The sequence below is a fragment of the Ruegeria sp. YTSA075 genome (assembly GCF_059610245.1).
The window spans coordinates 332,991-441,467 of sequence record NZ_JBXWNG010000001.1; the positions used below are offsets into that span (position 1 = coordinate 332,991).

Annotated in this window: 117 protein-coding genes and 1 tRNA gene (2 of these 118 running past the window's edge); 64 read left to right on the forward strand and 54 right to left on the reverse strand. The window is 58.7% G+C overall.

The features are described from left to right. Window positions 1-255: the 3' end of a penicillin-binding protein 1A gene (locus tag AC2FGE_RS01715; protein WP_496817457.1), read on the forward strand. It extends 2,235 nt beyond the left edge of the window; only the last 255 of its 2,490 coding nucleotides appear in the window; its start codon lies off the left edge, out of view; it ends in the stop codon at window positions 253-255. On the opposite strand, the gene AC2FGE_RS01720 is transcribed toward AC2FGE_RS01715, so the two are convergent. Beyond that, window positions 249-1,082, reverse strand: coding sequence for an aminoglycoside phosphotransferase family protein (locus AC2FGE_RS01720; protein ID WP_496817458.1), 834 nt, complete (start codon window positions 1,080-1,082; stop codon window positions 249-251). The two genes, AC2FGE_RS01715 and AC2FGE_RS01720, sit on opposite strands and share 7 nt — an antisense overlap. A gap of 77 nt (window positions 1,083-1,159) precedes the next feature. Between AC2FGE_RS01720 and prfB the strand changes: the two genes are divergently transcribed. The 3 genes from prfB to AC2FGE_RS01735 all read left to right on the forward strand — a co-directional run bounded on the left by prfB (window position 1,160) and on the right by AC2FGE_RS01735 (window position 4,673). Continuing rightward, a complete protein-coding gene (gene prfB / locus AC2FGE_RS01725) occupies window positions 1,160-2,284 on the forward strand; it encodes a peptide chain release factor 2 (RefSeq protein ID WP_496817459.1) in 1,125 nt (374 codons plus the stop codon). A gap of 186 nt (window positions 2,285-2,470) precedes the next feature. Continuing rightward, window positions 2,471-3,871, forward strand: a complete 1,401-nt coding sequence (locus tag AC2FGE_RS01730) for an amidase (protein ID WP_496817460.1) — start codon at window positions 2,471-2,473, stop codon at window positions 3,869-3,871. A gap of 25 nt (window positions 3,872-3,896) precedes the next feature. Further along, entirely contained in the window at window positions 3,897-4,673 is a 777-nt protein-coding gene (locus AC2FGE_RS01735) for a DUF2189 domain-containing protein (protein WP_496817461.1), read from the forward strand. A 22-nt stretch (window positions 4,674-4,695) separates the two neighbouring features. Here AC2FGE_RS01735 and AC2FGE_RS01740 read toward each other — a convergent pair whose 3' ends face one another. From AC2FGE_RS01740 to AC2FGE_RS01750, 3 genes are all read right to left on the reverse strand, one after another. Further along, a complete protein-coding gene (locus AC2FGE_RS01740) occupies window positions 4,696-5,412 on the reverse strand; it encodes a helix-turn-helix domain-containing protein (RefSeq protein WP_496817462.1) in 717 nt (238 codons plus the stop codon). 317 nt (window positions 5,413-5,729) lie between these two features. Then, a complete protein-coding gene (ilvN, locus tag AC2FGE_RS01745; protein ID WP_496817463.1) occupies window positions 5,730-6,290 on the reverse strand; it encodes an acetolactate synthase small subunit in 561 nt (186 codons plus the stop codon). A gap of 67 nt (window positions 6,291-6,357) precedes the next feature. Then, window positions 6,358-8,109 (reverse strand): acetolactate synthase 3 large subunit, encoded by a 1,752-nt coding sequence (locus tag AC2FGE_RS01750; RefSeq protein ID WP_480826812.1) that lies wholly within the window; start codon window positions 8,107-8,109, stop codon window positions 6,358-6,360. Between the two features lie 420 nt (window positions 8,110-8,529). Between AC2FGE_RS01750 and AC2FGE_RS01755 the strand changes: the two genes are divergently transcribed. Together AC2FGE_RS01755 and AC2FGE_RS01760 are read left to right on the forward strand one after the other, a co-directional pair. Further along, window positions 8,530-9,375, forward strand: a complete 846-nt coding sequence (locus AC2FGE_RS01755) for a HalD/BesD family halogenase (protein ID WP_496817464.1) — start codon at window positions 8,530-8,532, stop codon at window positions 9,373-9,375. Window positions 9,376-9,421: 46 nt separating this feature from the next. Further along, complete coding sequence (locus tag AC2FGE_RS01760) at window positions 9,422-9,805, forward strand: bleomycin resistance protein (RefSeq protein WP_496817465.1); 384 nt, start codon at window positions 9,422-9,424, stop codon at window positions 9,803-9,805. An 80-nt stretch (window positions 9,806-9,885) separates the two neighbouring features. Here the strand turns inward: AC2FGE_RS01760 and AC2FGE_RS01765 are convergent, their stop codons facing one another. Further along, the gene (locus AC2FGE_RS01765; RefSeq protein ID WP_496817466.1) at window positions 9,886-10,524 is read right to left on the reverse strand and encodes a response regulator transcription factor; all 639 of its coding nucleotides are present in this window, start codon (window positions 10,522-10,524) and stop codon (window positions 9,886-9,888) included. Next, window positions 10,521-11,954: a cache domain-containing protein gene (locus AC2FGE_RS01770; RefSeq protein WP_496817467.1), complete on the reverse strand. Its 1,434-nt coding sequence runs from the start codon at window positions 11,952-11,954 to the stop codon at window positions 10,521-10,523. Before AC2FGE_RS01770 ends, AC2FGE_RS01765 begins: the two co-directional genes overlap by 4 nt. Window positions 11,955-12,203: 249 nt before the next feature. Here AC2FGE_RS01770 and AC2FGE_RS01775 point away from each other — a divergent pair, with 249 nt between their 5' ends. From AC2FGE_RS01775 to AC2FGE_RS01785, 3 genes are all read left to right on the forward strand, one after another. Then, window positions 12,204-13,286: a TRAP transporter substrate-binding protein gene (locus AC2FGE_RS01775; RefSeq protein ID WP_496817468.1), complete on the forward strand. Its 1,083-nt coding sequence runs from the start codon at window positions 12,204-12,206 to the stop codon at window positions 13,284-13,286. 120 nt (window positions 13,287-13,406) lie between these two features. Continuing rightward, window positions 13,407-14,333, forward strand: coding sequence for a TRAP transporter small permease subunit (locus tag AC2FGE_RS01780; protein ID WP_496817725.1), 927 nt, complete (start codon window positions 13,407-13,409; stop codon window positions 14,331-14,333). Window positions 14,334-14,350: 17 nt separating this feature from the next. Then, window positions 14,351-16,705, forward strand: coding sequence for a TRAP transporter large permease (locus tag AC2FGE_RS01785; protein ID WP_496817469.1), 2,355 nt, complete (start codon window positions 14,351-14,353; stop codon window positions 16,703-16,705). Window positions 16,706-16,840: 135 nt separating this feature from the next. Here the strand turns inward: AC2FGE_RS01785 and AC2FGE_RS01790 are convergent, their stop codons facing one another. From AC2FGE_RS01790 to AC2FGE_RS01810, 5 genes are all read right to left on the reverse strand, one after another. Continuing rightward, window positions 16,841-17,230 carry a VOC family protein gene (locus AC2FGE_RS01790; RefSeq protein ID WP_496817470.1) on the reverse strand — a complete coding sequence of 130 codons (390 nt, stop codon included), beginning with the start codon at window positions 17,228-17,230 and terminating at the stop codon, window positions 16,841-16,843. Window positions 17,231-17,242: 12 nt separating this feature from the next. Then, window positions 17,243-18,061 (reverse strand): arginyltransferase, encoded by an 819-nt coding sequence (locus AC2FGE_RS01795; protein ID WP_496817471.1) that lies wholly within the window; start codon window positions 18,059-18,061, stop codon window positions 17,243-17,245. Between the two features lie 75 nt (window positions 18,062-18,136). Next, window positions 18,137-18,568 carry an RDD family protein gene (locus AC2FGE_RS01800; RefSeq protein WP_496817472.1) on the reverse strand — a complete coding sequence of 144 codons (432 nt, stop codon included), beginning with the start codon at window positions 18,566-18,568 and terminating at the stop codon, window positions 18,137-18,139. Between the two features lie 65 nt (window positions 18,569-18,633). Then, window positions 18,634-19,059 carry a DUF2852 domain-containing protein gene (locus AC2FGE_RS01805; RefSeq protein ID WP_496817473.1) on the reverse strand — a complete coding sequence of 142 codons (426 nt, stop codon included), beginning with the start codon at window positions 19,057-19,059 and terminating at the stop codon, window positions 18,634-18,636. A 236-nt stretch (window positions 19,060-19,295) separates the two neighbouring features. Continuing rightward, window positions 19,296-19,973, reverse strand: a complete 678-nt coding sequence (locus AC2FGE_RS01810) for an SOS response-associated peptidase (protein WP_496817474.1) — start codon at window positions 19,971-19,973, stop codon at window positions 19,296-19,298. A 190-nt stretch (window positions 19,974-20,163) separates the two neighbouring features. Here AC2FGE_RS01810 and AC2FGE_RS01815 point away from each other — a divergent pair, with 190 nt between their 5' ends. The 5 genes from AC2FGE_RS01815 to AC2FGE_RS01835 are packed head-to-tail and all read left to right on the forward strand — an operon-like array spanning window position 20,164 to window position 25,433. Next, complete coding sequence (locus AC2FGE_RS01815; RefSeq protein ID WP_496817475.1) at window positions 20,164-20,553, forward strand: DUF4440 domain-containing protein; 390 nt, start codon at window positions 20,164-20,166, stop codon at window positions 20,551-20,553. Between the two features lie 48 nt (window positions 20,554-20,601). Next, window positions 20,602-23,397 (forward strand): bifunctional [glutamate--ammonia ligase]-adenylyl-L-tyrosine phosphorylase/[glutamate--ammonia-ligase] adenylyltransferase, encoded by a 2,796-nt coding sequence (gene glnE, locus AC2FGE_RS01820; protein WP_496817476.1) that lies wholly within the window; start codon window positions 20,602-20,604, stop codon window positions 23,395-23,397. Then, window positions 23,381-23,653: a hypothetical protein gene (locus AC2FGE_RS01825; protein ID WP_496817477.1), complete on the forward strand. Its 273-nt coding sequence runs from the start codon at window positions 23,381-23,383 to the stop codon at window positions 23,651-23,653. Before glnE ends, AC2FGE_RS01825 begins: the two co-directional genes overlap by 17 nt. Before the next feature lie 38 nt (window positions 23,654-23,691). Next, window positions 23,692-24,894 carry an RSP_2647 family RNA methyltransferase gene (locus AC2FGE_RS01830; RefSeq protein ID WP_496817478.1) on the forward strand — a complete coding sequence of 401 codons (1,203 nt, stop codon included), beginning with the start codon at window positions 23,692-23,694 and terminating at the stop codon, window positions 24,892-24,894. Then, a complete protein-coding gene (locus tag AC2FGE_RS01835; RefSeq protein WP_496817479.1) occupies window positions 24,891-25,433 on the forward strand; it encodes an RSP_2648 family PIN domain-containing protein in 543 nt (180 codons plus the stop codon). Before AC2FGE_RS01830 ends, AC2FGE_RS01835 begins: the two co-directional genes overlap by 4 nt. Window positions 25,434-25,497: 64 nt before the next feature. Here AC2FGE_RS01835 and AC2FGE_RS01840 read toward each other — a convergent pair whose 3' ends face one another. From AC2FGE_RS01840 to AC2FGE_RS01850, 3 genes are all read right to left on the reverse strand, one after another. Beyond that, the gene (locus AC2FGE_RS01840; protein ID WP_496817480.1) at window positions 25,498-26,193 is read right to left on the reverse strand and encodes a M48 family metallopeptidase; all 696 of its coding nucleotides are present in this window, start codon (window positions 26,191-26,193) and stop codon (window positions 25,498-25,500) included. Window positions 26,194-26,311: 118 nt separating this feature from the next. Next, window positions 26,312-26,815, reverse strand: coding sequence for a DOMON domain-containing protein (locus AC2FGE_RS01845; RefSeq protein WP_496817481.1), 504 nt, complete (start codon window positions 26,813-26,815; stop codon window positions 26,312-26,314). Between the two features lie 15 nt (window positions 26,816-26,830). After that, window positions 26,831-27,442: a methyltransferase domain-containing protein gene (locus AC2FGE_RS01850; RefSeq protein ID WP_496817482.1), complete on the reverse strand. Its 612-nt coding sequence runs from the start codon at window positions 27,440-27,442 to the stop codon at window positions 26,831-26,833. Between the two features lie 70 nt (window positions 27,443-27,512). Here AC2FGE_RS01850 and AC2FGE_RS01855 point away from each other — a divergent pair, with 70 nt between their 5' ends. Continuing rightward, entirely contained in the window at window positions 27,513-27,953 is a 441-nt protein-coding gene (locus AC2FGE_RS01855) for a MarR family winged helix-turn-helix transcriptional regulator (protein WP_496817483.1), read from the forward strand. Between the two features lie 269 nt (window positions 27,954-28,222). Here the strand turns inward: AC2FGE_RS01855 and AC2FGE_RS01860 are convergent, their stop codons facing one another. The 6 genes from AC2FGE_RS01860 to AC2FGE_RS01885 all read right to left on the reverse strand — a co-directional run bounded on the left by AC2FGE_RS01860 (window position 28,223) and on the right by AC2FGE_RS01885 (window position 32,957). After that, the gene (locus tag AC2FGE_RS01860) at window positions 28,223-28,678 is read right to left on the reverse strand and encodes a dihydrofolate reductase family protein (protein WP_496817484.1); all 456 of its coding nucleotides are present in this window, start codon (window positions 28,676-28,678) and stop codon (window positions 28,223-28,225) included. A 155-nt stretch (window positions 28,679-28,833) separates the two neighbouring features. After that, window positions 28,834-30,018 carry a vWA domain-containing protein gene (locus tag AC2FGE_RS01865; RefSeq protein WP_496817485.1) on the reverse strand — a complete coding sequence of 395 codons (1,185 nt, stop codon included), beginning with the start codon at window positions 30,016-30,018 and terminating at the stop codon, window positions 28,834-28,836. Window positions 30,019-30,021: 3 nt separating this feature from the next. Further along, the gene (locus AC2FGE_RS01870) at window positions 30,022-30,192 is read right to left on the reverse strand and encodes a hypothetical protein (RefSeq protein ID WP_353006691.1); all 171 of its coding nucleotides are present in this window, start codon (window positions 30,190-30,192) and stop codon (window positions 30,022-30,024) included. A gap of 7 nt (window positions 30,193-30,199) precedes the next feature. Beyond that, window positions 30,200-31,564: a DUF2927 domain-containing protein gene (locus AC2FGE_RS01875; RefSeq protein WP_496817726.1), complete on the reverse strand. Its 1,365-nt coding sequence runs from the start codon at window positions 31,562-31,564 to the stop codon at window positions 30,200-30,202. Further along, window positions 31,564-31,953, reverse strand: a complete 390-nt coding sequence (locus AC2FGE_RS01880; RefSeq protein WP_496817727.1) for a GNAT family N-acetyltransferase — start codon at window positions 31,951-31,953, stop codon at window positions 31,564-31,566. The genes AC2FGE_RS01875 and AC2FGE_RS01880 overlap by 1 nt, the downstream gene beginning before the upstream one ends. 158 nt (window positions 31,954-32,111) lie before the next feature. Further along, window positions 32,112-32,957, reverse strand: coding sequence for an AAA family ATPase (locus AC2FGE_RS01885; RefSeq protein ID WP_496817486.1), 846 nt, complete (start codon window positions 32,955-32,957; stop codon window positions 32,112-32,114). A 378-nt stretch (window positions 32,958-33,335) separates the two neighbouring features. On the opposite strand from AC2FGE_RS01885, the gene dksA reads away from it, so the two are divergent. Together dksA and AC2FGE_RS01895 are read left to right on the forward strand one after the other, a co-directional pair. Then, the gene (gene dksA / locus AC2FGE_RS01890) at window positions 33,336-33,758 is read left to right on the forward strand and encodes an RNA polymerase-binding protein DksA (RefSeq protein ID WP_170450050.1); all 423 of its coding nucleotides are present in this window, start codon (window positions 33,336-33,338) and stop codon (window positions 33,756-33,758) included. A gap of 70 nt (window positions 33,759-33,828) precedes the next feature. Further along, the gene (locus AC2FGE_RS01895; protein WP_496817487.1) at window positions 33,829-34,980 is read left to right on the forward strand and encodes an FAD-dependent monooxygenase; all 1,152 of its coding nucleotides are present in this window, start codon (window positions 33,829-33,831) and stop codon (window positions 34,978-34,980) included. 4 nt (window positions 34,981-34,984) lie between these two features. Here the strand turns inward: AC2FGE_RS01895 and xth are convergent, their stop codons facing one another. Both xth and AC2FGE_RS01905 read right to left on the reverse strand, forming a co-directional pair. Next, entirely contained in the window at window positions 34,985-35,764 is a 780-nt protein-coding gene (gene xth / locus AC2FGE_RS01900; RefSeq protein WP_496817488.1) for an exodeoxyribonuclease III, read from the reverse strand. A 200-nt stretch (window positions 35,765-35,964) separates the two neighbouring features. Then, on the reverse strand, window positions 35,965-36,288 hold the full coding sequence (locus tag AC2FGE_RS01905) for a HesB/IscA family protein (protein ID WP_496817489.1): 324 nt from the start codon (window positions 36,286-36,288) through the stop codon (window positions 35,965-35,967). Window positions 36,289-36,364: 76 nt separating this feature from the next. Here AC2FGE_RS01905 and AC2FGE_RS01910 point away from each other — a divergent pair, with 76 nt between their 5' ends. Further along, the gene (locus AC2FGE_RS01910) at window positions 36,365-37,507 is read left to right on the forward strand and encodes a deoxyguanosinetriphosphate triphosphohydrolase (protein WP_496817490.1); all 1,143 of its coding nucleotides are present in this window, start codon (window positions 36,365-36,367) and stop codon (window positions 37,505-37,507) included. On the opposite strand, the gene AC2FGE_RS01915 is transcribed toward AC2FGE_RS01910, so the two are convergent. Further along, window positions 37,508-38,059, reverse strand: coding sequence for a putative pterin-binding protein (locus tag AC2FGE_RS01915; protein WP_496817491.1), 552 nt, complete (start codon window positions 38,057-38,059; stop codon window positions 37,508-37,510). It lies immediately after the preceding gene. 133 nt (window positions 38,060-38,192) lie between these two features. Between AC2FGE_RS01915 and argS the strand changes: the two genes are divergently transcribed. The 6 genes from argS (at window position 38,193) to AC2FGE_RS01945 (ending at window position 43,785) form a co-directional block, all read left to right on the forward strand. Further along, window positions 38,193-39,938 (forward strand): arginine--tRNA ligase, encoded by a 1,746-nt coding sequence (argS, locus tag AC2FGE_RS01920; RefSeq protein ID WP_496817492.1) that lies wholly within the window; start codon window positions 38,193-38,195, stop codon window positions 39,936-39,938. Between the two features lie 86 nt (window positions 39,939-40,024). After that, a complete protein-coding gene (locus tag AC2FGE_RS01925) occupies window positions 40,025-41,056 on the forward strand; it encodes an SPOR domain-containing protein (protein WP_496817493.1) in 1,032 nt (343 codons plus the stop codon). Continuing rightward, a complete protein-coding gene (nagZ, locus tag AC2FGE_RS01930) occupies window positions 41,053-42,060 on the forward strand; it encodes a beta-N-acetylhexosaminidase (RefSeq protein WP_496817494.1) in 1,008 nt (335 codons plus the stop codon). The genes AC2FGE_RS01925 and nagZ overlap by 4 nt, the downstream gene beginning before the upstream one ends. Beyond that, on the forward strand, window positions 42,050-42,844 hold the full coding sequence (locus AC2FGE_RS01935) for a segregation and condensation protein A (RefSeq protein ID WP_496817495.1): 795 nt from the start codon (window positions 42,050-42,052) through the stop codon (window positions 42,842-42,844). The genes nagZ and AC2FGE_RS01935 overlap by 11 nt, the downstream gene beginning before the upstream one ends. After that, complete coding sequence (gene scpB, locus AC2FGE_RS01940) at window positions 42,837-43,493, forward strand: SMC-Scp complex subunit ScpB (RefSeq protein WP_496817496.1); 657 nt, start codon at window positions 42,837-42,839, stop codon at window positions 43,491-43,493. The genes AC2FGE_RS01935 and scpB overlap by 8 nt, the downstream gene beginning before the upstream one ends. A gap of 64 nt (window positions 43,494-43,557) precedes the next feature. Then, window positions 43,558-43,785: a hypothetical protein gene (locus AC2FGE_RS01945; protein ID WP_496817497.1), complete on the forward strand. Its 228-nt coding sequence runs from the start codon at window positions 43,558-43,560 to the stop codon at window positions 43,783-43,785. A 3-nt stretch (window positions 43,786-43,788) separates the two neighbouring features. Here AC2FGE_RS01945 and AC2FGE_RS01950 read toward each other — a convergent pair whose 3' ends face one another. From AC2FGE_RS01950 to AC2FGE_RS01985, 8 genes are all read right to left on the reverse strand, one after another. Next, a complete protein-coding gene (locus AC2FGE_RS01950; RefSeq protein WP_496817498.1) occupies window positions 43,789-44,868 on the reverse strand; it encodes a 2'-deoxycytidine 5'-triphosphate deaminase in 1,080 nt (359 codons plus the stop codon). Between the two features lie 61 nt (window positions 44,869-44,929). Then, a tRNA-Pro gene (locus tag AC2FGE_RS01955) sits at window positions 44,930-45,006 on the reverse strand. 60 nt (window positions 45,007-45,066) lie between these two features. Next, window positions 45,067-45,663, reverse strand: a complete 597-nt coding sequence (locus tag AC2FGE_RS01960) for a MerR family transcriptional regulator (protein WP_496817499.1) — start codon at window positions 45,661-45,663, stop codon at window positions 45,067-45,069. Between the two features lie 18 nt (window positions 45,664-45,681). Next, window positions 45,682-45,984 carry an integration host factor subunit alpha gene (gene ihfA, locus AC2FGE_RS01965; RefSeq protein ID WP_008755922.1) on the reverse strand — a complete coding sequence of 101 codons (303 nt, stop codon included), beginning with the start codon at window positions 45,982-45,984 and terminating at the stop codon, window positions 45,682-45,684. A 96-nt stretch (window positions 45,985-46,080) separates the two neighbouring features. Continuing rightward, window positions 46,081-47,052 (reverse strand): beta-ketoacyl-ACP synthase III, encoded by a 972-nt coding sequence (locus AC2FGE_RS01970; protein WP_496817500.1) that lies wholly within the window; start codon window positions 47,050-47,052, stop codon window positions 46,081-46,083. Window positions 47,053-47,072: 20 nt separating this feature from the next. Further along, on the reverse strand, window positions 47,073-48,161 hold the full coding sequence (gene plsX / locus AC2FGE_RS01975) for a phosphate acyltransferase PlsX (RefSeq protein WP_496817501.1): 1,089 nt from the start codon (window positions 48,159-48,161) through the stop codon (window positions 47,073-47,075). 24 nt (window positions 48,162-48,185) lie between these two features. Next, entirely contained in the window at window positions 48,186-48,392 is a 207-nt protein-coding gene (gene rpmF / locus AC2FGE_RS01980; RefSeq protein WP_480542586.1) for a 50S ribosomal protein L32, read from the reverse strand. 206 nt (window positions 48,393-48,598) lie between these two features. Beyond that, complete coding sequence (locus tag AC2FGE_RS01985) at window positions 48,599-49,135, reverse strand: YceD family protein (protein ID WP_496817502.1); 537 nt, start codon at window positions 49,133-49,135, stop codon at window positions 48,599-48,601. Between the two features lie 119 nt (window positions 49,136-49,254). On the opposite strand from AC2FGE_RS01985, the gene AC2FGE_RS01990 reads away from it, so the two are divergent. The 3 genes from AC2FGE_RS01990 (at window position 49,255) to AC2FGE_RS02000 (ending at window position 52,416) form a co-directional block, all read left to right on the forward strand. Beyond that, window positions 49,255-49,698: an outer membrane protein assembly factor BamE gene (locus tag AC2FGE_RS01990; protein ID WP_496817503.1), complete on the forward strand. Its 444-nt coding sequence runs from the start codon at window positions 49,255-49,257 to the stop codon at window positions 49,696-49,698. A gap of 100 nt (window positions 49,699-49,798) precedes the next feature. Beyond that, window positions 49,799-50,539, forward strand: a complete 741-nt coding sequence (locus AC2FGE_RS01995) for a GNAT family N-acetyltransferase (RefSeq protein WP_496817504.1) — start codon at window positions 49,799-49,801, stop codon at window positions 50,537-50,539. 68 nt (window positions 50,540-50,607) lie between these two features. Continuing rightward, entirely contained in the window at window positions 50,608-52,416 is a 1,809-nt protein-coding gene (locus tag AC2FGE_RS02000; protein ID WP_496817505.1) for an ABC-F family ATP-binding cassette domain-containing protein, read from the forward strand. Window positions 52,417-52,491: 75 nt separating this feature from the next. On the opposite strand, the gene AC2FGE_RS02005 is transcribed toward AC2FGE_RS02000, so the two are convergent. Further along, a complete protein-coding gene (locus tag AC2FGE_RS02005) occupies window positions 52,492-52,779 on the reverse strand; it encodes a putative quinol monooxygenase (RefSeq protein WP_496817506.1) in 288 nt (95 codons plus the stop codon). A gap of 123 nt (window positions 52,780-52,902) precedes the next feature. Between AC2FGE_RS02005 and AC2FGE_RS02010 the strand changes: the two genes are divergently transcribed. Continuing rightward, window positions 52,903-53,232, forward strand: coding sequence for a winged helix-turn-helix transcriptional regulator (locus AC2FGE_RS02010; RefSeq protein ID WP_496817507.1), 330 nt, complete (start codon window positions 52,903-52,905; stop codon window positions 53,230-53,232). Window positions 53,233-53,238: 6 nt separating this feature from the next. On the opposite strand, the gene AC2FGE_RS02015 is transcribed toward AC2FGE_RS02010, so the two are convergent. Both AC2FGE_RS02015 and AC2FGE_RS02020 read right to left on the reverse strand, forming a co-directional pair. Then, the gene (locus AC2FGE_RS02015; protein ID WP_496817508.1) at window positions 53,239-53,781 is read right to left on the reverse strand and encodes a sugar O-acetyltransferase; all 543 of its coding nucleotides are present in this window, start codon (window positions 53,779-53,781) and stop codon (window positions 53,239-53,241) included. Between the two features lie 9 nt (window positions 53,782-53,790). Beyond that, on the reverse strand, window positions 53,791-54,546 hold the full coding sequence (locus AC2FGE_RS02020; RefSeq protein ID WP_496817509.1) for an SDR family NAD(P)-dependent oxidoreductase: 756 nt from the start codon (window positions 54,544-54,546) through the stop codon (window positions 53,791-53,793). Between the two features lie 212 nt (window positions 54,547-54,758). On the opposite strand from AC2FGE_RS02020, the gene AC2FGE_RS02025 reads away from it, so the two are divergent. Continuing rightward, entirely contained in the window at window positions 54,759-55,625 is an 867-nt protein-coding gene (locus tag AC2FGE_RS02025; protein WP_496817510.1) for a hypothetical protein, read from the forward strand. Between the two features lie 84 nt (window positions 55,626-55,709). On the opposite strand, the gene tyrS is transcribed toward AC2FGE_RS02025, so the two are convergent. Both tyrS and AC2FGE_RS02035 read right to left on the reverse strand, forming a co-directional pair. Next, a complete protein-coding gene (gene tyrS / locus AC2FGE_RS02030; RefSeq protein ID WP_480546940.1) occupies window positions 55,710-56,954 on the reverse strand; it encodes a tyrosine--tRNA ligase in 1,245 nt (414 codons plus the stop codon). 87 nt (window positions 56,955-57,041) lie between these two features. Continuing rightward, entirely contained in the window at window positions 57,042-58,334 is a 1,293-nt protein-coding gene (locus tag AC2FGE_RS02035; protein ID WP_496817511.1) for an MFS transporter, read from the reverse strand. A 233-nt stretch (window positions 58,335-58,567) separates the two neighbouring features. Between AC2FGE_RS02035 and AC2FGE_RS02040 the strand changes: the two genes are divergently transcribed. From AC2FGE_RS02040 to AC2FGE_RS02050, 3 genes are all read left to right on the forward strand, one after another. After that, on the forward strand, window positions 58,568-59,659 hold the full coding sequence (locus AC2FGE_RS02040; RefSeq protein WP_496817728.1) for an anhydro-N-acetylmuramic acid kinase: 1,092 nt from the start codon (window positions 58,568-58,570) through the stop codon (window positions 59,657-59,659). 80 nt (window positions 59,660-59,739) lie between these two features. Beyond that, entirely contained in the window at window positions 59,740-60,030 is a 291-nt protein-coding gene (locus AC2FGE_RS02045) for a hypothetical protein (protein ID WP_496817512.1), read from the forward strand. Between the two features lie 9 nt (window positions 60,031-60,039). Next, window positions 60,040-60,501: a hypothetical protein gene (locus AC2FGE_RS02050; protein ID WP_496817513.1), complete on the forward strand. Its 462-nt coding sequence runs from the start codon at window positions 60,040-60,042 to the stop codon at window positions 60,499-60,501. Between the two features lie 65 nt (window positions 60,502-60,566). On the opposite strand, the gene AC2FGE_RS02055 is transcribed toward AC2FGE_RS02050, so the two are convergent. Then, entirely contained in the window at window positions 60,567-61,457 is an 891-nt protein-coding gene (locus AC2FGE_RS02055) for a fatty acid desaturase (RefSeq protein WP_496817514.1), read from the reverse strand. A 4-nt stretch (window positions 61,458-61,461) separates the two neighbouring features. Then, the gene (locus AC2FGE_RS02060; protein ID WP_496817729.1) at window positions 61,462-61,881 is read right to left on the reverse strand and encodes a cupin domain-containing protein; all 420 of its coding nucleotides are present in this window, start codon (window positions 61,879-61,881) and stop codon (window positions 61,462-61,464) included. 86 nt (window positions 61,882-61,967) lie between these two features. On the opposite strand from AC2FGE_RS02060, the gene AC2FGE_RS02065 reads away from it, so the two are divergent. From AC2FGE_RS02065 to AC2FGE_RS02090, 6 genes are all read left to right on the forward strand, one after another. Next, a complete protein-coding gene (locus AC2FGE_RS02065; protein ID WP_496817515.1) occupies window positions 61,968-63,386 on the forward strand; it encodes a protein adenylyltransferase SelO in 1,419 nt (472 codons plus the stop codon). Window positions 63,387-63,462: 76 nt separating this feature from the next. After that, the gene (locus AC2FGE_RS02070; protein WP_496817516.1) at window positions 63,463-64,167 is read left to right on the forward strand and encodes an endonuclease/exonuclease/phosphatase family protein; all 705 of its coding nucleotides are present in this window, start codon (window positions 63,463-63,465) and stop codon (window positions 64,165-64,167) included. 84 nt (window positions 64,168-64,251) lie between these two features. Continuing rightward, complete coding sequence (locus AC2FGE_RS02075) at window positions 64,252-64,665, forward strand: Fur family transcriptional regulator (RefSeq protein ID WP_496817517.1); 414 nt, start codon at window positions 64,252-64,254, stop codon at window positions 64,663-64,665. Window positions 64,666-64,802: 137 nt separating this feature from the next. Beyond that, window positions 64,803-65,681 (forward strand): DMT family transporter, encoded by an 879-nt coding sequence (locus AC2FGE_RS02080; RefSeq protein WP_496817518.1) that lies wholly within the window; start codon window positions 64,803-64,805, stop codon window positions 65,679-65,681. A 137-nt stretch (window positions 65,682-65,818) separates the two neighbouring features. Further along, entirely contained in the window at window positions 65,819-67,096 is a 1,278-nt protein-coding gene (eno, locus tag AC2FGE_RS02085) for a phosphopyruvate hydratase (RefSeq protein WP_496817519.1), read from the forward strand. A 72-nt stretch (window positions 67,097-67,168) separates the two neighbouring features. Then, a complete protein-coding gene (locus AC2FGE_RS02090) occupies window positions 67,169-67,495 on the forward strand; it encodes a hypothetical protein (protein ID WP_496817520.1) in 327 nt (108 codons plus the stop codon). 12 nt (window positions 67,496-67,507) lie between these two features. Here AC2FGE_RS02090 and AC2FGE_RS02095 read toward each other — a convergent pair whose 3' ends face one another. The 3 genes from AC2FGE_RS02095 to mazG all read right to left on the reverse strand — a co-directional run bounded on the left by AC2FGE_RS02095 (window position 67,508) and on the right by mazG (window position 69,823). Then, complete coding sequence (locus AC2FGE_RS02095; RefSeq protein WP_496817521.1) at window positions 67,508-67,957, reverse strand: GNAT family N-acetyltransferase; 450 nt, start codon at window positions 67,955-67,957, stop codon at window positions 67,508-67,510. Continuing rightward, complete coding sequence (locus AC2FGE_RS02100) at window positions 67,954-68,892, reverse strand: nucleoside hydrolase (protein WP_496817522.1); 939 nt, start codon at window positions 68,890-68,892, stop codon at window positions 67,954-67,956. The genes AC2FGE_RS02095 and AC2FGE_RS02100 overlap by 4 nt, the downstream gene beginning before the upstream one ends. 64 nt (window positions 68,893-68,956) lie before the next feature. After that, window positions 68,957-69,823, reverse strand: a complete 867-nt coding sequence (mazG, locus tag AC2FGE_RS02105) for a nucleoside triphosphate pyrophosphohydrolase (RefSeq protein ID WP_496817730.1) — start codon at window positions 69,821-69,823, stop codon at window positions 68,957-68,959. Window positions 69,824-69,889: 66 nt separating this feature from the next. Between mazG and AC2FGE_RS02110 the strand changes: the two genes are divergently transcribed. The 4 genes from AC2FGE_RS02110 (at window position 69,890) to AC2FGE_RS02125 (ending at window position 73,577) form a co-directional block, all read left to right on the forward strand. Then, entirely contained in the window at window positions 69,890-71,053 is a 1,164-nt protein-coding gene (locus AC2FGE_RS02110) for a M20 aminoacylase family protein (RefSeq protein WP_496817523.1), read from the forward strand. A 37-nt stretch (window positions 71,054-71,090) separates the two neighbouring features. Continuing rightward, window positions 71,091-72,065 carry an agmatinase gene (speB, locus tag AC2FGE_RS02115; RefSeq protein WP_496817524.1) on the forward strand — a complete coding sequence of 325 codons (975 nt, stop codon included), beginning with the start codon at window positions 71,091-71,093 and terminating at the stop codon, window positions 72,063-72,065. Window positions 72,066-72,154: 89 nt separating this feature from the next. Beyond that, window positions 72,155-73,102, forward strand: a complete 948-nt coding sequence (gene speB, locus AC2FGE_RS02120) for an agmatinase (RefSeq protein WP_496817525.1) — start codon at window positions 72,155-72,157, stop codon at window positions 73,100-73,102. Window positions 73,103-73,172: 70 nt separating this feature from the next. After that, on the forward strand, window positions 73,173-73,577 hold the full coding sequence (locus tag AC2FGE_RS02125) for a DUF1499 domain-containing protein (protein WP_496817526.1): 405 nt from the start codon (window positions 73,173-73,175) through the stop codon (window positions 73,575-73,577). On the opposite strand, the gene AC2FGE_RS02130 is transcribed toward AC2FGE_RS02125, so the two are convergent. Continuing rightward, window positions 73,503-73,805: a hypothetical protein gene (locus tag AC2FGE_RS02130; RefSeq protein WP_496817527.1), complete on the reverse strand. Its 303-nt coding sequence runs from the start codon at window positions 73,803-73,805 to the stop codon at window positions 73,503-73,505. The two genes, AC2FGE_RS02125 and AC2FGE_RS02130, sit on opposite strands and share 75 nt — an antisense overlap. Before the next feature lie 63 nt (window positions 73,806-73,868). Here AC2FGE_RS02130 and prfA point away from each other — a divergent pair, with 63 nt between their 5' ends. The 4 genes from prfA to AC2FGE_RS02150 all read left to right on the forward strand — a co-directional run bounded on the left by prfA (window position 73,869) and on the right by AC2FGE_RS02150 (window position 77,448). After that, window positions 73,869-74,924, forward strand: coding sequence for a peptide chain release factor 1 (gene prfA, locus AC2FGE_RS02135; RefSeq protein WP_496817731.1), 1,056 nt, complete (start codon window positions 73,869-73,871; stop codon window positions 74,922-74,924). Further along, window positions 74,921-75,766, forward strand: a complete 846-nt coding sequence (prmC, locus tag AC2FGE_RS02140) for a peptide chain release factor N(5)-glutamine methyltransferase (RefSeq protein WP_496817528.1) — start codon at window positions 74,921-74,923, stop codon at window positions 75,764-75,766. Before prfA ends, prmC begins: the two co-directional genes overlap by 4 nt. Before the next feature lie 241 nt (window positions 75,767-76,007). Further along, window positions 76,008-76,598, forward strand: a complete 591-nt coding sequence (locus AC2FGE_RS02145) for a DUF4167 domain-containing protein (protein ID WP_496817529.1) — start codon at window positions 76,008-76,010, stop codon at window positions 76,596-76,598. Window positions 76,599-76,797: 199 nt separating this feature from the next. After that, window positions 76,798-77,448: a hypothetical protein gene (locus AC2FGE_RS02150; RefSeq protein ID WP_496817530.1), complete on the forward strand. Its 651-nt coding sequence runs from the start codon at window positions 76,798-76,800 to the stop codon at window positions 77,446-77,448. 141 nt (window positions 77,449-77,589) lie between these two features. Here AC2FGE_RS02150 and rsmA read toward each other — a convergent pair whose 3' ends face one another. The 5 genes from rsmA to lptG form a co-directional block, all read right to left on the reverse strand. Continuing rightward, a complete protein-coding gene (gene rsmA / locus AC2FGE_RS02155; RefSeq protein WP_496817531.1) occupies window positions 77,590-78,432 on the reverse strand; it encodes a 16S rRNA (adenine(1518)-N(6)/adenine(1519)-N(6))-dimethyltransferase RsmA in 843 nt (280 codons plus the stop codon). 84 nt (window positions 78,433-78,516) lie between these two features. Beyond that, a complete protein-coding gene (gene pdxA / locus AC2FGE_RS02160) occupies window positions 78,517-79,482 on the reverse strand; it encodes a 4-hydroxythreonine-4-phosphate dehydrogenase PdxA (protein WP_496817532.1) in 966 nt (321 codons plus the stop codon). Further along, a complete protein-coding gene (locus tag AC2FGE_RS02165) occupies window positions 79,479-80,732 on the reverse strand; it encodes a peptidylprolyl isomerase (RefSeq protein ID WP_496817533.1) in 1,254 nt (417 codons plus the stop codon). The genes pdxA and AC2FGE_RS02165 overlap by 4 nt, the downstream gene beginning before the upstream one ends. Continuing rightward, window positions 80,723-82,882: an LPS-assembly protein LptD gene (locus AC2FGE_RS02170; RefSeq protein ID WP_496817534.1), complete on the reverse strand. Its 2,160-nt coding sequence runs from the start codon at window positions 82,880-82,882 to the stop codon at window positions 80,723-80,725. Before AC2FGE_RS02170 ends, AC2FGE_RS02165 begins: the two co-directional genes overlap by 10 nt. Then, entirely contained in the window at window positions 82,882-83,982 is a 1,101-nt protein-coding gene (gene lptG / locus AC2FGE_RS02175) for an LPS export ABC transporter permease LptG (protein ID WP_496817732.1), read from the reverse strand. The genes AC2FGE_RS02170 and lptG overlap by 1 nt, the downstream gene beginning before the upstream one ends. Window positions 83,983-84,211: 229 nt before the next feature. On the opposite strand from lptG, the gene AC2FGE_RS02180 reads away from it, so the two are divergent. Genes AC2FGE_RS02180 through AC2FGE_RS02190 form a run of 3 tightly spaced genes read left to right on the forward strand, consistent with a single transcriptional unit; the run spans window position 84,212 to window position 87,221 of the window. Further along, entirely contained in the window at window positions 84,212-85,678 is a 1,467-nt protein-coding gene (locus AC2FGE_RS02180; RefSeq protein WP_496817535.1) for a leucyl aminopeptidase, read from the forward strand. A gap of 3 nt (window positions 85,679-85,681) precedes the next feature. Further along, window positions 85,682-86,140, forward strand: coding sequence for a DNA polymerase III subunit chi (locus tag AC2FGE_RS02185; RefSeq protein ID WP_496817536.1), 459 nt, complete (start codon window positions 85,682-85,684; stop codon window positions 86,138-86,140). A gap of 34 nt (window positions 86,141-86,174) precedes the next feature. Next, window positions 86,175-87,221, forward strand: a complete 1,047-nt coding sequence (locus tag AC2FGE_RS02190) for an aldo/keto reductase (protein WP_496817537.1) — start codon at window positions 86,175-86,177, stop codon at window positions 87,219-87,221. 72 nt (window positions 87,222-87,293) lie between these two features. Here the strand turns inward: AC2FGE_RS02190 and AC2FGE_RS02195 are convergent, their stop codons facing one another. Then, window positions 87,294-88,280 carry a GlxA family transcriptional regulator gene (locus tag AC2FGE_RS02195; protein WP_496817538.1) on the reverse strand — a complete coding sequence of 329 codons (987 nt, stop codon included), beginning with the start codon at window positions 88,278-88,280 and terminating at the stop codon, window positions 87,294-87,296. Between the two features lie 131 nt (window positions 88,281-88,411). Here AC2FGE_RS02195 and bcoG point away from each other — a divergent pair, with 131 nt between their 5' ends. From bcoG to AC2FGE_RS02210, 3 genes are read left to right on the forward strand one after another with little or no spacing between them, the layout of a single operon-like run. Next, a complete protein-coding gene (bcoG, locus tag AC2FGE_RS02200; protein WP_496817539.1) occupies window positions 88,412-89,335 on the forward strand; it encodes a 3-dehydrocarnitine:acetyl-CoA trimethylamine transferase BcoG in 924 nt (307 codons plus the stop codon). 28 nt (window positions 89,336-89,363) lie between these two features. Next, window positions 89,364-90,830, forward strand: coding sequence for a carnitine 3-dehydrogenase (locus AC2FGE_RS02205; protein WP_496817540.1), 1,467 nt, complete (start codon window positions 89,364-89,366; stop codon window positions 90,828-90,830). After that, window positions 90,827-91,588, forward strand: coding sequence for an SDR family oxidoreductase (locus AC2FGE_RS02210; protein ID WP_496817541.1), 762 nt, complete (start codon window positions 90,827-90,829; stop codon window positions 91,586-91,588). Before AC2FGE_RS02205 ends, AC2FGE_RS02210 begins: the two co-directional genes overlap by 4 nt. A 274-nt stretch (window positions 91,589-91,862) precedes the next feature. On the opposite strand, the gene AC2FGE_RS02215 is transcribed toward AC2FGE_RS02210, so the two are convergent. Beyond that, window positions 91,863-92,735 carry a helix-turn-helix domain-containing protein gene (locus AC2FGE_RS02215; RefSeq protein WP_496817542.1) on the reverse strand — a complete coding sequence of 291 codons (873 nt, stop codon included), beginning with the start codon at window positions 92,733-92,735 and terminating at the stop codon, window positions 91,863-91,865. Between the two features lie 108 nt (window positions 92,736-92,843). On the opposite strand from AC2FGE_RS02215, the gene AC2FGE_RS02220 reads away from it, so the two are divergent. The 3 genes from AC2FGE_RS02220 to AC2FGE_RS02230 are packed head-to-tail and all read left to right on the forward strand — an operon-like array spanning window position 92,844 to window position 94,866. Continuing rightward, window positions 92,844-93,047, forward strand: coding sequence for a DUF2061 domain-containing protein (locus AC2FGE_RS02220; protein ID WP_496817543.1), 204 nt, complete (start codon window positions 92,844-92,846; stop codon window positions 93,045-93,047). Then, window positions 93,040-93,942 (forward strand): fatty acid desaturase, encoded by a 903-nt coding sequence (locus tag AC2FGE_RS02225; protein WP_496817544.1) that lies wholly within the window; start codon window positions 93,040-93,042, stop codon window positions 93,940-93,942. Before AC2FGE_RS02220 ends, AC2FGE_RS02225 begins: the two co-directional genes overlap by 8 nt. Before the next feature lie 21 nt (window positions 93,943-93,963). After that, window positions 93,964-94,866 (forward strand): EamA family transporter, encoded by a 903-nt coding sequence (locus tag AC2FGE_RS02230; protein ID WP_496817545.1) that lies wholly within the window; start codon window positions 93,964-93,966, stop codon window positions 94,864-94,866. Here the strand turns inward: AC2FGE_RS02230 and AC2FGE_RS02235 are convergent. The 4 genes from AC2FGE_RS02235 to AC2FGE_RS02250 form a co-directional block, all read right to left on the reverse strand. Continuing rightward, a complete protein-coding gene (locus AC2FGE_RS02235; RefSeq protein WP_496817546.1) occupies window positions 94,863-96,221 on the reverse strand; it encodes a DEAD/DEAH box helicase in 1,359 nt (452 codons plus the stop codon). The genes AC2FGE_RS02230 and AC2FGE_RS02235 overlap by 4 nt on opposite strands. Before the next feature lie 184 nt (window positions 96,222-96,405). Further along, window positions 96,406-97,335, reverse strand: a complete 930-nt coding sequence (locus AC2FGE_RS02240) for a glycosyltransferase family 2 protein (RefSeq protein WP_496817547.1) — start codon at window positions 97,333-97,335, stop codon at window positions 96,406-96,408. Further along, complete coding sequence (locus AC2FGE_RS02245; RefSeq protein WP_496817548.1) at window positions 97,332-98,087, reverse strand: hypothetical protein; 756 nt, start codon at window positions 98,085-98,087, stop codon at window positions 97,332-97,334. Before AC2FGE_RS02245 ends, AC2FGE_RS02240 begins: the two co-directional genes overlap by 4 nt. 49 nt (window positions 98,088-98,136) lie before the next feature. Then, entirely contained in the window at window positions 98,137-99,744 is a 1,608-nt protein-coding gene (locus AC2FGE_RS02250) for a peptide chain release factor 3 (protein ID WP_496817549.1), read from the reverse strand. 109 nt (window positions 99,745-99,853) lie between these two features. Here AC2FGE_RS02250 and AC2FGE_RS02255 point away from each other — a divergent pair, with 109 nt between their 5' ends. From AC2FGE_RS02255 to AC2FGE_RS02295, 9 genes are all read left to right on the forward strand, one after another. After that, window positions 99,854-100,216 (forward strand): SnoaL-like domain-containing protein, encoded by a 363-nt coding sequence (locus AC2FGE_RS02255; protein ID WP_496817550.1) that lies wholly within the window; start codon window positions 99,854-99,856, stop codon window positions 100,214-100,216. 71 nt (window positions 100,217-100,287) lie between these two features. After that, window positions 100,288-101,127, forward strand: coding sequence for a hypothetical protein (locus AC2FGE_RS02260; RefSeq protein ID WP_496817551.1), 840 nt, complete (start codon window positions 100,288-100,290; stop codon window positions 101,125-101,127). 44 nt (window positions 101,128-101,171) lie between these two features. Next, entirely contained in the window at window positions 101,172-101,951 is a 780-nt protein-coding gene (locus tag AC2FGE_RS02265) for an SDR family oxidoreductase (protein ID WP_496817552.1), read from the forward strand. A gap of 2 nt (window positions 101,952-101,953) precedes the next feature. After that, complete coding sequence (locus AC2FGE_RS02270; protein WP_496817553.1) at window positions 101,954-103,066, forward strand: YhaZ family DNA alkylation repair protein; 1,113 nt, start codon at window positions 101,954-101,956, stop codon at window positions 103,064-103,066. A gap of 96 nt (window positions 103,067-103,162) precedes the next feature. Continuing rightward, complete coding sequence (locus AC2FGE_RS02275) at window positions 103,163-104,212, forward strand: methyltransferase domain-containing protein (protein WP_496817554.1); 1,050 nt, start codon at window positions 103,163-103,165, stop codon at window positions 104,210-104,212. Between the two features lie 121 nt (window positions 104,213-104,333). Continuing rightward, complete coding sequence (locus AC2FGE_RS02280; protein ID WP_496817733.1) at window positions 104,334-105,377, forward strand: ABC transporter ATP-binding protein; 1,044 nt, start codon at window positions 104,334-104,336, stop codon at window positions 105,375-105,377. A 112-nt stretch (window positions 105,378-105,489) separates the two neighbouring features. Next, window positions 105,490-106,272 carry a 5'/3'-nucleotidase SurE gene (gene surE / locus AC2FGE_RS02285; RefSeq protein ID WP_496817555.1) on the forward strand — a complete coding sequence of 261 codons (783 nt, stop codon included), beginning with the start codon at window positions 105,490-105,492 and terminating at the stop codon, window positions 106,270-106,272. Beyond that, on the forward strand, window positions 106,269-106,919 hold the full coding sequence (locus tag AC2FGE_RS02290; RefSeq protein WP_496817556.1) for a protein-L-isoaspartate(D-aspartate) O-methyltransferase: 651 nt from the start codon (window positions 106,269-106,271) through the stop codon (window positions 106,917-106,919). Before surE ends, AC2FGE_RS02290 begins: the two co-directional genes overlap by 4 nt. A gap of 64 nt (window positions 106,920-106,983) precedes the next feature. Then, a complete protein-coding gene (locus AC2FGE_RS02295) occupies window positions 106,984-108,156 on the forward strand; it encodes a peptidoglycan DD-metalloendopeptidase family protein (RefSeq protein WP_496817734.1) in 1,173 nt (390 codons plus the stop codon). Between the two features lie 63 nt (window positions 108,157-108,219). Here the strand turns inward: AC2FGE_RS02295 and AC2FGE_RS02300 are convergent, their stop codons facing one another. Next, window positions 108,220-108,477, reverse strand: the end of a protein-coding gene (locus AC2FGE_RS02300) for a helix-turn-helix transcriptional regulator (protein ID WP_496817557.1). It continues 414 nt past the right edge of the window; the window shows 258 of its 672 coding nt (coding positions 415-672); its start codon lies off the right edge, out of view — the gene reads right to left on this strand; the stop codon is at window positions 108,220-108,222.

The following is a 108,477-nucleotide window of genomic DNA, read 5'->3' on the forward strand; positions in this document are numbered from 1 at the left end:
AAGATTGATCGGTTCAGCGGCGCGCGTCTGCCTGCAGATGCCACGGGCGACTATGTTGTGGCTGAGTATTTCCGCGATGGCGTCGATGGCTTTATCGACCGGATTTATGATGGTGGCTTTGCTATCGGATCAGACTTGCCACTGTTCGAAGAGGTTCAGCGCGCTGGCGTTCAGGTTCAAACTTCAACCGGCGAAACGGTCACCGTGGGTCCCAAAGCCTCGCAAGGCGATGTGAGCACGGGCGGCCTCTATTGATCCGCAGCCGATAGCAACAGGCGCAACAGATCGGCTTCCTTGTCTTTCGCGAGGGGGCCGTTTGACCTCCAGTAGATCGACAACGCGCATTTGGCGGCGGCCCATTGGGCCAGACGTTGTCGTTTAACGCCAAGGGTATCTGCATAGAGCGTCAGGCATTTATGCATGTGATCCGGTCGTCGCACGAGCTGCGGCATGCCTTTGGGATGCCGGATCGCATTGGCCAGTTCAAAAGCCGGATCACCCAGATAACCTTTGGCATCGATCACGCGCGGGCCCGCGCTGGTGAGAATGATATTGTCCGGGTGTAGATCACCATGCAGCGGAGCAACCGCCGTCTGACTGTTCAGCAGGCTTTGCGCCAATTGGGTGGCCTGTTGCATATCCTGCACCAGATCGACGGGGCAGGAGGGGGCGAAATGGCATTCGAACAGGGGGCGGATCACCTGGGTCAGCGGGCGCAACTCCGCAATCTGCGGGGTGGGCTTGGCGTGCAGGCGCCTGGCCGTTTCTGCCAAAGTGATCAGGGCCTGATCATACTCTCCCCGCCGCGCGATATCTCCGAGCGTGGGGCCTTCGAGCCATTCCATCAGGATGGCTGTTTCGGTTTCTTTCAGAATCCTGACGGTACCCCGGTCTTGCCAGGCACTCAGGATTTGGGTTCCCGGTGTTTCGTTGCCGCGGTCCGGGCGGTGATAGAGCTTCAGCGCAGCTGCTGTACCATCGGTATCCAGAACCTTCCAAACACGGGCTGCGCCGGTTTCGGCAACCGGCTCGATCAAGGTCAGCTGCCAATCATCCAGAATCTCTTGCGGTGGGCCTTGCATTCACATCTCGCCTGTCTTGTGGTGGCCGTCACCTCTTGCTATCACGCAGGCCTGATTGAGCAAGTTGGGACAAGACCATGCGCGCCGAAACCCAGAATATCGTGGCGGAGATCGAAAAGTCGCTGGAGCTGCTGGCGCAGCGCATGGACTATGAAACCGCACCGCATCGGCTTGAGGAATACAACGCGCGTGTCGAGGACCCCAACCTGTGGGACAGCCCTGAAAACGCGCAGAAACTGATGCGCGAGCGGCAGATGCTGGTCGATGCCATCGAGACATACGAGTCCATCAAGACTGACCTTAGCGACAATCTCGAGCTGATCGAATTGGGTGAGATGGAAGAGGACGAAGAGGTTGTCACCGATGCCGAGGACGCCATCAAAAAGCTGGGGGCGAAAGCCGCCAAGAAAGAGCTTGAGGCGCTGTTGGATGGTGAGGCTGACAGCAATGACACATTCCTTGAGATCAACTCGGGCGCCGGTGGCACGGAAAGCTGCGATTGGGCCTCGATGCTGGCGCGGATGTATGTGCGCTGGGCCGAGAAGAAAGGTTATACCGTCGAGCTGCAATCCGAGACAGCGGGCGAAGAGGCTGGGATCAAGTCGGCGGCCTACAAGATTTCCGGGCACAACGCCTATGGCTGGTTGAAATCCGAAAGCGGCGTGCATCGTCTGGTGCGGATTTCGCCTTATGACTCGGCGGCCAAGCGGCATACCTCGTTCAGTTCGGTCTGGGTGTATCCAGTGGTGGACGACAATATCGAGATCGAGGTAAACCCGTCGGATATTCGCATCGACACTTACCGGTCGTCGGGTGCGGGTGGTCAGCACGTGAACACCACGGACTCGGCAGTGCGGATCACCCACATCCCGACCGGGATTGTTGTGACCTCGTCCGAGAAATCCCAGCACCAGAACCGCGACATCGCCATGAAGGCGCTGAAATCGCGGCTCTATCAGCAAGAGCTGGACCGCCGGAACGCCGACATCAACGCCGCGCATGAGGCGAAAGGTGATGCGGGCTGGGGCAACCAGATCCGGTCTTATGTTTTGCAGCCCTATCAGATGGTGAAAGACCTGAGGACAAACCATGAGACCTCGGACACCAAGGGGGTGTTGGACGGCGATCTGGATGGGTTCATGGCGGCGACGCTGGCGTTGAATGTGGCGGGCAAGAGCCGGTCCGAGGCGCAGGGCGAGTAAGTCGGCAGGGGGCTCTGCCCCCGCCGCGGCAGGCCGCGACTCCCCCGGGATATTTTTGGCCAGATGAAGCGGATCCGGTGTGCGTGTCCGCGGGCCGAAAAGATGTATTGAAACAGTGGGTTTTAATGGTCTGGTGGGGCGGCTAGGCTGGCTGTGACATTCACGACCCCTGCCGCTGGAGCCCAAATGGACATCACGGAATATTCTGCGCGGATGCTGATCGCGGACTTGTCAGAGCGGCGGGTGTCTGCGGAAGGCGTGATGCGCGCGACGCTGGAGCGGATCGGGCAGGTCAACGGCGCTGTGAACGCCATCGTGGCGTTACGGGATGAAGAGGCGTTGTTGGCGGAGGCCCGTGCGATGGATGCAGGGCCGATACGCGGGCCGCTGCATGGCGTGCCTGTGGCGGTGAAGGATCTGGTGAATGTGGCGGGTGTTGTCTCATCACAAGGGTCGCCGCTGTTTGACGGGTTCGTGCCCCAGACAGATGATCTGATTGCGGCGCGCATGCGGGCGGCGGGGGCGATCCTGATTGGCAAGACCAACACGCCCGAGTTTGGGCTTGGGTCGCATACCTTCAACCCGGTTTATGGGGCGACGCGCAATCCCTACGACGATGCGCGGACCTGTGGCGGGTCTTCGGGCGGTGCGGCGGTGGCCCTGGCGACCGGGATGGTAACGCTGGCCGATGGGTCGGACATGATGGGCAGCTTGCGCAACCCGGCCGCCTGGAACAACGTCTACGGGTTTCGGCCCAGTTGGGGCCTGGTGCCGTCGGACTCGGTTGGGGACAGCTTTCTGCACCAACTGTCAACCCTTGGTCCAATGGCGCGCAGCCCCGAGGATATTGGCCTGTTGCTGGATGTGATCGCCGGGTCTGATCCGCGATTGCCCTTGAACGCGCCCCAAAGGTCTGTATCGCCGGTTGAGCCATTGGATCTGACGGGGATGCGCATTGGTTGGCTGGCGGATTGGGGGGGTGCCTTCCCGATGGAACAGGGGATATTAGACCTCTGCGAAACGGCGTTGGGTGTGTTCGGGCAGTTGGGGGCCCATATCGAGCGTATACCGCCGCCTTTTGATGCGGAGCGTTTGTGGGACAGTTGGATCACGTTGCGATCTTGGTCTGTTGCTTCGGGTCTGGAGCCGTTGTCCCGGAACCGCGATGCCCTAAAAGACAGCGCGCAGTGGGAGCTGGATCGGGGTCTGGCGTTGTCGGCGATGCAAGTGCATCAGGCGAGCGTGGTACGGTCCGATTGGTTCCGAAAGGCAGTCGAGGTTTTTGACCACTACGATGCCCTGATTCTGCCGGCGGCGCAGGTCTGGCCCTTTGATGTCAACCTGCCGTATCCGACCGAAATCTCTGGGCGAGCCATGGATACGTATCACCGCTGGATGCATGTGACCCTGCCCGTCAGCCTGATCGGTCTGCCCTGCCTGGCGGTTCCCGCTGGTTTTGGGGCGCAAGGATTGCCGATGGGGTTGCAACTGTTCGGGCCGCGTGGGTCGGATGCTCGCCTGTTGTCCATTGGCGCGGCCTATCATGCGGCAACAGAGTGGCCCCAAAGGCGGCCCGCCTTGCAGTAACGCCTCACGGCGAGGAGGAGTTGAGATGGATAGACCCTTTGGCGTACCGAGTCTGCGCCCGGTGAACCGCGCGATGATACGGCAGGCACTGCATCAGGCCTGGGCTGATCTGCGCCGCGCGCCGGTCTTTGGTCTGATCTTCGCGGGGGTTTATGTTCTGGCCGGGTGGGCGATGGCCTGGATCACCGTGCAAACCGGCACTAGTTTCTGGCTGGTTCTGGCCGCGATCGGCTTTCCGCTGATCGGGCCGTTTGCGGCTGTCGGCCTCTATGAGGTCTCTCGTCGGCTAGAACAGGGGGAACCCCTTGATATACCTGCCGTGTTTGGCGTTGTGCTGCAGCAAAGCCGCCGCCAATTGCCCTCGATCTGCGCCATCATCGTTGTGATGTTTTTGTTCTGGTTCTTCTTGGGTCACATGATCTTTGCCCTGTTCATGGGGCTGTCGACGATGACGAACATATCCAGTTCTTTGGAGGTGTTTCTGACCCCCAACGGGGTGATGATGTTGGCTGTCGGCACGGCTGTTGGTGCGGTTTTTGCAACGCTGCTTTATATGATTTCGGTTTTGTCGATCCCGATGCTGCTGGATCGGGAACTGGATTTTGTCACCGCCATGATCGCCAGCTTTACCTATGTCTCACAAAATAAAATCGTGATGCTGGCCTGGGGGCTGTTTATCGCGGTTTTGACCTTTGTGGCGATGCTTCCCTGGTTTTTAGGTCTGTTGATTGTGCTGCCGCTATTGGGCCATGCAAGCTGGCATTTGTACCGGGGAATTTGCTGCGAGATCACGGCAGATTGATCGAATTGGCCGCCGCCCTGTCTTACGGCATCTGGACCGATTGCTCACCGGCGTTTGCAGTGTGCCGCGCAGCTTGAAAAACCGCTTCGGCATTTTGCTTGAGATGGTGCAGGACAACAGGCTGCGCCTGTTGCGGTTCAGAAGGTTTGATAACCGTACCGCGCCAAATCTCGGCATCCTGCGTCAGCACATATATCTTGCTGTTCTGGCCTCCGCGTTGCGATGTCAGGATATAGACGTGATCGCCTGCGGTGGCGGCAATCCCCTGAATTTCACGCGATTGCGGTGATGCGCCAGGCATATGGCCACGCGGGGTATAGCCTCGTATCAGGGTGCATTGGGGCCTGCGCGTGGCGTAGAGCAGGGTCAGACGCGGCGCAGTGGGTTGGTTTTCGGCGACGGTGTAGAAACCGGATGCAAAGGTCCTTTTGCTGCCCGCTTCGGAACCGGATCCCAGAAACTGGGTCAGGATTGAACTGGCGGGATGGTCTTCGTTCACCGGGATTTCGGCCAACGGGCTTAGGACAATCCGTGCATCGACATCAAAGAACCTGCATATCCGGTCCAATACGTCGGGGCGGGGGAAGCTTTCACCGGCAAGATAGCGATTAAACTGTGTACGGTTGATGCCAAGACTGCGACACAGGGCCGAGACCGAGGGGTAGTCGCGCGCAAGTTGCCTGAGATTCGACCCGAACATGGCCCGAAGCTCTGCTGGGCTGCGAATGTCGTCGATCATGTTCATCCCCGGCGCTTCTACTTCTTTGCATCATCAATGCTGAGGCTTACGGATGACCGTAGACATTCAGAAATTGCAAAGATGTCCACAAACAAGGCGGCCTCTCCCCAGGTCGCATTGCGGGGCCGAGGCTAACGCTCCGTAAGCCAAAGGCAATAGGCTTTATTCTATTTTGTTTGAGGTTTTTGCGGGAAGAATGAGCGTTATGGTAAAAATAACGCACATAATGCCACCTGAATGCCCAAATCTTTGGGCGAGTCGGGGCTGGCAAACCAACCCCGCCCCGGATTTGGGACGGGGTCAGGGGGTCTGTTTGATCAATCGCCGCGCAACAGGGCGGCAACGCCGGTGCGGGCGATTTCGATCAGCCCCAGCGGGCGCATCAGATCGGCAAAGGCGTCGATTTTGTCAGGCGCGCCAGTGATTTCAAAGATGAAAGAATTCAGCGTGCTGTCGACCACATTGGCGCGGAAAATATCGGCCAGCCGCAGCGCCTCGACCCGTTTGTCGCCTTCGCCCACTACCTTGATGATGGCCAGTTCTCGCTCGACCGAGGGGCCTTCGACCGTTAGGTCATGTACGTCATGAACCGGCACGATGCGGCCGAGCTGTGCCTTGATCTGCTCGATCACCTGCGGTGTGCCGGTGGTCACGATGGTGATGCGGCTGAGGTGGCCGGTATGGTCCACCTCGGCCACGGTCAGGCTTTCGATGTTGTACCCGCGGCCCGAGAACAGGCCGATCACACGAGCCAGAACACCGGGTTCGTTCTCGACCAGAACAGCGATCGTGTGCCGTTCCTGTACGTCCGAGAAGGTAGGCCGTAGGTTATAGGCCGAATGGCGGGTGGAGCCTTTTTTGATATGTAGGGCAGACATTTATGTCCCTTTCATCATCCATTTTAGGCCGGACGCGCGTGGCGTCCGACTGAAATCTTCGAATGCGTCAGACCAGAACCGAACCTTTGCTATCGATCACGCCTTGCGTTTCGGCCTCGCCCAGCAGCATCTCGTTGTGGGCTTTGCCCGACGGGATCATGGGGAAGCAGTTCTCGTGCTTTTCAACAAGGCAGTCAAAGATCACTGGACCGTCATAGTTGATCATCTCCATGATCGCGTCGTCCAGATCGGCGGGGTCGGAGCACAGGATGCCCTTGGCCCCGAAGGCCTCGGCGAGTTTGACGAAATCGGGCAGGGCCTCAGACCAGGAATGCGAATACCGCTCACCGTGCAGCAGCTCCTGCCACTGGCGCACCATGCCCAGACGTTCGTTGTTCAGGATGAACTGCTTCACCGGCAGCCGGTACTGAACGGCGGTGCCCATTTCCTGCATGTTCATCAGCCAAGATGCCTCACCCGCAACATTGATCACCAGCGCATCCGGGTGCGCCATCTGCACGCCGATCGAGGCCGGGAAGCCGTAGCCCATCGTGCCCAGACCGCCCGAGGTCATCCAGCGGTTGGGGTCTTCAAACCCAAGGTACTGTGCCGCCCACATCTGGTGCTGGCCCACTTCGGTTGTGATGTAGCGATCATGCTTCTTAGTCAGTTCCTCAAGCCGTTGCAGCGCATGCTGCGGCTTGATGGTCTTTTCGCTGGCGGTAAAAGCGAGGCAATTCACCTTACGCCAATCCGCAATCTGCGCCTGCCATTGTTTGACATTCGCCGCATCCGTCTTGCGGCCCCGCGCTTTCCAGATCTTCAGGATATCTTCAAGCACATGGGCGACATCGCCCACAATCGGGATATCCACGCGGATGACCTTGTTGATCGAGGATGGATCGATATCGATATGCGCTTTCTTCGAATTGGGCGAGAACGCATCGATCCGGCCTGTGATCCGGTCGTCGAACCGCGCGCCGATATTGATCATCAGATCACAATCATGCATCGCCATATTGGCCTCATAGAGGCCGTGCATCCCCAGCATACCCAACCAGTTTTTTCCCGAAGCCGGATAAGCGCCAAGACCCATCAAGGTCGAGGTGATCGGAAATCCGGTGGCATCGACCAACTCGCGCAGCAGCTGGCTGGCTGCAGGACCCGAGTTGATGACGCCGCCGCCCGTATAAAACACCGGTTTTTTCGCGGTTTCTATCGCGGCAACCAGCTCGGTGATCTCTTCCAGATCACCTTTCAGCACAGGCTGGTAGTGTGAGTTTGATGGCTTGGGCGGGGTGTATTCCCCCGATGCAAACTGCACGTCCTTGGGAATGTCGACCAGTACCGGGCCGGGGCGGCCCGAAGTGGCAACATGGAAGGCCTCGTGCATGGTTGCGGCCAGCGCATCAGTGTCCTTCACCAGCCAGTTATGCTTGGTGCAGGGGCGGGTGATGCCAACCGTGTCGGCCTCCTGAAAAGCGTCCGAGCCGATCATGAAAGTCGGAACCTGGCCGGTCAGAACAACAATAGGGATCGAGTCCAACAGCGCGTCGGTCAGGCCGGTCACCGCATTGGTGGCGCCGGGGCCAGAGGTTACAAGCGCAACGCCGGGCTTGCCGGTCGACCGCGCATAACCTTCGGCGGCGTGCACTGCTCCCTGTTCATGGCGCACCAGAATGTGGCGAATGTCGTTTTGCAGAAAAATCTCATCATAGATCGGTAGCACGGCGCCGCCGGGGTATCCGAATACCGTGTCCACGCCCTGATCCTTCAGGGCCTGAACTACCATCTTTGCGCCGGTCATCTCACGTGTCATCTGCTTTGCTCCGTTCGCGACATGTGTCTTGCGTTTGACAAAAAAAAGCCCCCGATGTTTTCGGAGGCGCATGGGTTCGATTATGGTTTACCGTTACCGGCCCATGCGCTTGGTTCCCACGATTACGACTAGCGTTCTCATCGCCAGAGGCTCCTTTTTGCGTGCAGGGACATTATGAGCGGCACGCAAGGGCGTCAACAGGCAATTGCACCAATTTTCTATCTTCAAGGTGTTATTTTGCGACATTTTATTGCGCAGATTGCCGCAGGTTGGGAATTTTAGCAAAAAATGATGTCTTGGACGCCGGATAGGATGGATATTCGCCGGTCTGAATGCGTCAAGCAAATGTCCAAAATGGGCATGATTGGGCGGTTTAACTGAGTCACGCTGACAGAGACGGGACTACGAGGGAGGTACGTCATGTTGCATGATCTGGTGGATTTGGGCCGCTATCCCATCGACCGGCCAGGTTCACAGGCTTATGACCGGATGATCGATGATGTTCAGCGCGAACTGAGCGAAGATGGGTGCGCGGTGTTGCCGGGCTTTGTGCATCCCGACGGGCTCGAATTATTGGTGAATGAGGCCGACGCGGTGTCGCCGCAGGCACATCGCTCATTCAACCGAACGAACGCCTATTTCACCAAAGATGACCCGCGGTTCGGGATCGGCCATCCCATCCGCCGCTTCTATGAACGATCCAATGCTTTTGTCCCGGCGGACAATTTCCCGAAATCCGGACCCCTGCGAAGGATATATGAGTTTGACGGGTTCATGCCCTTCATCCGGACCGCGCTGGAGGAGCCTGCAGACAGATTCTTTCGCTATGATGACCCGCTGGCGGATGTGATCATCAATGTCGTGCAAGAGGGGCAGGGCTTTCCGTGGCATTTCGACACCAACAATTTCACCGTGACCTTGGCCATTCAAAACGCTGAAGACGGGGGCGCGTTCGAATATGCGCCGAACCTGCGGACTTCGGAGAATGAGAATTTCGGTGCAGTCGCCGCCGTGCTGGATGGCGACATGTCGCGCGTGCGCAGGTTGGAACTGCAGCCGGGCGATCTGCAAATCTTCAAGGGGCGGTATTCCCTGCACCGGGTCGCGCCGGTTTTTGGCACCCGCCAAAGATATGTCGGCATCTTTTCCTTCGTGGAAACCGAAGGCATGTGCGGCGGGGTCGAGCGGACCCGGCAGCTATACGGTCGCGTCCTGCCGCATCATTATGAGCGTGAAGGCACACGGCAGGATCAATTGCTGGATTGAGCCAGCAGAATATGTAGCATGATCCTGATGCAGGCCGGAGGTTCCAATGCCCGAAGTGCTACAGATTACGCCGTTTGTTCTTTGCGCGTCACTGGAGGCGCAGATTGATTTCTATTGCCGACGTTTGGGGTTTGAATGCGGATTTAAACAGGACAACTATGCCTTTCTGTCGCGGGGGCCAGTTGCTGTCCGGCTGCTGGAATGCCCGCCACGCACCGATGGCAAACCTTTGGGTGATAACCAGTCCTATTACATCGATGTGAAAGGTATTGATGCGCTCTATGACAGTTTGAAAGTTGGTTTGAGCGACCTGCCCGAGGGACGGGTGCGGCCACCTTTTGATCAGCCCTATCTGCAGCGCGAGTTTCACGTTCTGGATGAGGACGGGACTTTGATCTTTTTCGGGGAAGATATTCGCCCTCGGAACTAAAGCTTCCCGCCCATCGGCAAAGCGCCTGTGGCGCGTCTTCTCTGGTTGGGCCGGGCGGCGCGTGCCGCGCCGCGGTCGGATTAGAATCCAACGCCGGTTCCCTGCAAGACTCCATGTTCCAGCGCATAGCGGGTGAGCCCAGCGGTGGAGGAAATACCCAGTTTGCGTTTGATGTTCTTGCGGTGGGTTTCGACCGTGCGAACCGAGATATCCAAGGCCAGGGCGACTTCTTTGTTGGATTTGCCCTGCGCCAGTTCCAGAAGGATCGTCTGTTCCCGGCCGGTCAGGGCCTCTCGGGTATTGTCGCCCTTGGGGTTCAAAGATCCACTGGCGCCGGTGCACAGGTATCGCTGCCCTGCCATCACCGCATCGATGGCCTGTTTGATCTCATCTGTTGGCACATCCTTGAGCAGATAGCCTTTGGCCCCGTGGCTAAGCGCGGTAGAGATGTATTCGGGGCTGTCATGCATCGACAAGATCAGGATGCGCGTCTGCGGCAAACGTTCAAGGATCATCTCGGTCGCGCTCAGGCCGCCCAGGCCCGGCATGTTCAGATCCATCAGGATCACGTCGGGGGATAGGCTTTCGGCCTGATCCACAGCGGACTGACCGCTGCTGAGCGTGCCGACCACCTCGATCTCATCATAGCTTTCTAGGATCGACTGTATGCCCTCGGCCACCATCGGGTGGTCGTCGACAATGAGGACTCGGATGGTCATGTGCCGGCCTTTCGTTTGGGCGTTGCGTCTTCCTGCGGTGGGAGCAGGTGGCTCAACGGCAGACTGGCCTCAATCACCGTCCCGCCGCGCGGGCCGCGTGATGACAGAATGCGCAGGGATCCGTCAAGCTGTTCGATCCGTTCCTGCATATTGCGTAACCCGATCCCGGTGGCCACGCGGCCCGGTTCGCTTCGCAACCCGCGCCCATTATCGGTAATCCGCATCGTCGCACCTTTCTTATGACCACGCAGATCGATGGTAACATGTGACGCATCCGCATGGCGTTCGATATTGGTCAGCGCTTCTTGTGCAATGCGATAGAGCGCGATCTTGCTGTCCTGATCCAGCCGGTTGCGGAATACAACGGTCGAGAACTCGGTCTCGATACCTGTGCGATCCCGGAAATCATCCGTCAGCGATTTAAGGGCAGGGCCCAAACCCAGATCATCCAGCACACCAGGGCGAAGGTCGCGGCTGATGCGGCGCACTTCGGTGATGGCGGTGCCCAGATGTTCGATGCCTTTGTCCAGCGGGTCTTCTGCGTTCGATATATCCCCGCGAGATACCCTCCGTCGGGCGGTATCCAGCGCATAGCGGACGCCGACCAATATCTGGCTTATCCCATCATGCAATTCTCGCGCAACCCGTCCACGTTCTTCTTCCTGTGCATCAAATACACGCTGTGTCAGCTCTTTCAGCTTTGCGTCTGCCAGCCGTCTTTCGCGGATGTTCAGCAACATGCCCGAGGCAAACACGATCAAGACAGCTGCCACAACAATTGCGCCGATATATATAAAGGTGCGCCGCACGCGGGCTTCGACCTCGGCGCGCGCATTGGCAACAGCGGCAACGATGTCATCGATGAAGACGCCCGTGCCGACCACCCAGCGCCAATCTTGCAGCCCGACCACATAGGCGATCATCTGGGCCTCTTCCCCGGTCGAGGGCTTTTGCCACATGAAGCTGTGCCACCCTGCGCCCTGACGGGCGAGGCGGATAAACTCATTCACAACGGGTGTGCCATCGCTATCGGTCAGGCCTTCCCAGTTGCGGTTGATGAATTGAGTTTGCCTTGGGCTGACAAGATTATTGCCGTCATAGTCGTAGACAAAAAAGAACCCGTCCTGTCCGTAGATCATGGCCGACAGAATCTGGGATACGAGATTCTTGGCCACCTCGTCATCAGGTGTCGCCCGGCCATAGATATAAGCAAATCCGTTGCGGGCTTGCGTGACATAATTGCGCAGCTCTTCTTTCTTGGCTTCGATCAGGCTGCGCTCTAACGCTTCGATTTCGCGTTCGGCTGTTGCACGCGCTTCGTAGGCAACCAGCACGGCAATCGCTGCCACGGCCACAACCAAGGGGATCGCGGCCACAAGGGATAGCTTTTGAGCATAGGTCAGCGAAACCAGATTTCTTAATCTCTGCATTGTCGAATCGATACGCAACAGGCGGGAGAAATGCAAAAAGAATGGACATCTTAAGGACCAGAACGACCGAAAATCCGGGTTCGAGCCGTTTTTGCTGGATATTTTCTTGTACAAACCCATCAGAAACCCGCGTTTCTACGCAGTACTAGGTATTCCTTTTCACAGCTTCGCCATTAGGCTGCGGCCTACTGAATGTGACAGGCCCGGAGTGTTTCCGGGTTACGACTATGTAAGGGGAGGAACACTCATATGGATCGTCGTTCATTTCTAAAGAAATCTGCTCTGGGCGGCTCGGCTGCTGCGGCAACCGCGCTGGCAGCACCAGCCTATGCGCAGGGTCAGCGGACACTGACTATGGTGACCTCGTGGGGTCGTGGTCTGGCCGGCGTGTTCGACGCGGCGCAACGGTCTGCCGACAGCATCAACGCGATGTCCGATGGCAGCCTGAACGTAGAAATCAAGGCAGCGGGTGAGCTGGTTGGCGCGTTCGAAGTGTTTGACGCGGTATCCTCGGGTCAGGCCGACATGTACCACGCGGCGGACTATTACTTTGTAGGTCAGCACCCGGGCTATGCCTTCTTCACGGCTGTTCCGTTTGGTATGACCGCGCAAGAACTGGTGAACTGGTACTACCATGACGGCGGCATGGAGCTGCATGACGAGCTGGGCTCGATCTTTGGTCTGAAGTCCTTCCTGGCCGGTAACACCGGTGCTCAGGCGGGTGGCTGGTACTCGAAAGAGATCAATGGCCCCGAGGATTTCCAGGGACTGAAGTTCCGTATGCCGGGCCTTGGTGGTCAGGCGTTGGGTAAACTGGGCGCATCTGTTCAGAACATTCCGGGCTCGGAAGTGTATCAGGCGCTGTCATCGGGCGCGATTGACGGAACCGAGTGGATCGGTCCGTGGGCTGACGAAAAAGCCGGTTTCCAGGAAATCACCAAGACCTACTATACCGCAGGCTTCCACGAGCCGGGCGCAGGTCTGTCGCTCGCCACCAACCGCGACGTCTTTGACAGCCTGACACCGGCGCAGCAGAAGATCATCGAGATCGCAGCCGCCGAAGCGCACCAGTGGAACCTGGCGCAGTTCCTGGCCAATAACGGTGCAGCCCTGCAGCGTTTGCAGTCGGGTGGCGTGAAGGTCATGGAGTTCCCGGACAGTGTTTGGGATGCTTTCGGTCAGGCCAGCCAAGAGGTTCTGGACGAAAACATGGGTGACGAGCTGTTCAAGAAGATCCACGACAGCGCCATGACGTCGATGGCGGCATCGTCGGGCTGGAACAATTTGTCGTCGGGTGTCTACACCGCGCAGCGCGACCGCGTACGCGGCTAAGCTTTAATCACCAGACCAAACGGTTTCTCCGCATTGGCGGGGAAACCTTTCTTGTTGCACATGCGCGGACCCATCATGCCGCACGAACAGCCAGTGCAACTGACGCGACCTGGGGACAACATGCAGGACGAAAACGGTATCTCGTTCTTCGGCGCCCTGTGGAATGGACTGATCTGGTTCATTCAGAACATTGCCGAAGCCTTCTATAATTTCGGATATGCGATCACGCATCCGCAGCTGTGGCTGAACTGGTCGGACAAAGAGGCGATCATGCGCTTTGTCTATTATGGCGGCTCGGTCGAGTTCTTCTTTGTGATCTTTGCCCTGTTTCTGGTGCTGACAGCCATAGGCCTCTACTACCGGAATTTCATGTGGGGCATGGTTCGCGGGCTGGAAGGGTTCGCAAACATCACCGGTCGATTCTTTGCCTGGGCCGGTTTGTTGATGGTGCTTCAACAGATCATCATCGTTTTCATGCAGCGTGTCTTTACGCGCGCGGATATGGCGTTTGGGTTTGGCATTCCTTTTCAAAAAGATATCAGCTGGTTCGCCGAAGAACTTAAACTGTATAACGCCATGGTGGTCTGCCTGTGCTGTACCTACACATTTGTTCAGGGCGGACATGTGCGAGTTGACCTGATCTACGCGGGCATCAGTCACCGCGCCAAGCGTGTGGTCGACATGTGCGGTGCGCTCCTGTTCATGATGCCGATGGCGGTGCTGACTTGGATGTACGGCTGGTACTTCATGTGGCGGCACCTGATCGTGCCGAAACCATCGGCCAGTGACACGCTGGATCGGCTGGTCGCCAAATCACGCGCGTTGCGGTGGAACGTGGAAACCATTGGCTTCAGCCCAAACGGCTTTAACGCCTATTTCCTGTTCAAAATCCTGCTCGTTCTGTTTGCAGGCATGGTGTTCCTGCATGCGATTGCGTTCCTCTACCGATCCTATCTGGAATATGTGGAAGGGCCCGAGAGCGCCGGAAAATACCTCGACAAGGACAGCCTTGGCGCAGGTGAAGAAGCCTATGAAGGCGCACATTAGGGACGGAGACCCAGACAATGCTATTCGGACTTGATGGCGTCGAGATAGGCCTCATTATCGTATTCTTCTGCCTTTTCGGAGGCATCCTGTCTGGTTTCCCGGTGGCCTTTGCCATCGGTGGGGCCGGGGTCATATCCTTCGGGATCATTGCCGCGCTGGACAGTGCCGGGCTGTTGATCCATCAGGCAATCGATACCAGCTCACAAATGTATCGGGATCTGGTTGCAACAGGGGTGAAACCTGATGCGGTTTCGGTGTTCCGATACCCGGATTTGCCAAGGATCGGCGAGCCGGTCTTCCCCGCGGGTTGGGAAACCGCCCTGGACCGCAATGTTTCGTTCATCGTAAACCGTATGAACGAGCGTGTACTGGCGGGCCAATCGATCGAGACCCTGCTGGCTGTGTTGATGTTTGTTCTGATGGGCATCACGCTGGAACGCTCGAAGATTGCCAATGATCTGCTGACCACAATGGCGCGTGTCTTTGGCCCGTTGCCGGGTGGTCTGGCCGTCTCGATTGTGGTTGTGGGCGCGTTTCTGGCAGCCTCCACCGGCATCGTGGGTGCAACTGTGGTGACGATGGGCCTGCTGGCCCTGCCGACGATGTTGCGGAACAACTACTCGCCTGAGCTTGCGACGGGTGTGATTGCGGCTTCGGGGACTTTGGGGCAGATCATTCCGCCGTCGATTGTGATTGTTTTGCTCGGGACGTTGGCCGGGGATCTTTATTCAACTGCGCAGGAAACCCGCGCGGTTGAGGCCGGATGTACCGATGCGCTGACCTATCTGGGTGAGCCTGCTGTCGTCTCGGTTGGAACGCTGTTTCAGGCTGCCCTTTTGCCGGGAATCATGCTGGCCTTGCTCTATGCGCTTTACGCCTTTGGCTACGCGTTGCTGAACCCTGACAAAGCCCCAGCCGTTGAACTGGCTGGCGGGTCGGGCGAGACGATCACCCGGTCCGAGGGCCTGACCTGGTTGCTGGGTGCACCGGCGGCCATCATCGTCGGCGCGATACTGTTGGGCAGTGCCGGGGTTATCGGCAGTCAGAACATCTCGGTCTCGGCTTTCTCGGATGTGGGGCAGGGCGCATCGCTGCGTACCAATGTGTCGGAAGAGTGTAAGGCATCGATGATCGACTTGCATGGTCAGAGCGCCTGGGATCAGGCGGTGGCCGAGCAGGAAGAGATTGATGCCGCCGGTGGCATCGCCAATGCCGAGCGCCTGAGTGAAGAAGAACTGGCGGCCGCAAGCGAAGCAAAGATCGCCAATGCTGCGCCCATTGGGAATGGTGTTGCGGTTTTCGTGGTACTGCTGGCCCTGACGCTGGTTCTGGGCCGCGGTATCGCACCGTCGCGTCCCCCTCAGCCTTTGATCGTTGGGGCGATTGGTCTGGTGCTGATGTTGCTGATAGATATCCTGCTGATCTCGCCCACCACCTCATCCGGCGGCACTTTCCTGTTGCTGGCCATTCCGTTCGCCATCGCGATCTATGGCTGTAAAGAAGCGGCTGCGCGTTGCGCGACCAATGATCTGATCCGCGTGGTCTTTCCGCCGCTGGTTCTGATCATCGCGGTTCTGGGGTCGATCCTTGGTGGGATCACCAACCCAACCCCGGCTGCGGCGCTGGGCGCTGGTGGTGCGATCATGCTGGCGGCTTATCGTAAACTGCGCGAGCGGGGTCAGTCGGGTGGCGTGATCATCTGGTCGACCTTTGCGGTGATTATCTGCCTGTTGCTGGGCGTGAACTTCGATCTGCGGGTTAGCCAGAGCGGAGCATCCGCCGAAACCTGGATCGCCTTTGGTCTGGCTTATTCGGCTTATCTCTATGCGCTGTTTGGTCTGCTTTATGGCTGCTGGGTGCTGTTTTCGAGCGGCGTTCTGACCCCGGTGGTGCGCGAGACGGCCAAGGTGACCTCGATGGTGTTTACCATCCTGATCGGATCGCAGTTGCTGAACCTGGTGGTGATTTCGTTCGGGGGGGAGCACTATATCCAGCAGTTCCTGAAAAGCTTTGACAACGAGTTCACGGTCTTCCTGATCGTGATGTTGGTGCTGTTCATTCTGGGTTTTGTGCTGGATTTTCTTGAGATCATCTACATCGTGATCCCGATTGTGGGCCCGGTGATCTATGGTGGGTCGTTTGATCCGAAATGGGTGACGATCATGGTGGCGGTGAACCTGCAGACCTCGTTCCTGACGCCGCCCTTCGGGTTTGCGCTGTTCTATCTGCGCGGCGTTGCGCCAAAAGAGGTGACGACGGGCCATATCTACCGAGGGGTTGCACCTTTTGTGATCATTCAGGTGGTTGGGATCGCAATCCTGTGGTTCTTCCCTGCGATTGTGACCATCGTTCCGGACCTGATCCCGAATTGATCTGATCGGACAATCAAAGTGAAAAAGGGGGCCTGATGGCCCCCTTTTGCTTTTTGGTTTGGGGCAAGGGGCCAGCCCCTTCTTGGCCTGCGGCCAATTCATCCCCGGGATATTTTTAGCCAGATGAAGAGTGGATCAGGTGAACTGGATCAGGTCCCAACGGTTACCGAATGGATCGCGCCAGACGGCGACAATGCCATAGGGTTCGGTGCGGGGGTCTTCTTCGAAATCTACGCCGTTTGCGCACATCGCCGTGTGGTCGCGGTGGAAGTCATTGGTTTGCAGGAAGAACCCGACGCGGCCTCCGGTCTGGTTGCCGATGGCGGCGCTTTGGTCGGGGCTTACGGCTTTGGCCAGCAGAAGTGAAGCGCCGTTGGTGCCGGGTGGTGACACCCGCACCCAGCGTTTGCCGCTGCCCAAATCAATATCCTGTTCCAGGGTGAAGTTGAGCGTTTCGGTGTAAAAGGCAATCGCAGTTTCATAATCCGGCACCACAAGAGTGACGGCATGCAGGCTTTGTTTCATATCGGATCAGCCCTAGGTGGGGTGGCGGTCGGGCAATTGGATATTGGCGACCTGTTCCGCGATAGGGGCCGCAGAGAGCGGATGATGCGACTTATCGGAGAAGGTTGCGGGGTCCTGAACCTTTTGCCATTGCCCTTGAACATAGGCTTCGAGACCTGAGAATTTGGCCTTGTATCCCATCTTTGGGCTGCCGGGCACCCAGTAGCCCAGGTAGATATAGGGCAGGCCTGCCTCGCGCGCGATGTCGATATGATCGAGGATCATATAGGTGCCCAAAGAGTTCTGTGGCTGTTGCGGGTCGTAGAAGGAATAGACCATGCTGAGCCCGTCATCGAGCACATCGGTCAGGCTGACGGCGATCAGGTCACCGGTTTCGGGGTCCAGATATTCGACCACGCGGCTGCGGATTGGGGTCTCCTCGATCATCGCGGCAAATTCGAACACGTCCATATCGGCCATGCCTCCATCGGCGTGGCGGGTGTCGAGGTAGCGGCGGAACAACTCGTACTGTTCGTCCGTGGCCCAGGGCGATGTGGCGCGCCGTTGCAGGTAGGCGTTGCGCTTTACTGCGCGTTTCTGGCTTTTGGTTGGGCGGAAGGCGGCGACATCGATCCGGGCGGACAGACAGGCAGCGCAATCAGTGCAGGATGGACGGTAGAGCACATTCTGGGACCGGCGAAACCCTTGTTGCGACAGGGAATTGTTCAGCTGGTCTGCACCTTCGCCTTGCAGGGCGGTGAACAGCTTACGCTCCAGCCTGCCCTCAAGGTAAGGGCAGGGCTGGGGGGCCGTCACATAAAACTGTGGCGCAATTGGCAGCGTATGTCGCATGAAGGTCCCATGTAGCCTCGGACCTGATGATAACAACGGTTTTTGGCGCCGCCAAGTGATTCACGCGATGGGTGGTCAGGCCCGTTGATTGATCATGACGGTGCCAAGGAAGGCGTCTGTCAGACCCTGACAGCGCGCGCTGGTTAGCATCATTATGATCGAGATGATCTGGACTACGAAAAACGCCATACTGATAAAATATCCGGCGGTATGCGCAAGGGCTTTGCCCATATCCATACGTTCGCCAAACGCATCGCGCAGTTCGATCCCCATGAAGCGCATGCCCAGCGTGGCAGAGCCGTTCGAGATGGTGAGCACCCGATAGACAAAGCTGATGACCGCATAGATCAGGGGCAAGAAAAACAGCCCTGCGCCAAAGGTTAAAAAGACGGGAATAATACACAGCAGCGAGATCAGCGCGATATCGAACAGCCAGGCGACAAAGCGTTTGGATGTGACGGACTGATAAAACTCGGGTTGTGTGTCAGGGTTGGGCAGGTGGGTCATAGACAGATTTCCGAAAATGAATGTCGCGTTACCCTGTCCCGAAGGCCGGGACAGGGTAAGGGGGATCAGGCAGGTTCGCCTTTACCGTCGTCCTCTTCGTGGTTGTCGCGGGCGCGTTCATCCATGAACTGGTCGAACTCGGCCTTGTCCTTGGCTTCGCGCAGGCGGTGCAGGAAGGCTTCGAACTCTTGTTGTTCGCGTTCCAACCGAGCCAGCGTGTCGGATTTGTAGGCGTCAAACGCGCTGTTGCCCGACGGCTTCATTGCGCTCATGTGGCTGTTCCAGGATTTGCGACGGCTGCAGGATTTGCTGAACATGCGTTTGCTCCAGATCATATAGGCCAGAAGGGCCAGGCCCACGGGCCAGAAGAAGATGAAACCAAGGACCATGGCGGCGATCCAGGCACCTTTGCCTTTATCGTCCATCCAGGCCTCGGTGCGGTGCAGCCATCCCGGGTTTGCAGGGACGGTAGGTTCGGACAATGCGGTCATTTGGTCTCTCCAGGGGTTGATGTAAATTCCTTTCACATTGTCTAGATGGGAGGTGCTTGCGGGGTTGCAAGGGGGTGATGTGAAAAAGATTTACATTTTTTCGAGTCAGATGATCGAAAACTTGTGCCTTCTCGCAGAGCAGCTATTGTAGCGCGCCACTGTTTCGTTCAATTTATCGAATGGATGTCTGCAGCATCAACAGAGCACGACTGAACAGCGCGCGCATTCTATCGTGTTCAGAAATCGAACTTGCTCTGGATCGGGGGCGTGTAGGGTTCGATTAGGTCTTCGCCGTCGGATGCGCGTTTGATCGGCTTCACAGTATGATATTCAAATCGCCCCTCATATCCCGTGCCAAGCGTCTCTTGCGCCTCTTGCGGTGTTGTGACGCCGTTTAACCAAGTCTCGATCTCTGAGGGGGTCAGAATGACTGGCATGCGATTATGGATGTGCGCTATCTGGGGGCTTGGTTTACGTGTCATGATGGTGCAGCTGTGCCGCCCATCTCGCGTTCGATAGAACCCGGCAAAGAACATAAGCGGTTCATTACGTTTGACCGTTATATAGGTCGGAAAGCTATGCCCCTGATCTTTTCGCCATTCATAGTATCCAAGCGCCGGGATAAGGCACCGCCCGTTGTTCCAATAGTCCTGCCAGAACGCGACATTCTCGATCTTGGAATTGATCATGGGCTTCTGACTGCGTGGGTCCTTTAGCTGCCAGCGGGCGGACGTGAGTTCGGCAGTGTCGCCATCCCAGCGGATCATATTGACCTGATCGGTCGGCGAGACGTTGTAGCCCCCAGAGGGCAGCGGCTTGGGTAGATCGGGAGAGACCTTTCCATAAAGAAAGTACTCCAGAGTCGCGAGCATCTGTTTTTGCGTCAGGTGACCGGCTGCAAACTTACCACACATGGAATGAGCCTATTTTGGTTTAAAAACCGAGGCAAGGTTGAGCGTATACCGCATCGTGCTTTGTCGCCCTTTCTTCAAGCTTGTGACCTTGGGCAAGTCGATTGAATTAACCACAGATACCTTCGATCGCTGGTTGTAGCTGCGCATCCGCCTTCTTTCGTGCAATCACAAAACAGGGTAACAAACGACTATGACTTTGGACGACAAAAACACCGCCCCTTCGACTACCGAAATACTGGATCTGGAAAAGCAGGTTTGGACTGCGCTGGTTGTCGGGGATGCCAGCGCGGATCGCGCGCTGCTGAGCGCCGACTTTCTGGGTGTCTACCCGTCAGGCTTTGCCAATCGGGACGATCACGTTGGGCAATTTGCCGATGCGCCGACGATGGCTGAATTTAGGCTGAGCGAGGAAAAGCTACGGGTTCTGACAGCGGATTTCGTCTTGCTGTCCTATCGCGCCGACTACGTGCGGCCTGGCGCAACCGAGTGGGAGGCGATGCTGATTTCCTCGCTGTGGGAGCGTCGGCATGACACGTGGGTCAACAGTTTCAGTCAGGACACGCCGGTTCAGAACGCGTGATGCGTTTGACTCATTGACCTTGGGGGAGGCAATGCGCAGGGTCGCGATATGAGTGACAGTCTGGCCATCACCCGTTTGCCGCGCGCGTTCGATCCGTCTTTGGGCGAAGAAACGCGTGATTTGCTGGCGGATTTGACCCCTGAACAAGGGGAGTTGATTGCCGGAACCGCCGGATCAAGCACCTATCTGAAAGGGTTGATTGAGCGCGAGAGAGATTGGCTGCCACAAGCACTGTCGCGGCCCGATCAGGCCATGATCGAACTTATGGCTGTGGTGCGGGCTTTGGCTCCGGATCAGCTGAAGCCGGGGCTGAGGGTCGCCAAGCGCCGAATGGCGTTGCTGACTGCGCTGGCCGATATCTCGGGCGCGTGGTCTTTGGAAAAAGTGACCGCTGCGCTGACTGATTTCGGAGCGTTGGCGGCGGATGTCGCAGCGAAGGCTGAGATCGCCGCCTTGATTCGACGTAAAAAGCTGCCCGGAATGAGCGAAGATGATGTCGAAACGGCCGCCGGGATGGTCATTTTGGCCATGGGCAAGATGGGCGCGCATGAGCTGAACTACAGTTCGGATATCGACCTAATCGTTCTGTTTGACGAAACGCGATACGACCCGGATGATTTCTATGACGCGCGGCATGGGATGGTCCGCGCCACGCGCAACTTTTGCGCCACGCTCAGCGACAAAACCGCTGACGGATATGTCTTTCGCACCGATCTGCGCCTGCGCCCCGATCCTGCGGTCACGCCGGTCTGTATGGCGATGGAGGCGGCCGAGCGCTACTATGAAAGCCTTGGTCGAACTTGGGAACGCGCCGCCTATATCAAGGCGCGCGCCTGTGCGGGCGATATCGCTGCAGGTCGGCGGTTTCTGGAAGCGTTGCGTCCCTTTGTCTGGCGCCGCCATCTGGATTTCGCCGCCATTCAGGACGCCCATGACATGCGTCTTCGTATTCGTGAGAACAAGGGGACGGGTGGCAGCCTCTCAATCCCCGGACATGATATGAAACTGGGGCAGGGCGGCATTCGGGAGATTGAGTTTTTCACCCAGACCCGCCAGTTGATCGCCGGTGGGCGTGATCCGGATCTCCGCGTGCGCGGAACGGTTCCCGGTCTGGCTGCCTTGGCGGAAAAAGGCTGGGTGCCCGAAGAGGTTGCACAAAAGCTAACCGATCACTACCGCGCGCATCGCGAGGTCGAACACCGCATCCAGATGATCCACGATGCTCAGACCCACAAAGTGCCGCAATCCGAGGACGGTATCGAACGCGTGGCCTGCCTGATGGGGATCAGCGGGGCTGATCTGACCGCTGACCTGACCCGCCGATTGACCGAGGTGCATGAGCTGACCGAGGGGTTCTTTGCCCCTGGCCCCGGTGCAACCCCGACGCCGGATCAAGAGGTCACGTTCGACAAAAGCATCTTGGCCCGTTGGGCCTCTTATCCGGCGCTGCGATCGCAACGGGGTAGGCGCATCTTTGACCGGCTCAAACCAGAACTCCTGTCGCGCCTCGCCAAGACATCTCAACCCGAAGAGGCGCTGGTAGCTTTGGATGGGTTTCTGGCCGGGCTGCCTGCCGGGGTGCAGCTGTTTTCGCTGTTCGAGGCCAATCCGCAATTGATCGATCTGTTGATCGATATCGTGGGTACGTCTCACGCGCTGGCCTCGCATCTTTCCCGCAATGCCTCGGTTTTTGATGCGGTCATCGGTGGCAGTTTCTTCGCCGACTGGCCCGGACAGCAAGAACTACAAGCCGAGTTGGAACAGGCTTTGGCGGCCGAGACGGACTACGAAACCCAGCTTGATCTGGCGCGGCGCTGGTGCAAGGAATGGCATTTCCGCGTGGGGGTGCACCATCTGCGAGGTTTGATCGACGGCGCGCAAGCTGGCCGTCAATACGCAGAACTGTCGCAGGCTGTTATCGCTTCGATCCTTCCACACGTGGCCGAGAATTTCGCCCGCAAACATGGTCCCGCTCCGGGCCGTGGTGCAGCCATTCTGGGTATGGGGTCGCTTGGGGCGGGGCGGATCAATTCGCAATCCGATTTGGATATGATCGTGATCTACGACCCTCTGGATCAGGAGATGTCCGAAGGTCCGCGCCCACTGGCCACCCGCACCTATTATGCGCGGTTTACGCAAGCGCTGATCACGGCGCTTTCGGCCCCGATGTCTCAGGGGCGGCTCTATGAGGTCGATATGCGCTTGCGCCCGTCGGGCAATCAGGGGCCGGTGGCGACCAGTTGGGCCAGCTTCACCAATTATCAGCAGAACGAAGCGTGGGTTTGGGAGCACCTTGCCCTGACACGCGCGCATGTGGTGGCAGGTGGCGTGGGGCTGGCCACAGATATCGAAGCCTTCCGGGCCGATTTCCTGTCGCGTCCGCGCGATATGAAGAAGGTTTTGCACGAAGTCGCCGAAATGCGCTCGCGGCTTGCCGCCGCAAAAGCCCCTGCCGGAGTTTGGGATGCCAAAAATGGCCCTGGCCGCATGATGGATATCGAATTGATGGCGCAAACCGGCGCACTAGTGGCAGGTATCGCGGATCGCGATGTGCCCTCCGGCCTTGATGGCGCCGTCGCAGCCGGGTTGCTGGATGTCGCGCGGGCACAAACACTGAAAGACAGCTACGATCTATGTTGGTCTGTGCAATGCGCGGCACGGCTGCTCTCGGGCAGGGTGATCGAGGCTGACAAGATTGGCGAGGGTGGTGCGGCTTTCCTGTGTCGGGCCACCGGGTTCGAACAGGTTGATCCGTTGCAGACCGCGTTGCAAGACAGTTATGCAATCGCTGCCGAGATCATTGGCAACGTGATAAAAGAGGGCGAAGATGGCGCGCAGCACTGATCCCAATGACCCCAAAGGCCTGATCCGCGAGGCCTATAACATTGAGGGCATCGCCCTGCCGGAATGCCGCAGCATCTTCCTTGATTGGGCGCTCAGCCTGCCGGACGGGCAGGATCAGAAACAGGCGCTGACCACCCTGCACGCCGCTTATGCCGCGCGGGATGCCGACCACCCGATGACACAGGTCATGGCTGAAGGTCTGCAAGCTGCACAGGCGCCAAAACGACGTGGCGGTTGGCGTTCGCGCCCGCGTTAGGGCTTTTCCCCCGGCGCATGCATGACTAAGAGGGGGCCATGACCCAAACCACTGATCGCCCTCGTATCCGTCTGAAACCCAAAGCCAATGCGCGCGGCCTGCGCCACGGGTTTCCCTGGGTCTATGCCAATGACATTGTCACCGACCGCCGCACCCGCAAAATCCCGGCCGGGGCGTTGGCCGTGCTTGAAGACGACAAACGCGCGCCGATTGCGCTGGTGGCCGTCAATCCTGACTCCAAGATCATGTGCCGGGTTCTGGACCGCGACCTTGACGCGGAGCTGAACGCCGGCTGGTTCGAAACCCGCCTGCGTCGCGCCCTTGAAATGCGTGAACGTCTGTTCGACGCGCCATATTATCGCCTGATCCACGCCGAGGCCGACGGCTTTCCCGGAGTGATCATCGATCGTTTCGGCGATGCCTGCGTCATCCAGCCCAACGCCGCCTGGGCCGAAGCGCATCTGGAAACGCTCACCGATGCGTTGGTCAAAGTTACCGGAGTAACAACTGTCCTGAAAAATGCCTCAGGCCGGACCCGCGGGCCGGAAGGGCTGGACGACGTGAACCAAACGCTGCGCGGTTCAACGCCCGACGCACCGCTGCCAGTGCCCATGAACGGTGCAACCTATATGGCCGACCTGACCGGCGGCCAGAAAACCGGTCTGTTCTACGACCAGCGCCCAAACCATGCCTTCGCAGCCCGTTTGGTTCACCCAGAAGCAACCGTGCTGGATGTGTTTAGCCACGTAGGCGGCTTTGGCCTTGCCATGCTGGCCGGAGGGGCGGCGCATGCGACATGCGTCGATGGCTCTGCCGCCGCTTTGGAATTGGCAAGCAAAGGGGCCGAAGCCACGGGCTGTGCGGATCGCTTCCAGACCCAACAGGGCGACGCGTTCGACGTGCTGACCCAACTGGGCGAAGGGGGTGGGCAATTCGATGTCGTGATCTGCGACCCGCCTGCCTTTGCGCCTTCGAAACAGGCGTTGGATGCGGGCCTGCGCGCCTATGAACGTATCGCCCGGCTGGCGGCCCCTCTGGTTAAACCGGGCGGCTATCTTGGCCTGTGTTCCTGCTCCCACGCTGCTGATCTGGGCCGGTTTCGTGATGCGTCCTCGCGCGGGATCGGGCGCGCCGGTCGACAGGCACAGCTGATCCACACCGGTTTCGCAGGCCCCGATCACCCGCAACTGCCGCAACTGGCAGAAAGCGGTTATCTCAAAGCCGTGTTCTACCGTCTGTGAGGGCGGTCCTGGATACCTGCGTCATCTACCCCACAGTGATGCGAGAGATGCTGCTGGGCGCAGCCAGCCTGGGCCATTTCACCCCGATCTGGTCCGCGCGTATTCTGGAAGAATGGGCTCGCGCCGCCCGCAAGCTGGGCCCCGAGGGCGAGGCCCAGGCCCGCGCAGAAATCGCCCTGACACAGGCGCACTGGCCGCAATCCGAACGCGCACCCGCACAAGGGCTTGAAAACCGCCTTTGGTTGCCCGACGCAGCGGATATCCACGTGCTGGCAACCGCGATCGACACGTCAGCTGATACCATCGTGACCGTTAACGCGAAGGACTTCCCGAAAAATATCCTGGCGGAAGAGGGGCTTGATCGCCGCGACCCCGATGGCTTGCTGCACGGTTTCTGGCTCTCGGACCCCGACGGTATGGCCACCATCGCCAACCGCGTTCTTGATGAAGCCAACCGCCTTTCGGGCGACCAATGGACTCTGCGTGCGTTGATGAAAAAGGCGCGCCTTCCACGATTGGGCAAAGCCCTCTCTCAATAGGCGCGATCCCCCTTCATCTGGCTATAAATATCCCGGGGAGCGCGAGGGGCTGGCCCCTCGCTGCCTAAACCTTGCCTCCTGCACCCCAACGCCGCTCAAGAGCCTCCAGCGCCGCAATCCGCTCACCCGTCTTCGGATGGCTCATCAACCATGCGGGGACCATCCCAGCCCTCTGCTGGGTCAGATCTTCCAGCTTGTGAAACAAGGATTTCTGCGGTCCGATCCCAATCCCGGCCTTGGTCAGCAGTGCGGCGGCGTATTCATCCGCTTCATATTCATCCTGGCGTGACAGGCGCGAGGCCAGCAACGAGGTCAGCGCATTGGCAATCATCGCGCCAATAAACGGAATGAACCGGTTCAACACCATGATCAGCGCCGTCCGCATCGCGTTCTGACCGGAAAAATCTATCATCCGCCGCTTTGCATGCCCCAATGCCACATGCCCTAACTCATGCGCGATCACACTGGCCATTTCCTCGGCTGAAACCTCTCCGTTGCGAAACTTGCGATAGAATCCGCGGGTGATGAAAATGCGCCCATCGGGCGCGGCCAAACCATTCACCGGATCGATCTCATAGATGTAAACCGGAACCCGCACGATATCCAAGGCTGCGGCCAGCCGGTCGGTCATGCGCTTCAACGCCGGATCGGCCAGCTCTGTCGACTTCTGATCCAACTCACGATGAGTGCGCCAGATGGAAATCCGGTACATCACAAGACCATAGGCTATGGCCAGCAGGATCGGGGCTAAGCGAAGCATGTGTTAGATATGGGAGCACTTGATTTCGAGGGCAAACAAAAAAATAGAAAGTTTGTTTTGCGGAACAAAGCGGGCTTTCGCCCCAGCGCTCGAATGATTGCTTGTCCGCGTTGATCGATCAAAGCTCAATCAAGAAATGGCGACGCCACGCTGAATGATGTTCGAAATCTATATGATGTGACCATGCAAACATTGCGTAGGATCGTGTGCCCGATGAGAGCGTGGGATTATCGCTGTCAGCTAACAAATGTGGTAAGGAAAACTGTATCGTGGTCATATTTTCAGTGGCGTACCCGCTGACATCTTGGACTGCTGGTGAAAGCCCTAAGTCTTGAACTTTCGGATGGTTTGGCACTACGGCGATGTGCTCTTCCGCATAAAGTGAACTCCCTCTCAGTGCACCAATGACAAAGCGTGTTCCGTTGAGACGTTCTTCGTTATTAAATCCTACGGCCACCCAACCGGTTGTTGGTGCGCTGAAGGTCGAGAATAGCCGCCCGCTTTCATGCCAGTATTGGAATGTTGTACCATCAACGCTTATCGTTTCTCGCCGAGGGGAAGCGGATGCACCGATTGCCCAAGATGCCAAGCCTGTGCCGATCACAAATTTTCTTCGGTTCATGAGGGACCTCTTCAGTTAAACGTGCAGAATCATTGCAGCTGCCGACCCGGAGCAATGAAGAGACTGAATACGATGTGCACCTGCGGCCTTTGCCAGATCGCGCACGTGGTTATGGACCAAGAAAGAACCCCGGCCTGAATGGATAATCCGATTTCTTAGAACCCGATCGGCGATTGATCGAGGCGGGCGATCTGCGCAGAAGACAAGACAAATATGACCACCAGATCGCGTGACCCGTACAAACTCTGACAACGCCGGATAAGGATCGTCCAGCGTTTCGATACCCCATGCGCATGAAAGTAAATCGAAGCTGGTATCGGGAAATGGCATGTCCTTCATGCAACCGGTCACGCTCTGTGCAGGAATATCGGCGCAAAAGCTGAGCATTTTTCGAGATGAGTCTAACAGCACCAGATCAAAATTGCCGTCCAAGCTTTTGAGCAGACGGCGAGCTACCGTACCTGTGCCGCATGCGGCATCCAACATCCGGATGCCTGGGCGCAAAAGTGCCGTGACCGCCCCTTCAAAGGCACATTGGGCTTCGCCTCCGGCGAAGCGAAGCCAAAGCGCATGGGCCTTCCCATAGGAGTCTGCTACATCATCATAGATGTTGGCTGATCTCATCATATCTCGTCCGTTTGCTGGGCGTGTCTGAAAACAGTATCGTCAAGTAGATTGACTACTATGGAGTGGATATATGGTCAAGAAGATTGACGACTTTCGAATTGATCATGTGGGCTGGCGTCTTTGGGATGCTGCTGCGACGTGGAAGGAAAAGTTTGCGGCGGAGATGGTCGCGATGGGTCATGACTGGTATGCCGAGGCCCGCTCCAGCGTCGTGCCATATGTCGGGCTCAAGGGAACAAGACAATCAGACATTGTCGCGAGAATGGGCCTCACCAAGCAAGCTGTTCAGCAACTCATTCTGGATTTGGAAGCGTCCGGGATATTGCGGCGAGAGCCTGATCCTTATGATGGTCGCGGCAAAGTGGTTCATTTTACTGAAAAAGGGTTGTCCGCTCAGCGAGATAGTCAAAAGGCCAAAAAAAAGGTGGAGGCCGAGATCAGGGCACGGCTTGGAGATGAAGAGTTCGAACGTCTGGTGGAAACCCTCAAGAAGATCGGTTCGGAAGCCTGAGTTCGCCGTCCAGTCCACGAAGCCACCGACGGCGGTCGTTGAGGCGGATTGCGGCATCGGAGGCGATGGTTCACATGTTGAATCCGCCGCTCAACATCGGAATACCTGCTTCCCGACAACGAAGGGCATGCCATCATTCTGAAAACTCGAAATACGCCAGCGTTCGCACACGTTTTGGCGAAAAATGAAGGCGCCTGACGGATGAGGGATCTCAGCGTGGGAAGCGTCGCGGATCGCTACCTCAGCATTGGCCAGATTAGAGCCCAGCGTTACAGTTTCTGCGCAAGGTTTGAACGGCTGTTGTCAGGACGATAGAACTGCATCGATACGCCATTCCCGCTCGGTTCAAACGAGGTGAGTTCCAATTTCATTGAAGTGCTGCCTTGCCCAAATAGCCGTTTTCCGCCACCGATAACCACTGGGAAAACCCAAAGGCGGAACTCATCAATCAATCGGTGCGCCAGCAACTCCTGTATCAATTGATGGCTCCCATGCACCTGCAACAGTGGTGCCTTCTCTTCCTTCAGGCGGCGGATTTCGGAGGCAATATCACCAGAAACCGGGTGCGAGTTCTCCCAGCTCAGAGTTGTCCGGCCAGATGTGACGACGTATTTGCGCGCCGGATTGATCCGGTCAGAAAGCGCGGATTTGGGTGCGTTCGGCCAGTGTCCTGCGAAAATGTCATAGGTCTTGCGACCGAACAGCATGTCATATGGTTCAGACATGGCATGACGTTCAACCTGACCCATCACACCCTGCCAGTAAGGAGCAGCCCAACCGCCTTGCTCGAACCCGCCGCCTGATCTAAAAAGAAAGCAACAGCAGACGTTGGGACATTTTGCTGAACTCGGCACTATGAGCTCAGAGCCGACATGCGGGTTTAACGCGTGAGTTCTCGCATGCCCTGTTCCAGCCCGGCCAGGGTCATGGGTACCATCCGGTCCTCGAAAATCTCGCGGATCATGCCGATGGAATGGGTGTATTCCCAGTATTTCTCGGGCACCGGGTTGATCCACAGGTTTGACGCCCATTGATCGCGTGCGCGTTGTAACCAGACTTGACCGGCCTCTTGGTTCCAATGCTCGTTGGCACCGCCGGGATAGGCGATCTCGTAAGGGCTCATCGAAGCGTCGCCGACGAAGATGCATTTGTAGTCGGGGCCGTAGGTCCGCAGTACCTCATGCGTGGGGGTCTGCTGATCCCAGCGTCGGCGATTGTCGCGCCAGACGCCTTCATAGAGGCAATTGTGAAAGTAGTAGTATTCCAGATGTTTGAACTCGGTCCGCGCGGCAGAAAACAGTTCCTCCACCACCTTGATATGCGGGTCCATTGAGCCGCCGACGTCCAGAAACAGCAGCACCTTGACCGCGTTGTGACGTTCGGGCCGGGTCTTGACGTCCAGATAGCCATGTTCCGCCGTGGCGCGGATCGTGCCGTCCAGATCCAGCTCTTCGGCAGCGCCCTCGCGCGCCCAGCGGCGCAGGCGTTTCAGGGCGACCTTGATGTTGCGCGTTCCCAGTTCAACAGTATCGTCCAAGTTCTTGAATTCGCGCTTGTCCCAGACCTTGACCGCACGCCGATGGCGACTTTCCTTCTGGCCGATCCGCACGCCTTCGGGATTGTAGCCATAAGCCCCGAAAGGAGAGGTTCCGGCGGTGCCGATCCACTTATTGCCCCCCTGATGGCGGCCCTGCTGTTCCTTCAGACGCTCGCGCAGCGTCTCCATCAGCTTGTCAAACCCGCCAAGTGCTTCGATTTCGGCTTTCTCTTCAGCCGACAGGTGCTTTTCGGCCATTTTCTCAAGCCAGTCGGCGGGAATGTCGACCGCCTCCAGAATCTGATCAAAGCTGATCTCACCCAGCCCTTCGAAACTGGCGGCAAAGGCGCGGTCGAACTTGTCGATATTGCGCTCATCCTTCACCATTGACACTCGGGCGAGGTAGTAGAACGCCTCGACATCATAGGTGGCCAGACCCTTTTTCATCCCTTCCAGAAAGGTCAGATACTCCCGCAGAGAAACGGGAATGCCAGCTTTACGGAGGTTCTCAAAAAAGGGCAGGAACATTGGTCAAATTACCAGTCGGACCAGGATCAGCGACATCACAAGTCCCAGCAAGGCAAAGGCAATGCCATAAACAGCTGCGTACTGAGCTATGTCGGCGCCGTTCCCATTGCGTTTGCGCGCATTCCAAGCGCCAAGTATCGCACCCAAAACAGCCATTCCCAGGACTACCAGCATGTATTTGTCATCCGCCTATGTTGTTACCGGCTGATCTGGTCGCACGGCTTTCCGCCAGGGATTTCACCACCACATCTGCGCCAAACCCGTATCGCGCCCACCCCAGACTGTCCAGCCTGACGGCACGTGCCTGTTGTACCTGCCCAGCCTGCATGAGCGCCTCGGATTTCAACAAGAGGAGAGTTGCCAGAAGCGAAGCGTTTTCAGCCCGCGTCATCACATCTATAGCCTTGTCCAGATCAGGCAACACGTTGAGGCCTTGATCCTGAGCCAGCGCGAAAGAGGCGGTTTGTGCCGTGACATGGGCGCGATGTACCTCGGTTCCTGGTGTGGCATTCAGGAAGTGCAGGGCGATCTGATATTGTTGCAGTGCTGTAGCAGGGTCGCGGAACTGGATCATGCGACCCATCAGATAATGCGGATAGGCGCGGCGATGGTCGGTCCAGCCCTGTTGCTGCCCGATCTCTGCGGCCTTCTGGGCAAAGCGGAACTGTCGGGGTGATCCGGGGCCGGGGCCCAACGTTTTATTGATGGCGTCGATCCATGCGCGCGGAGTTTTAGTGAAGGGCTGAACTGGTAACCGGTCTCCACGCGGGTTCAGGCGGCTCAGCACAGCGGGAAGGGCGGCCTCAACCTGTTCGCGCGTCATGCCTGTTTTCAACTCGGGCGCATAGGCAGCCCGCAGGATCAGCATATCAAAACCAGTCAGGACGGTATGGATATTGTCGTCGTTGAACACGGAATCGGGTAGGTGATACAGGTCGTTCAGCGGCCCCAACGCCTGTGCCAACTCCTCGTGCAGGCAATCGCGCATTTCCTGCGGGCTCACATCATAGGGGATGAAGATGCCCAGGCGTTCCCGTTGACGCAGTTCGGTCCAGCTGCTTTTGGCCTTGCGACGATCCCGGCGGTATTCTTCCAGGCTGGAGGAATTGGGCACCACAAAGCACGCAGCATTCGGCAGGATACGATGAATGTCGCGCTGGCTGACGGCCTCAATGGTGATATTGGCCTGACCTTCAGAAATCTGCCGGATATTGATCCGGGCCTCTCTCTGCAGTCGGGTCAGCAATCGGGCGAGATCGCTTTGCATGCTGGGGGTGGGCTTACCGGTCAGCCGCACCGTGACCGGGGTTTCAAACCGGGTGAACACGGGCAGCTGTGTGCCACTTTCCAAGGCAAAATGCAGATCGAGGAAATCAGCCGCTATGTTTGTGTTGGACCTGGCCGGAGGGGTGGGCCGAGACGCCGTAAAACTGTTGGCCGGGGGCAGGGCCTGTTCAATGGTTGTCACATTGCCCGGCAATTCAATCCGCTCGACCGATGCGCAGGCCGAAAGCAGACATACCGCAGCAAGGGAGCCCCATCGCATCATGAGCGGTTGTACTTGATAAAGGGCGTCAGCGTGCCGATTCGGTCATAAAGCTGGCGTGCCGTCTTGTTATGATCCTGTGTCAGCCAATAGACCGTTGGCGCGCCCTGGCGATCGGCCTCGTCATACACCGCCTGGATCAAAGCACGCCCTACACCGGTCCCGCGCGCCTCGGGGCGGGCATACAGGTCTTGCAGGTAACAGACCCTTTCAACTTTCCATGCGTGGCGGTGAAACAGGTAGTGTGTCAGCCCAACCAACGCGCCGTTCTGTTCGGCAACGAAGCAGGAAAAATCCTGCGGATCGTCCCCAAGCAACCGTGCAAACGTTGATTCATAAATCTCATCGGGTAGGGTGGTTTCATAGAAGGCCAGATAGGCCCGCCACATCTCGGCCCATTGATCCCTGTCCGCGGCCCGCAAGGGGCGAATTTCTGGTACGTTGGCCAAGCGATACGTCCCTGTTGATAAACTGCGCCCCGATTGCCCGATGCTGACATCCGGCCCGCCCCAAGGCAAGCCGCGTTCACGACCTATTCAACGGCAGGCTAACCTTTGCTGCGCGCCATAAAGGCCAGCCGTTCGAACAGATGGACGTCCTGCTCGTTCTTTAGCAACGCCCCATGAAGCTTGGGCAGCGCATTTGCCCCGTCGCGCTTCAGATCCTCTGGTGTCAGATCCTCTGCCAATAGCAATTTCAGCCAATCCAACACCTCAGAGGTTGAAGGTTTCTTTTTTAAGCCTTGAGTCTCACGGATTTCGTAGAATTGGGTCAGGGCGGTGGTCAGCAAGGCATCCTTGATCCCGGGATGGTGAACCTCGACAATCCGACGCATCGTCGCCTCATCCGGGAAGCGGATATAGTGAAAGAAGCATCGGCGCAGGAAGGCGTCGGGCAATTCTTTTTCGTTGTTCGAGGTGATGATGACGATCGGGCGCTGCTTTGCCCGGACCGTTTCACCGGTTTCGTAGACGTGGAACTCCATTTTATCGAGCTCTTGCAGCAGGTCGTTGGGAAACTCGATATCGGCCTTGTCAATCTCATCGATCAGCAGCACGACTTTTTCGTCGGCGTCAAAGGCCTGCCACAGCTTACCTTTGCGGATGTAGTTTGACACATCATGTACCCGTACATCGCCCAATTGGCTGTCCCGCAGTCGGCTGACGGCGTCATATTCGTACAGACCCTGCTGCGCGCGGGTGGTGGATTTCACATTCCACTCGATCATGGTCAGGCCCAAAGCACCTGCCACCTGTTTGGCCAGCTCGGTTTTGCCTGTGCCTGGCTCGCCTTTGACCAGCAAGGGGCGCTCCAGTGTCACTGCCGCGTTTACGGCGATGGTCAGGTCGTCAGTGGCGACATATTCGGCTGTGCCTTGGAAACGTGCAGTCATGGGCCCCTCATGCTCTTGCGCGCGCCTGCGCGTGGTGCGATCCGGGTTACAGAGGGTCAGAGATTTTGACAACCCGGGTCGCTGCGTCGACACAGCCGAAATCTGCCGTGCCAACACCGTCATCTACTGCGATTCGCGGTGTTTCCTGCGAACCGTTGATTGCAACCTGCCACAAAATCACCCGCAGAATTTCACCGAAAAACTCGGTTTTTATGTTCTAAGTCTCATATTTAGACCAGTCAGCCAGAGGGCAGCCTGATCCTAAGTTTGTGTAGTGACAATCTCGTGCCTGTCGGATAAACGCTGCGCAGAAGGGGGTGCCAAATGTCAGGTGATACAACCGCAACCGACGTTTCTGGCCATACCGAGGGAGCAGATATGAAGCAGGAAGTTTTTCTGCCGGATGATTACCGCCCGGCCGAAGATGAGCCTTTCATGAATGATCGCCAGCTTGAGTATTTTCGACGCAAGCTGCTGGATTGGAAGACAGAGTTACTTGCAGGCAGCCGCGACACGATCGAAGGGCTGCAGGACAATACCAGAAACATTCCCGATGTCGCTGATCGCGCAAGCGAAGAGACCGACCGCGCGCTGGAACTGCGCACGCGGGATCGTCAGCGCAAGCTGGTTGCCAAGATCGACTCGGCCCTGCGCCGCATCGACGAAGGTGAGTATGGGTATTGCGAAAAGACCGGTGATCCGATCTCGTTGAAACGTCTGGACGCGCGACCTATCGCAACCATGACGTTGGAAGCGCAAGAGCGGCACGAGCGCCGTGAAAAAGTTCACCGCGACGATTGATCGCTGAAATTCGCAAAAAATCAGTACGCCGGGGCCTGTCGCCTCGGCGTTTTTGCGTTAAGCCCAAGGGATGAAACTCGGCGGGCTGAAATTCTGTGTTGTGGGCGGTGGCATAGGTGGTCTGGCCGCCGCGCTTGCCTTGCAGCAGCGCGGGGCGCTAGTGACCGTATTCGAGCAGGCAGCCGCCCTGACCGAGGTAGGCGCGGGTTTGCAGATCAGCCCAAACGGGATGTGCGTTCTGCGTGCATTGGGCGTCGTATCTGATGTTCCGGCTTTGGGGCAGAGGTCATTCGGAACCGTGTTGCGAGACTATCGCAACGGTCGCGTCATCAGTCGCTTGCCGGGCCCCAAGGCCGGGCCCACCTACTACTACCACCGTGCCGACCTTTTGGATTTGTTACATGAGGCGGCCAAAACCGCGGGGGTAGATATCCGTTTAGGAGCGCGCGTTGCCGGGCTGCGTGGCCATCCGACCGAGGTCGAACTTGTATGTGAAAGCGGCGCGCATCTGCGCGCTGATTGCGTCATCTCCTCCGATGGCGGACGCAGTACCCTCCGGCCCAGCTTGAACGGGTTCGAGACACCCGAATTCACCCACCAGATCGCCTGGCGGGCGACGATCCCATGGCAGCGGGCTGAGGCCGAGCCGCGCGCCATGCTCACCATGGGGTCAGGCCGCCATGTGGTGAGCTATCCGCTGCGTGACCAAAGCCTGATGAATATAGTGGCCATCGAGGAACGGTCGGATTGGCAAGAAGAAGGTTGGCGCAGGCAAGGTGACCCGGATGACCTGCGCGCCCGCTTTGCGGATTTCGGAGGCCCGGTGCGCGACATATTGGCCGAAGTGAAACAGGCACATCTTTGGGCGCTTTTCCTGCGACCCGTTGCGCGCACATGGCAAGATGGTCGCATGGCTCTGTTAGGTGATGCCGCGCATCCAACACTGCCCTTTATGGCTCAAGGGGCCTGCCTGGCGCTTGAAGACGCATGGGTTCTGGCCCGGTGTTTTGACGATCATTCGGATATGAGCAGCGCCTTGGCTGCTTACGAGGCAGCGCGTCTTCCGCGCACAGAGCGCGTTGTTGCCGCCGCTGCCGCAAATGCCCGCAATTTTCACCTGCAAGGCCCCAAAAGGCTCGCGACACAGCTTGCGCTTTCGGTGATCGGCCCGCATCTGTCACGTCGATATGAATGGATCTACAGTCACGACGTGACGGCCTAGCCTATCAGATATCCAAGTCTACCCAGACTGGAACATGATCTGATGGTTTTTCCTGCCCGCGCACATCGGCATCGATCTGGCAATCCCGCATCAGATCAGCGGCTTGCGGGGTCAGCAGGAAATGATCAATCCGGATGCCGTCATTTCGGTTCCAAGCACCGGCCTGGTAGTCCCAAAACGAATAATGTCCGGGGCCTTGCGTGCGGGCGCGAAAGGCTTCTGTAAACCCGAGGTTCAGGATTTTGCGAAACGCCGCGCGGCTTTCGGGGCGGAACAGCGCATCCTCGCGCCAAACTTCGGGGCGTTTGGCATCCTCGTCTTGCGGGATGATATTGTAGTCGCCCGCCATCAATGCGGGTTCCTCGCATGCCATAAGCTCTTTGGCTCGCGCATAGAGACGTTCCATCCAGGCCAACTTATAGTCGTATTTCGGCCCAGGCGCCGGATTGCCATTCGGCAGGTAGAGCCCACAAATCCTGATCGCCTGCTTGCCGACAACGGTGGCCTCGATCCAGCGCGCCTGTTCGTCCTCGTCATCGCCGGGCAAGCCGCGCGAGACATCCTCCAAGGGCAGCTTCGACAGGATTGCAACGCCGTTAAAGCTCTTCTGACCATGGGTTTCGACGTTGTAGCCGCGTTCTTCAAACATTTCGCGCGGGAAGTTTTCGTCGATCGATTTGATTTCCTGTAGCAAGACCACATCGGGTTGCGCATCGTCCAGCCAGCGGGGCAGGGCCTCGGCGCGCGCTTTGATGCCATTGATGTTGAAAGTGGCGATTTTCATGCGCGATCCTCCAGAACTCATGGCAACCTATCGCGCAGAACAGCCCCAACGGCAAGACGTATGGCGGGCTTGCGAGGCTCTGCCTCGCGCTCCGGGATATTTAGAGCCAGATGAATGAAGGATCCTTTGCTTCATCTGGCCACAAATATCCCGGGGGAGTCGCGGCTTGCCGCGGCGGGGGCAGAGCCCCAACTGCTACACTACATTGAAAATGACGTGCCACACCCGCAGGAAGACGTGGCGTTTGGATTTTCGATCACAAACCGCGCGCCAATCAGTTCCTGAGTAAAATCAATGACGGCGTTTTCCAGAAACGGCAGCGAGATCAAATCCACGATCACTTTTTGCCCTTTGCCTTCCAGCACCAGATCATCCTCTTTCGGCTGGTCCAGCGCGATTTCGTATTGAAAACCGGAACATCCGCCGCCTTCCACTGCGACGCGCAAAGCCTGCCCTTGATCTGCCGCGCCGATTTCGGCGAGACGTTCAAAGGCGCGTTCAGTCACTGTTGGGGGCAGATTCATGCCAGACTCCAAAGGTTTATTTCCTTCTCGTGCTGCAATATATGCAACCAAAGGACAGGCGACAAGGACAAGACCTTTGGACAGAGCGGGTTTTGCCTCGGATCCAGGCCGCGCCAGGGGGCGGCTTGTGCCAGAGGAAGAAAGCAGTTTTCGATCATGCTTTCAGCGGGATCGGGACAGGATTATTCATGCCAGCGCCTTTCGGCGGCTGAAACACAAGACACAGGTCTTTGTTGAACACGAAGGCGATAGCTATCGCACCCGGTTGACGCATTCCATCGAAGTCGCCCAGGTGGCGCGTACGATTGCCGGTGCGCTTGGCCTCAACCCGGAGCTGACCGAAGCGGTGGCGCTGGCCCATGACCTGGGCCATACACCGTTTGGGCATACCGGCGAAGACGCTTTGCATGCGTTGATGCAGCCTTATGGCGGTTTTGACCACAACGCGCAGGCCATTCGGATCGTCACACGGCTGGAGCGACACTATGCTGAATTTGATGGCTGTAATCTGACTTGGGAATGTCTGGAAGGCATTGCCAAACATAACGGGCCGGTTGTTGGACAGCTGCCCTGGGCCTTGGCAGAATGCAATGCCGGTTTCGATCTGGAACTGCACACTCATGCCAGTGCCGAAGCACAGGTCGCCGCGTTGTCAGACGACATCGCCTATAACAATCATGATCTTCTGGATGGCTTGCGCGCTGATCTGTTCACGGATGAGGACATTCAGCAACTGCCCATCGTGGGGGATTGCTATGCTGAGGTGGATCGCAAATATCCGGGTCTGGACCCGTATCGCCGCAGGCACGAGGCATTGCGGCGGGTATTTGGGGTGATGGTCTCGGATGTGATCGACACCTCGCGGGACCTGATCGCCAAGTCCGGGGCACAAATGGTTGAAGATATCCGCCATCTCGGCCATCCGGTTGTCCAGTTCTCGACTGCGCTCTGGGCGCAACTGAAAGAGATCCGCGCCTTTCTGTTTGCGCGCATGTACCGCGCCCCCAGCGTGATGCAGGTTCGGGCCGAGGTTAGCGCGGTCGTGGAGGATCTGTTCCCCATTTATCTCAACGATCCCAAGCAGATGCCTTTGCGCTGGCACGGGGATATCGAGGCCGCGCCGGATGAAACGGCTCTGGCCCGGATCGTTTCAGATTACATCGCCGGGATGACGGATCGGTTCGCGCTGCAAGATCACGCCCGGCTGACCGGGCGTTGATTATTCAACTTCGATGTAAGCCAGCGCCCAGACCTGTTGCCCGGCTTGTTCTTGCGCGAGATCTTCATCATCTGTCGGAGGGAACACGATCATTGTCGGGCCATAGCCGCCGATCCCCATTGGGGACCCGTCAGCATGAGTGGCCAAGATGGGTTGATGTGTGGTGATGCTGTCCCACGGAATCTCTGCCTGATAGCCGTCCATAGCCATGGGTTTTGCGGTCTTGCCGACGGCGCCTGCTAATGTCATGACATCCGCCAAAAGAGGTCCGGAAAAAGCGATCTCTCTCTGATTGCCTTCGGGGCCATAGGGGATAGTGATCTCGACCTGCTTCATGCTGTCCAGTGTCACTGCGTCGAACCCGGCAGCGCCGTCGTGCTGAACATCGAGAAAGCCGAGTAGACCGCCTTCATTCTCGCCACGAGGTGGCAGATTGGTTTCGGTCACCGCGCCACCAAGCGTCAGCAATACGTGACCTGTGGGGGCGGGCATCTCAGCCAGTGCGGGCAGCGAGGTTGTCAGCAGCAGGGCAAGGGGCAGGGCAAGGCGCATAAGGTAGTCTCCGGTTGGACTGGCCCTGCCGAGATTAGCGGGCTCTGGTTCGAAGCCAAGCGCAAACTTGAGCGGTCCATTGACCTTCACGCCTTGCGTGGTAAACCGCCGGGCAAGCAAAAGGACATCCGAAATGAACCTGTTTTCCGAGATCCGCGGCCTGGTACTGGACGCGCTGGCGCAGATGCAGTCCGAAGGCGCGCTGCCCGAGGGGCTGAGCTTTGACAACGTGGCGGTCGAACCTCCGCGCGATGCAGCGCACGGGGACATGGCCACCAATGCGGCGATGGTGTTGGCGAAACCGGCGAAGATGAAGCCACGCGATATCGCGGATGTGCTGGCCGGGAAGCTGGCGGCGGATGCGCGGATCACCAGTGCCGAAGTGGCTGGTCCTGGCTTCTTGAACCTCCGGCTGGCACCGACCGTGTGGCAGGGCGTTCTGGCGAACGTGTTGGAGCAGGGCCCTGATTATGGCCGTTCGAACATGGGGCAGGGGCAGAAGGTCAACGTGGAATATGTCTCGGCCAACCCAACTGGTCCACTGCATGTGGGTCATACGCGGGGCGCGGTGTTCGGGGATGCCTTGGCGAGCTTGCTGGCCTATTCCGGCCATGATGTGACGCGCGAATACTACATCAACGATGGTGGCGCGCAGGTAGATGTGCTGGCCCGTTCTGCCTATGAACGCTACCGCGAAGCCAATGGTATGAGCCCCGAGATTGCCGAAGGTCTCTATCCCGGCGACTACCTGATCCCGATCGGTGAGGCGCTGAAAGAGAAATACGGCGACAGCCTGATCGACAAGCCGGAAAGCGAGTGGCTGGAACAGCTGCGTGAATTCTCGACCGACGCGATGATGGACCTGATCCGCGCCGATCTGAAGGCGCTGGGCGTTGAGATGGATGTGTTCTTCTCGGAAAAATCGCTCTATGGCACGGGCCGGATCGAGGCTGCGCTGCAGTCGCTGACCGACAAAGGCCTGATCTATGAGGGCGTGTTGGAGCCACCCAAAGGCAAGAAGCCCGAGGATTGGGAACCGCGTGAGCAGACCCTATTCAAATCGACCGAGCATGGTGATGATGTCGACCGCCCGGTTAAAAAATCGGACGGTGCCTGGACCTATTTCGCCCCGGATATCGCTTATCACTATGACAAGGTCAGCCGTGGCTTTGACGCGCTGATCGACGTGTTTGGCGCGGATCATGGTGGCTATGTCAAACGGATGAAGGCAGCTGTTTCGGCGCTGTCCGACGGCAAGGTGCCGCTGGATATCAAGCTGACCCAGCTGGTGAAGCTGTGGAAAAATGGCGAGCCGTTCAAGATGTCCAAGCGGGCCGGGAACTTCGTCACTTTGCGCGATGTGGTCGATCAGGTTGGCCCGGATGTGACCCGTTTCGTGATGCTGACACGTAAGAACGACGCGCCCTTGGATTTCGATTTCGACAAGGTGCTGGAACAGAGCCGTGAGAACCCGGTGTTCTACGTGCAATACGCCCATGCCCGCGTCATGAGCGTGCTGCGCCGCGCCGCCGAGGCTGAGATTGCCGCCGATGACGCAACCCTTGTCGGCGCCGATCTGGGCAAGATCGATCATACCTCAGAGCTGGCTGTGGCCAAGAAACTGGCCGAATGGCCACGCTTGGTTGAGATCGCGGCCCGCACCAACGAACCGCACCGGGTTGCCTTCTATCTATATGAATTGGCCGGGGATTTTCACGCTCTGTGGAACAAGGGCAACGAAGAAACCCAACTGCGGTTCATCCAGGATGGCGATGTTGCCACAAGCCAGTCGAAAATCGCATTGGCCCGTGCCGTTTCGGTTGTGATTTCAGCAGGCTTGGGTATTCTTGGCGTTACTCCGGCGCAGGAGATGCGGTAACCAATACCGCCCGAACCGCCGGTCTGAGGCAGACAAGAAATGACCCGCGCGCTTTGATTTCAGGCGCAATCGGGCGGTGAGGCAACATGGCGAGTTACGATTACTCGGGGCATCACGACCCCGAGCATATGCATTACCCGAATCAATCACAGGCTCAGGATATGTATCCCGAGGATGAACCGCGTGGTGCGTTTGGGCTGGTGCGGATGGTGAATGTGCTGGGGGCGGTGGCCTCATTAGCCCTGGTCGCCGGTGTTGGTGTCTGGAGCTATAAGCTGGTGATGCGTGATGTCAGCGGCGTGCCGGTCGTGCGTGCCGCCGAAGGTCCGATGCGCATCCAACCTGAAAATCCCGGCGGTCAACCTGCAGATCATCAAGGGCTTGCAGTGAACGCCGTGGCTGCCGAAGGCACTGCTGCGGCCCCTGCGGATCGTCTGATCCTTGCGCCGCGTCCGGTCTCGTTGACTGACGAAGACCTGCCGGCAGGCGAATTGAAGCCCACTCCGGCATTGCATGTGGTGGAAGAACCGATCTCGAACCAAGAGGCTGCGGCGCTGCGGCAAAACGCGGTTGATGCTTTGGTGGCCGAACTGGCGGGCGAGGCGGCCCGTACCGATCAAGAGGCCGCGCCAGGTGTGCAGCTTGCATCCCTTGCCGCGCCTGAGGAAGAACCCGCCATCGACCCGGCTGATCTGGCAGCCGCACTGCCGGACCCGGCGATTGCGGAACTGCCCGGCGTGCGCCGGTCACTGCGTCCGCATACGCGCCCGGCGCGTCGTGCGCCTGCTGTCGATACCTCCGAGGCGTCGATCAATGCGGCAGTGAAGGCGGCTGTTGGATTGGATATCGACCCCGATACACTCAGCAAAGGAACCCGGTTGGCCCAGCTGGGCGCGTTTGAAAGCCCGGATGTGGCAAAGGCCGAATGGGTGCGCCTGAGCGGCCAATTCGGTGAGTATATGGATGGAAAACAGCGTGTTATCCAGAAAACTTCAAGCGGAGGACGCACCTTCTATCGGCTGCGCGTGCTGGGGTTCGAGGATCTGAGCGACTCTCGTCAGTTCTGTGCCGCGCTCGTTGCTCAAGGTGCTGACTGTATCCCGGTCGCCGTCCGGTGACATTTGGCGCTGCGATCACCGATGCTGAGGGGCTGCGGCTAACCGACGATGAACGGGCCATGTTCCGTGAGATGAACCCGTTTGGGTTCATCCTGTTCGCTCGTAATGTTGACAGCGCCGATCAGGTCCGGGCCCTATGCGACGATTTCCGCGAGGCGGTTGGGCGCAATTGTCCGATCACCATCGATCAGGAAGGCGGGCGTGTGCAGCGCCTGCGCACACCTCTGGCGCGGGAATGGATGCCGCCGCTGGATCATGCCGAGCGGGCCGGAGAACAGGCCGAACGGGCCATGTATTTGCGCTATCGCCTGATTGCGCATGAGTTGTTCGAGCTCGGGATCGATAGCAACTGCGCACCCACTTTGGACTTGGCGCGGGCTGAGACCCATGCGTTTCTGCGCAACCGGTGTTACGGTGACGACGCGGGCACCATCGCCAAGATCGGGCGTGCCGTGGCGCAGGCCCATCTGGATGGCGGTGTTCTGCCTGTGGTCAAACATATGCCAGGTCACGGACGGGCGACGCTGGACACTCATTTTGAATTGCCTCTGGTCGATCTGCCTTTGGAGGCGTTACAGGATACTGATTTCGCACCATTTCGCGCGTTGAACGATCTGCCGATGGGCATGACGGCGCATCTGGTGTTTGGGCAGATTGACTCGCTCCCGGCGACCATCTCGACCGAAATGATGACGGTGATCCGAGACGTCATTGGTTTTGACGGTCTGATCATGACCGATGATATCTCGATGAAGGCGCTGAGCGGTTCGGCGGCCGAGCTTTCGCGTCGGGCGATCGAGGCCGGGTGCGACGTGGTTCTGCACTGCAATGCCAGCTTGGCCGAACGCGCCGAGGTGCTTAAGGCCGCCGGTCGGATGACCGATGCTGCTCAGGCCCGCGCCGAACGGGCATTGGCGATGCGCAACCCCCCGCAGGAACTTGACATCGAGGCCACCGAAGCGGAACTATCTGCCCTAATGGGCGGGCAGGTATATGAACGATAACCTTTTCAGCGAAGACCCGGTCTCGGTCGCCGATCGACTGGCCGCCGAGGCATTGATCGTTGATGTTGACGGGTTCGAAGGCCCGTTGGATGTGCTGCTGACCCTGTCGCGCACCCAAAAGGTGGATCTGCGGAAGATCTCGGTTCTGGCACTGGCGCAGCAATATTTGGCCTTTGTTGAAAAGGCCCGCGCGCTTCGGATCGAACTGGCGGCGGATTATCTGGTCATGGCCGCATGGCTGGCCTTCCTGAAATCCCGCCTGTTGCTGCCGCCAGACCCGGACGACGAAGGTCCGTCGGGCGAAGAACTGGCCGCGCATCTGGCGTTTCAGTTGGAACGCTTGCAGGCCATGCGAGATGCCGCCGCGCGTCTGATGGCGCGCGATCAGTTGGGGCGCGATTTCTTCAGGCGCGGGCAGGGCGAGGATGTCACCCGCATCCGCACGGTGACCTATTCCGCCACGCTGCTGGACCTGATGCAAGGCTATGCCCGTATCCGTACACGGGATGAGTTCCGGCCCTTTGTGATGGACCGCGATGCGGTGTTTACCATGGAGCAGGCGCTGGAGCGTATGCGCCCGCTGATAGGGTTTGCAGGGGCCTGGACCGATATGGAGACCTACCTGCCGGACGGGTGGGAGGCTGATCCAGTTCGCAGACGCTCGGCCACGGCGGCAACCTTTGCGGCCTCGCTGGAACTGGTGAAAGAAGGACATATGGAGATCAAGCAAAGCGAGACCTTTGCTCCGATCCAATTGCGCAAGAGGACCGAAACACGTGACTGACGCCCCCGAAGATGACGGCACCGGCACTCTGTTCGAGGCCCCTCCGCTGGCCGAACAGGAACGCATGGTCGAAGCGGTTTTGTTCGCCAGTGCCGAGCCGGTGACGATTGCCGATCTTGAGGCCCGGATGCCCCATGGCAGTTCGGCAGCGCAAGCGGTCGAACTGCTTCAGAAACGCTATGAAGGGCGCGGCGTGCGCGTGGTCAAGGTGGGTGAGGCCTGGGCGATCCGTACGGCCCCCGACCTTGGGTTTCTGATGCAGAAAGAGACAGTTGAGACCCGCAAGCTGAGCCGCGCAGCGATCGAGACGTTGGCCATCGTGGCCTATCACCAGCCCTGCACCCGGGCCGAGATCGAGGAAATCCGGGGGGTTTCCGTGTCGCGCGGGACGATTGACCAGCTGCTGGAAATGGAGTGGATTCGACTGGGCCGTCGCCGTATGACACCAGGTCGTCCGGTGACCTTTGTGGTGACGCCAGAGTTTCTGGATCATTTCGGTCTCGAAAACGCCCGTGATCTGCCGGGGCTCAAGGAATTGCGCGCTGCCGGGCTGCTTGAAAACCGCCCACCGCCGGGTGCCATGCCGCTGGGCGAGGGGCAGGACGAGGCAGAGGACGAGGATCAGACCGAGCTGTTCGAGGAAGAGTGATCAGGCGGCCCTTTTGTTGCCGCAGATGAACGCTATCTTGAGGCAGAAGAAACGGAGTTGAGCAATGAACGCCAATCGGATCATCGACATGATCGTGCGACAGGTCATGCGCCGCCTAGTGAACAAAGGGATCGACAAGGGCATTGACTTGGCAAGTCGTCGTGGCGGGAATTCGGATCAGGCGCCCACGAATACAGGTGCGCCAAAGAGTGCCAGTACGCCGCGTCACGCGAAGAACCTAAGGCAGGCGCATCGGGTAACGCGCCAGATGCGGCGGTTCATGAAATTCTGAAGCTTAATCTATAGCCTTGAAATGCTTGGACAGTTTCAGACCCTGTCCCTGATAATTCGATGCGATGCCAGCGCCGTATAGCTGGGTGGGCATCTCGGCCATTTTCTCATAAACCAATCGCCCGACGACCTGTCCGTGCTCCAGCACAAAGGGTGCCTCGTGGCAGCGCACTTCCAACACGCCGCGCGATCCGGCACCGCCAGCCTCGGCATGGCCAAAACCGGGATCGAAGAACCCTGCATAGTGCACACGGAACTCACCAACCATGGCCAGATAGGGCGCCATTTCGGCGGCATACATCGGCGGGATATGCACCGCCTCGCGGCTGACCAGAATGTAGAAGGCGCCGGGGTCCAGAATGATGCACCCATCCTTGGTACGCACCTCTTCCCAATATTCCTGCGGGTCGTATTCACCGATGCGGTCTAGGTCGATCACACCGGTATGGGGCTTGGCACGATAGCCGACCAGATCGGTATCAGGCAGTTGCAGATCGACAGAAAAGCCCAACCCGTCCTGAATGACAGCGGGCCCATCGACCAGAGGTGAGGCGGCATGCAAATCAGTCAGTTCCGCGTCGGTCAGAACCGCCTGACCCTGGCGGAACCGGATCTGGTTCAGACGCATGCCTGGGCGGACCAGAACCGAGAAGGAGCGCGGGCAAATCTCGGCATAAAGAGGCCCTGTATAACCCGCTGGAATCCGGTCAAACTCGGTCCCACCATCGGTGATGGTACGGGTCAGCAGGTCCAGCCGCCCGGTTGAGCTTTTGGCGTTGGCCACGGCGCTGGTGTGGCCGGGCAGGGCCAGCGATTCCATCAGCGGTACGAGGTAGACGCAGCCTTTTTCCAGAACGGCCCCGTCGGTGATGTCGATGCGGTGCATCTCAAACTCGGCCAAGCGGTCGGCGACGGACCGGGTTTCGCCTGCCAGAAAGGATGCGCGGACCCGGTAAGCTACTGTTCCCAAACGTAGATCAAGGCTGGCAGGTTGCACCTGAGCAGGGATGACATCGGGGGTAGCACTGATCTCACCGCGTGCGATCATCGCTTCAATCTGCTGGTTTGGGCATACACCTGTCATTCCGATCCCCCCTGATGCCAGAGCGGGATCTGGCCAATGTGCCACAAACGTCGGTGTGATATGGTCGGGCTAGCAGGACTCGAACCTGCGACCTTCCGTCCCCCAGACGGACGCGCTACCAGGCTGCGCCATAGCCCGACGTTGGAGTGTTCATAAAGAAATTCCCGGCAGGGGCAAGAGGAAAACACTGCCTTTTTCCTATCCCGCCATCTTGGCTTCGATCCGGTCCAGCCAGCTGCGCAAATCCCGCGCGATCGGGGCGATTTTGTTCAGAAGATCGGGGTCGAACTCTGCGCGATTCCAGACCAAAGACGCCAGACCGCCTGTCAGCGGCGCCGTGTCGAGCACCGGGTCTTGCGTCTTGGGTTCGGCGGCCACCGGTTCGGTTTGAGCCTCTGCCTGAGGGGCCGCGACAGGCGTGCCGAGGTCCATATCAATCTGTTCAGAGGTGGGCGCAGGCGCGGGCGAGAAGGGGACAACCGTCTCTTCCGCAGCCTGTGGCATGGCCGCGGAGGCCTCGTCCAGCCCATGGGACAATCCAATGACATGGGCAACGCCGCGTTCGCGTAAAATCCGCTGAACACCTTTGATCGTCACCCCATCTTCATGCAGCAGTTTCTTGATGCCGCCCAGCAGCAGCATGTCGTTCGGGCGGTAATATCGCCGCCCTCCGGCGCGTTTAACGGGTTTGACCTGAGTGAACCGGCTTTCCCAGAATCGCAGAACATGGGCCTGAACTCCGAGCCAATCCGCAACTTCAGAGATCGTGCGAAATGCGTCGGGGGATTTGCTCATGTCCGCAGAGCTCCGGCGTTACTTGCGATTCCCGGCAGCGACGCGATCTTTCATCAGATGCGACGGGCGGAAGGTCAGAACGCGGCGGGGTTGAATCGGAACCTCTTCGCCGGTTTTGGGGTTACGGCCGATACGGGCGGTTTTGTCCCGAACGCTGAAGGTGCCAAAAGACGAAATCTTGACCTGTTCGCCACGCACAAGCGCGTCGGACATGTGGTTCAGCACGCTTTCGACCAGCTGTGCGCTTTCATTGCGTGACAGGCCAACCTCACGAAAGACGGCCTCGCTCAGATCCATTCGGGTCAGTGTTTTGTCGCCCATGTTTTTTCCCCTGTTGCTACCAAACCATAGGGTCAGGGCAAATTCACTGTCAATATCAATGAATTGCGCGCGGCTGTGTAAGCTGGAATGCGCTTGTTACCAGCGCAAAAGAACCGATCCCCAGGCCAAACCGCCACCAATTGCCTCGGTCACTAGCAGATCGCCCGGTTTGAACTGCCCGCGCTGCTTGGCCACGGACATGGCTAAGGGAATCGAGGCCGCCGATGTGTTGCCGTGATCCTGTAGGGTGACAACAACGTGATCCATTGGCACGCCCAGTTTCTTGGCAGTGCCCTGAATGATGCGGATATTGGCCTGATGCGGGACGATCCAGTCCACATCTTCGTGTTTCAGCCCAACTTTTTTCAGGCAGGTTTCGGCGGTGGAGGTTAAACGCTCGACCGCCTGCCGGAACAATTGGTTGCCCTTCATCCGCAGATAACCGGTGGTCTGGGTCGACACCCCGCCATCTACATAGAGCAGATCCTTGTAACGCCCGTCCGAATTCAGATCGGTGGCCAGAATCCCGCGATCGTCGGAGGTACCATCGCCCTCCTGCCGCTCCAGTATCAGCGCGCCTGCGCCATCGCCGAACAGCACGCAGGTCGACCGGTCTGACCAGTCCATGATTCGAGAGAAGGTTTCGGCTCCGATCACCAGAACGCGTTCGGCCTGGTCTGACAGGATCAGAGCGTTCGCGTTTGTCATCGCGTAGACGAAACCGGCGCAGACGGCCTGCACGTCAAAGGCAAATCCCTTGGTCATACCAAGGCGCGACTGCACCATCGTTGCAGCAGACGGAAAGGTCAGATCAGCGGTTGAGGTTGCAAGCACGATGGCATCGATATCATCTACTGTCAGCCCCGCGTCGGCCAGCGCGGCCTCGGCGGCTTTGGTGGCCATATCCGAGGTCGTTTCGTCTTCGGCTGCAAAGTGGCGGCGTTCGATACCGGAGCGCGTTCGGATCCATTCGTCCGATGTATCCAGAGTTCGTTCGAACTCGGAATTCGGGACGATACGTTCGGGCAAATAATGCCCTACACCTACAACGACTGAACGGCCTGCCATGCTTGGGTACTGCCTTTTTGTTATTTTTCCGCCTGCGGCGCGGTGTGCGCGGCATCTTGTGCAAGCTGGGCTGTTGATGCAACCCGTGCTGCCAATTTTTCGGCAAATCCGGATTCGGCCAGCGTGAAGGCCAGTTTGATGGCCGCAGAAACACCGGTTGCGTCCGCACCGCCATGCGATTTCACGACGGTGCCATTGAGGCCCAGGAACACCCCGCCGTTGACGCGGCGCGGATCGATGCGTTTTTTCAGACGCTGCAGCGAGGTTATGGCCAGGATTGATGCCAGCCGTGAGAGCGGCGAGTATTTGAATGCCTGACGCAACAGATCGCCAATCAGGCTCGCGGTGCCTTCGCCGGTTTTGATGGCGACATTGCCGGTAAACCCGTCTGTCACAATCACATCTGCCTTGTCACCGGGAATATCGCTGCCTTCGACAAACCCTACGAATTCAAAACTCGCCTGTTCGGCAAAACCATCGATCAGAGCATGAGCTTCTTTCAGCTCGGCCCGGCCTTTATGTTCCTCGGTGCCCACGTTCAGCAGGCCGATCCGGGGACGGTTCAGCGCCATCCCGTTGCGGGCGTAAGAGGCCCCCATCAGCGCGTATTGCAGCAGGTCCTTGGCCTCGGCCCGGACATCGGCGCCCACATCCAGCATCACGTTGAAGCCCTGAGGATTGCGTGAAGGCCAAAGAATCGCAATCGCCGGGCGGTTCACGCCCGGTAATTTGCGCAGGCGCATCATCGACAGTGCCATCAATGCGCCGGTATTGCCGCAGGACACCGCCCCATGCGCCTCGCCTTGACGCACGGCTTCCAGCGTCGACCACATCGAAGTTTGCTTGCCATTGCGGACAACCTGGCTGGGCTTGTCCTCCATCGTGACCACATCCGGGCAATCACGAAAATCGACGCGCCCATCCAGGACGCGCCGTTTCGCTACGAGCTTGCGCAGCGTGTCTTTGGGACCATGCAGCAGAAACCCGATATTGGGGTTTTTCTTTGCCGATCGCGCAAGGCCTGCAACAACAACTGCGGGACCCGCGTCCCCACCCATAGCGTCAACCGAGATGGTGATCCGTTCGGCGTGCGTGGGCTGTTCAGTCATTCCTGGGCCAGCGTTCAATCAGGCTTAGGCCGCGTCTTCGTCCAGGTCGATTTCGTCGGCCTGTGCGATCACCTCACGGTCATCATAGTGGCCACATGCGCCACAGACGTGGTGCGGGCGGCGTAGTTCACCGCAGTTCGGGCATTCGTTCGGGTTCGCAGCAACCAGAGCGTCGTGTGCGCGGCGGTTGTTGCGACGCGACTTGGAAACTTTGTTCTGTTGGACGGCCATGGTCTCAACCTTTGTCTGACTGTGGGCCAGCAGATTCGCTGCCGACCGGGTTTCATATTTCGTTTTATCGTGGTTTGACGCGCATTTAGGGAACCAGCCCGGCAATGTCCAACCCAAAATCCGTTGAGCGCGCGAAAATACTGCGATTCTCGTCATGATCAAGCGATTTTTCTGACCGCCTGCTATGACAGGAAATCAAGGCTCTGTCACTCGTCTTTTTTCAGCGCATCCCGCAATCCGGCCAACCCCGCAAAGGGTTTGGCATCTTCATCGGTCATCGCCTGTTTACCTGGCTCAGTGTAGTCGGCCTGATCCAGTTCAGCTCCGTCCTTGCGGGGATACTGGGGCAGGGACAGCGACAGCGCCTCGATCATCACGATCTCGGGGTCGATCTCGGCCCCAAGCGGCTCGGTTTCGTCGCCTTCCGGGATTTCGAATTCCGGTTCATCCGGATCGGACCAGTCGGCCACATACAGGCGTGAGACGGGCACATCGATCCGGGTTGTGACCGGTTCCAGCGTCACGACGCAGGGCTGAATCACCGTTGCACCCAATGTGCCGGTCAGGTTCCAGTCGCGCTTGCCATCGGCGCGCACTTGCCCCGCAAAGCTAAGTTTGCGCAGACCAAGCAGGCCCAGATCCTGTTTGATGGCCTCCAGCGCGTCCTTTTCCGGGCGTAGCTCAAACGCGGTTGCGGCGTTCTGTGGCAGGTCGGCCACCCGCAGGGATGTAACGTTGCTCATGTCCTGAGCCTTTCTATGTGTTGAACCGTGGCTGCGGTTTCTGTAATCGGATAGAAGCCGCAAGAGGCCAAGGCAAGAGGGTGAGCAAGTTGATGGTTGGAAACAGGTCGAAATCGGCAATGCGAACAGTTGCGTTCCTTGCCTGCCTCAGTGCGATTACCGCCTGTACGCCGATCTTCAGGAATCACGGCTATGTGCCGCCTGCGGACGAACTGGCCGAGATCAAGGTCGGCACCGACACACGCGACAGCGTGACAGAGACCATCGGCGCCCCCGGCATTTCCGGTGTCGTGAATGATTCTGGCTTTTACTATGTGCGTTCACGCGTGCGCCACTACGGCCCCAAACGGCCCGAGGTCGTCTCACGCGAGTTGGTGGCGATCAGCTTTGATCAGCGCGGGGTGGTTCGGAATATCGAAAGATTCGGGCTTGAAGACGGGCTTGTGATTCCGCTGGAACGCCGTGTGACCGAATCCAGCGTCAGCAACACGGGCTTCCTGCGTCAGTTGCTGGGCAATATCGGCAACTTCAACCCGGCGAACATTCCGGGTGCATCCGAATAATATAGCTGACCGTCTTGTCTGCTTCACATGACGGTCACATCTTCTGTGGTAACGGGAGCCTAGTAGAGAAATCCGGTCCGCAAGCGCGGAGGAAGCGACCATGACCAAGGCCGTCTTGTTAAGCAAGGGACGCTATCAGGCGCGATTGGCGCAAAGTGCCGACGATCTGAAGGCGGCGCAGCGCCTGAGGACCCAGGCCTTTGGAACGGATCAGATCGACACGGACGCGTTTGATGCCGCCTGCGCTCATGTTCTGGTCGAAGATTTGCAGGCCGATGGGCAGCTGGTTTGCTGTTTTCGGATGCTGACCATGGCAAATGGTGCAGATATCGGGCGCAGCTATTCTGCCCAGTTCTATGATCTCTCCAGCCTCGAAGATTTCGATGGCCGAATGGTCGAGATGGGGCGATTCTGTATCCATCCGGACTGGACCGATCCTGACATTCTGCGCATTGCGTGGGGGGCCATGACCGCCTTTGTCGATCAGAACCGGATCGAGATGCTGTTTGGCTGTTCCTCATTCGCTGGAACCGAAACCGAACACTATCTGGATGCGTTTGCGATGCTGAAACATCGCCATCTGGCCCCGAAACGCTGGTTGCCGCGGGTCAAGGCTCCGGATGTCTTCCGCTTTGCAGCCCGTCTGCGGCGTAGGCCCGATGCAAAAAAGGCGATGCTGCGGATGCCGCCCTTGTTGCGCACCTACCTGATGATGGGGGGCTGGGTCAGTGATCATGCGGTGGTCGACCGGCATATGAATACGTTGCATGTGTTCACGGGGCTGGAAATCGGGTCGATTCCTCCGGCGCGGAAACGTCTGTTGCGGGCGGTGGCCGGGTAGGTCGCGTATTTACGAAAAGGTGCAGCCCGGGCGTTGACGCCTTGTGCCTGCCGGTTTAGCTGGCGGGCATGGCGAGAATTCCTTTGTTGCAGATGTCCGACATTTCCCTGACCTTCGGGGGCGATCCGGTGTTTTCCGGGCTTGATCTGGTGGTTCAGCCCGGCGACCGCGTGGCGCTTGTGGGGCGAAACGGGTCGGGCAAATCCACACTCATGAAAGTGATGGCCGGTCTGGTCGAGGCGGATCAGGGTGAGATCATCGTGCCCCCCGGCAAATCTGTCGGATATATGGAACAGGACCCTGGGATGGAGGGGTTCGCCACGCTGGGCGATTATGCCTGTAGCGGGTTGGAACCCGGCGAGCTGTACAAGGTGGAACGCGCGGGCGAAGGGCTGAAATTCGATCCCGACCGCGCCGTCGATACCGCCTCGGGCGGAGAACGGCGGCGGGCAGCCTTGGCCAAGCTGATGGCCGAGGCACCGGATTTGATGCTGCTGGACGAGCCGACAAACCATTTGGACATCGAGGCCATTGCTTGGCTGGAACGCGAATTGGGATCGACCCGCGCGGCTTTTGTGCTGATCTCGCATGACCGCGCGTTTTTACGCGCGTTGACGCGGGCGACATTGTGGATTGATCGCGGCCCCGTTCGGCGGCAGGAACAGGGGTTTGAAGCGTTTGAAGCCTGGCGCGACAAGATTTGGGAAGAAGAGGATCAGCAGCGCCACAAGCTGAACCGTTTGATCAAGTCCGAGGCTAAATGGGCCGTCGAAGGCATCAGTGCCCGGCGCAAGCGCAATCAGGGAAGGGTGCGGGCGTTGCAGGCCTTGCGGGCCGAAAAGGCAGCGCAGATCAAACGTCAGGGCTCTGCCGCAATGGCGCTTGAGGCTGGGCCAAAGTCCGGCCGAAAGGTGATTGAGGCCAAGGGGTTGGCCAAATCCTTTGGAACGCAGCAGATTGTACGAAACTTTGATCTGCTGGTGCAACGCGGCGATCGCGTGGCGTTTGTGGGCCCCAACGGTGTGGGCAAGACCACCCTGCTGAAAATGCTATTGGGTCAGGAAGCACCGGATGAGGGTTCTGTCGCTTTGGGTACCAATCTTGAGGTGGCCGTATTCGATCAGACCCGCGCGCAGCTGGACCCGGAGATGACCCTGTGGGACAGTCTGACCGGAGATCCTGAGATGCGGGTCTCAGGCAAAGCCGATCAGGTGATGGTCGGTGGGCAGCCCAAACATGTGGTGGGTTACCTCAAAGAATTCCTGTTCGACGAACCGCAGGCCCGCGCCGCCGTTAAATCTCTGTCCGGGGGCGAGAAGGCCCGGTTGCTGCTGGCCAAACTGATGGCCAAGTCCTCGAACCTATTGGTGTTGGACGAACCAACCAACGATCTGGACGTTGAGACGCTGGATTTGTTGCAGGAACTGCTGGACGAATATAACGGCACCGTTTTGCTGGTCAGCCACGACCGGGATTTTCTGGACCGTATCGCGACCACAACCATTGCGATGGAAGGCTACGGGCGGGCGACGGTCTATGCCGGGGGATGGTCGGACTACATTGCGCAGCGTGGCGATGTATCTGAGAAAAAGAGCGAAAAAGCAAAAGCTTCTAAGCCGAAGATAAAGCAAGAGGCAAAGCCGAAATCAGGCCTGTCATTCTCGGAAAAACACCGGCTTGAGAAACTGCCAGCCGAGATTGCACGGCTTGAGGCCGAGATTGCCAAGCTGGAAGAATTGATGGCCGATCCCGAACTATTCACCCGCGAGCCGGTCAAGTTTCAGAAAGCAACCGACGCTCTGGTCGAACGGCAGGATAAGCTGGCCGCGGCCGAGGAAGAGTGGCTGACGCTGGAAGAGAAAGCCGAGGCGGGTTAGTCGCTCAACGAACGCATTTACCCTGTTCGCACGCAGCCCGAGGCTCTGTGCCCTCGGGCTTTCTCTGGTGTCTGTTTAACCAATCCGCGTCATCTCGTTCAGGACGAAATCAGCAACACTGCCTTCAGTCGCCTCCATATAGGCGGCGAGGTGCGGAGCGTTCATGTGGGTCTGCCATAGCTCGTGGGATTCCCAGTTTTCGTAAAAGACAAAGAAGCCAGGATTGGTTGTGTCGATATGCAGGTCGTATTGAATGCAACCCTCTTCATCGCGCGTGATCGGGATCAGCTTTTCCAACTCGGCGCGCACAAGGTCTTCTTTGCCGGGATGGGCGGTGATCTGGGCGAGAATAGTCAAGGCCATGATGTATCCTATGGGTGATTTTTGCGATGACCTGGGATATGTGACATACACGTCAACTGCGCAAGAACGCACAATATATGCAGGTAGGCACTATTTGTATACTGTAAGAACAAGAGGCCAAATATGGATCGGTTCGAACGATATGATTGCAGCGGTGGTTGCCCGGTTGAGGCGGGGCTGGAACAAATATCGGGCAAATGGAAGGGCTTGGTGATCTACCATCTGCTGGGGGGAACCATGCGATTTAGTGCGTTGTCACGCGCTTTGGGAACGGTGACCCAGCGCAGCCTGACCAAACAACTGCGCGAGTTGGAAGCTGACGGAATCGTGCATCGTGAGGTCTACCCGGAGGTGCCGCCCAAGGTTGAATACAGCCTTACACCCAAGGGGCAAGCGCTGCGCCCTGTGATTGAGGCACTAGCCGATTGGGGACAAAACCGCGTCTTGATTTGAGCCCCGTCAGAGAGGCCGGGCAGGGTTGCCAACAACCGTTTCACCGGGCGCCACATCCTTTGTGACCACGGCACCCGCACCGACGATAGCATTGTTGCCGATTGTCACTCCGGGCAAGATAAGGGCGCTGCCGCCGACCCAGACGTTCTTGCCGATTGTCACCGGCAGTGCGATTTCCAGCCCGCGCGCGCGTTCTGCCGGGGCTTTGGCATGCTGCGCGCAATAGATTTGCGCCTGAGGCCCGAACATCGTGTCATCGCCGATCTGAACCCGTGCTGTATCCAGAACCACGCAGCCTGCATTGAAATAGACCCGTTTGCCCAGGTGAATATTGAGGCCATAGGCGCAGTGAAACGGTGCCTCGACATAGCAATCGGAACCCGGATCACCCAGCAGTGCATGCAGCGCCGGGTCCATGTTGCCGCGCGTATCGGGATAGCACGAGTTATGCGCGTGAACCGCGCGCCGCGCCGTGGCGCGCAGGGCGTCGAGTTCGGGATCGAGGCAGCAATACCACGCACCAGCCTGCATTTTTTCGCGTTCGGTCATGGCTCAGATTTACCGCATCCGCAGCGCACCGTCGATGCGAATGACCTCTCCGTTCAGATACCCCATCTCGACGATGAAACCGGCCAGTCGGGCGTATTCCTTTGGATCGCCCAGACGGGCCGGGTTGGGGACGTCAGCAGCCAGTTGTTGCTGCACATCTTCGGGCAGGCCCGCCAGCATCGGTGTCATGAAAATACCCGGCGCGATGGCCATGACCCGGATACCGGATGAGGCCAGATCGCGCGCCATCGGTAGGGTCATCCCGACCACTCCGCCTTTGGACGCGGCATAGGCCGCCTGGCCCTTCTGCCCGTCAAAGGCCGCAATTGACGCCGTGTTGATGATCACGCCGCGTGCGCCATCCGGTTCGGGCTCATTTCTTGCCATCTCAGCAGCCGCAAGGCGCGAGACGTTGAAGGTGCCAACCAGATTGATGTCGATGGTACGCTGGAAAGCGTCCAGTGGGTGCGGACCGTCCCGGCCCACGGTTTTGATGCCATAGGCGATGCCCGCGCAATTCACCGCAGCATTTATCCGACCCATATTCTCCATTGCGGCGGCAATGGCTGCCGAGACAGAGCTTTCGTCGGTCACATCGGTATGTGCAAAGTGCCCCCCGATCTCGCGTGCGACCTGTGCGCCGCGATCCTGATCACGGTCCAGAATAGTGACCTGTGCGCCTTGATCTGCAAAATGGCGGGCGGTCGCTTCGCCAAGGCCCGAGGCGCCCCCGGTGACGATGGCAGCGGTATTTGACAGGTTCATGGCAGCCCTCCAATATTTCTGAACATACGTTCAATAACGGGATGAGGCCGGATCTGTCCAGAAAATTGACGCTGCCTCTCTGAGCTATGGTGTCAGCTGACCCTACGTTAACAAATCTTCAGTTTTCGCTCATCCGGCATTTACGGACCGCCACCATCTGCTGATCGAATAACCTGACATGTTCGGGTGTTTCTAGGTCAGGAGGATCAGTAATGTTAACGAGTACCAAAGTTAAACTGGGCGCATTTGCAGTTATGCCATTTGTTGGAATTCTGATGGCAGGCAGCACGGCTGCCGCAACAGAAGTCTGTAACTGGAAAACCGCCCGCACGGCTGCCAATAACGGAGATTACGCCGCACTCTGCGCCTGTTCACAGGTAACGCCGAGTTTTCTGAAGCAACTGCAAAGGCGCGCGGATTTTGAGACGACCTTGCAGAATACCGGCGCCATGTGCCCGGGTCTTGCAGCCTTGTTGACGGATTTGCCAACGGCGTCGATCTCTGACCCGACCAGCAATCGCGGAGAAGACCGCAGTTCGGATCGTCCATCACAAGGCGCACCGGGTGCGGGTGAAAACGGTGATGGTGGCAATGCCGGTGGTGGCGGCCAGGGACCGGGCAACGGCGGTGGTAATGATCCCGGCAATGGCGGTGGAGATGGCCCCGGCGATCCCGGAAACGGTGGCGGAGACGGCCCCGGTGATGGCGGTGGCGATCCCGGTAACGGCAGCGGTGACGGTCCTGGTAACGGCAGCGGTGACGGTCCTGGTAACGGCGGCGGTGACGGTCCTGGCGATGGTGGTGGCGATAACCCCGGTAACGGTGGCGGAAACGGTCCCGGCAAAGGTGGCGATGGCCCTGGCAAGGGCGGTGGCAAAGGTGGCGGCAAAGGCGGCGATGGTCCCGGCAATGGCAACGGGAATGCCGGAAACCCCGGTAACGGCGGTGGAAACAACAATGGCTCTGGACCGGGCTCTGGCAACAACGGCAATAACAACGGTCAGGGCAATGGTTCCGGAAACGGAAAAGGCGGTGACGGTAAAGGTGGTGGCAAGGGCGGCGGTAAAGGAAAACGCTAAACTACTTGGCTTTATAATGACACAAGAACAAAAAACGGCCACCAGATGGTGGCCGTTTGTCTTCATGTTCTCGCCGGTGTCAGTTCATCCCAGCTGCACCAGCGCGTGCCGTTTCTTGCCCGCGCTGAGTTTGATGGGCGAGGACAGGGTAACCGCATCGATCATCAAACCGGCATCTGTCAGCGGCGCATCGTCCAATTTGGCACCGCTTTCGGCGATCAGGCGTTTGGCCTCCTTACCGGATTTGGCGAGGCCGGATTTGACGATCAGTTGCACAATCGAAACGGGCAGATCATCGCCCGACAGGGTCAGGGTCGGCAGATCATCACCTATTCCGCCTTTTTCGAACACTTCGCGGGCGGTGGCCTCGGCCGTTGCGGCGGCCTCAGACCCGTGCAGGAGGGTTGTGACCTCGTTGGCGAGGCGGATTTTGGCCTCGTTGATCTCGGACCCTTCCAGTGCGGCTAGACGGTCGCATTCGTCCACAGGCAATTCGGTGAAGATTTTCAGGAACCGGCCCACATCTGCGTCGGTCGTGTTGCGCCAGAATTGCCAGAACTCATACGCCGACAGCATATCGCCGTTCAGCCAGACGGCACCGCCCTGCGATTTTCCCATCTTGCGCCCGTCGCTTGTGGTCAGCAGGGGGGTGGTCAAACCATAAATCTCATGATCCAGCACCCGGCGGGTCAGGTCGATACCGTTGACGATATTGCCCCATTGATCCGAGCCACCCATCTGCAGAACACAGCCGTAGCGGCGGTTCAGTTCGAGGAAGTCATAGGCCTGCAGGATCATGTAGTTGAATTCGAGGAATGACAGCGATTGCTCACGGTCCAGCCGGGATTTCACCGATTCAAAGCTCAGCATCCGGTTGACCGAAAAATGCCGCCCGATATCGCGCAGGAAATCGAGGTAGTTCAGGCTGTCCAGCCATTCCGCATTGTTCAGCATCAGCGCGCCCGTTTCGCTGTCATCATAGGACAGGTATTTCGAGAAGACCTGTTTCATGCCCGCGATATTGGCGTCGATCTGCTCGGGGCCCAGGAGGGGGCGCTCATCCGAGCGGAACGAGGGGTCACCCACTTTGGTGGTGCCGCCACCCATCAGGGTGATCGGCTTGTGGCCGGTCTTTTGCAGCCAGCGCAGCACCATGATGTTCATCAGGTGACCCACATGCAGCGACTGCGCGGTGGCGTCATAGCCGATATAAGCCGTCTGCACCCCAGAGATCAGCGCGTCGTCAAGGCCCTGATAATCGGTGCAGTCAGCCAGAAAGCCGCGCTCGATCATCGTGGCGATGAAATCCGATTTGGGGTGGTAGGTCATAGTTTGCCCTCGGGGTTTATGTTGCGGGGCACTGTATAGGCGGCAGATGGGGTAAGGGAAAGGCACCAATTCGCAAGAAATGATGGTCTAATGCACAGGCCCTTCGCCTTTGGCCGGGGTAAGGGGCAACTTGAACGCGTAGAGCATTGCGCAGACGTTCAAAATGGCCAATGCGATGATAGGCGTTACCGGGTCGTGCAGGTGTGCCACTGCTCCGAGACCTGCGGCAAAGGCAATCCCGAACAGGCCCGCCGTCACATCGCCCAACGCGACCAGATAGGGGCGCTCTTTCTCTCCGGTCATTTCGATCAGATACAGGTAGCGGCCATAGATCACGCCGTTGCCACCCAATGATAAAAGCAGAATGACAAAGGCGTAGATCCAGACATTGGACGCATAGCCCATCATCGTGAGCCCAAGCGCTGCGATCGCCGAGAGTGTCGATGTCAGGCAGCCCAGCCACATCACATGTTTGACTGAAACGCGACCACTCAGCCAACCCCAGAGCAGCGAGCCGATGACCACACCAGCGCTGGCGCCGATTACGAAATAGCTGAGCGAGTGTTTGGTGCCGATATGATAGGTCGCGGCGTGGATCGTGTAGAATGGCATGGCCAGTTCGACCGAGACGAACAGCAGCCGCGCAATCAGGAATTTGCGATACCACGGCATGGCCATTCCGGTTTCAAAACCAGCTGCCAGTTCTTTCAGCGGCTTTGGCTTTTTCACCGGTTTTGGCGGAGGTTTGATTTCATCCTCAAACAGCTGCACACCGGCAAAGCTGATTCCGGCTGCAAACATCGCGATCACGCCGCACCACATGACCACGATATGCCGTTGCATCGGCTGGTCCGAGGCCAACAGGTCTTTGGTCGCCCACACCACGATGATCGCAAGCACACCTGATATTGTCGCCTGTGCAAACACCATTCGGTTGCGTTTCGCCTCGGGGACCGAGGTGCCATAAATCTGGCTCGTCCCAAGGCTGGTGATGCCTTGACACAGGCCCATGATGATCGCCGTCAGCAGGAACAATAAAATGACCATGGTTTGCGGCAGGTTGGTCGCAAACAGCGCAACGAGGGCCAGGATCGCTCCGGTCAGCAGGTTCGGGATATAGACGGCAACCTTTGCACGGGTAATGCGGTTGATCAGCGGCGAAACAAAGATTTCAGCGATCAACCGTGCGCCGGTGACGAACGGCAACAGCAGCCCCGCAACAAAGGTGGGCGCCCCCAAAGCCAGGTATAGGAAGGGCAGAACAAGGCGCGGGTTCACCAACTGACCGCCAATCGTGGACAAAGACCCGGACCAGAAAATCAGTTGATAGTTGCGGCTTTCAACCGCGTGTACGTCCTTTGGTGCCTGTTTTTGCGCCATGTTTGTTTGCAAAGCCGGTGTCGTGCGAAGACATAATGCTGGCATGAGAATGAAATTTGCTCAACCTCCGCGCCAGTTCAGGGTGTTGAACTCAGGTCGCGCAGGGCGAAAAACGCTGTCAGCACGGGTATTCACCTTGCCTTGGGTTTCGAAAAGCGGGCAGTGTCGCTGCAGCATCTAACCCTTGGGCAGGAGAGCAGCAGGTGCGCCGAACCATAAGAACAAACGAACCGATCCGCGCGCTGGGTGCGATGTCGGGCACCTCGCTGGATGGGGTGGATACGGCGGTTGTCGAAACGGATGGGCACAGGATCTTTGGGTTCGGTGAAAGCGGCTATCGCGCCTATTCCGAGGCGGAGCGCGCGGTGTTGCGGGCCGCGCTGGGCAAGTGGCATGGCACCGAGGTCGATGCAGCGGCTGAACTGGTGACAGTGGCCCATGCCGAGGCGCTGGCTGAGTTCGATGAGATTGATCTGATCGGTGTGCACGGCCAGACCCTAGCGCATGAACCGCGCGGACGTGGTACGCTTCAGGTGGGCGATGGGCTTGGGTTGGCACAGGCGCTGGGCGTTCCGGTGGTCTGGGATTTCCGCAGTGATGATGTGTCGATGGGGGGGGAGGGTGCGCCACTTGCCCCATTCTATCACTTTGCCTGTGCCAAATGGATCGGTGCGAATGCGCCCCTGTGTTTCCTCAACCTCGGGGGCGTGGGTAATTTGACCTACGTGGACCCCAGTTTTGACGGTCCCGAGATGCCGGGCGCATTGCTGGCCTTTGATACCGGGCCTGCCAATGCGCCCGTCGATGATCTGATGCAGGCGCGACTGGGCCTGCCGATGGATCGGGACGGGGCGCTGGCACGAGAGGGTATTGTTGAAAATGGCGCACTGGAATTGTTTCTGGATGAGCCGTTCTTTAGCAAAATGCCGCCGAAATCGCTGGATCGGAATGACTTTGCCGAGATGATCGGACTGGTTCAGGAGCTCAGCGACGCTGACGCAGTGGCGACTTTGACTGGTATGTGTGCTGCTGGGGTGGTTCAGGGGATGGATCATTGCCCCAAACCTCCGACACTGCTGCTGGTTACCGGCGGTGGACGGCACAATCCGGTTTTGATGGAGATGCTGCGGGTTGCGCTCGATTGCCCGGTCGAACCGGTCGAAGCAGTGGGCCTGGATGGCGATATGTTAGAAGCGCAGGCCTTCGCCTATCTTGCGGTACGGGTCGCGCGCGGTTTGCCGACCTCATGCCCGGGAACAACGGGGGTTCCAGCTTTGGTGGGTGGTGGCGTTGTCAGCACGGTCTCGGTCCGAAGCGCCGGTTGAGACATGATCGGAAAACAGTTCAAAAAAACAACTCATTGTGCGACGGTTGGGTGGGACCCATGCAATGAAGGTAAGCTAGAATGGCCACAAAAGCCGAGCTTGAAGCCGAACTGGATACGCTGCGAAAACGCAATATTGAGTTGGAGGCAAAGACCGGATCAGCCCCGGAACCCGAAGATCAGAGCGAACCGGTCAAAACATCGGATGAAATCCGCACATTGCTGGCCGATCACGGGATTGATCTGAGTAAGGCGCAATCGCTGGGCGAGGATGTGGTCGAGGAGTTCGGGCGCCTGCAGAAAGACTATCCGCTCACGGCTCTGTTGATTGCCTTTTCGCTGGGCTATGTGGTCGGACGGGCACAGGGTTAGGAGGGCGCGATGAGCAGATTGAGCAGAAATCTGGTGACGATCTACCGAATCGAACATCTGATCGCGCGTCGCCGTCTGGCTGTTATGCGTCAACAGACTATTTTGATGGTTCTGGCGGGAATATCTGCCTTATCTGCCCTTGTTTTGTTGGATTTTGCTCTGTTTCTGGCCTTGAAAGATGTGATGTCGCCTGCAGCCGCAGCCGCGGTGCTGTCGTTGGGCAATCTTGCACTGGCTGGCTTGCTTGTCCTGATCGCGCGGCGGTCGAATGTCGAAGACGAGGTCGCGCCTGCGGTAGAAGTTCGGGATATGGCGATAGCGGATATCGAGGATGAGTTAGAGGAACTGGCGACCGAGGCGCGTGACGTCGTGCGTGCGGTGAAGGGCATCGGGGCTAATCCTCTCGGGTCGCTCACTGCGGTGCTGGTGCCTCTGATCAGCTTGTTGGTGAAAGCTCGGAACAAGGATTAGGGGGCTCTGCCCCCGGTCGCTGCGCGCCTCCCCCGGGATATTTGTGGCCAGATGAAGATTGGATCCTAGGCGTTGAGGTTGCGGACGTAGTCCTTGGTGAATTCGGTATAGCCGTTTGACGTGGATTTCAGATGGGTTTGGGTCCAGTCGTGGAACGCGGGAAGCTGGTGGAAGGGCACATTTGGAAAGGCGTGATGTTCCGCGTGATAGGGCATGTTCCAGGCCAGAAACCGGATGATCCGGTTGGTGAATGTGGTGCGCGAGTTTTCAAGCATGTTGGCCACGGGCGGGCAGAGGCCGTGTTCGGCCAGCAGATAGAGGCGCAGCGCAGGCTGGCAGATCAGCACCGGTAAAACCCAGAGCCAGAACAGGATTGGCGTGAAGAACAGGCTGAGTATTGCCAGCGCATAGAGTCCCAGCAGAGTGCGGGCCTCGGTGCGGATCGCGCCATGTTGGCGTGCCGGCAGATAGGGGGCGTCGATCATCCCCAATGCATTGCGCAGCAGTGTTTTGATCATCCCGGACCAATAGGGCCAGCCGCTGAGGTAGAGCAGCAGGCTGGTCCAATCTTCGGGGCGGGGTTGGCCTGCCAATTCGGGGTCATTTTCGGGGTGATTGGTCCATTTATGATGCGCCAGATGAAAATATCGAAACCATGTGAAGGGCAGAATGATCGGCAGCGAGACCAGATGCCCAACGGCTTCATTAATCCAGCCGGATTTGAACGGAGTTTTGTGGGTGCATTCGTGGCTGAGCGTGAAGAGGAACACCAGCAGCAGCCCCTGAGGGATCAACAGGAGCGGCCAGAGTGGGACCTGCGCTGCGATGCCGACAGAGCTTGCCCCTAGCAAGGCGACAAAAAGTGCCAGGTGCCGCAGCCCGGCGCGGTCAGACCTTTGTTGCAGTTGCTCTTTGGTCTGGGTCGGGATCGCTGCGATCAGGGCGCGGTGGTCCATCAGTTCACGCCTTTGGAATGTCGAACCCGGGTGCGGCCAGTTCGAAGCCTTCAAACTGGAACCCCGGGGAAACGGTACAGCTGACCAATGTGTAATCGCCCGTGCTGCGGGCGGCTTGCCAATGGTCTTTGGGCACGATCAATTGCGGCGCACCCGCGTTCAGGTCAGGGGTCAGCAGGTGATCGGTGGCCGGGCCCTGATCTGTTGCGCTGAGCGACAGGATCAGCGGGGAACCAGAGTGATAAAGCCAGATTTCGGTTGCGTCGACGCGGTGCCAATGGCTGCTCTCACCCGCTTGCAGCAGGAAATAAATGCAGGTGCCTGTGGCGCGGCCGGGATTATCGGCGCGCCATGTTTCCCTGAACCAGCCCCCTTCGGGATGGCGTTGCAGCTTCAGGTGGGTGATGATCTTGTCGGCGGTCATGATATCCTCGGCGTTGCTGCGGAGATTATGCACGGGCGAGTGCGATCTGCTATGGCAATTGTCGGCGCAGCTCATATGTTTGCGACATGACCCTGACGATCCCGTTTGACAACAGCTACGCCCGTTTGCCCGATACGTTCTTTGCCCGGCAAGCGCCTGTACCCGTGCAGGCACCAAAGTTGATTGTGTTCAACGAAGATCTGGCGCGGCTGCTGCAAATTTCGCCCGGCGAAGCACAGGAGATGGCCGAAGCCTTTGCCGGGAACACGCTGCCAGAAGGGGCGGAGCCGCTGGCGCAGCTCTACTCAGGGCATCAATTTGGCACCTATAACCCGCAATTGGGCGATGGGCGCGCCGTGTTGCTGGGTGAGACCATCGGGGCCGATAGCGTGCGACGGGATATCCAACTCAAGGGCTCGGGGCCCACTCCGTTTTCGCGACGGGGGGACGGGCGCGCCTGGCTGGGGCCGGTTCTGCGTGAATATGTGGTGTCCGAGGCGATGCATGCGTTGGGCGTGCCAACCACCCGGGCACTGGCGGCCGTGGAAACAGGAGAGCCTGTTTATCGCGAAGCGGCAATGCCGGGTGCGGTGTTGACCCGCGTGGCGCGCAGCCATCTGCGGGTGGGCACGTTTCAGGTGTTTGCGGCGCGCGGGCAGTTCGACAATCTGCGGCGACTGACCGACTACGCCATCGAACGCCACTACCCACAGGCGGACGGGCCAATGGGCCTGCTGCGCGGGGTGCGCGATGCGCAGGCGCGGCTGATTGCGCAGTGGATGAGCGTTGGGTTCATTCACGGGGTGATGAATACCGACAACTCCTCGATTGCGGGTGAGACCATCGATTATGGCCCCTGCGCATTTATGGACAGCTATCACCCGAATACCGTCTACAGTTCGATCGACCGCATGGGACGCTATGCCTATTCCAACCAACCCGATATTGCCGTGTGGAACTTGGCGCAGTTGGCGACCGCTCTGATCCAGCAGATGGAGGACAAAGAGGCCGCCGTGGAAGAGGCGACCGAGATTGTGCATGCGATGCCCGATCTGTTGCAGGAGCAATGGTTGATGCGGTTCCGCGCAAAGATCGGTCTGGCGCGCGCGGAAGAGGGGGATCAGGACCTGATCTCAGACCTGTTGAAACGTATGGCTGAAAACCAGGCGGATTTCACCAATACGTTCCGTACTTTGACGGGCAATGCTGCACGGGACCAGTTCACCGATCCGAGCGCCTTTGACAGCTGGGCTGAAGCGTGGACCGCGCGCCTAGCTAGGGAAGACGACCCACAGGCGGTTATGACCGCCGCGAACCCCGCCTTCATCCCGCGTAATCACCGCGTCGAGCAGATGATCGAGGCCGCTGTACAGGGCGATTACGCCCTGTTCCATCGACTGAACACAGTTCTGGCGCAACCCTATGAGGATCAGCCCGAGGCGGCAGACCTGACGTGGCCCCCAACGTCCAATGAGGTTGTGCAGGCGACGTTTTGTGGGACATGAACGGCGCGGGCTTGTCTCACGCCAGACTATTCCGGTACATAAAATGACCGTTGGCTCAACAGTTTAGACTGCGATCATGACTTCAGCCCAGACCCTGCGTCTTGCCAGTTACAATATCCAGAAATGCGTCGGGCTGGATTTCCGGCGTCAGCCGCAACGGATCATGCAGGTCTTGGACGGGATGCAGGCGGATATCGTTGTGCTGCAGGAGGCCGACAAGCGCCTGCCACCGCGTCCGGCCGCGTTGCCGCATTTCATGCTGGATGAGGCGGGTTGGCAGATCGTTGACCTGGGCGGGGCGGGCAGCCTGGGTTGGCATGGCAACGCAGTGATCTGGCGGGGCGATCAGATTTCGGTTCGCACAACGGGTCATCATGAATTGCCGGGGTTCGAACCGCGCGGTGCTGTTCGGGTCGAGTTCGACACGCAGATCGGGCCGCTACGGGTGATGGGCGTGCATTTGGGGTTGCTGCCAGCGTCCCGGCGTCAGCAGATTACGCATATCCGACGGTGTGATGACGGGCTGGATCAAATGCCTACCGTCTGGGCCGGGGATTTCAACGAATGGTCGCGCCAACCCGTGTTGGACAATCTGGTACCCGAGATGCGGTTTTTACCGCCGGTCGCAAGCTTCCCAGCGGCACAACCGCTGGGCGCGCTGGATCGGATCGCCTTGGGGCAGGGGATCACGGCACTGGATCACGGGGCTCATCAGGACCGTCCAGCCCATATCGCCTCGGATCATTTGCCTATCTGGGCAGATTTGCAGCGCGCGGGATGATCTCGGCCTAAGGCGTCGAATCCCTGTAGCGCCGGGCGTTCAGACCGGTTATGACAGCAACCCAAGAAGCGGCTGAGGGGCATCATGTCGGATACGATTATCTCGCGTTGCGAGGCCAAGGGCCTGCGCATGACGGGCCAGCGACGCATCATCGCGCAGGTGCTGGAACAAAGCGCCGATCATCCTGATGTGGAAGAGTTGTATGCCCGTGCCTCGGCACTGGATTCCGGTATTTCGATCGCCACGGTATACCGCACCGTCAAGCTGTTTGAAGAAGCGGGGATTCTCGAACGGCTTGAGTTCGGTGACGGGCGCGCCCGCTATGAAGATGCCGAGCGTGATCACCATGATCATCTGATCGACATGCAATCGGGCGAGGTGATTGAATTTGTCGATCCCGAGATCGAGATACTGCAGGAAAAAATCGCTGCCAAGCTGGGTTACAAGCTGAAAGGCCATCGGCTTGAGCTGTACGGTGTGCCGTTGAACAAAGACTGACATATCACGAAACGCGATTGGTCGGCGCACGGGAATTCATTGAACATTGCCGCAATTGTTGTTGCGACGTTGCGGGCGTTTGGGTTTTGGTGACCAATGGGCCAGCAAGGTAGTGGTCCGTTCCAGTGGAAACGCGCATGAACAACATAAACGGCATCTTGCTGCTTGTCGGTTCGATGGCAGCTTTTGCGATCGAAGACATGTTTATCAAACACCTGTCAGCCACCGTGCCGACGGGGCAGATTCTGGTTGCGCTGGGCGTTGTCTGTGGTTTTAGCTTTGCCATTTTGTCGGTCGTAACGCGCAAGCGGATCTTTGACCCGGCGGCGTGGACGCTATTGCCGCTGGCGCGGGCCGCATGTGAAGGGCTGGGCGCGGTGTTGTTCGTGACGGCGCTGTCCCTGATCGATCTGTCCACTGTTGCAGCGGTGTTTCAGGCGCTGCCCCTGGCGGTGACGATGGGGGCTGCGCTGTTTCTGGGCGAACAGGTGGGTTGGCGGCGCTGGAGCGCCATTGGCGTCGGTTTTGTCGGCGTTCTAATGATCATCCGCCCGGGGCTGGAGGGGTTCCAGCCCGAAACCCTGCTGGTTGTTGCAACTGTCTTTCTGATTGCCGCGCGTGATCTGATCACCCGCAGGCTGGACGTTCGTGTCGCCTCGACCGTGGTTGCGATGCAGGCCTATTTCGCTGCCATCATTGCCGGTGCCGTGTTGATGCTGACCACAGGGCAAACCTATGCTCCGGTGCAATCGGCTCAGGTTTTGCCGTACGTGGCCGCCTTTGTGTTCAGCATGTCGGGGTATTACGGCATCGTGGCAGCGATGCGTGTGGGTGAGGCGTCGGCCATGATGCCTTTCCGCTATACCCGTCTTGTGTTCTCGATGATCGCAGGCAGTTTGATGTTCAGCGAGCGCCCGGATGCACTGACACTGGCAGGGGCTACGTTGATCATCGGCTCGGGCCTTTACACCTTTGTCCGCGAACGCAGATTGGCGCGCCAGATGGTTCCGGCCTGATTGCTGTTGGCGCAAACAGTGAATTGTTAGCCCTAAAGGCCAGAAAATATGAGTGTTAGCGGTAACGTGCCCGGTTTACTTTTTGCTGGTTGCTGCTATGAGGCGTGCAACTGATTTCAGCCACAGGGACGGGCCTCATGAGCACCATCATCGACATCCATGCACGTGAAATTCTGGACAGCCGGGGTAACCCGACGGTCGAAGTGGACGTGATTCTGGAAGACGGCACCATGGGCCGTGCGGCAGTCCCTTCGGGCGCATCGACTGGAGCTTATGAGGCGGTCGAAAAGCGTGACGGCGACAAGGCGCGCTACATGGGCAAGGGTGTGCTGGAAGCCGTCGCTGCGGTGAACGGTGAAATCGCAGAAGAACTGGTTGGGTTTGACGCGACCGAACAGGTGGCCATCGACCAGGCGATGATCGAGTTGGACGGGACGGAAAACAAAGGCCGTCTGGGCGCAAACGCGATACTGGGTGTCTCGCTGGCGACCGCGAAGGCCGCAGCGGATTTCACCACACAGCCCCTGTACCGCTATGTCGGCGGCACCTCGGCGCGCGTGCTGCCGGTGCCGATGATGAACATCATCAATGGCGGCGAACATGCCGATAACCCAATCGATATTCAGGAATTCATGATCATGCCGACCTCGGCCACGAATATCCGCGAGGCGGTGCGCATGGGCTCCGAGGTGTTCCACACACTGAAGAAAGAGCTGTCGTCGGCGGGTCTGGCCACGGGTGTGGGTGATGAGGGCGGTTTTGCCCCAAACATCGCATCCACCCGCGAAGCCTTGGATTTCATCCTGAAATCCATTGAAAAGGCGGGGTATAAGCCGGGTGAGGAAATCCATCTGGCACTGGATTGCGCGGCAACTGAATACTTCAAAGACGGCAAATATGTTCTGGCGGGCGAGGGCACGACCCTGACATCCGAGGAAAACGCGGCCTATCTGGCGGCGCTGGTCGATGACTATCCGATCATTTCAATCGAAGACGGCATGTCCGAGGATGACTGGGACGGCTGGAAGGCGCTGACCGATGCCATCGGTGACAAGGTGCAATTGGTGGGTGACGACCTGTTCGTGACCAACCCGGCTCGTCTGGCCGAAGGGATCGAGCGCGGCTGTGCGAACTCGATGCTGGTCAAGGTGAACCAGATCGGGTCGCTGACCGAAACGCTGCGCGCCGTCGATATGGCCCACCGCGCGCGGTTCACCAACGTGATGTCGCACCGCTCGGGCGAAACCGAGGACGCCACGATTGCCGATCTGGCAGTTGCAACGAATTGCGGTCAGATCAAAACCGGCTCGTTGGCGCGGTCTGACCGGTTGGCGAAGTATAACCAACTAATCCGCATCGAGGAATCGCTGGGCGAGGTCGCGGAATACGCGGGTGCATCGATCATGAAACGGTAACCGAATTCGAGTTGCAAACAGTTAGGCCCGGTTGTCTTATGATGACCGGGCTTTTCTTTTTCAGAGGTTTAAATGAGCATTCTTATCCGGACCGCATGCGCTTGCGCACTTATTTGGTCGCCCCTGACTTTGGCCGCGCAACCGACGGCTCAGTCCGTCTGCCAAAAGATGCAAGACGAAGGGCGAAATGGGCCATTTTCGCTGGAGGATTGCAAATGCACCTATCACGTGGCCGATACAGTTCTGGATGATGACATCAAGGCGCTGGTGATCGAAGCCTGGGATACCGGAAACGGCACCTGGGACAGGATTGAACAATTGCCGAACCCGCGGCGGGTCGAACGGCAATTGCTCAAGATGGAGCGGTCGATGAAAAAGACCTGCGGCTTGTTGCGATAGGGGTTTTGCCCGTTACATCACCTTGCTCATCAGCATGTAGCGTTCTCGCGCTTTGAAACCGGTGCGCAGATACAGTTTTTGCGCAGCCTCATTCGTGCGGTCGACTTCAAGATGCAGCGCGGTCAGGCCGGCCTCGGCCAGGGCTTTGGGCAGTTCCAGCAGAACTTCGGTTGCGATGCCCCGGCCACGAACGGCAGGGCGGATATAGATCTCATCGACAAACGCATCCATGCCGCCAAATTCGACCGACCAACCGAAGGTGAGGATGACATAGCCCAATGGCGCGCGGCCCGGGCCGATCAGATACACGCATCCATGTGGAATGCCCTCAAGCAACGGGGTTAGCGCAGTGCGACGTTTTTGGTCGTCCTGTTCAATACCCTCTTCGCTATGGAAGGCCGAAACCAGAGACATCAGGCGATCCAGATCCTCGGGGCGGGCCAGGCGGAGAGCGGCGGTCATAAGCGGGCCAGCCTTTCGGTCAGAAGGGTGAAAAAGCCATGCGCATCCACGTCGCCCATGAACATGGCGTTTGGTGCGCGGTCGGTTACGCCCCACCAGTCCGCAACAGTCATGCCCAAAGTCAGTTCTGATTGGGTTTCGATCTCAACATTGATGTGACGGCCCGAGAACAGTTCGGGGCGGATAAGGTAGGCAGTCACGCAGGGGTCGTGCAGCGGCGCACCTTCTGACCCGTATTTTTCCTTGTCGAACCGTTCGAAGAAATCGGTCATTTCGGCAACCGCATGGCCAACCTGGCTGCCGAGCGCGCGGAACGCATCGTTGCGATGGGGTGTGACCAGTGCATCATGGGTGACATCCAGCGGCATCACAACAATATGAACGCCAGATTTAAACACGATATCAGCGGCTTCTGGATCGACATAAATGTTAAATTCGGCAGCTGGTGTTATGTTCCCAACTTCAAAATACGCGCCGCCCATCAGGACGATCTCTTGCACCCGGTCAGTGATATCGGGTGCTTTCTGGAACGCTGTGGCGATATTGGTCAGTGGCCCCAACGGGCAGAGCGTTACCGTGCCCGGTTCTTGCGTGCGTAGAGTGTCGATGATGAAATCCACCCCGTGGCCCTGGGTCAGAGGCATCTGCGGGTCAGGTAAAACAGGGCCGTCCAGCCCGGTTTTGCCGTGGACATGTTCTGCTGTGACCAGCGGGCGTTTCAGTGGGCGCTCACACCCGGCATAAACCGGAATATCCGTGCGCCCCACCAGCTCACACACGATGCGGGCGTTCTTGGCGGTCAGTTCTAGCGGGACGTTTCCGGCAACGGCGGTGATGCCCAGAACCTCGATCTCCTCCGGGCTGGCCAGTGCCAGCAGGATGGCGACGGCGTCGTCCTGTCCGGGGTCCGTGTCGATGATGATCTTGCGGGGCATAGGTGTCTCCGGGGGCCGTGAAAGGTTGGACAGTGTCAAGTGTCGGGGCGCTTGTCCAGATGAATTAGGTTCTGCCACGGGCGGTGCTGGGGACCTCTGGCAGAACTTTGCCGTTGGCGCGATGCTCTTCGGTTTTCACCTCATCCCAAAGGGCGTCCATCTCGGCCAGATCGCTTTGCGCGGGGGTTTTGCCACGGGTCGCCAACCGTTCTTCGACCTGACCGAAACGTCGGGTGAATTTGGCATTGGTGCGACGCAGGGCAGTTTCAGCCTCAATGCCCAGATGGCGGCCCAGATTCACCATGACGAACAGCAAATCGCCAAACTCATCCTCAAGCGCGTCCGCATCCATGCTGTCGCGCGCCTCTTCCAGTTCGGCGGCCTCTTCGGTGATCTTGGCCAGCACATGGCTGGCATCGGGCCAGTCGAAACCCACGCGGGCGGCGCGCTTTTGCAGTTTCTGGGCACGCAGAAGGGCGGGCAGGTTGGCGGCGACACCGTCCAGCGCGCCTTTCTGTTCCTTGCCTGCGCGCTCTGCGGCTTTGATCGTCTCCCAATCCCTGGTCTGCTGGTCTGCGGACTTGTCGCGCGATTCGTCGCCAAACACATGCGGATGACGGGCGACCATCTTGTCGGACATGGTGCGAACCACGTCCTGAAAGCTAAAATGCCCAGCCTCTTCAGCCATTTGCGCGTGAAAGACAGATTGGAACAGCAGGTCGCCCAGCTCACCCTTCAGCTCATCATAGGCTTTGCGTTCGATGGCGTCGGCGACCTCATATGCCTCTTCGATCGTGTAGGGGGCGATGGTCGAAAAATCCTGTTCGATGTCCCAGGGGCAGCCGGTTTGCGGATCGCGCAGGCGGCGCATGATTTCCAGCAGACGCTCGATCCCCGCATCGCTGTTATGGATCAGAGGATTTTCAGCCATTGCGAACCCTTTCGTTCCGGTGTCAGATGCATCCATCCCGCAGTCCCGATCAGGAGTCCACCCCAGATGCCCGTCGTCAACCGCATTGCCGATTTCGCCGCCGATATGGCCACGTGGCGCCAGCATTTGCACACGATCCCTGAACTGGAGTTTGAATGCTATGAGACAGCCGCTTTTGTGGCCGAGCGTCTGCGCGAGTTCGGCGTCGATGAGTTGCATGAAGGGATCGCCAAGACCGGCATGGTGGCGATCATCAACGGGCAGGGGGACGGGCCAACCATCGGCTTGCGCGCGGATATGGACGCTCTGCCAATCCCCGAGGAAACGGGGGTTGAATACGCCTCGAAAAACCCCGGAAAGATGCATGCCTGCGGCCATGACGGGCACACGACAATGCTACTGGGGGCCGCGCGCTATCTGGCCGAAACACGGAATTTCGCAGGCCGTGTAGCGCTGATCTTTCAACCGGCCGAGGAAGAGGGCGGCGGCGCCGATGTGATGGTGCAGGAGGGCATCATGGATCGGTTCGATATTTCTCAGGTCTACGGCATCCACAACGATCCGGGAAACCCAGAAGGCGCATTTTACACCACGGCCGGGCCAATCATGGCCGCGGTCGATACGTTTGAGATTCATGTACAGGGCGTTGGTGGCCACGGGGCCTTGCCGCATCAGACCAAGGACCCGGTGATGGCGGCCTGTGGGATCGCACAGGCGATCCAGACCATCGTCAGCCGAAACCACTACGCGGTCGAGGATCTGGTGGTCTCGGTCACACAGATCCATGCCGGAACCGTAAACAACGTAATCCCGGATACCGCCTATCTGAATGGCACGGTCCGCACCTTTGACGCGTCGGTGCAGAAGATGGTGATGGAGCGAATGGAGCAGATCGTGGCGGGGCAGGCGGCCTCTTACGGGGTTGAGGCGACGCTCGACTATCAGATTGGCTATCCGGCAACGATCAACGACGCCAAAAAGGTCGCTTTCGCTGCGGATGTCGCGCGCGAAGTGTCGGGTGATGACCGGGTTGTGGACACGATGGGCCGCGACATGGGGGCCGAGGATTTCTCGTACATGTTACAGGCCCGTCCCGGGGCCTATCTGTTTTTAGGGCAGGGTGAGGGTGCCGGGCTGCATCATCCGAAATACAACTTCAACGACGATATCGCGCCGGTTGGGGCCTCGTTCTTTGCTCGGATCGTGGAAAGGGCGCAGCCGCTCAGTTGAACAGGCTGGGTTAGGGAAATGGTAGGTGGGTACTGAAATGGCACTGGAAGATTCAAAAAACTATGTGGATGAGGCGTTTACGAACCCTGAGCTGAAAGGGGTTTCGCACGAGAATACGTTCGGGGGTGCAACCTCATTTCTGCGCCGTCTCTACAGCAAGGACCTGAGCGGTGTGGACATTGCCGTGACCGGTGTGCCGTTTGATCAGGCGGTGACGAACCGTCCGGGAACCCGTCTGGGCCCGCGCGCGATCCGCGAGGCCAGCACGCTGCAATCGCCGGATGAGCCATATGGGTGGCCCTTTAGCCCGCTTAGCGAGCTTGCGATTGTCGACTATGGCGACATGGCATTTGATTATGCCAATATCCCGGCCTTTCCCGATACTCTGACGGATCATATCCGCACCATTCTTGTGGCTGATGTGGCTTCGGTCGCGCTAGGCGGGGACCACTATATCAGCTTTCCGATCCTGAAAGCCTATGCCGAGAAGTATGGGCCGATGTCGCTGCTTCAATTCGATGCGCATACGGATACCTGGCCCGATGACAACATGGATCGCGTGGATCATGGCACGATGTTCTACAAGGCGGTGAAATCCGGGATTGTAGACCCTAAGCGCTCGGTCCAGGTGGGAATTCGCACCACGAATGAAGATACGCTGGGCGTTAACATCATCGACGCGCGCGAGGTCTATGAATCCGGTCCTGCCGCCGTGGCACAAAAAATCAAGGGTATCCTTGGCAACAGCCCGGTGTATCTGAGCTTTGATATCGATGGTCTGGACCCGGCTTTTGCCCCCGGCACCGGGACACCGGTCTGGGGCGGGCTGAGCTCGATCCAGGCGCAGATTATCCTGCGTGATATCGCGGGGATCAACATCAAGGGCGGGGATGTGGTCGAGGTCTCTCCACCCTATGACACATCCGGCGCCACAGCGATCGCTGGGGCCCATGTAGCGACGCAGATCATTTGTCTGCTGGGCTGGAACAGGTTGATGGCTGAGAAAAAGTAAACGGGCATCGGCGCGCGTTAACTGATGATTAGCCATGCTTCCTGTATGTGCTGAATCAAGTACAAAATTGGGATGGGAACCAAAAACGCATGACGGAATTCAATCAACCCATTAGCGGCAACGATCTGGCGCGGTTCTCGGGGCCGAACACGTTCATGCGGCTGCCTCAGGCATCCACGCTGGCGGGGCTGGATGTGGCGCTGCTTGGCATTCCGATGGATATTGGAACCTCGTGGCGGTCGGGCACGCGGTTCGGGCCCAAGCAAATCCGCAGCGAAAGCGCAATGATCCGGCCCTATAACATGGCCACATCGGCAGCCCCGTTTGATGCGTTGCAGATAGCGGATATCGGGGATCTGGCGATCAACACCTTTTCGCTGTCTGAAAGCCTGAAGATCATCAAGGACAGCTATGACGGCATACTCTCACAAGGCGTGATCCCTGTGGCCATGGGCGGCGATCATTCAATCACCCTGCCGATCCTGCGCGCGATTGCAGCCAAACACGGGCCGGTGGCGCTGGTCCACGTGGACGCCCATGCGGATGTAAATGATGAGATGTTTGGCGAGCGCGAGACCCACGGCACCGTCTTCCGCCGCGCCTACGAAGAGGGGCTGATCGTCGCCGACAAGACCTTTCAGATCGGAATTCGCGGATCAGGCTACGCGGCCACCGATTTCACCGAAGCCAAGGGCTGGGGGTTCCGGCAGTTCCCGGCATGGGAGCTGTGGCAACAGAACCTGACCCAGATCGGATCGCAAATCCGCAAAACGGTCGAGGATCATCCGGTCTATATCACCTATGATATCGACAGCCTGGACCCGGCCTATGCGCCTGGAACAGGCACGCCCGAGATCGGGGGGCTGACCACACCACAGGCGCTACAGCTGATTCATGCGTTGCAGGGCATTAATGTGGTGGGATGTGATCTGGTCGAGGTTTCGCCCCCCTATGATCCATCGGGCAATACGGCGCTGACAGCGGCAAATCTGTTGTTTGAGTTACTCTGCATTCTGCCGGGCGTGACGTCACGGTAGAGCGGCCCGGAACGCCTTGTTCCGCAGCGTGATCAAGCTAGGCTGAAGTAAAGACGTTTCAGGAAACATCATGAAAATTGCCTTGGGTCTAATCCTAGTTCTGATCGTAGCTTTGGCCGTCTATATCCGACTGGCCCCGTCAGACCCGGCGCGCTGGCATGTGCCGCCGCGCGCCGATGTGGATCGGGACCTCAAAGGAGGCGTTCTACGTGTCGTCGACACCGGCCCGGACGGCTTGGCACGTCTGGACACGATCATTCGCACTACGCCACGCACCCGGGTTCTGGCCGGATCGGTTGATGAGGGGATGATCACCTATGTTACACGCACCAAAGTGTTCGGCTTTCCTGACTACACGACGGTGCAGCAGGACGGGGATACGCTGTGTATCTATGCGCGGTTAAGATTTGGCCGGAGGGATTTCGGCGTCAATCGTGACCGGGTCGAGGGGTGGCTGGCTTTGCTGCAGTCCTGACGACAAACACCCTTCCTGGACTTCGCGCCACATGGGGACGTTTAGCGACATCTGGCATTGGGCCATGAACATGCGGCCATCGACCTGTAGGCAAATCATTTCGCCCAGTTCCACGCGTGAACCCGCTTTGTCGGTGCAGTAGCAATCCCTCACCTTGCCATCAGGTCCGACATAATCGGCCATTGCGGGCGCAGCGAGCAGCGCTAAAACGAAAACCAACCCCTTCATGCAGGGTAGCTTAGCACACGGCAGGCCCTTGACCAAAGCCCCCGGATGATAGACACCGCCCGGATGATCCCCGAAGAACGCCTTGAGCAGATAACCCAGCGATTCCAATACCTCGAAGCGGCCATGGCCGATGGTGCCTCGGGCGGGGATATTGCAGCCTTGGCGAAGGAGTATTCTGACCTCAAGCCGGTGGTCGATCAGATCATGGGATGGCGACAGCTGGTGGCGGATTTGGCCGAGGCCGAGGTGATGCTGGCCGACCCGGATATGAAAGAGCTGGCCGAAGAAGAAATTCCCGAGCTGAAGGCACGCATCCCCGAGGCTGAACATGCGCTGCAACTGGCCTTGTTGCCCAAGGACGCGGCAGATGCGCGCCCTGCGATGCTGGAAATCCGCCCGGGTACGGGCGGGGATGAGGCCGCGCTGTTCGCCGGAGACCTTCTGCGGATGTACCAACGCTATGCCGAGGCACGGGGGTGGCGGTTTGAGATCATCGAGGAACAGGCCTCGGACCTTGGCGGGATCAAAGAGGTGGTGGCCCATATCAAGGGCGACAACGTCTTTGCGCGGATGAAATACGAATCCGGCGTGCACCGCGTTCAGCGCGTGCCCGAAACCGAAAGTGGCGGGCGTATCCATACCTCGGCCGCCACGGTTGCTGTTTTGCCCGAGGCTGAGGATGTGGACATCCAGATCGACGCCAATGATATCCGCATCGACACGATGCGATCTTCGGGCGCAGGCGGGCAGCACGTCAACACGACCGACTCGGCGGTGCGGATCACCCACTTGCCGACAGGTTTGGTTGTGACCAGCTCAGAGAAATCCCAGCACCGTAACCGAGAAATCGCGATGCAGGTGCTGAAGACACGCCTGTACGATCTGGAACGCCAGCGCATCGACAGCGAACGCTCGGCTGATCGGGCCAGTCAGGTGGGGTCGGGGGACAGGTCTGAGCGTATCAGAACCTATAACTTCCCACAGGGGCGCATGACCGACCACCGCATCAATCTGACGCTTTATAAGCTGGATCAGGTGATGCAGGGTGATCTGGATGAAGTGATCGACGCGCTGACCGCTGATGACCAGGCCCGGCTGCTGGCCGAGATGGCGCAATGACCGGCGCGCAAACGGCAGCGCAGGCCATGGTGGCCGCAACGGCGCGTCTGCGCGCGGCGGGTGTGGACGATCCGGCCCGCGATGCCCGTGTTTTGCTGGCGCACGCCGCCCGAATCGAAGCCAGCCGCGTGACGCTGATTGCGCCCGAAGAGTTAGCGCCCGATATCGCCGAGCGCTATGATCAGTTGATCTCACTCCGCGCGATCCGTGTGCCGGTTTCCCATCTGCTGGGCGAACGTGAATTCTATGGTCGTCGGTTCCGTGTCAGCCGCGATGTGCTGGACCCGCGCCCTGAGACCGAAGCGCTGATCGAAGCCGCGCTGAGCGAGCCTTTTGATCATGTTCTGGATCTTGGAGTTGGTTCTGGTTGCATTCTGATCACGCTATTGGCCGAACGCGCCAGCGCCTCGGGCGTTGGGGTCGATCTAAGTGAGTCCGCCTGCCTGCAAACCAGCGCCAACGCCGTACAGCACAAGGTGCAGGATCGGGTGGACGTGCTCCGGTCCAACTGGTTTTCAGCCATTGAGGGTAAGTTTGATCTGATCGTGTCCAACCCCCCCTATATCTCGCTCTCCGAAATGACCTGGCTTTCGCCCGAAGTGCGCGAACATGAACCCCGGATGGCGCTGACCGATGAAGGTGACGGGCTGAACGCCTATCGCCATATCGCAGCGGATGCGCCCGACTTTCTGCTGCCCGGCGGGCGCATTCTGGTTGAGATTGGTCCGACACAGGCCCAACAGGTTTCAGCGTTGTTTGATGCGTCTGGCCTGTCTGACATCCGCATTATCCCCGATCTGGACGGTCGCGACCGCGTGGTTGGGGCCCGTTTGCCTGGGTGAGAATCAGAAACTGAGGCCAAAAAACGCCGGTTTATGTAAAAAACCTGCGAAATTTCTGAGAATCCTCTTGTCTGCCGGTGCTGGACATGCTTACTCAGGATTAGTCGGCGAGGTTGACGCTGTTGCAGCGCACCCCTGACGCCAAGCCCAAAAAGTCGAGATCCCGTCGCGGCAAACGCCTAAGAGCAGTGCAAAAACGGGGTTGATCGACAGCGTATTTATAAGGCTGACGAAAAGTAAGATGAGATCTTCCAAATCCCGTTCGCGGGCCAAGAATAACCGAAATCGTCCTTCCGGCGGTAACGTCGTTAACCGTGTTTTTGACAGCTCGGGCCCCGAAGGCAAAGTGCGCGGCACCCCGCAGCAGATCATTGACAAATACAACCAGTTGGCGCGCGATGCGCAGCTGTCCAACGACCGGGTTGCCGCCGAGAACTTTCAGCAGCACGCAGAGCACTATCTGCGCATGTTGAGCGAGGCGCAGCGCGAAATTGAGGCCCGCCGCGAAGAGCAGGACCGCCAAAACCGCGAACGTCAGGCCGAGCGTGATCGTGAACGCGCCGAACGTCAGGAACGCGAAGCCGCCCGTCAGGCTGACCCGGCAGAGACCCCTCAGCCCGATGTCATGGGGTTTGACGCCCCCGCGGCGACCCCAGAATCGGGTCTGGTAGAAACGCCCGAGAATCAAGGCAGCGAGGCCGAAGCCCCTGAGCCGAAAGAGCGCAAGGAAAAAGCCCCGCGTCGCCCGCGCCAACGCAAGCCAAAGCCCGCCGCTGAAACCAATGATGAGCCCGCCGCAAATGGCGGCGACACGCCCGAAGCGGCGGAGTGAGAGAGCGACAAAATCCGAAAAAGCCCTGCCGCTAAACGCAGGGCTTTTTTATACTAGCTCGCGTGGGCCAACTGTTGGCTACGCTTGCTGATGTCGCGGCGAAATGTCAGCTCCGAGCCCAAACCAGACTTGATTGCCGTGATCCAAAAGTTGATCTATTCGAAGTCAAACTAGTCAATTGGCGAAATTGGTTTGCGACATGAGAACGGCTATATCGAAATTCATAATTGTGTTTTGTGCGTTCTACACCCCGCTTGTCGGCTACGCAGGCGAGACAAGCCGCGTCGAGGAAATCTTGCACCGGAAGTCGTTTATCCCGAACAGTCAAGTCCTGCTGTCAGAGGTTCACGCAAGTATCCTAGGCTGCACCATTCGATTGCACCTAAAAAAATCGAAGGCTTGCATCGGAGATGAAGGCTTCACTTCCCAAACCGATTACATCGACCTTCGGGCTCTCATAACAAACAAAGACACAGTCGAGTTTAAGGATTTTTTCGGTACGCGACTTGAAGCAATGAAAGGTTCTGCGAAGTACCAGTATCGGTCACTCTATAATCGGTTCTTACGGTTGGCCAACAAGCAAAAATCGCAAATATTCCATGACCAAGACGATGATCTGGCAACACGTGCTGAAGCTGATCTAATTCTGAGCGAACGTTACCGCGATGAGATAGACCCTCAATTTTACTCAAGGTCATTTGAGACCATACTGTTTTGTTCCGGCGTCGAAATCAAACAACCTTTGAGAAGCGACTTTTACACCTTCTACTTAGCGCCTTCTGAAATGGACGAGTTTGCGACGTTAATCGAACGGCTATCGCAAACCTGCGACATTGACTTAAACGGTTAAATTGTATCTACGCTACTGACGGGAACGGCAGCAAAGTCCGCATGGCAGGAATCTGCACTTTCTTCCGGCAAGGCTGAACCCTGCACGATTGAAATATCGTTTTCCAAACTCACGTGGCATTCCAAAACAGGTCGCGGATTTTCAGCCTTTTCGGATTTCTCTGGCCAGCGCACAGAACGCTTCTAACGGTACCTGCTCTGCGCGTTCTGTGGGTTTGATCCCGGCGGCGATCAGGCGGTCTTCGATATCCGGGGCCACACCTTTCAGCGAAGCGCGCAGCATTTTGCGGCGTTGGTTGAACGCGGCTGCGACCACGCGGGACAGGGTTGCTGCATCTGCAGGATAGCGCGGTTCAGGCAGAGCGGTCAGGTGGACCACGGCGCTGGAAACCTTGGGTGGGGGCGTGAATGCGCCGGGGGGCAAGGACATGGCGATGCGTGCCTCGGCCCGCCATTGGGCCAGGATGGCCAGGCGGCCATAGGCCTTGCTGCCGGGTTGGGCGACGATGCGATCGGCCACCTCGCGCTGAAACATCAGGGTCAGGCTTTGCCAGAAGGGTGGCCATTTAGGCGGGGTCAGCCAGCGCACCAGCAGTTCGGTACCGACGTTATAGGGCAGGTTGGCGGCGATGCGGATCGGTGGCGTCAGGTGTTCGAGCGGGTCGATTTCCAGCGCGTCGCCGTTGATCACCTCAAGCTGGCCGGGATAGGCGGCGGCGATGTCGTTCAGGGCGGCAATGCAGCGGGTGTCTTTTTCCACCGCGACCACCTTGCGCGCCCCCTCGGAGAGCAATCCCCGCGTCAGGCCGCCGGGGCCTGGGCCGATTTCCAGCACATCGCATTGGGTCAGATCCCCGGCCTGGCGTGCGATCTTGGCGGTCAGGTTGAGGTCGAGCAAGAAGTTTTGGCCCAGTGATTTTCGGGCTGAAAGCTGATGGCTGGCGATGACTTCGCGCAACGGGGGAAGGGTGTCGATAGCGCTCATGATCCGGTTACCGTGGCGCGGATTGATGGGAAAGCACCAGAGGTTTTTTGCCTCCGGCGGGGATATTTTCAGCCAGGTGAAGGATCAAGACGTTTGCGCCATCTGTTGGGCGAGTTTCAGGGCCTCGATCAGGCTGGTGGGATTGGCGATGCCTTGCCCGGCGATATCCAGCGCGGTGCCGTGATCGGGTGAAGTGCGGATGAAGGGCAAGCCCAGCGTGACATTCACCCCCCGGTCGAAATCCAGCGTTTTGATCGGGATCAGTGCCTGATCGTGATACATGGCGATGGCGGCGTCATAACGGGCGCGGGCGGCGGCGTGGAACAGCGTATCCGCCGGGTGCGGGCCGGTGACGGTGTAGTCTGGGCTGTCAAATCCGTCCAGCAGCGGGGCGATCCAGTCCAGTTCTTCTGTGCCCATTTTGCCGCCTTCACCCGCATGCGGATTCAGCCCCGCGACGGCGATCCGGGGATGTGCGATACCGAATTGCTGCTGCAAGCCTTGCGCCGTCAGCGCGATGGTTTGGGTCAGCAGGTCTGGTGTCAGTTCCTGTGGTACGCGCGAGAGTGGGATGTGGATCGTGGCGGGCACGACGCGCAGCTGCGCGCTGGCCAGCATCATCACCACATGTTGGCGACCGGCCAGAGCGGCGAGGAACTCGGTATGGCCGGGATAGGCGAAATCCGCCCCGTCGATGAGCGCTTTCTTGTGAATGGGTGCGGTGCAAAGCGCCGAGGCTGCGCCAGACTGAACCAGCGCGACACCGCGTTCGATAGCGTCGATAACTGAGGGTGCATTGGTCGGTTCCGGCTGGCCCGGAATGTTGGGAGCCGGAAAATCCAGGTGGAGAACGGGCAGGGATTGGGCACTTGCTGCCTGCGCCTGGGTCGGGTCAGTGATGCGGGTGATCGGAGTGCCCTTGGGCAGGTGGGTGGCATCGCCAATCAGGAAGAACGGGCAATCATCGCGTAGCTCTGCCCAGGCTTTGGCGGCGATTTCCGGGCCTATGCCTGACGGGTCGCCGCAGCTGAGCGCGATGGGTGCCATCATTGCTCAACGATGGTGGCTTCGGCGCGCAGCTGTTCCAGAAGGCTTTCTGAGAAGGCTTGCAGGCGCTGCTGTGTCAGGGCGTTGGCCACATCGGCGCGTGAGGTATCTTCGCCGAGATTGCGCGTGCGGTTGCATAGCATCAGAAACACCAGTGTTTGCCCATTGTTGCGGGTCAGCGTGGTTGACACTTCGTTCCGATCCAGCTTGGCCAGCTCTACCGCGATATCGCGAGGGATCTCGGAGGGGACGGCTTCGATTCGTTCCAGCACATCAGCGGGTTGCCCCTTGGCGGTGCCATACAGATCATCGCAGGTGTCAATCTCTTCGCTCAGGCGGGCCGCCCGCGCGAGCGTGTCTGCGCTGCGGCCGCCGGGCAGATAGTAGATTGCATAGTCGATCTTGGAATAGCTCGGCGCGCCAGCTGCCACTTCGCGCACTCCGCGCATCTGGAACAGCGCAATGGCGTTGGGCAAGGTCAGCGGGTCTGTGATCTCACCGTTTTTGAGACCCAGAAGGACGGGTTGCAATGCGGGCGGTAGGTTGCTGATGTTCAGCCATTCCAGACGACCGCCATCGTTGCGGGTTGCCGCGGCGGAGTATTGCGTGGCTGCAGATGAGAAGGCGTCATACCCTTCGAGGCGCGAGATTTCTTCTGCCAGCCGTTCCGCCTGTGCCACGGTTTGCTGGTTCACCGGAATAATGATCTCGGACAGTAGAACCTGTAGCCCGCCGCCGCCAGATTGACCCAACGCCCGGTTGATCTCGTCCTCGCTGGGGCGGGCCTGCGACAGGAAACGGGCACTGATATAGTCGCGCCACGACAATTGATCCGCAACAAAATCCCGAACGGTTTCGGGCTCGATACCAGCCTCGCCAAGCAGTTGCAGGAACTGTTCGGTACTGAACTGGCCCCGGGCGGCGAGTTGATCAATGCCAACCTGAACATCTTCGGGCGCGGCCCTTACCCCGGCCTCGCGCATGGCCTGTTGGCGCAGGCGATCATCGATCAGGGCTTGACGGACTTCTGCCTCGGTTCCACCCGGCACGCCAAGAGCGTTCAGGAACTCCAGCCGTTGTTCAAGCTCGAACCAGGTGATGATATCCTGATTGACACGGATTGCGGGGGAAAACAGGCTTTGCGCACTGGCCTGCGGGGCCGAGACCGCCAGAACAGCGGCAGCCAACGCCGATGAGATCGAACGGGCGCATCCGCCCCGGAGAAACCTGAAGAAACCTGAAATCAACTGCATTTTCTCTTGTACGTCTTTCCGCCGCCTTCAACGGCATATCCTGTCAGCGTAACGGTAAACCCGAATTCGGTCGAAGGCTCAATAGTCGTTGTTGAGGTAAAGCGCCTGTTTACGGACATGTTAAACTGAACGCATTCGTTCTGATAAGTCACACCCAGCCCCAGGCGGATGGGTTCGGAATTGGCAAGATCGTAGCGGGCCGACGCACGCGTCAGCCAGTTCTGATCGATTTGGTGCCGCCCGCGCAACCAGATCTCGGACACTTCTTCATCCGGATTTTCAGCCGGATCAGGCTCTTGCCAGACATAGCTGCCGGAGATTGCGCTGTTCTCGCCTGTCCAGGCGCCGCGAAGCTCGGCGCGGGTAAAGCTGAAATCGCTTTCGATCAAGCCGCGTCCCGCCAGCGACCAGCCATTGGCAGTTTTGATCTGGCCGGCCACCAACAGATCGGATGTGGTGCCTTGCAGGCCCGAGGTCAGGTTGAAATTCGGATCGGCATCGGCGCGGAAGACCTGACCGATTGTGGCCAAGGCTTGCCAGCCGTTCGATTTGTAGCGCGCCCAGTTGACGCCAACCACCGCTGTTGCCCCGTCTTCGCGCTGATCTTCGGCAGGAAAGCGCGACAAGGACAACAGATTGCCCTGATCGAATTCCTGAAAGGTGCTTTCATCGTTCGGAACATCTGTGTCCGAGACATCGGTCCAGCCGAATTGCACGATCGGCTCCAGAAACTGGGTCGCACCGGTTTGTTCGCGCCGTGTCATGGGATAGCGCAGCGTCAGTGCCGCGCGGGGTGTAGTGCGGGTGACATTGCTGGGAAATGCGTCGTCATTGCGGATGTTAAACGTATCAATTGCAGCGCCGATCCGGGCATCCGCGCGCAGCCCCGACGCAAAGGTCCAGCTGCGCAGCCATTCCGCATCAAACGTGGCGCGTGCGATATCGCGCCCGACAACATCTTCGTCACTGGTGCGTTCATGGGCATGGGCCACAAAGCCAAGCCGCATTTCGCCCCCAACCGCGTTTGGGAAGAGCCGTTTCTCGTAGTTCAGGTCAAACACACGCGAGGGGATTTCATCCTGATTTTCACTGTCGCGCAGTGTTTTGTAGTGGATCAGGCTGGTCTTGAAGGCGGTATCGCGCTTGATCCGGGTCAGGGCGATCTCACTGCGCAACCGGTCGAAATCGGGCAGGCCGTAATCTGCCAGATAGGCATCGTCTGACGTGGTCTTGAGGTCGAAAGTCAGTCGGAAGTCATTCCTCAGATTGAAGAAGCCGTTGGCAAACAGATAGCCACGATCCTGATCGCGCTGCACGTCATCGCGGGTATAGGCACCTTCGAACTGGATGCGCCCGTTCACGAAGGCTTGCCGATAGCGATAGCCCAGCGTTCGGGTGCTGGCCGAGACAAAGGGTGTCAGCGTCAGGTCCTTATGGTCGCCCAGCTTGATGAAATAGGGCACTTGCAGACCCAGACCTAGCTGCGAGGTTCTGCGGAAGGACGGTGCCAGAAACCCGGTCGCGCGTTCGAGCGTCGGGTCAGGCAGGCGCAGATAGGGAAAGTAGAAGACCGGATAGTCCAGCACGCGCAGTTGCGCGCCTTCAAAGTAAAGCTGCCGCTCCAGCTGATCATGGGTCACTTTGCGCGCCCTGATTTGCCAAAGCGGAGGTTTGCCATTTGCACAAACATGGCAGGAGGTGGCCGCGACCTTGCTGAACTGCGTGTAGCGGCCAGAGGCGCGCCGCGCCTGAACCGAGGCGACCTGAACCTGCTGATCGAAAACCATGCGCGCACCGATCAGCAACCCGTTTTGCAGGCCATCATCCAGCTCGGCTGAGTCTGCCAGCAAGGTTGTCCGCCCGCCCTGATCGATCCGGATGGGGCCCTCAAGTGACAGTTTTCCGGTTTCGCGGTCAAAGGTGATACGCTGCGCGCTGACCTTGGCATCGCCCTGAAACGCCTCGACATTGCCTTCGGCGACCAGCACGCGTTCGGGCGTGATGAATATCTTATCCGCCACCAGCAGGGCGGGCTCATCCTGTTGTGTGACCTCATTGGTCGCGGGTGCTGGTGCCGTTTGAGCCAGCAGCGCTGCAGGAGCCGTGACAGCCAGAGCGCTTGCCATCAGCGCAGACAGAATGCGCGGCATCAGCCGTCCTCCGCGTGTAGTAACAGGCCGAGCGATAGGAAGATGGCAGCAACGGGCGGTGCCCAGGCGGCGACGTAGATGGGCAATTGTCCGTTTTCCCCAAGTATTTGCGCAAAATTGCGCACGAAATAGATGGCAAAGCCCAGCAATACCGCGGTCAGGACTGCAATGCCGGTGCCGCCGAACCGCACATGGCGCATGGTAAAGGCCGCGCCGATCAGAACCATGGAAACCAGAAAGAATGGCCGCGCCAGTTGGACTTGTAACCAGACTTCATACTGTTTGGTTGCAAAGCCCGCCTCGCGCAGATCCGTGATCAGTTGCGGCAGGTCATAGACCGACACAGAATCCTGTTGTCCCAGCGTATCCAGAATACGCTGGCGGGTCAGAGTGGTGGGAAGATCGAGCTGGGTATGCTCAATCGATTGTGTCTCCGGGTTTTGGCCGTCTTCAAGGTTCCAGACTTTGGCGTCGCTCAGCACCCAGCTGCCATCGATCAACCGGGCCTGTTCGGCAACAATCTGTTGCGTTGGCTTTCCGTTGGGGTCGAATGAGACGATGGTCACATCACGCAGCTTCAACTCATCGCCGTTTGCGGTGCCGCGTGCATGAATAACCGCCTGACCCGTCTGGGTGCTTTGGCGCAGCCACAAACCCTCACCGCTGATCGACAGGGCCGAGCTTCCATTATTGCGATAGGAATCTGACAGGCGCTTGTATTCTTCAGATGTAGCCGCCGCGATCGGGTTCAAAAGCGCGACAGCCAGAGCCCCGATCACCAGCGCCAGCAAGACCGGCGCCACCAATGCGCGAATGCCGGATCGGCCGATCGCACGCGTAACCACCAGTTCCGAGGTGCGTGCCAGCCCGACAAACAGGGCGATGGTCGCCAGAATCACCAGCAGGGGCAGCATTTCGCTGATCGCCGCAGGTGTGTTCAGCAAGGTCAGCTGCAACAGGCGGCCAAAGGACAGATCGACCTCATTGAACCGGCGTACTTGTTCGATCAGGTCGATCAGAATCATCAGGGTCAGAAAGATGCCGCCGATAACCAGGAAGCTTTGCATAAAACGGCGGGCAAAATAGCGGTCCAAAATCACAAGCATGACCCCGCTGGGCTTGCAGCGTTGGCGTTCAGGCCGATATCGCCCTCGCATAGTCCCATGCGCGACGGCGTATGCCTGCCGTGTCGTGCCACTGTCGTCTCCCCCGAGCCTGCCGGATATTTTTTCAGGACCATAATGCAAATGGTGGTCAGGGAAAACTGCTATCTGGTCAAGCCGGGCGGCGCGGGCTAGGTCTTGGGGAACACAGTTTCAGGAGCGCGCAATGAGCAGTCTAGTCCCAATCCGTTTTCAAGCCTTCGACGTGGAAGCCATGGCGCAGGCCGAAGGGCGCGTTGCCATTGTGGTTCCAGCAGATCGCAAGATGAGCCCGGCAGCCAGGCGCGCCAATCGCCTGACCAAGGGGGCTGTTGCCCGGTTGGTCGAAAGCGATGCATTTGGCAAGGCAAAAACCGGCGATGTCATCTCGCTGGCCTGGCCAGCTGGTATGGCGGCTGAGGCGCTCGACGTGCTGGTCCTATCCCGTCGCCCCGAGGCGGATGAGGCCCGCAAGGCCGGTGCCGCATTGGCCAAACTGGCCGGTGGGCGCGACATGCTGGTGATGGCGGGCAATCAGGCACGGGCCGAGGATCTGGCGATGGGGATCGCCCTGCGCAGCTATGATTTTGATGCGCATAAAACAAAGGATAGCGACGCCGCGGGCTCTGTCACGATCTCTTGCAACAAGCCCGAAGAGGCCGAGGCCCAGTTTGCACCGATGTATGCGGTTGCAGATGGGGTGCGGATGACCCGTGATTTGACCAATGAGCCTGCGAATGTTCTGACCACCAGCGAATTCGCCGCCCGTCTGGACGAGATGAAGTCGCTGGGTCTTGAAGTCGAAGTGCTGGACGAAGACAAGCTGGCGGAGCTGGGCATGCGCACATTGCTTTGCGTGGGGCAGGGTTCGGACAGCCCGTCCAAAGTGGTGGTGATGCAGTGGAACGGGGGCGACAAGGACGATGCGCCTCTGGCTCTGGTCGGAAAGGGTGTTGTGTTCGATACCGGGGGGATCTCGCTTAAGCCGGCGGGTGGCATGGAAGACATGACCATGGATATGGGCGGCGCGGGCGTCGTTGCGGGCACAATGCGGGCGCTGGCCAAACGCAAGGCCAAGGCCAATGTTGTGGGGCTTGTTGGTTTGGTCGAGAACATGCCGTCGGGCAATGCCACGCGGCCGGGGGATGTAGTCAAATCGATGAAGGGCGACACGGTCGAGATTATCAATACCGATGCTGAGGGGCGTTTGGTCTTGTGTGATGTCATGTGGTACGCGCAGGAACGGTTCGCGCCTGTTGGCATGATCGATTTGGCCACACTAACCGGCGCGATCATCATCGGGCTGGGGCATGAGAACGCAGGTGTCTTTTCGAACAACGATACGTTCTGTGACGCCTTCCTGAAATCTGCCAAAGCCGAGGATGAAGGGGCCTGGCGGATGCCGTTGGGCGACGCCTACGACAAACTGCTGAAATCGCGCATTGCGGACATGAAGAATGTGGGCGGGAGGCCTGCGGGTTCGATCACGGCGGCGCAGTTCCTGCAGCGATTTGTCAAAGAGGAGACGCCGTGGATTCACCTGGATATCGCCGGGGTGGCTTCGGTCGCGTCCGAGACATCCTATGCACCGAAAGGGGCCACCGGCTGGGGTGTCCGCGCGCTCAGCCGCTTTGTGCAGGATAATTTTGAGTAGACCATGGGCGCCGTCTATTTCTACCACCTGACCCAAAGGCCGCTTGAGCACACCTTGCCGGTGTTGCTGGACAAGGCGCGGCAGGCCGGGTGGCGGATTGCCGTGCGGGGCACCGATCCCGCCCGGCTGGACTGGCTGGACGAAAAGCTATGGCTGGGTCCGGAAGAGGGGTTTCTGCCCCATGGTCGCGCAGGAGGGCCGCATGATGCGATGCAGCCAATCCTGCTGACCTCGGACATGCAGGCGGGCAATGAGGCCACCTGCGTGATGTCGGTGGACGGTGCCGAGGTGGCCCCGGGTGAGGTCACTGCACTGGAGCGGGTCTGCATCCTGTTTGACGGCAATGACGATCAGGCCGTGCAACATGCGCGTGATCAGTGGAAGACGCTGACGCAGGCGGGGTGTTCAGCGCAATATTGGTCCGAGGAGTCGGGCCGTTGGGAAAAGAAAGCCGAGGCCTAGTGCGCGGCTGTTGCAGAACTCAGGAGAGTGACGGATGGAAATGAAGCCTTTGGGCCGAACTGGTATCATGGTGTCTGACCTGTGTCTGGGAACGATGACTTTTGGGACCCAGACTTCAGAACCCGAAGCGCATGCACAGATGGATCTGGCGCTGGGCGCGGGGATCAATTTTGTGGATGCGGCCGAGATGTACCCGGTCAACCCGATCTCTAAGGAAACGGTGGGCCGAACCGAAGAGATTTTGGGAAACTGGAATGCCGCGAACGCATCGCGACGCGGTGACTATGTGTTGGCCACCAAACATTCTGGGGCAGGGTTTGCCCATGCCCGCGATGGCGCGCCGATTTCGGCTCAGACCATTCCAGAAGCGATCGAGGGATCGCTGCGGCGGTTGCAGACCGAATATATCGACCTCTACCAGTTTCACTGGCCCAATCGGGGCAGCTATATGTTCCGCCAGAACTGGAACTACGCGCCCTCGGGCCATAACACCAAAGAGGTGTTGGAGAACATGCAGGGTTGTCTTGAAGCGCTGCAGGAGCAGGTCGAGAAGGGCAATATCCGGGCCTTTGGTCTGTCGAACGAAAGCGCTTGGGGCACCGCGCAATGGCTGCGGTTGTCCGAGCAGATGGGCGCGCCGCGTGTGGCGTCGGTGCAGAATGAATACTCGCTGCTGTGCCGCCACTTCGATACGGATATGGCTGAGCTCAGCATGCACGAAGATGTGGGCCTGATGGCGTTTTCGCCGCTGGCCACCGGGTTGTTGACTGGAAAATATCAGAATGGTGCAGTACCCGCAGGATCGCGCAAGTCGATCTCGCCCGAACTGGGCGGGCGTGACTCGGACCGAGTTTATGACGCTGTGGCGGCCTATCTTGAGATAGCGTCGGGCTATGGATTGGACCCGACCCATATGGCACTGGCCTGGTGCCGGACCCGGCCTTTTATGATGTCGTCAATCTTTGGTGCGACGACGGTGGCACAGTTGGAGCATATTTTGGCCGGTGACAACTTGGTGCTGTCGTCAGAAGTTCTGAACGCTATTGGTCAGGCGCACCGCGCGCATCCCATGCCGTTCTAGGGGGCTCTGCCCCCGCCGCGCGTTCGCGCGCCTCCCCCGGGATATTTTTTGGCCAGATGAAGGGGGATCCGGTCAGTGATGGGTGTGGGGCGCACGCTCGTGCCTGAGGTCGCGGGCCGACAGGCCGTGGGCTGTGCGGAAGGCGCGAGCAAAGCTGGATTGTGAAGCGAAGCCGGTAGCCAGTGCCACATCCATCAGCGGCATATCGGTGTCGATGACCAGACGGCGCGCCTCGGCCAGTCTGAGTTGTAGGTAGTGGTCCTGTGGCGTGGTGTTCAGACGCAGGCGGAATTGCTGTTGCAATGTGCGTGGGCTGGTGCCCAACTGATCTGCGATTGAGGCAAGCGGTAGCGGATCGTCGAGCGAAGCTTGCATCAAGTTGTTTGCTTTTGAAGTCAGTGAGGTATGGCGGTGCGGGGCGCCGGTGCGGCTTTGCGGTTTGGTTGGTTCGGGTGCGCCGTCATAGAGGAACAGGCCCGAAACGCGCGCGGCGAAACCTGCGCCATGGCGGGCGGCGATGATATGCAACATCATTTCTACTGCCGGGATGGCGCCGCCGGATGTCAGGCGATTGCCGGACACGGTGAAGCGGTCCGGGCGGACGTCGATGTCAGGGAAGCGGGTGGCAAAATTGTCCAGATCCTCCCAATGGGTTGTGGCGGCGTGGCCGTTCAGAAGGCCGGCCTCGGCCAGCAGCCACGGCCCGCCATCAATCCCGGCCATTGTCGCGCCGGTGCCTGCGATGCGCCGCAGCCCGGCCAGCAGGCTGGGGGTGGCGTGGCGGGCCAGCTGAAACCCGGCAACAACTATCATCAGGTCACAGCTTTGCAGCCGGGCCAGCGGGATTCCCGGGACCGTCAAGGCGCTGGTCAGTATTGCAGGGTCCGATGTTGCGGTCACATAGTCCCAGTCAAAGGCCGGGCGGTCGGCCAGCCGGTTGGCCGCGCGCATCGGATCGACGGCTGAGGCAAAGCTGAGCGTGTTGCATTCGTCCAGCACCAGCACGGCCGTTTTCAGGGCGCGATGTTCTGGTTCCAGGATGTTTTTTGCGGATTTCATCAAGTTCGATTCGCATTCTGGCAAGTGTTTTTCCAAAGCTGCGTCAGACTTGCGCGCAACGCAAATCGATAACCGGGGAGAAGTCTGGGGAAAACCCGACGGGAACCTGGGTATAATCTGGGGAAAACGCCATGCCTTTGGAAATGAACCGCGACGTCTTTATCACCTGCGCCGTGACCGGCTCGGGCGGAACGCAGGATCGCAGCCCGCATGTACCGCGCTCGCCCAAGCAGATTGCCGACAGTGCGATTGCGGCGGCCAAGGCAGGGGCCGCAGTGGTGCACTGCCATGTGCGTGATCCTGAGACTGGAGCGCCCTCGCGCGATTTGGAGCTGTATCGCGAGGTGACCGACCGGATCCGGGATGCCGAGGTCGATGCTGTGCTGAACCTGACCGCGGGGATGGGTGGGGACATGGTGTTTGGGGGAATCGAAAACCCGCTGCCCTTGGCCGATGCTGGAACCGATCTGGTGGGTGCGACCGAACGGGTGGCACATGTGGCCGAGTGTCTGCCCGAGATCTGCACCTTGGATTGTGGCACGATGAATTTTGCCGAAGCGGACTACGTCATGACCAACACGCCCGGTGCATTGCGGGCGATGGGGCAGATGATGACGGATTTGGGCGTGAAGCCCGAGATCGAAGCCTTTGACACCGGCCATTTGTGGTTTGCCAAGCAGTTGGTGAAAGAGGGCGTTCTAGCGCCGAATGCGCTGGTTCAGCTGTGCATGGGTGTGCCTTGGGGCGCGCCGGATGATCTGAACACCTTCATGGCGATGGTGAACAACGTTCCTGATGACTGGACGTTCAGCGCGTTTTCCCTGGGTCGGAATGAGATGGCCTATGTGGCGGCATCGGTTCTGGCGGGTGGCAATGTGCGGGTCGGGTTGGAGGACAATCTGTGGCTCGAGAAGGGTGTGTTGGCCGAGAACTGGCAGTTGGTTGAACGCGCAGGCACTATTATCGAAAACATGGGCGCGCGGGTGATCGGGCCCGAAGAGGTGCGCGAGAAGCTGGGGCTGGTAAAGCGGGCACCCGCAGGAGCGGCGGGCTGAAGCCTGCCCTACGAATAGGTCAAACGATATGAAGAAGATATCAGCAATCATTGGCGGCGGAGTGATCGGCGGCGGCTGGGCCGCGCGATTCCTGCTGAATGGCTGGGACGTGCGGGTGTTTGACCCGGACCCCGAGGCCGAGCGTAAAATCGGTGAGGTTCTGGACAATGCGCGACGTTCGCTGCCGGGGCTGAGCGATGTGCCTCTGCCGTCCGAAGGCGCGCTGACCTTCCATGAGGACATCGCGGAAGCTGTTCGGGGCGCGGCTTGGATTCAGGAAAGCGTTCCAGAGCGGTTGGACCTGAAGCTGAAGGTTTACAAAAGCCTGCAAGGGGCCTGTGATGCGGATGCAATCATCGGCTCCTCGACCAGCGGGTTTAAACCTTCAGAATTGCAGGAGGGTGCGATGCGGCCCGAGCAGATCGTGGTGACGCATCCGTTCAACCCAGTCTATCTGCTGCCATTGATCGAACTGGTGCCCACCGATAAGAACCCGCCAGAGTTGGTCGCTAAGGCGAAGGACATTCTGACATCGGTCGGGTTCTTCCCGCTCCACGTCAAGAAAGAGATCGACGCGCATATTGCGGACCGCTTCCTTGAGGCGGTCTGGCGCGAGGCGCTGTGGCTGGTCAAGGACGGCATCGCCACGACGGAAGAGATCGACGAAGCAATCCGCATGGGTTTTGGCATCCGCTGGGCGCAGATGGGGCTGTTCGAGACCTATCGTGTTGCAGGGGGAGAGGCCGGCATGCGGCATTTCATGGCGCAGTTCGGACCCGCGCTGAAATGGCCCTGGACCAAGCTGATGGATGTGCCTGAGTTCACCGACGAGCTGGTTGATATGATCGCCGATCAGTCGGAAGCGCAGTCAGGCATGCATTCGATCCGTGAACTCGAGCGCATCCGTGACAACAACCTTGTCGGCATGATGCGCGCGCTCAAAGCGCAGAATTACGGCGCAGGGGCCGTGTTGAACCAGCATGACGCGGCGCTGAAACCCGGTGCACTGCCATCACTGGATCAGGCGGATCTAAGCCAACCCATACTGACCCTCGCGCGCGCGGTTCCTTTGGATTGGACCGACTATAACGGCCATATGAATGAGGCGAAGTATCTGGAGGCTTTCGCGGCCGCAACGGACCGTTTCATGGAAATCATCGGGTGCGACGCGGATTACATCACCTCGGGTGGAAGCTACTTCACCGCCGAAAACCACATTCGTTATCTGGATGAAACCCATGCCGGAGCCCGGATCGAGATACGAACTCAGATGCTGTTGGGCCAAGGTAAGAAACTGCACGTGTTTCACAGCATGTATGAGGGCGACAAGCTTTTGGCGACGGGCGAGAGTTTCCTGCTGCATGTCGACCTTGAAACGCGACGCCCCTCGGCGCCCTCGGACCAGATCGAGGGTGCCATGGCACGGATTACCCAGGCGCAAGCCGATCTGCCTTATCCCGAGGGGGCAGGTGCCGCGATCCGGAGACCCGTATGACGCAGCGGGTTCTGATCACGGCGGGTGCCTCGGGCGTAGGGCGCGCGATGGCGGAGGCGTTCGACACATCCGGTGCGCGGGTCTGGATTGTTGATGTCGACGGTGAAGCGCTGCAAAACTGCCCAGACAGCTGGCAAAAAAGTAAAACCGATGTCTCGGATGAGTCGCAGGTGGCCGACCTGTTCGACCAGATCGCCAAGGCCTGGGGCGGGCTGGACGTGCTTTGCGCAAATGCGGGCGTCGCTGGGCCGACTGCTCCGGTTGAGGATGTATCTCTAAATGATTGGAAAAATTGCCTTTCAGTCAATCTCGAAGGGGCGTTTCTGTGTTCGAAATACGCGACTCCCATGCTCAAGAAACAGGCGCATGGGGCCATTTTGATCACGTCTTCCACCGCGGGACAATACGGCTATCCGAACCGTTCGCCCTATGCCGCTGCGAAATGGGCGATGGTTGGATTGGGCAAGACGCTGGCGATGGAGCTTGGTCCACATGGCATACGCTGCAATGTGATCTGTCCCGGCTCTGTCGAAGGCCCACGCATGGAAGGGGTCTTGCAGCGCGAGGCCGCCGCTAAGGGCATGACACGCGATCAGGTCTATGACGGCTATGCCTCTGGCACCTCAATGGGGCGCTTTGTCGAAGCGCGGGATATTGCTGATATGGCAGTGTTCCTGGCCTCGGATGCGGCACGGCTGGTTTCGGGTCAGGTCATCGCTGTGGACGGACATACGGTCAATCCCGACCCGAAACTCTGATTTAGATCAGCCTTGATTCGGGCCTCTGATCTGGCGGATTGTGCTGCGGACGGCTTGCCAGTCTTTGGCTTGCTGCGTGTGTCCGGCCGCTTCAGATTCGCGCATCTTTCGAGCGGCTTCTGCCTCGGCCCGGTCTCCATGAACTGAATAGAGAGCTCTTGCATATTGGGCTGTTTGTACTGCGTCCATTTCGGTCATCCTCCGTGGAATGTCTGAGGGTTCGCGCAGTCACTATACTACACGCCCGGACAGATCGCACGATTGGGGAATTCCCTTAAGCAGTTGTCTGTTCAGCCTCGGCCCGCAATTCGCGTAGATGTTCGGGGAAGTAACGGGCGGTCATATCGGCCTCGCGGATCAAAGTATCAAAGTGGCGGGTAAACACCTCGATCCGGTCCCGGTCGCGGAACGCCATGTAATGGCTGCCGGCATAGAAGACGCACAACAGCGGGCCAAAGATGGTTACCGGCGCGGAATAAAGGCGCTTAGCATCAAACAGATAGATCCGCAGACGCGGGTAGAGCTGTTCGCACAAGGCCAGAAGGTGGTCTATCTGCTCCTGCCGAATCTCCAGCGGGAGTCCTTCATAATAGCCTTCGCCAAGCGCGAAGCTGCGCATTTCGAACAACGGCATCGCGATCTCATAGTCCGATTGTGCACTGCGCATCCAGGTTAACCGGTCCTCGGAGGCCCCGATAGCCTGATCCGCCGTGCGGCCCAGATGCGGGGCGTATTCCCATTCCAACACGGCTCGGGTTTTGAGCATGTCGGGCAGGGTGGCCGGGACATAGCGGATCTTGTAGCCCGCAGCCTCTTGATGCCATTGGAAAATCCGCTCATCCACCAATGCACGTGGGGCCGCCGCCATGCTGAGGGAGCTGGCCAGAATTTCCGCGGCGCTTTCGGGCCGGTCTGATAGGCTGAGCAGCCAATCGGCCGAAACCCCCAGCGCCGCTGCGCAACCCCCAATGACATGAGCATTGGGCAGGCGCGCCCCATCATCCGCCAGCAGTTGCGAAACGGTAGACCGGTCCACGCCAATGCTGCGGGCAAGGGCGCTCTGGCTGGTTTGGCGGTCTTCCATCGCACGGGCCAGACGAAGGCGAAACTGCGCAGCACGCACGCGTTTGTCGAGTTTTTCATCCATATGTTTGAAAATATCACATTTGATGAATTTTGTTAATCATATTCAGAATACCCAACAGAGTGCCCCGTAGGTAACACTTTTGTGAGAACAATAAAAACGGGGTCCGGAATGGAAACGCGGCAAAGGTCGGTCGTGAAGGCACTGATTTGGAATGCGTTGGGGTTGGCGGTCATGACTTTGGTTGGTCTGATTGCCACGGGATCAGCGGCGGTTGGCGGTGCGTTGGCGCTGATCAATACGGCCATCGGTTTGACGCTGTATGTTGCCTATGAACGGGTCTGGGCTGGAATCGCGTGGGGCCGCAATGGCTGAACCAACACGGCCCCAATCGCCCGAATGGGGGACATTCGCCCTGATCTTAGCCTGTTACGCCGCGTGGCTGGCCGGTCTGTTCTGGCTTGCGGCCTGGTCCCTATGGCTCGCCATCCCGGCCTTGGGTCTGGTTGCTGCCTTGCATTCCTCGCTGACGCATGAGGCGTTGCACGGGCACCCATTCCGCGCCAGATGGCTGAACGAGGCGCTGATGGCCGTGCCGCTGACTTTGTTCATCCCGTTCAACCGCTTCCGCGATCTGCATCTGGCGCATCATCAGGATGCCAACTTGACCGATCCCTATGACGACCCCGAAACGAACTATCTGGATCCGAAAGTTTGGGCGCGACTGTCGTGGTGGCAAAAGCGGCTGTTTGTGGCCAACAACACGCTTCTGGGCCGGATCGTGCTGGGCCCCGCAATCGGACAAGTGATGTTTCTACGTGATGAATGGCATGGGATGATCCGAGGGGATCGCGCCATTCTTCTGGCTTGGGCACTGCATATTCCCGGCGTAGCGGTTGTTTTGTGGGTGGTCGCGCAATCGGCGATGCCGACCTGGGCCTTTGTTCTATCAGCCTATATAGGGCTGGGTCTGGTCAAAATCCGGACCTTCCTGGAACACCGCGCGCATGAGAAATCCCGCGCTCGGACGGTGATTGTCGAGGACCGCGGGCTGTTGGCCTTTTTGTTTCTGAACAACAACCTGCACGTCGTTCATCACATGAACCCTTCGGCCCCATGGTACCGTCTGCCTGCGCTCTATCAGGCAGGGAAAGACCGCTATCAGGCCTGCAACGAAGCCTATGTCTATCGCTCATACGCGCAGATTTTCAAAGAATATTTCTGGCGGGCAAAAGATCCGGTGGCCCATCCGCTCTGGCCAAAGCCCTGATTCCACGACAGAAGGGGAGCCATGAGTTTATGGATTCCCGTCACCATCGCCGCCGCCTCATTCCAGACGGTGCGGTTCATGCTTCAAAAGTCGCTCAGCAGCGTGAAACTATCCGCCGCTGGTGCAACCTTTGCGCGGTTTGCCTATTCGATGCCGCTGGCGGTTCTGGGGCTGGTCGTAGCGCTGTGGGTGACGCAGGCTGCGATACCATCTCTGACGGCACAGTTCTGGCTATTCGTAGCCATTGGCGGGACGGCGCAGATTTTGGCGACCATCTGCGTGGTTGCCCTTTTCAAACAGCGCAATTTCGCGGTCGGGATCACCTTTAAGAAAACCGAAGTGATCCAAACAGCGATTGTCGGGTTTTTGGTGCTTGGGGATGAAGTCTCAGCCGGGGCGCTTGGCGCAATCCTGTTGGGATTGCTGGCGGTTCTTTTGCTGTCCAAAACACCGGGCGGAGGCGGTACGTGGTGGCACCATCTGACCAACCGTGCCTCGCAGCTTGGGCTTGGGTCCGGTGTGTTGTTTGCGTTCTCAGCCGTCAGCTATCGCGGCGCATCGCTGGAGCTTGGCGACATTGACGCATGGTTCCGTGCCCTGATCACTCTGGCAGCCGTGGTCACCTTCCAGTTTCTCAGCATGGGGCTGTGGCTGCTGTGGCGCGACCGGGCCGAATTGCTGGCAGTCTGGCAAACCCGATCCACGGGTGTCTTCGTCGGGCTGACCAGCCTTGGCGGGTCGTTCTGCTGGTTTCTGGCCTTCACCTTGCAGAATGCGGCTTATGTCAAAGCACTCGGGCAGGTGGAGCTGATCCTCAGCCTTTTGGCCTCAATCCTGTTCTTCCGCGAGACCATCACCCGGCGCGAAATCGCCGGGATGGGATTGTTGGGCGCCTCAATACTGGCGCTGGTGCTGGCGATCTAGCTGGCGCGGCGTTCGTCGAAACTGAGCGCGATGAAGCTGGGCAGGTGGTCGCCCATGCCGACAATCTTGGGGCCATTGTCGTCCCGGCGACCACGACCCTTGGCGGGCTTGTCCTGTTTGCGCTCGTCCTTGCTGCGGTCGTATTTTCTATCGTCCGTGGGCTTGGCCTTTTTCTCAGGCTTGGCGGCCTCCGGCTTGGGATCTTCCTTAATCGGATTGTCGAGCCGGGGAATTTCCTTCTGGATCAACTCTTCAATCGCATCCAGAGCCTTTTCGTCCCGGCCTGAGCAGATCGTGATTGCCTTGCCTTCGCGCCCGGCGCGACCAGTGCGGCCGATCCGGTGCACGTAATCCTCGGGATGGCCGGGGACGTCGAAATTGAACACATGGCTGACGGCCGGAACGTCGAGGCCGCGTGCAGCGACGTCCGAGGCAACCAGCAGACGCAATGATCCGTCGCGAAACCCGTCCAGTGTTTTCATCCGCTGCGACTGATCCAGATCGCCATGGATAGCGGCGGCATCATAGCCGTATTTCTTCAGCGATTTCGCGCAGATATCGACATCTGTCTTCCGATTGCAGAATATGATCGCGTTGGTGCACTTTTCACCCTCGGCGTCGATCAGTGCGCGCAATAAGTTGCGTTTTTGGCTTGCTTCACGATCCCGGCGGCCACCTTTGAACATGACAACGCCCTGTTCGATCGTTTCGGATGCGGTCGCTTGGCGAGCAACCTCGACCCGGGCGGGGGCCGATAGGAACGTGTCGGTGATGCGTTCAATCTCGGAGGCCATGGTGGCCGAAAAGAACAACGTCTGGCGGGTGAACGGCGTGAGCGAGAAGATGCGTTCGATATCGGGGATGAACCCCATATCCAGCATCCGGTCGGCCTCATCCACGACCATGATCTGAACGCCGGTCAACAGCAGTTTGCCGCGTTCGAAATGGTCCAGTAGACGGCCCGGCGTCGCGATCAGAACGTCTACGCCGCGATCAATAAGCGCCTCTTGCTCTTTGAAGCTGACACCACCGATCAACAGCGCTTTGGTCAGCTTCAGATGCTTGGTGTAAGTGTCGAAATTCTCGGCCACCTGCGCAGCCAATTCGCGGGTCGGACACAGCACTAGTGACCGTGGCATCCGCGCACGGGCGCGACCACGGGCCAGCAATGTGATCATAGGCAGCGTGAAGCTGGCGGTTTTACCCGTGCCGGTTTGCGCGATCCCCAGAACGTCGCGTCCTTCGAGCGCAGGTGGAATCGCGCCCTCTTGGATCGGGGTGGGGGTTTCATATCCAGCTTCCTCAATGGCTTTGAGGACCTTGGGGTTCAGGTTCAGTTCGTTAAACTTTGTCATGTATGTCCGGTTCATGCGGACACTAGACCTGGCCCGCGCGTCTGAAAAGTGCCGGGCCCGGATGGCCATGCGTGTTTTGCGCATTTCGGCTTGAGCGCGGACATAACAAAAAGGCGGGTCAGCGTCAAACAGTGACCAGCTTGACGCGCACGCACGGCATCAACGCGGGATTCTGTGCAACAATTCAGCCGCTTCCGGCGAAGTGTTGCGCGATTTTTTGGCTCAGGTTCAGCGGCCTGTGCCGGATCAGCCCGTAACGTTTCAACCGCGCACGCACGTCAGGGTCCTGGCCGCTGATCTCCGCATAGAAGGCGCGCAGGCCGTCTATGCCTTGTTCGTCCTTGATCCAGCTGAACAGCTCGTTCTTGTTCAGGCCGCCTTCTTCACGTGGCACGTTAGGCGACATACCGGGCTGGTATGACCCTCTGGTCATCCGAAAATCATAATGCGCGATCCAGTGATCCCAATCCGGTGCGTGACGGTGGCAGAGTTCAAACTGAGGCTGTTCGTGCTTGCAGGGCAGTAGTTTCTTGTTCTGGAACAGGTTGTGTATCCGAAAGCTGAGGTTTTCCAGCCCTGTGCGCACGATTAGCTTCCCTTGCACATGGCTCAGGAATCCGCCCAGCATAAAGGCGCCATAGGTTGGGTAAATCTCCCGCACCAGTGCCTCGCGCGTGGGGCTTTTGGGGAGATGCGCCTTATACAGATCATCGCCACCTGACATCGCTTCTGACGGCCGCACGCGGACCGCGGGTATATCCTGTGGGACTGTTGCCAGGACATCCGCGACCGGCTCTGACGTCCACAAAAACTCATCCGCATCGATATGAGCCAGCCAGTCCACATCAGTACGCCTATAGGTATGCGTCGCGATAAAGGTCTGGCGAATCTGGTGCTTATCCGGGCGTCCGCGCGTGCGTTTTGACCAGAATGCCTCATCGCACGATTGCACCTGCACCTTGGGATGCTGGCTGAGCGCCTGAAAGGCAGCCGGGTTCGGCTCGTCCAGAAATACATAAAGCCGGTCGACCCCCAGATCGAGGTGATGCGCCGCAAAGCCGAGGATATCCTCGGCCCGGCCACGGACCATCGAGACAATGCCCCAACGGGTCATGTGCGGGACCGCAGCGTCGCGCGCCGGTTGCGCATGTGTTTTAACCGGCGAAACACGGTGCCGGGATCGGCGTTTAACGTGCTAAACAAATGATCGGCAAGGGGCGCGATTGTGGGGTCATTCAGGGCCTTGGTCCAAACCGGTGCCATCAGATTGGTATCCAGCCCGCCAGAATCCAGCGAGAAGGATTTCATCTGCAGGGGTAAGGGTTTGTGGACCTTGTTGCGCGATCCATAGGGGGTTTCTGGCGCCGTGCCGGAAAACAGGCGTTCGTATTCGTAAATCTTCATCAATCCAAACAACATGCGCAGAGCTTGCCCGACTTCGCGCTGTGTTGGGGTCTGGCCGTGATCGGCAAAGGTCTGGACCGAGGAAACCAGCCAGCGCAGGTCCAGCACAGACAGAAGATGTGCGGACTGTTCAGCCCAGAGCCGCTGAAAAAGATCCGGGGTGTGGCGTGGGAATGACCGTTTGCGCAGATTTGCAACCAGTTGCGCGTTCAGAAAGGCAAGCTCAGACTGTCCGATGAACTCTTCGGCGATTTTCACCCGCTTACGATCCCATGAGGTCTGTATATCCAAGGGTGGCAGTTCCGTTGCGCTTGGCGGAACGGTTTGTGCGGCCAGTGCCTCAAGGTCTGCCTCCGGCGGGGGCAGCGTGTTCGCGCCGAATTCGAACGGGGCACGGCGCTTGTCATAGCCATCCAGCATATCGGGCAGGCCGCCGGGAAAGGTCAGATCGTCATCGCTCATGCCCGCAAGATTGCACAGCCGAGATCGGCAGTGCAATCAGCCCTTTCCCTTAAACCATCATCTCTTTGGTGGCCGTCAGGTTCAGCGCCGGATAGTCGCGCACGACGCGGTCGATATCCCATTGAAGACGCGTCAGATAGACGATGTCGCCATCATGGTCATGGGCGATGTGCTGCTTGTTGGCGTTGACGAATTTCTCGACCTCAAGTTTCTCACCGCTGACCCAACGGGCCGAGGTGAACTGAGACGCTTCGAACCGCACTGGCAGGCCGTATTCCATCTCGATCCGGCTGGCCAGCACTTCGAACTGCAGCGCGCCGACCACGCCCACGATAAAGCCCGATCCGATCGAGGGTTTGAACACCTTGGCCGCGCCTTCTTCGGCAAACTGCATCAGGGCTTTTTCCAGATGCTTGGCCTTCATCGGATCGCCCGGACGGACGGTCTGCAACAGTTCCGGCGCGAAAGAGGGGATGCCGGTCACGCGGATCGCTTCGCCTTCGGTCAGCGTATCGCCAATGCGCAGCTGTCCGTGGTTCGGAATGCCGATAATATCGCCGGCCCAGGCTTCTTCGGCCAGTTCCCGGTCGGAGGCCAGGAACAGAACCGGGTTCGAGATCGCCATCGGCTTTTTCGACCGCACATGGGTCAGCTTCATGCCACGTTTGAAATGTCCCGAAGCCATGCGCACAAAGGCCACACGGTCGCGGTGCTTGGGGTCCATATTGGCCTGTACCTTGAAGACAAACCCCGCGACCTTCTTCTCATCGGGTGCGATCTGGCGGGGTTCGGCGGATTGTATTTGCGGCTGCGGGCCATAAGCGCCGATGCCTTCCATCAATTCCTTCACACCGAACGAATTGATGGCCGAACCGAACCAGATCGGGGTCATATGGCCTTCCAAGACCGCTTGGGGATCGATCGCGGGCAGAAGTTCTCGCGCCATCTCGACCTCTTCCAGCAGTTTCTCCAGCAGATGTTCGGGCACGTGCTCGGCCAGCTTGGGATCATCCAGCCCGTCGATCTGGATGCTTTCAGCCACTTTGTTACGATCTGCGCGGTCCATCAGTTCCAGCCGGTCGCGCAGCATATCATAGCAGCCGATGAAATCGCGCCCCACGCCGATGGGCCAGGCCGCGGGCGTGACGTCGATGGCCAGCATTTCCTGGATTTCGTCGATGATCTCGAACGTGTCGCGGCTTTCGCGGTCCATCTTGTTACAGAAGGTCAGGATCGGCAGATCGCGCAGGCGGCAGACCTCGAACAGTTTCTGCGTCTGGCTTTCCACACCTTTTGCACCGTCAATCACCATCACGGCGGCATCCACCGCAGTCAGCGTGCGATAGGTATCTTCCGAGAAATCGCTGTGGCCAGGGGTGTCCACCAGATTGAACCGGAAATTCCCATAGTCGAACGACATCGCCGAGGCGGACACCGAGATGCCGCGATCTTTCTCCATTTGCATGAAGTCCGACCGCGTGCGCCGCGCCTCACCCTTGGCGCGCACCTGTCCCGCCATCTGGATCGCACCGCCGTACAGAAGGAACTTCTCGGTCAGCGTCGTTTTGCCCGCATCGGGGTGCGAGATGATGGCGAATGTCCGGCGCCGGGCGATCTCGGGCGGCAGGATAGGTTGGTTCGAGGCGGTATCAAGCATAAGCGCGCGTATAGGCGGGGAAACCCGCCGAGGCAAGACAAACGGGGTGGCGCGAATCGCCGGGCTATGGCAAAAAGAACATATAGTGAACAAATGGTGGAGTGGACCAATGAATTTGAAAGAAGTTGCGGACGAACTGGTCGCGGGTTGCCGCGAGAACAGGGCCAAGGAAAATCTGACCAAGCTCTATGCGCCCGACGCGGTCTCAGTCGAAGCGCAGGATATGCAAGGCATGGGCCGCGAAACGCAGGGCCTTGATGGCATTGGCGGCAAGCATGATTGGTGGGAGAACGCCCATGAGGTTTCAGGCGCATCGGTGAGCGATCCGTTCCTGCATGGCGACGACCGTTTTGCCGTGATCTTCGAAGTTCAGGGCAAAGTAAAGGAAACCGGCGAAAGCTTCGACATGCGCGAAGTGGCGATTTATCACGTCTCGGATGGAAAAATCGTGAGAGAGGAGTTCTTCTACTGACATTAGGCGAGTTCTTGTATTTCTTGCCTGAGTTTTGTTAGTCATCACGGACACCAAGATCAGGGAAGAGCATGAAGTTTTCCCATTGTGTTTTCAGAACTGCGGTCGGAGCGCTTACGCTTTCGGCTGCAACAGCGGCGCTAGCCGAACAGGGGCATTGGGAAACCAAACCCGCGGTATCAGAAATCAACGGCAAACTGTCGGTGCTGGGCAGCACCGGCAGCTTCGGAGAGATTTACGGTATCGACGGCAGCTTTTCCGCGCCCTTGGGGCACAGCTTTGGTTTGCAGATCGACGGTCTTGCCGCGCGGCTGGATCCGGACAATCTGGACAGCGCAACAGCATTTGGCACCGGGGCACATCTGTTCTGGCGCGACCCTGATCAGGGGCTTTTGGGGCTATACGGGCATTACGTCGCAACAGATTTTGCCGACAGTGCCAATTTTCGTGCCATTGGGTTTGAGGCTGAAGCTTATCTTGATCGCTATACACTAAGCGCCGTGATTGGCGCTGAGGATGGCCGGATCAGTGGCACAGAGTTCGGCAAGATCGACTATGGCACAAATATCTTCTCCTCTGCGTTTCTGTATTACTATCCAACAGATGATCTGAGCCTCTCAGTCGGGCATCGTTACGTGTTGAAGCAGAACCTGATTCAAGCTGGTGCAGAATGGATGCCGCGTTCTGCCGGTCTTGGCGATTCAAGTCTCTATCTGACGCTATCTTACGACACGGAGGATGAGACCGCTGTTTTGATTGGTCTGCGGCGTTACTTTGGACAGAAGGGCAAATCGCTTATTCGTCGTCACCGCGAGGATGATCCTCAGGTCACGATATTGTGGATTGTGGAACAGGCGGTTGGTGATCTGGACAATATCATACAGACAATTCGAGAGTTTCGTGGCGGCTGATGGCGTACGAGACAAGGGCACTGGCTAGGCTGTAGGGGAAGTGAATGGATCTGGGAATTCGAGGAAAACGTGCTTTGGTGTGTGCCAGCAGCAAGGGGCTGGGCTTGGGATGCGCCGAAGCTTTGGCCGAGGCCGGTGTCGATCTGGTGATGAATGCGCGCGGGGTGGATGCGCTGGAGGCCGAGGCCGCGCGGTTGCGCTCTACCTACGGTGTGGATGTTCAGGCCGTCGCCTGTGATGTGACCACGCCAGATGGGCAGGCCCGGGTGATCGAAGCGGCGCAGGGTGTTGATATTCTGGTGAACAATGCCGGGGGGCCTCCGCCCGGGATGTGGTCGGATTGGGATCGCGATGATTTCATCAAGGCGCTGGACGCGAATATGCTGACGCCGATTGCCTTTATGAAAGCGTTGCTGCCCGCGATGATGGACAAGGGCTGGGGCAGGGTGGTCAATATCACCTCGCAATCCGTGCGCGCGCCAATTGCCGTGCTTGGCTTGTCAAATGCGGCGCGCACCGGCCTGACCGGCTATGTCGCAGGAACGGCCCGTCAGGTGGCCCCTCATGGGGTCAACATCAACAACCTGCTGCCGGGTATTCATGCAACCGACCGGGCGGACTCGCTCGATAGTGGTGTGGCGGCACAGCAGGACATTTCGATCGACGAAGCGCGGGCTGCGCGGGCCGCAACAATCCCAGCGCGCCGGTATGGTACCCGGGCCGAGTTTGGGGCCACCTGTGCCTTTCTGTGTTCGCAACAGGCCGGGTTTATCGTTGGGCAGAACATCCTGCTGGATGGCGGCGCAACCAACTTGACAATGTAGCCATGTCTCAAGGGTATTCGCTGAAAGATCAGCTGTTTAATGATGAGAAAACCCGGTATCTGGCCGGGCTTTTTGCTCAGGCGGACCCGTCCTTTAATCCGGATGCTTTTCATGGGCAGGTGATGTACCGGCTCACCGATCTGGAATTGAAAGAGCGCATGGCTTGGATTGCGGACTGTCTGCAATCGGCCCTACCGGGAACACTGCCCGACGTTGCGCCCGTGATCCTACGCGCGCTACCGCCGCCTTTGGACCCGACCAAAACGGATGATGATTTCGGTGATTTCATCTTTGCACCTTTGGGCGAATGGGTGGCCGCGATTGGGCTGGACGCGCCCGAGGACGCTCTGAACCTGTTCGAGGAGTTGACCCAGAGGTTTTCCATGGAATGGGCGATCCGCCCGTTCCTGAACCGCTGGCCCGATCTGGTTCTGAACCGGATGCAGGATTGGTGCGCGCATGACAGCTACCACGTCCGCCGATTGGTCAGCGAAGGCACGCGACCACGCCTGCCCTGGGGGCAGGCGATTGGACTGGAGCTGGATGATCCTCTGCCTTTGCTTGATCGGTTGCATGGAGACAATACACGCTATGTCACGCGCTCGATCGCAAACCATCTGAACGATATCTCAAAGAAACAGCCCGATCTGGTTCTTGCGCAGCTTCAGACTTGGAAAGCTGCAGGCAAACAGAATCCGGATGAGTTGGATTGGATGATCGGTCACACCCTGCGCGGCCTTGTAAAGGCGGGACATTCGGGCTCGATGGTCATGCTGGGCTATGATCCTGATGCCGAAGTGACGGTTGGTATTCAGCTATTGGCAGAGGCACGGATTGGCAAAGCGCTGGAGTTTTCTGTGGACCTGACAGGTCAGGGTGCGCAGCCGGTTCTTGTAGATTATATCATTCACTTTCAAAGACCTGGAGGGAAAACATCAGCCAAAGTGCACAAGCTGAAACAAGCCGCGTTGAAGGATGGGACATTGCGTTTGGAAAAGCGTCACAAGCTTAAAGCCAACGCAAGCACGTTCCAGTTGGTCCCCGGTGCGCATCGGCTTGAGATTCAGGTGAATGGCAAGGTGCGGGCAGGTGTTGATTTCGACCTTTTGGGCTGAGACATCTCACAGTTTTGTCAAATCGGGCCCGGTGGATTGCCCCGGCCGAAAAGTTGCACTAGCTGCTAGGCAGATATCGAACAGAGGACATCCGCGATGAAGCATGAATCGGTGCAGAACTATTATGGCGAAGTGCTGCAAAGCAGTGCGGATTTGCAGACCAATGCCTGCTGCACCCCCGATGACATGCCGGATCATCTGAAGAAAATCCTCTCGAAACTGCATGATGAGGTGCTGACCCGCTACTACGGCTGCGGCCTGATCGCGCCGCTGGACCTTGAGGGGATGAGCATCCTTGATCTGGGCTGCGGCGCTGGCCGGGATGTTTACGCCCTGTCGGCGATGGTGGGTGAGAACGGACGCGTGGTTGGCGTCGATATGACCCATGAACAGCTGGATGTGGCCCGTGCGCATCAGGACTACCACGCCAATGTTTTTGGCTATGCCACCGGCAATGTTGAATTCCACCACGGCTATATCGAAAAACTGGATGAGCTGGATCTGGAACCGGGCTCTTTCGATATCATCGTGTCGAACTGCGTGATCAACCTGGCCACCGATAAAGAGGCCGTCTTGCGCGGGGCGCATCGGCTGTTGAAAGAGGGCGGCGAGATGTATTTCTCGGACGTCTATGCGGATCGCCGCATCCCGCAAGCCATGGCCGAGGATGAGGTTCTGTATGGCGAATGCCTATCGGGCGCGTTGTACTGGAACGACTTTCTGTCCATCTCGCGCAAGGCGGGCTTTGGTGATCCGCGCCGTGTAACCCATCGCCCGCTGACCATCGAAAACCCTGTGCTGGAAGAACGTGTCGCGCCGTTGAACTTTCTGTCGGCCACGTACCGTTTATTCAAGCTGTCCGCGCTGGAGCCCGCCTGTGAAGATTATGGTCAGGCGGTGATCTACAAGGGCACCATCCCCAACGCGCCGCATCGTTTTGAGCTGGATGACCATCACGCAATGGAAACCGGCAAGGTCTTCCCGGTGTGCGGCAACACATGGATGATGTTGAAAGACACGCGTTTTGCCCGTCATTTTGACTTTGTCGGTGATTTCTCGACTCACTATGGCATTTTCGAAGGCTGTGGCGGCGAGAGCCCGTTTGAAGCAATGGGGGCCGAAGCCACTTCCGGCGGCTGCTGCTGATCCCTTGCGCCCAAGGGGCGAGGTTGCTATCCCCGCCCAAGCCCGATGGTTTTGATCGGGAAAGGTTACGGGGTCATCGGTGACAACAGACGCAACTCCTCCTCGTTTGGAAATCCGCAACATGATCCGCCGGTTCGACGGGCGGGTTGTGGTGGATGATGTGTCGCTCACCGTGCAGGCTGGGCAGGTGACTTGCCTGCTTGGGCCATCGGGTTGCGGGAAATCCACCACGCTGCGGATGATCGCCGGGGTCGAGATGCAGGATTCGGGCGAAATCTACGTCGATGGCAAGCTGATCTGCGATACCGTGTTTCGCGTGCCGCCGGAACGACGCGAAATTGGCTTGATGTTTCAAGATTTTGCGCTGTTTCCACATCTGAGCGTCGCCAATAATGTGGCTTTTGGCCTGACCGGCAGCAAAGACCAGAAACGTGCCCGCGTCGAAGAATTGCTGCGCAAAGTTGATCTGATGCGCTTTATCGATGGCTACCCGCATCAGCTTTCAGGTGGTGAGCAGCAACGGGTTGCCTTGGCCCGTGCATTGGCCCCGCGCCCCCGGATCATGCTGATGGATGAGCCGTTTTCAGGCCTCGACAACCGGTTGCGCGATGGTATCCGCGACGAAACCCTGGCGATCCTGAAAGAAGAAGATGCCGCGGTGCTGCTGGTTACGCATGAGCCGGAAGAAGCGATGCGGATGGCGGATGAGATCGCCCTGATGCGCCGGGGCAAGATCGTGCAGCAAGGCGCGCCCTATAACGTCTACACCCGGCCTGCAGATAAAGAGGCGGTGGCCTTCTTTAGCGATGTCAATGTCTTGCGGTCCGTCGTTAACGGGGCTTTGGCGGAAACACCTTTCGGTCAATTCCTGGCCCCGGGCATTCCGGATGGGACGGATGTCGAGATCGTGTTCCGCCCACAGCACGTTAAGCTGGATTTCGACCGCAATGGCAAAGGCCCGTTGCCGACCGCCACCGAAGGGGTCGCCGCGCGGGGTGTGGTCGAACGCGCCCGCTTTTTGGGCAATGAAAGCCTGGTCGAGTTTCGGATGGATTACGACGGTTCGATCCTTAAGACCACCGTGCCCAATGTGTTTGTCCCCAACCCGGGGCGGGTCATGTGGCTGACGATCCGCCGCGATCGTTGCTTCGTTTTCCCGCTCTGACGCTCAGTTTCCGCCTAAGTGGTGCGCGAAAGCCTCAGATTGCGTGCGCCCGTTGCTTGCCGCAACGCAAGGGCGCGTCTATCAAGGGCCAAACGTGGGGATGATCGGGCAGATGCGTATACTTTTAACCAATGATGATGGGATCAACGCGCCGGGTCTGACGGTGCTTGAGGCGATTGCGGCTGAGGTGGCAGGGCCAGATGGCGAAGTTTGGGTCGTTGCTCCTGCGTTTGAGCAGTCGGGCGTCGGGCATTGTATCAGTTATACACACCCGACCATGGTGGCCGAGCTGGGCGAGCGCCGCTATGCAGCCGAAGGTTCGCCTGCGGATTGCGTATTGGCCGGTTTGCATGACGTGATGAAGGACGCGCCGCCCGATCTGGTGTTGTCTGGTGTAAACCGGGGCAATAACTCGGCTGAGAATACGGTCTATTCCGGCACAATTGGCGGCGCGATGGAGGCCGCCTTGCAGGGCGTGCCCGCCATTGCCCTGTCGCAATACTACGGTCCGCGCAACCGGGATCTGGCCGATCCGTTTGAAGCTGCAGTGCAACATGGCACCGATGTGGTGCGCAAGATATTGGTGGCGAACCCTGCGGATCAAACAGATTACCGCCTGTTTTATAATGTGAATTTCCCGCCCGTTCCTGCGGATGAGGTTCTTGGTATTCAAGTCTGCGGCCAAGGCTTCCGGCGCGAAACCCGCCATACAGTTGAGCCACAGACATCACCTTCGGGCCGGCGTTTTCTGTGGGTCCGGGGTGGGCCGCAGGACAAACCGACCGAGCCGGGCACAGATGCGGCAGCCAATCTGGCCGGATATATCTCGGTCACGCCGATGCGGGCGGATCTGACGGCCTATGATGCGCTAGAGGCGTTGAAGTCGATCGAATGAGTGGACTGGACCCCGAAACCGTCATGCAATTCCTGTTTGCCCTGCGCAAACGGGGCGTGACGGATGCGCGTGTGCTGGCCGCGATGGAGCAGATTGATCGGGGTCGCTTTGTCACCGGTCTGTTTGCGGATCGTGCGTATGAGGATATGCCGCTGCCCATCGCCTGTGGTCAGACGATCAGCCAACCCTCGGTCGTCGGGTTGATGACGCAGGCGCTGGACGTGCGCCCACGTGATACGGTTCTGGAGGTTGGGACAGGATCGGGCTATCAGGCCGCGGTTCTGTCAAAACTGGCGCGCCGGGTCTATACGGTTGAGCGCCATAAACGGTTGGTGAACGAAACCGGCCAGTTGTTTCGCCAGATGGGATTGACCAATGTGACCGCGATGCTGTCGGATGGGTCCTTTGGTTTGCCCGAACAAGCCCCCTTTGATCGGATCATTGTGACAGCCGCGGCAGAGGACCCACCCGGACCGCTCTTGGCGCAGCTGAAAATCGGGGGTATTATGGTTCTACCCGTAGGACAGTCAGATGCGGTACAGCAGTTGATCAAGGTCACGCGCACCGAGGATGGTCTGGACTATAACGAATTGTCGTCCGTCCGTTTCGTGCCCCTGCTTGAGGGGCTCGGGAAGGATGAGGCATAACAGGTATTTGAAGTTTGATCACCGGAACCCCGGACAACAGGGGCAGGTGTTGAGGGCAAACATGATGAGAGCAGTTTCCAAATCGGCGATGCGCCGTTGTGCGACCGGGGTGGCCGCATTGGCCATATTGGCCGGGTGCGAAGGCCCACTGGATTATGACCTGCGTGGTCAGATTGGCGGGTTTTCAACCACAGGCGCGGCGCAATCCGCCACCGCCAGCCGCCCGGCACCGGATGCGCGCGGCGTCATCACCTATCCGAATTATCAGGTGGCCGTGGCCCGTCGCGGCGATACCGTCCGTGATGTTGCGGCCCGTCTGGGTCTGCCCGAGGGCGAGCTGTCGCGGTTCAACGGATTGCAAACCACCGACACGCTGCGCGAGGGCGAAATCCTGGCATTGCCGCGTTCGGTGGGTGCGGCCAGCGGGGTTGACATCGCCTCGATCGCCGGATCGGCCATTGACCAGGCACCTGCGACAGGCGGGGTCCAGACAACAACCCTGGAACCTGCCAAACCGGCAGCGGCACCCGCGCCGACCGGGCCGGAACCGATTCAGCACAAGGTGAAACGCGGCGAGACAGCCTATACGATTTCGCGCCTGTACCAAGTGCCTGTCGAGTCTTTGGCTGAATGGAACGGTCTGGGTCCGGATTTCGCCATCCGTGAAGGCCAGTACCTGCTGATCCCGGTCAAGAACCAGCCCGCCCCGCGCGCGGCCGCTCCGGCGCCTGCAGCAGGGGCAACCAATGTAACGCAGCCGGGGCAGGGCTCACCCACGCCAACGCCGCCAAGCGCCACGCAGCCCTTGCCGGACCAACAGGTCGAGCCCCGCGCCGAAGCACCCGAGGCCCCTGATGTGACTGCCGAAGCTCCCAGCAACGCAAGCCGTTCTGCGCTTGCCTTGCCGGTGACCGGCAAGACCATTCGGACCTATGAGAAAGGCAAGAACGAGGGCATCGACATCGCAGCTGCGCCCGGTACGCCAGTCAAGGCCGCCGAGGCAGGAACCGTCGCCGCGATCACGGCAGATGCGGATCAGGTGCCGATCATTGTGGTCAAGCACAAGAACGACTTGCTGACCGTCTATGCCAATGTCGACGACATCACGGTCAAGAAAGGCGACCGTGTCAAACGCGGGCAGCAGATTGCCGCGTTGCGGGGTGGGGACAATGCCTATGTGCATTTCGAGGTCCGCAAAGGCTTCGAGTCGGTCGATCCCGAGCCCTATTTGCAGTGAACTAAATGGCCCGTATCGGGCCATGCCTCCGGCGGGGATATTTTTGGCCAGATGAAGCTGGGATCACGCGTGGGGGTCGTAGTCGCTGAGCTGTTTGCCGGGTTCATCTGTGAACAGTTCCGGTTGGGGCGTGACCGTTTCGATCAGGTCGATGCGGAAGACGCGGAAGCCGTCACGTAGCTCGCACCAGGCGGTCAGCGTCCAGACGCGGCCCCAGTATTCCATATGCAGGGGGCGGATCGTGCGGTCTGTCAATGTACCGTCAATGCGGCGATAGGATAGGTGCAGTTTCTGGCGTGATTTGATCGCGGCGCGGATCGG

Bases quoted from the DNA above. Each gene is read 5' to 3' on its own strand.
- AC2FGE_RS01720 (WP_496817458.1), bottom strand. From the start codon at position 1,082: ATGCAAGGCCCACCGCAAGAGATTCTGGATGATTGGCAGCTGACCTTG.
- prfB (WP_496817459.1), top strand. From the start codon at position 1,160: ATGCGCGCCGAAACCCAGAATATCGTGGCGGAGATCGAAAAGTCGCTG.
- AC2FGE_RS01730 (WP_496817460.1), top strand. From the start codon at position 2,471: ATGGACATCACGGAATATTCTGCGCGGATGCTGATCGCGGACTTGTCA.
- AC2FGE_RS01735 (WP_496817461.1), top strand. From the start codon at position 3,897: ATGGATAGACCCTTTGGCGTACCGAGTCTGCGCCCGGTGAACCGCGCG.
- AC2FGE_RS01740 (WP_496817462.1), bottom strand. From the start codon at position 5,412: ATGATCGACGACATTCGCAGCCCAGCAGAGCTTCGGGCCATGTTCGGG.
- ilvN (WP_496817463.1), bottom strand. From the start codon at position 6,290: ATGTCTGCCCTACATATCAAAAAAGGCTCCACCCGCCATTCGGCCTAT.
- AC2FGE_RS01750 (WP_480826812.1), bottom strand. From the start codon at position 8,109: ATGACACGTGAGATGACCGGCGCAAAGATGGTAGTTCAGGCCCTGAAG.
- AC2FGE_RS01755 (WP_496817464.1), top strand. From the start codon at position 8,530: ATGTTGCATGATCTGGTGGATTTGGGCCGCTATCCCATCGACCGGCCA.
- AC2FGE_RS01760 (WP_496817465.1), top strand. From the start codon at position 9,422: ATGCCCGAAGTGCTACAGATTACGCCGTTTGTTCTTTGCGCGTCACTG.
- AC2FGE_RS01765 (WP_496817466.1), bottom strand. From the start codon at position 10,524: ATGACCATCCGAGTCCTCATTGTCGACGACCACCCGATGGTGGCCGAG.
- AC2FGE_RS01770 (WP_496817467.1), bottom strand. From the start codon at position 11,954: ATGCAGAGATTAAGAAATCTGGTTTCGCTGACCTATGCTCAAAAGCTA.
- AC2FGE_RS01775 (WP_496817468.1), top strand. From the start codon at position 12,204: ATGGATCGTCGTTCATTTCTAAAGAAATCTGCTCTGGGCGGCTCGGCT.
- AC2FGE_RS01780 (WP_496817725.1), top strand. From the start codon at position 13,407: ATGCAGGACGAAAACGGTATCTCGTTCTTCGGCGCCCTGTGGAATGGA.
- AC2FGE_RS01785 (WP_496817469.1), top strand. From the start codon at position 14,351: ATGCTATTCGGACTTGATGGCGTCGAGATAGGCCTCATTATCGTATTC.
- AC2FGE_RS01790 (WP_496817470.1), bottom strand. From the start codon at position 17,230: ATGAAACAAAGCCTGCATGCCGTCACTCTTGTGGTGCCGGATTATGAA.
- AC2FGE_RS01795 (WP_496817471.1), bottom strand. From the start codon at position 18,061: ATGCGACATACGCTGCCAATTGCGCCACAGTTTTATGTGACGGCCCCC.
- AC2FGE_RS01800 (WP_496817472.1), bottom strand. From the start codon at position 18,568: ATGACCCACCTGCCCAACCCTGACACACAACCCGAGTTTTATCAGTCC.
- AC2FGE_RS01805 (WP_496817473.1), bottom strand. From the start codon at position 19,059: ATGACCGCATTGTCCGAACCTACCGTCCCTGCAAACCCGGGATGGCTG.
- AC2FGE_RS01810 (WP_496817474.1), bottom strand. From the start codon at position 19,973: ATGTGTGGTAAGTTTGCAGCCGGTCACCTGACGCAAAAACAGATGCTC.
- AC2FGE_RS01815 (WP_496817475.1), top strand. From the start codon at position 20,164: ATGACTTTGGACGACAAAAACACCGCCCCTTCGACTACCGAAATACTG.
- glnE (WP_496817476.1), top strand. From the start codon at position 20,602: ATGAGTGACAGTCTGGCCATCACCCGTTTGCCGCGCGCGTTCGATCCG.
- AC2FGE_RS01825 (WP_496817477.1), top strand. From the start codon at position 23,381: ATGGCGCGCAGCACTGATCCCAATGACCCCAAAGGCCTGATCCGCGAG.
- AC2FGE_RS01830 (WP_496817478.1), top strand. From the start codon at position 23,692: ATGACCCAAACCACTGATCGCCCTCGTATCCGTCTGAAACCCAAAGCC.
- AC2FGE_RS01840 (WP_496817480.1), bottom strand. From the start codon at position 26,193: ATGCTTCGCTTAGCCCCGATCCTGCTGGCCATAGCCTATGGTCTTGTG.
- AC2FGE_RS01845 (WP_496817481.1), bottom strand. From the start codon at position 26,815: ATGAACCGAAGAAAATTTGTGATCGGCACAGGCTTGGCATCTTGGGCA.
- AC2FGE_RS01850 (WP_496817482.1), bottom strand. From the start codon at position 27,442: ATGATGAGATCAGCCAACATCTATGATGATGTAGCAGACTCCTATGGG.
- AC2FGE_RS01855 (WP_496817483.1), top strand. From the start codon at position 27,513: ATGGTCAAGAAGATTGACGACTTTCGAATTGATCATGTGGGCTGGCGT.
- AC2FGE_RS01860 (WP_496817484.1), bottom strand. From the start codon at position 28,678: ATGTCTGAACCATATGACATGCTGTTCGGTCGCAAGACCTATGACATT.
- AC2FGE_RS01865 (WP_496817485.1), bottom strand. From the start codon at position 30,018: ATGTTCCTGCCCTTTTTTGAGAACCTCCGTAAAGCTGGCATTCCCGTT.
- AC2FGE_RS01870 (WP_353006691.1), bottom strand. From the start codon at position 30,192: ATGCTGGTAGTCCTGGGAATGGCTGTTTTGGGTGCGATACTTGGCGCT.
- AC2FGE_RS01875 (WP_496817726.1), bottom strand. From the start codon at position 31,564: ATGCGATGGGGCTCCCTTGCTGCGGTATGTCTGCTTTCGGCCTGCGCA.
- AC2FGE_RS01880 (WP_496817727.1), bottom strand. From the start codon at position 31,953: ATGTGGCGGGCCTATCTGGCCTTCTATGAAACCACCCTACCCGATGAG.
- AC2FGE_RS01885 (WP_496817486.1), bottom strand. From the start codon at position 32,957: ATGACTGCACGTTTCCAAGGCACAGCCGAATATGTCGCCACTGACGAC.
- dksA (WP_170450050.1), top strand. From the start codon at position 33,336: ATGAAGCAGGAAGTTTTTCTGCCGGATGATTACCGCCCGGCCGAAGAT.
- AC2FGE_RS01895 (WP_496817487.1), top strand. From the start codon at position 33,829: ATGAAACTCGGCGGGCTGAAATTCTGTGTTGTGGGCGGTGGCATAGGT.
- xth (WP_496817488.1), bottom strand. From the start codon at position 35,764: ATGAAAATCGCCACTTTCAACATCAATGGCATCAAAGCGCGCGCCGAG.
- AC2FGE_RS01905 (WP_496817489.1), bottom strand. From the start codon at position 36,288: ATGAATCTGCCCCCAACAGTGACTGAACGCGCCTTTGAACGTCTCGCC.
- AC2FGE_RS01915 (WP_496817491.1), bottom strand. From the start codon at position 38,059: ATGCGCCTTGCCCTGCCCCTTGCCCTGCTGCTGACAACCTCGCTGCCC.
- argS (WP_496817492.1), top strand. From the start codon at position 38,193: ATGAACCTGTTTTCCGAGATCCGCGGCCTGGTACTGGACGCGCTGGCG.
- AC2FGE_RS01925 (WP_496817493.1), top strand. From the start codon at position 40,025: ATGGCGAGTTACGATTACTCGGGGCATCACGACCCCGAGCATATGCAT.
- AC2FGE_RS01935 (WP_496817495.1), top strand. From the start codon at position 42,050: ATGAACGATAACCTTTTCAGCGAAGACCCGGTCTCGGTCGCCGATCGA.
- AC2FGE_RS01945 (WP_496817497.1), top strand. From the start codon at position 43,558: ATGAACGCCAATCGGATCATCGACATGATCGTGCGACAGGTCATGCGC.
- AC2FGE_RS01950 (WP_496817498.1), bottom strand. From the start codon at position 44,868: ATGACAGGTGTATGCCCAAACCAGCAGATTGAAGCGATGATCGCACGC.
- AC2FGE_RS01960 (WP_496817499.1), bottom strand. From the start codon at position 45,663: ATGAGCAAATCCCCCGACGCATTTCGCACGATCTCTGAAGTTGCGGAT.
- ihfA (WP_008755922.1), bottom strand. From the start codon at position 45,984: ATGGGCGACAAAACACTGACCCGAATGGATCTGAGCGAGGCCGTCTTT.
- AC2FGE_RS01970 (WP_496817500.1), bottom strand. From the start codon at position 47,052: ATGGCAGGCCGTTCAGTCGTTGTAGGTGTAGGGCATTATTTGCCCGAA.
- plsX (WP_496817501.1), bottom strand. From the start codon at position 48,161: ATGACTGAACAGCCCACGCACGCCGAACGGATCACCATCTCGGTTGAC.
- rpmF (WP_480542586.1), bottom strand. From the start codon at position 48,392: ATGGCCGTCCAACAGAACAAAGTTTCCAAGTCGCGTCGCAACAACCGC.
- AC2FGE_RS01985 (WP_496817502.1), bottom strand. From the start codon at position 49,135: ATGAGCAACGTTACATCCCTGCGGGTGGCCGACCTGCCACAGAACGCC.
- AC2FGE_RS01990 (WP_496817503.1), top strand. From the start codon at position 49,255: ATGCGAACAGTTGCGTTCCTTGCCTGCCTCAGTGCGATTACCGCCTGT.
- AC2FGE_RS01995 (WP_496817504.1), top strand. From the start codon at position 49,799: ATGACCAAGGCCGTCTTGTTAAGCAAGGGACGCTATCAGGCGCGATTG.
- AC2FGE_RS02000 (WP_496817505.1), top strand. From the start codon at position 50,608: ATGGCGAGAATTCCTTTGTTGCAGATGTCCGACATTTCCCTGACCTTC.
- AC2FGE_RS02005 (WP_496817506.1), bottom strand. From the start codon at position 52,779: ATGGCCTTGACTATTCTCGCCCAGATCACCGCCCATCCCGGCAAAGAA.
- AC2FGE_RS02010 (WP_496817507.1), top strand. From the start codon at position 52,903: ATGGATCGGTTCGAACGATATGATTGCAGCGGTGGTTGCCCGGTTGAG.
- AC2FGE_RS02015 (WP_496817508.1), bottom strand. From the start codon at position 53,781: ATGACCGAACGCGAAAAAATGCAGGCTGGTGCGTGGTATTGCTGCCTC.
- AC2FGE_RS02020 (WP_496817509.1), bottom strand. From the start codon at position 54,546: ATGAACCTGTCAAATACCGCTGCCATCGTCACCGGGGGCGCCTCGGGC.
- AC2FGE_RS02025 (WP_496817510.1), top strand. From the start codon at position 54,759: ATGTTAACGAGTACCAAAGTTAAACTGGGCGCATTTGCAGTTATGCCA.
- tyrS (WP_480546940.1), bottom strand. From the start codon at position 56,954: ATGACCTACCACCCCAAATCGGATTTCATCGCCACGATGATCGAGCGC.
- AC2FGE_RS02035 (WP_496817511.1), bottom strand. From the start codon at position 58,334: ATGGCGCAAAAACAGGCACCAAAGGACGTACACGCGGTTGAAAGCCGC.
- AC2FGE_RS02045 (WP_496817512.1), top strand. From the start codon at position 59,740: ATGGCCACAAAAGCCGAGCTTGAAGCCGAACTGGATACGCTGCGAAAA.
- AC2FGE_RS02050 (WP_496817513.1), top strand. From the start codon at position 60,040: ATGAGCAGATTGAGCAGAAATCTGGTGACGATCTACCGAATCGAACAT.
- AC2FGE_RS02055 (WP_496817514.1), bottom strand. From the start codon at position 61,457: ATGGACCACCGCGCCCTGATCGCAGCGATCCCGACCCAGACCAAAGAG.
- AC2FGE_RS02060 (WP_496817729.1), bottom strand. From the start codon at position 61,881: ATGACCGCCGACAAGATCATCACCCACCTGAAGCTGCAACGCCATCCC.
- AC2FGE_RS02065 (WP_496817515.1), top strand. From the start codon at position 61,968: ATGACCCTGACGATCCCGTTTGACAACAGCTACGCCCGTTTGCCCGAT.
- AC2FGE_RS02070 (WP_496817516.1), top strand. From the start codon at position 63,463: ATGACTTCAGCCCAGACCCTGCGTCTTGCCAGTTACAATATCCAGAAA.
- AC2FGE_RS02075 (WP_496817517.1), top strand. From the start codon at position 64,252: ATGTCGGATACGATTATCTCGCGTTGCGAGGCCAAGGGCCTGCGCATG.
- AC2FGE_RS02080 (WP_496817518.1), top strand. From the start codon at position 64,803: ATGAACAACATAAACGGCATCTTGCTGCTTGTCGGTTCGATGGCAGCT.
- eno (WP_496817519.1), top strand. From the start codon at position 65,819: ATGAGCACCATCATCGACATCCATGCACGTGAAATTCTGGACAGCCGG.
- AC2FGE_RS02090 (WP_496817520.1), top strand. From the start codon at position 67,169: ATGAGCATTCTTATCCGGACCGCATGCGCTTGCGCACTTATTTGGTCG.
- AC2FGE_RS02095 (WP_496817521.1), bottom strand. From the start codon at position 67,957: ATGACCGCCGCTCTCCGCCTGGCCCGCCCCGAGGATCTGGATCGCCTG.
- AC2FGE_RS02100 (WP_496817522.1), bottom strand. From the start codon at position 68,892: ATGCCCCGCAAGATCATCATCGACACGGACCCCGGACAGGACGACGCC.
- mazG (WP_496817730.1), bottom strand. From the start codon at position 69,823: ATGGCTGAAAATCCTCTGATCCATAACAGCGATGCGGGGATCGAGCGT.
- AC2FGE_RS02110 (WP_496817523.1), top strand. From the start codon at position 69,890: ATGCCCGTCGTCAACCGCATTGCCGATTTCGCCGCCGATATGGCCACG.
- speB (WP_496817524.1), top strand. From the start codon at position 71,091: ATGGCACTGGAAGATTCAAAAAACTATGTGGATGAGGCGTTTACGAAC.
- speB (WP_496817525.1), top strand. From the start codon at position 72,155: ATGACGGAATTCAATCAACCCATTAGCGGCAACGATCTGGCGCGGTTC.
- AC2FGE_RS02125 (WP_496817526.1), top strand. From the start codon at position 73,173: ATGAAAATTGCCTTGGGTCTAATCCTAGTTCTGATCGTAGCTTTGGCC.
- AC2FGE_RS02130 (WP_496817527.1), bottom strand. From the start codon at position 73,805: ATGAAGGGGTTGGTTTTCGTTTTAGCGCTGCTCGCTGCGCCCGCAATG.
- prfA (WP_496817731.1), top strand. From the start codon at position 73,869: ATGATCCCCGAAGAACGCCTTGAGCAGATAACCCAGCGATTCCAATAC.
- prmC (WP_496817528.1), top strand. From the start codon at position 74,921: ATGACCGGCGCGCAAACGGCAGCGCAGGCCATGGTGGCCGCAACGGCG.
- AC2FGE_RS02145 (WP_496817529.1), top strand. From the start codon at position 76,008: ATGAGATCTTCCAAATCCCGTTCGCGGGCCAAGAATAACCGAAATCGT.
- AC2FGE_RS02150 (WP_496817530.1), top strand. From the start codon at position 76,798: ATGAGAACGGCTATATCGAAATTCATAATTGTGTTTTGTGCGTTCTAC.
- rsmA (WP_496817531.1), bottom strand. From the start codon at position 78,432: ATGAGCGCTATCGACACCCTTCCCCCGTTGCGCGAAGTCATCGCCAGC.
- pdxA (WP_496817532.1), bottom strand. From the start codon at position 79,482: ATGATGGCACCCATCGCGCTCAGCTGCGGCGACCCGTCAGGCATAGGC.
- AC2FGE_RS02165 (WP_496817533.1), bottom strand. From the start codon at position 80,732: ATGCAGTTGATTTCAGGTTTCTTCAGGTTTCTCCGGGGCGGATGCGCC.
- AC2FGE_RS02170 (WP_496817534.1), bottom strand. From the start codon at position 82,882: ATGCCGCGCATTCTGTCTGCGCTGATGGCAAGCGCTCTGGCTGTCACG.
- AC2FGE_RS02180 (WP_496817535.1), top strand. From the start codon at position 84,212: ATGAGCAGTCTAGTCCCAATCCGTTTTCAAGCCTTCGACGTGGAAGCC.
- AC2FGE_RS02185 (WP_496817536.1), top strand. From the start codon at position 85,682: ATGGGCGCCGTCTATTTCTACCACCTGACCCAAAGGCCGCTTGAGCAC.
- AC2FGE_RS02190 (WP_496817537.1), top strand. From the start codon at position 86,175: ATGGAAATGAAGCCTTTGGGCCGAACTGGTATCATGGTGTCTGACCTG.
- AC2FGE_RS02195 (WP_496817538.1), bottom strand. From the start codon at position 88,280: ATGAAATCCGCAAAAAACATCCTGGAACCAGAACATCGCGCCCTGAAA.
- bcoG (WP_496817539.1), top strand. From the start codon at position 88,412: ATGCCTTTGGAAATGAACCGCGACGTCTTTATCACCTGCGCCGTGACC.
- AC2FGE_RS02205 (WP_496817540.1), top strand. From the start codon at position 89,364: ATGAAGAAGATATCAGCAATCATTGGCGGCGGAGTGATCGGCGGCGGC.
- AC2FGE_RS02210 (WP_496817541.1), top strand. From the start codon at position 90,827: ATGACGCAGCGGGTTCTGATCACGGCGGGTGCCTCGGGCGTAGGGCGC.
- AC2FGE_RS02215 (WP_496817542.1), bottom strand. From the start codon at position 92,735: ATGGATGAAAAACTCGACAAACGCGTGCGTGCTGCGCAGTTTCGCCTT.
- AC2FGE_RS02220 (WP_496817543.1), top strand. From the start codon at position 92,844: ATGGAAACGCGGCAAAGGTCGGTCGTGAAGGCACTGATTTGGAATGCG.
- AC2FGE_RS02225 (WP_496817544.1), top strand. From the start codon at position 93,040: ATGGCTGAACCAACACGGCCCCAATCGCCCGAATGGGGGACATTCGCC.
- AC2FGE_RS02230 (WP_496817545.1), top strand. From the start codon at position 93,964: ATGAGTTTATGGATTCCCGTCACCATCGCCGCCGCCTCATTCCAGACG.
- AC2FGE_RS02235 (WP_496817546.1), bottom strand. From the start codon at position 96,221: ATGACAAAGTTTAACGAACTGAACCTGAACCCCAAGGTCCTCAAAGCC.
- AC2FGE_RS02240 (WP_496817547.1), bottom strand. From the start codon at position 97,335: ATGACCCGTTGGGGCATTGTCTCGATGGTCCGTGGCCGGGCCGAGGAT.
- AC2FGE_RS02245 (WP_496817548.1), bottom strand. From the start codon at position 98,087: ATGAGCGATGACGATCTGACCTTTCCCGGCGGCCTGCCCGATATGCTG.
- AC2FGE_RS02250 (WP_496817549.1), bottom strand. From the start codon at position 99,744: ATGCTTGATACCGCCTCGAACCAACCTATCCTGCCGCCCGAGATCGCC.
- AC2FGE_RS02255 (WP_496817550.1), top strand. From the start codon at position 99,854: ATGAATTTGAAAGAAGTTGCGGACGAACTGGTCGCGGGTTGCCGCGAG.
- AC2FGE_RS02260 (WP_496817551.1), top strand. From the start codon at position 100,288: ATGAAGTTTTCCCATTGTGTTTTCAGAACTGCGGTCGGAGCGCTTACG.
- AC2FGE_RS02265 (WP_496817552.1), top strand. From the start codon at position 101,172: ATGGATCTGGGAATTCGAGGAAAACGTGCTTTGGTGTGTGCCAGCAGC.
- AC2FGE_RS02270 (WP_496817553.1), top strand. From the start codon at position 101,954: ATGTCTCAAGGGTATTCGCTGAAAGATCAGCTGTTTAATGATGAGAAA.
- AC2FGE_RS02275 (WP_496817554.1), top strand. From the start codon at position 103,163: ATGAAGCATGAATCGGTGCAGAACTATTATGGCGAAGTGCTGCAAAGC.
- AC2FGE_RS02280 (WP_496817733.1), top strand. From the start codon at position 104,334: ATGATCCGCCGGTTCGACGGGCGGGTTGTGGTGGATGATGTGTCGCTC.
- surE (WP_496817555.1), top strand. From the start codon at position 105,490: ATGCGTATACTTTTAACCAATGATGATGGGATCAACGCGCCGGGTCTG.
- AC2FGE_RS02290 (WP_496817556.1), top strand. From the start codon at position 106,269: ATGAGTGGACTGGACCCCGAAACCGTCATGCAATTCCTGTTTGCCCTG.
- AC2FGE_RS02295 (WP_496817734.1), top strand. From the start codon at position 106,984: ATGAGAGCAGTTTCCAAATCGGCGATGCGCCGTTGTGCGACCGGGGTG.